This is a genomic window from Streptomyces sp. NBC_00005, from assembly GCF_045160215.1.
Lineage (GTDB): Bacteria > Actinomycetota > Actinomycetes > Streptomycetales > Streptomycetaceae > Streptomyces.
Map to the genome: position 1 here is coordinate 507,361 of NZ_CP108316.1, position 113,405 is coordinate 620,765.

Annotated in this window: 110 protein-coding genes and 7 pseudogenes (1 of these 117 running past the window's edge); 64 read left to right on the plus strand and 53 right to left on the minus strand. The window is 70.5% G+C overall.

From position 1 onward, the window contains the following. Positions 1 to 160: 160 nt before the first annotated feature. The 4 genes from OG303_RS02565 to OG303_RS02580 form a co-directional block, all read right to left on the minus strand. Complete coding sequence (locus OG303_RS02565; protein ID WP_405864269.1) at positions 161 to 1,453, minus strand: amidohydrolase family protein; 1,293 nt, start codon at positions 1,451 to 1,453, stop codon at positions 161 to 163. A gap of 39 nt (positions 1,454 to 1,492) precedes the next feature. Then, positions 1,493 to 1,813 (minus strand): hypothetical protein, encoded by a 321-nt coding sequence (locus OG303_RS02570; RefSeq protein WP_405864271.1) that lies wholly within the window; start codon positions 1,811 to 1,813, stop codon positions 1,493 to 1,495. A gap of 105 nt (positions 1,814 to 1,918) precedes the next feature. Continuing rightward, positions 1,919 to 3,076, minus strand: coding sequence for a thiolase family protein (locus OG303_RS02575; protein WP_405864273.1), 1,158 nt, complete (start codon positions 3,074 to 3,076; stop codon positions 1,919 to 1,921). Then, on the minus strand, positions 3,069 to 4,538 hold the full coding sequence (locus OG303_RS02580; protein ID WP_405864275.1) for a class I adenylate-forming enzyme family protein: 1,470 nt from the start codon (positions 4,536 to 4,538) through the stop codon (positions 3,069 to 3,071). The genes OG303_RS02575 and OG303_RS02580 overlap by 8 nt, the downstream gene beginning before the upstream one ends. Positions 4,539 to 4,647: 109 nt before the next feature. Here OG303_RS02580 and OG303_RS02585 point away from each other — a divergent pair, with 109 nt between their 5' ends. Together OG303_RS02585 and OG303_RS02590 are read left to right on the plus strand one after the other, a co-directional pair. Beyond that, the gene (locus OG303_RS02585) at positions 4,648 to 5,412 is read left to right on the plus strand and encodes an SDR family NAD(P)-dependent oxidoreductase (protein WP_405864277.1); all 765 of its coding nucleotides are present in this window, start codon (positions 4,648 to 4,650) and stop codon (positions 5,410 to 5,412) included. Between the two features lie 62 nt (positions 5,413 to 5,474). After that, a complete protein-coding gene (locus OG303_RS02590; RefSeq protein ID WP_405864279.1) occupies positions 5,475 to 6,494 on the plus strand; it encodes a 2Fe-2S iron-sulfur cluster-binding protein in 1,020 nt (339 codons plus the stop codon). 67 nt (positions 6,495 to 6,561) lie between these two features. On the opposite strand, the gene OG303_RS02595 is transcribed toward OG303_RS02590, so the two are convergent. The 3 genes from OG303_RS02595 to OG303_RS02605 all read right to left on the minus strand — a co-directional run bounded on the left by OG303_RS02595 (position 6,562) and on the right by OG303_RS02605 (position 8,305). Continuing rightward, complete coding sequence (locus OG303_RS02595) at positions 6,562 to 6,840, minus strand: hypothetical protein (protein WP_405864281.1); 279 nt, start codon at positions 6,838 to 6,840, stop codon at positions 6,562 to 6,564. A 115-nt stretch (positions 6,841 to 6,955) separates the two neighbouring features. After that, the gene (locus tag OG303_RS02600) at positions 6,956 to 7,678 is read right to left on the minus strand and encodes a TetR/AcrR family transcriptional regulator (RefSeq protein WP_405864283.1); all 723 of its coding nucleotides are present in this window, start codon (positions 7,676 to 7,678) and stop codon (positions 6,956 to 6,958) included. Between the two features lie 15 nt (positions 7,679 to 7,693). Then, positions 7,694 to 8,305, minus strand: coding sequence for a carboxymuconolactone decarboxylase family protein (locus OG303_RS02605; RefSeq protein ID WP_405864285.1), 612 nt, complete (start codon positions 8,303 to 8,305; stop codon positions 7,694 to 7,696). A gap of 189 nt (positions 8,306 to 8,494) precedes the next feature. Between OG303_RS02605 and OG303_RS02610 the strand changes: the two genes are divergently transcribed. From OG303_RS02610 to OG303_RS02660, 11 genes are all read left to right on the plus strand, one after another. Continuing rightward, positions 8,495 to 9,328: an NAD(P)-dependent oxidoreductase gene (locus OG303_RS02610; protein ID WP_405864287.1), complete on the plus strand. Its 834-nt coding sequence runs from the start codon at positions 8,495 to 8,497 to the stop codon at positions 9,326 to 9,328. A 94-nt stretch (positions 9,329 to 9,422) separates the two neighbouring features. Continuing rightward, positions 9,423 to 10,283 (plus strand): mycofactocin-coupled SDR family oxidoreductase, encoded by an 861-nt coding sequence (locus OG303_RS02615; protein WP_405864289.1) that lies wholly within the window; start codon positions 9,423 to 9,425, stop codon positions 10,281 to 10,283. A gap of 35 nt (positions 10,284 to 10,318) precedes the next feature. Beyond that, entirely contained in the window at positions 10,319 to 10,564 is a 246-nt protein-coding gene (locus OG303_RS02620; protein WP_405864291.1) for a ferredoxin, read from the plus strand. After that, positions 10,561 to 11,934 carry a cytochrome P450 gene (locus OG303_RS02625; protein ID WP_405864293.1) on the plus strand — a complete coding sequence of 458 codons (1,374 nt, stop codon included), beginning with the start codon at positions 10,561 to 10,563 and terminating at the stop codon, positions 11,932 to 11,934. The genes OG303_RS02620 and OG303_RS02625 overlap by 4 nt, the downstream gene beginning before the upstream one ends. A gap of 66 nt (positions 11,935 to 12,000) precedes the next feature. Next, a complete protein-coding gene (locus OG303_RS02630; protein WP_405864295.1) occupies positions 12,001 to 13,665 on the plus strand; it encodes a thiolase C-terminal domain-containing protein in 1,665 nt (554 codons plus the stop codon). Beyond that, positions 13,662 to 14,639 carry an alpha/beta hydrolase gene (locus tag OG303_RS02635; RefSeq protein ID WP_405864297.1) on the plus strand — a complete coding sequence of 326 codons (978 nt, stop codon included), beginning with the start codon at positions 13,662 to 13,664 and terminating at the stop codon, positions 14,637 to 14,639. Before OG303_RS02630 ends, OG303_RS02635 begins: the two co-directional genes overlap by 4 nt. Further along, positions 14,636 to 15,193, plus strand: coding sequence for a DoxX family protein (locus OG303_RS02640; protein ID WP_405864299.1), 558 nt, complete (start codon positions 14,636 to 14,638; stop codon positions 15,191 to 15,193). Before OG303_RS02635 ends, OG303_RS02640 begins: the two co-directional genes overlap by 4 nt. 24 nt (positions 15,194 to 15,217) lie before the next feature. After that, positions 15,218 to 16,066: an NAD(P)-dependent oxidoreductase gene (locus OG303_RS02645; protein ID WP_405864301.1), complete on the plus strand. Its 849-nt coding sequence runs from the start codon at positions 15,218 to 15,220 to the stop codon at positions 16,064 to 16,066. A gap of 99 nt (positions 16,067 to 16,165) precedes the next feature. Next, positions 16,166 to 17,641 (plus strand): aldehyde dehydrogenase family protein, encoded by a 1,476-nt coding sequence (locus tag OG303_RS02650; RefSeq protein ID WP_405864302.1) that lies wholly within the window; start codon positions 16,166 to 16,168, stop codon positions 17,639 to 17,641. After that, positions 17,638 to 18,846: a CaiB/BaiF CoA transferase family protein gene (locus OG303_RS02655; protein WP_405864304.1), complete on the plus strand. Its 1,209-nt coding sequence runs from the start codon at positions 17,638 to 17,640 to the stop codon at positions 18,844 to 18,846. Before OG303_RS02650 ends, OG303_RS02655 begins: the two co-directional genes overlap by 4 nt. A gap of 28 nt (positions 18,847 to 18,874) precedes the next feature. Further along, complete coding sequence (locus tag OG303_RS02660) at positions 18,875 to 19,630, plus strand: enoyl-CoA hydratase/isomerase family protein (protein WP_405864306.1); 756 nt, start codon at positions 18,875 to 18,877, stop codon at positions 19,628 to 19,630. Positions 19,631 to 19,650: 20 nt separating this feature from the next. Here the strand turns inward: OG303_RS02660 and OG303_RS02665 are convergent, their stop codons facing one another. From OG303_RS02665 to OG303_RS02685, 5 genes are all read right to left on the minus strand, one after another. Then, the gene (locus OG303_RS02665) at positions 19,651 to 20,409 is read right to left on the minus strand and encodes an SDR family NAD(P)-dependent oxidoreductase (protein WP_405864308.1); all 759 of its coding nucleotides are present in this window, start codon (positions 20,407 to 20,409) and stop codon (positions 19,651 to 19,653) included. A 14-nt stretch (positions 20,410 to 20,423) separates the two neighbouring features. Further along, entirely contained in the window at positions 20,424 to 21,356 is a 933-nt protein-coding gene (locus tag OG303_RS02670) for a PaaX family transcriptional regulator C-terminal domain-containing protein (RefSeq protein WP_405864310.1), read from the minus strand. 35 nt (positions 21,357 to 21,391) lie between these two features. Beyond that, positions 21,392 to 21,733, minus strand: coding sequence for a hypothetical protein (locus OG303_RS02675; RefSeq protein ID WP_405864312.1), 342 nt, complete (start codon positions 21,731 to 21,733; stop codon positions 21,392 to 21,394). Continuing rightward, entirely contained in the window at positions 21,733 to 23,019 is a 1,287-nt protein-coding gene (locus OG303_RS02680; protein WP_405864314.1) for an SRPBCC family protein, read from the minus strand. The genes OG303_RS02675 and OG303_RS02680 overlap by 1 nt, the downstream gene beginning before the upstream one ends. A 94-nt stretch (positions 23,020 to 23,113) precedes the next feature. After that, positions 23,114 to 23,968 carry an enoyl-CoA hydratase/isomerase family protein gene (locus OG303_RS02685; protein ID WP_405864316.1) on the minus strand — a complete coding sequence of 285 codons (855 nt, stop codon included), beginning with the start codon at positions 23,966 to 23,968 and terminating at the stop codon, positions 23,114 to 23,116. Positions 23,969 to 24,034: 66 nt separating this feature from the next. Between OG303_RS02685 and OG303_RS02690 the strand changes: the two genes are divergently transcribed. The 11 genes from OG303_RS02690 to OG303_RS02740 all read left to right on the plus strand — a co-directional run bounded on the left by OG303_RS02690 (position 24,035) and on the right by OG303_RS02740 (position 36,279). Then, the gene (locus tag OG303_RS02690; protein ID WP_405864318.1) at positions 24,035 to 25,003 is read left to right on the plus strand and encodes a TIGR03621 family F420-dependent LLM class oxidoreductase; all 969 of its coding nucleotides are present in this window, start codon (positions 24,035 to 24,037) and stop codon (positions 25,001 to 25,003) included. 10 nt (positions 25,004 to 25,013) lie between these two features. After that, complete coding sequence (locus tag OG303_RS02695) at positions 25,014 to 26,210, plus strand: CaiB/BaiF CoA transferase family protein (protein WP_405864320.1); 1,197 nt, start codon at positions 25,014 to 25,016, stop codon at positions 26,208 to 26,210. Beyond that, positions 26,210 to 27,112, plus strand: a complete 903-nt coding sequence (locus OG303_RS02700; RefSeq protein WP_405864322.1) for an HpcH/HpaI aldolase/citrate lyase family protein — start codon at positions 26,210 to 26,212, stop codon at positions 27,110 to 27,112. Before OG303_RS02695 ends, OG303_RS02700 begins: the two co-directional genes overlap by 1 nt. 231 nt (positions 27,113 to 27,343) lie before the next feature. Next, complete coding sequence (locus OG303_RS02705; protein ID WP_405864324.1) at positions 27,344 to 28,156, plus strand: enoyl-CoA hydratase/isomerase family protein; 813 nt, start codon at positions 27,344 to 27,346, stop codon at positions 28,154 to 28,156. Between the two features lie 2 nt (positions 28,157 to 28,158). Further along, complete coding sequence (locus tag OG303_RS02710; protein ID WP_405864326.1) at positions 28,159 to 29,193, plus strand: acyl-CoA dehydrogenase family protein; 1,035 nt, start codon at positions 28,159 to 28,161, stop codon at positions 29,191 to 29,193. Then, positions 29,190 to 30,350 (plus strand): acyl-CoA dehydrogenase family protein, encoded by a 1,161-nt coding sequence (locus OG303_RS02715; RefSeq protein ID WP_405864328.1) that lies wholly within the window; start codon positions 29,190 to 29,192, stop codon positions 30,348 to 30,350. Before OG303_RS02710 ends, OG303_RS02715 begins: the two co-directional genes overlap by 4 nt. 12 nt (positions 30,351 to 30,362) lie before the next feature. Beyond that, positions 30,363 to 31,961 (plus strand): FadD3 family acyl-CoA ligase, encoded by a 1,599-nt coding sequence (locus OG303_RS02720; RefSeq protein ID WP_405864330.1) that lies wholly within the window; start codon positions 30,363 to 30,365, stop codon positions 31,959 to 31,961. Continuing rightward, positions 31,958 to 33,178: a CaiB/BaiF CoA transferase family protein gene (locus OG303_RS02725; RefSeq protein WP_405864332.1), complete on the plus strand. Its 1,221-nt coding sequence runs from the start codon at positions 31,958 to 31,960 to the stop codon at positions 33,176 to 33,178. The genes OG303_RS02720 and OG303_RS02725 overlap by 4 nt, the downstream gene beginning before the upstream one ends. A gap of 10 nt (positions 33,179 to 33,188) precedes the next feature. Continuing rightward, complete coding sequence (locus tag OG303_RS02730; RefSeq protein ID WP_405877050.1) at positions 33,189 to 34,310, plus strand: thiolase family protein; 1,122 nt, start codon at positions 33,189 to 33,191, stop codon at positions 34,308 to 34,310. 15 nt (positions 34,311 to 34,325) lie between these two features. After that, positions 34,326 to 35,474 (plus strand): acyl-CoA dehydrogenase family protein, encoded by a 1,149-nt coding sequence (locus OG303_RS02735; protein ID WP_405864334.1) that lies wholly within the window; start codon positions 34,326 to 34,328, stop codon positions 35,472 to 35,474. Between the two features lie 13 nt (positions 35,475 to 35,487). After that, positions 35,488 to 36,279, plus strand: a complete 792-nt coding sequence (locus OG303_RS02740; protein ID WP_405864337.1) for an SDR family NAD(P)-dependent oxidoreductase — start codon at positions 35,488 to 35,490, stop codon at positions 36,277 to 36,279. Positions 36,280 to 36,349: 70 nt separating this feature from the next. On the opposite strand, the gene OG303_RS02745 is transcribed toward OG303_RS02740, so the two are convergent. The 4 genes from OG303_RS02745 to OG303_RS02760 are packed head-to-tail and all read right to left on the minus strand — an operon-like array spanning position 36,350 to position 40,311. Further along, positions 36,350 to 36,799, minus strand: a complete 450-nt coding sequence (locus tag OG303_RS02745; RefSeq protein WP_405864338.1) for a hypothetical protein — start codon at positions 36,797 to 36,799, stop codon at positions 36,350 to 36,352. After that, entirely contained in the window at positions 36,796 to 37,500 is a 705-nt protein-coding gene (locus OG303_RS02750) for an ABC transporter ATP-binding protein (RefSeq protein WP_405864340.1), read from the minus strand. Before OG303_RS02750 ends, OG303_RS02745 begins: the two co-directional genes overlap by 4 nt. Before the next feature lie 5 nt (positions 37,501 to 37,505). Beyond that, positions 37,506 to 38,192: an ABC transporter ATP-binding protein gene (locus OG303_RS02755; protein WP_405864342.1), complete on the minus strand. Its 687-nt coding sequence runs from the start codon at positions 38,190 to 38,192 to the stop codon at positions 37,506 to 37,508. 4 nt (positions 38,193 to 38,196) lie between these two features. Beyond that, the gene (locus tag OG303_RS02760; protein ID WP_405864344.1) at positions 38,197 to 40,311 is read right to left on the minus strand and encodes an ABC transporter permease subunit; all 2,115 of its coding nucleotides are present in this window, start codon (positions 40,309 to 40,311) and stop codon (positions 38,197 to 38,199) included. Between the two features lie 274 nt (positions 40,312 to 40,585). Between OG303_RS02760 and OG303_RS02765 the strand changes: the two genes are divergently transcribed. Genes OG303_RS02765 through OG303_RS02780 form a run of 4 tightly spaced genes read left to right on the plus strand, consistent with a single transcriptional unit; the run spans position 40,586 to position 43,807 of the window. Next, a complete protein-coding gene (locus tag OG303_RS02765; protein WP_405864346.1) occupies positions 40,586 to 41,035 on the plus strand; it encodes a nuclear transport factor 2 family protein in 450 nt (149 codons plus the stop codon). Positions 41,036 to 41,040: 5 nt separating this feature from the next. After that, positions 41,041 to 42,150 (plus strand): acyl-CoA dehydrogenase family protein, encoded by a 1,110-nt coding sequence (locus OG303_RS02770; RefSeq protein WP_405877052.1) that lies wholly within the window; start codon positions 41,041 to 41,043, stop codon positions 42,148 to 42,150. A 12-nt stretch (positions 42,151 to 42,162) separates the two neighbouring features. After that, a complete protein-coding gene (locus tag OG303_RS02775; RefSeq protein ID WP_405864348.1) occupies positions 42,163 to 42,975 on the plus strand; it encodes an acyl-CoA dehydrogenase family protein in 813 nt (270 codons plus the stop codon). A gap of 31 nt (positions 42,976 to 43,006) precedes the next feature. Further along, positions 43,007 to 43,807: an acyl-CoA thioesterase gene (locus tag OG303_RS02780; protein WP_405864350.1), complete on the plus strand. Its 801-nt coding sequence runs from the start codon at positions 43,007 to 43,009 to the stop codon at positions 43,805 to 43,807. 16 nt (positions 43,808 to 43,823) lie between these two features. Here the strand turns inward: OG303_RS02780 and OG303_RS02785 are convergent, their stop codons facing one another. Both OG303_RS02785 and OG303_RS02790 read right to left on the minus strand, forming a co-directional pair. Further along, the gene (locus OG303_RS02785) at positions 43,824 to 44,423 is read right to left on the minus strand and encodes a TetR/AcrR family transcriptional regulator (protein ID WP_405864352.1); all 600 of its coding nucleotides are present in this window, start codon (positions 44,421 to 44,423) and stop codon (positions 43,824 to 43,826) included. Positions 44,424 to 44,553: 130 nt separating this feature from the next. Next, entirely contained in the window at positions 44,554 to 45,933 is a 1,380-nt protein-coding gene (locus OG303_RS02790; protein ID WP_405864354.1) for an ABC transporter substrate-binding protein, read from the minus strand. 231 nt (positions 45,934 to 46,164) lie between these two features. Here OG303_RS02790 and OG303_RS02795 point away from each other — a divergent pair, with 231 nt between their 5' ends. The 17 genes and pseudogenes from OG303_RS02795 to OG303_RS02875 all read left to right on the plus strand — a co-directional run. After that, positions 46,165 to 46,833, plus strand: coding sequence for a TetR/AcrR family transcriptional regulator (locus OG303_RS02795; RefSeq protein WP_405864356.1), 669 nt, complete (start codon positions 46,165 to 46,167; stop codon positions 46,831 to 46,833). Between the two features lie 336 nt (positions 46,834 to 47,169). Beyond that, positions 47,170 to 48,381 (plus strand): CaiB/BaiF CoA transferase family protein, encoded by a 1,212-nt coding sequence (locus OG303_RS02800; protein ID WP_405864358.1) that lies wholly within the window; start codon positions 47,170 to 47,172, stop codon positions 48,379 to 48,381. Then, a complete protein-coding gene (locus tag OG303_RS02805; RefSeq protein WP_405864360.1) occupies positions 48,378 to 48,800 on the plus strand; it encodes a Zn-ribbon domain-containing OB-fold protein in 423 nt (140 codons plus the stop codon). The genes OG303_RS02800 and OG303_RS02805 overlap by 4 nt, the downstream gene beginning before the upstream one ends. Next, positions 48,797 to 49,999, plus strand: coding sequence for a thiolase family protein (locus tag OG303_RS02810; protein ID WP_405864362.1), 1,203 nt, complete (start codon positions 48,797 to 48,799; stop codon positions 49,997 to 49,999). Before OG303_RS02805 ends, OG303_RS02810 begins: the two co-directional genes overlap by 4 nt. 67 nt (positions 50,000 to 50,066) lie before the next feature. Next, complete coding sequence (locus OG303_RS02815) at positions 50,067 to 51,536, plus strand: aldehyde dehydrogenase family protein (RefSeq protein WP_405864364.1); 1,470 nt, start codon at positions 50,067 to 50,069, stop codon at positions 51,534 to 51,536. Between the two features lie 63 nt (positions 51,537 to 51,599). After that, complete coding sequence (locus OG303_RS02820; protein WP_405864366.1) at positions 51,600 to 52,832, plus strand: amidohydrolase family protein; 1,233 nt, start codon at positions 51,600 to 51,602, stop codon at positions 52,830 to 52,832. Between the two features lies 1 nt (position 52,833). Beyond that, complete coding sequence (locus tag OG303_RS02825; protein WP_405864368.1) at positions 52,834 to 53,064, plus strand: ferredoxin; 231 nt, start codon at positions 52,834 to 52,836, stop codon at positions 53,062 to 53,064. Between the two features lie 5 nt (positions 53,065 to 53,069). Further along, positions 53,070 to 53,849, plus strand: a complete 780-nt coding sequence (locus tag OG303_RS02830) for an SDR family NAD(P)-dependent oxidoreductase (protein WP_405864370.1) — start codon at positions 53,070 to 53,072, stop codon at positions 53,847 to 53,849. Positions 53,850 to 53,853: 4 nt separating this feature from the next. Further along, positions 53,854 to 55,101: a cytochrome P450 gene (locus OG303_RS02835; RefSeq protein WP_405864372.1), complete on the plus strand. Its 1,248-nt coding sequence runs from the start codon at positions 53,854 to 53,856 to the stop codon at positions 55,099 to 55,101. A 30-nt stretch (positions 55,102 to 55,131) separates the two neighbouring features. Continuing rightward, positions 55,132 to 55,575, plus strand: a complete 444-nt coding sequence (locus OG303_RS02840; RefSeq protein WP_405864374.1) for a nitroreductase family deazaflavin-dependent oxidoreductase — start codon at positions 55,132 to 55,134, stop codon at positions 55,573 to 55,575. Positions 55,576 to 55,585: 10 nt separating this feature from the next. Further along, on the plus strand, positions 55,586 to 56,263 hold the full coding sequence (locus OG303_RS02845; RefSeq protein ID WP_405864376.1) for a TetR/AcrR family transcriptional regulator: 678 nt from the start codon (positions 55,586 to 55,588) through the stop codon (positions 56,261 to 56,263). Then, positions 56,260 to 57,324 (plus strand): phosphotransferase family protein, encoded by a 1,065-nt coding sequence (locus OG303_RS02850; RefSeq protein WP_405864378.1) that lies wholly within the window; start codon positions 56,260 to 56,262, stop codon positions 57,322 to 57,324. Before OG303_RS02845 ends, OG303_RS02850 begins: the two co-directional genes overlap by 4 nt. Further along, positions 57,321 to 58,388 carry a phosphotransferase family protein gene (locus OG303_RS02855; protein ID WP_405864380.1) on the plus strand — a complete coding sequence of 356 codons (1,068 nt, stop codon included), beginning with the start codon at positions 57,321 to 57,323 and terminating at the stop codon, positions 58,386 to 58,388. Before OG303_RS02850 ends, OG303_RS02855 begins: the two co-directional genes overlap by 4 nt. 62 nt (positions 58,389 to 58,450) lie before the next feature. Further along, positions 58,451 to 59,908 (plus strand): class I adenylate-forming enzyme family protein, encoded by a 1,458-nt coding sequence (locus OG303_RS02860; protein WP_405864382.1) that lies wholly within the window; start codon positions 58,451 to 58,453, stop codon positions 59,906 to 59,908. Between the two features lie 80 nt (positions 59,909 to 59,988). Further along, on the plus strand, positions 59,989 to 61,392 hold the full coding sequence (locus OG303_RS02865; RefSeq protein WP_405864384.1) for an ABC transporter substrate-binding protein: 1,404 nt from the start codon (positions 59,989 to 59,991) through the stop codon (positions 61,390 to 61,392). Between the two features lie 394 nt (positions 61,393 to 61,786). After that, complete coding sequence (locus tag OG303_RS02870; protein WP_405864386.1) at positions 61,787 to 62,866, plus strand: LLM class flavin-dependent oxidoreductase; 1,080 nt, start codon at positions 61,787 to 61,789, stop codon at positions 62,864 to 62,866. A gap of 91 nt (positions 62,867 to 62,957) precedes the next feature. Continuing rightward, positions 62,958 to 63,077, plus strand: a pseudogene (locus OG303_RS02875) (IS5/IS1182 family transposase); the annotation flags it as partial. 37 nt (positions 63,078 to 63,114) lie between these two features. Here the strand turns inward: OG303_RS02875 and OG303_RS02880 are convergent. From OG303_RS02880 to OG303_RS02915, 8 genes and pseudogenes are all read right to left on the minus strand, one after another. After that, a complete protein-coding gene (locus OG303_RS02880; protein WP_405864388.1) occupies positions 63,115 to 64,569 on the minus strand; it encodes an aldehyde dehydrogenase family protein in 1,455 nt (484 codons plus the stop codon). Between the two features lie 719 nt (positions 64,570 to 65,288). Continuing rightward, positions 65,289 to 65,846, minus strand: coding sequence for a nuclear transport factor 2 family protein (locus OG303_RS02885; RefSeq protein WP_405864390.1), 558 nt, complete (start codon positions 65,844 to 65,846; stop codon positions 65,289 to 65,291). A 50-nt stretch (positions 65,847 to 65,896) separates the two neighbouring features. Continuing rightward, positions 65,897 to 66,147, minus strand: a pseudogene (locus tag OG303_RS02890) (alpha/beta hydrolase fold domain-containing protein); the annotation flags it as partial. A 70-nt stretch (positions 66,148 to 66,217) separates the two neighbouring features. Then, positions 66,218 to 67,132 (minus strand): TIGR03564 family F420-dependent LLM class oxidoreductase, encoded by a 915-nt coding sequence (locus tag OG303_RS02895; protein ID WP_405864392.1) that lies wholly within the window; start codon positions 67,130 to 67,132, stop codon positions 66,218 to 66,220. A gap of 7 nt (positions 67,133 to 67,139) precedes the next feature. Continuing rightward, positions 67,140 to 68,144 (minus strand): SDR family NAD(P)-dependent oxidoreductase, encoded by a 1,005-nt coding sequence (locus OG303_RS02900; protein ID WP_405864394.1) that lies wholly within the window; start codon positions 68,142 to 68,144, stop codon positions 67,140 to 67,142. Continuing rightward, positions 68,141 to 68,722: a carboxymuconolactone decarboxylase family protein gene (locus tag OG303_RS02905; protein WP_405864396.1), complete on the minus strand. Its 582-nt coding sequence runs from the start codon at positions 68,720 to 68,722 to the stop codon at positions 68,141 to 68,143. Before OG303_RS02905 ends, OG303_RS02900 begins: the two co-directional genes overlap by 4 nt. 109 nt (positions 68,723 to 68,831) lie before the next feature. Further along, the gene (locus OG303_RS02910) at positions 68,832 to 69,605 is read right to left on the minus strand and encodes an SDR family NAD(P)-dependent oxidoreductase (RefSeq protein WP_405864398.1); all 774 of its coding nucleotides are present in this window, start codon (positions 69,603 to 69,605) and stop codon (positions 68,832 to 68,834) included. 56 nt (positions 69,606 to 69,661) lie between these two features. After that, positions 69,662 to 70,270: a TetR/AcrR family transcriptional regulator gene (locus OG303_RS02915; RefSeq protein WP_405864400.1), complete on the minus strand. Its 609-nt coding sequence runs from the start codon at positions 70,268 to 70,270 to the stop codon at positions 69,662 to 69,664. A gap of 114 nt (positions 70,271 to 70,384) precedes the next feature. On the opposite strand from OG303_RS02915, the gene OG303_RS02920 reads away from it, so the two are divergent. Further along, positions 70,385 to 70,912: a VOC family protein gene (locus tag OG303_RS02920; RefSeq protein ID WP_405864402.1), complete on the plus strand. Its 528-nt coding sequence runs from the start codon at positions 70,385 to 70,387 to the stop codon at positions 70,910 to 70,912. An 87-nt stretch (positions 70,913 to 70,999) separates the two neighbouring features. Here OG303_RS02920 and OG303_RS02925 read toward each other — a convergent pair. From OG303_RS02925 to OG303_RS02955, 7 genes and pseudogenes are all read right to left on the minus strand, one after another. Next, a pseudogene (locus tag OG303_RS02925) lies at positions 71,000 to 71,335 on the minus strand (EamA family transporter); the annotation flags it as partial. Next, positions 71,221 to 71,544 carry a YrhB domain-containing protein gene (locus tag OG303_RS02930; protein WP_405864404.1) on the minus strand — a complete coding sequence of 108 codons (324 nt, stop codon included), beginning with the start codon at positions 71,542 to 71,544 and terminating at the stop codon, positions 71,221 to 71,223. The gene OG303_RS02930 and the pseudogene OG303_RS02925, both read right to left, overlap by 115 nt. Positions 71,545 to 71,947: 403 nt before the next feature. Next, complete coding sequence (locus tag OG303_RS02935) at positions 71,948 to 73,441, minus strand: glycoside hydrolase family 3 protein (RefSeq protein WP_405864406.1); 1,494 nt, start codon at positions 73,439 to 73,441, stop codon at positions 71,948 to 71,950. A gap of 58 nt (positions 73,442 to 73,499) precedes the next feature. After that, the gene (locus tag OG303_RS02940) at positions 73,500 to 74,354 is read right to left on the minus strand and encodes a carbohydrate ABC transporter permease (RefSeq protein ID WP_405864407.1); all 855 of its coding nucleotides are present in this window, start codon (positions 74,352 to 74,354) and stop codon (positions 73,500 to 73,502) included. Next, a complete protein-coding gene (locus OG303_RS02945; protein ID WP_405864409.1) occupies positions 74,351 to 75,325 on the minus strand; it encodes a carbohydrate ABC transporter permease in 975 nt (324 codons plus the stop codon). The genes OG303_RS02940 and OG303_RS02945 overlap by 4 nt, the downstream gene beginning before the upstream one ends. 46 nt (positions 75,326 to 75,371) lie before the next feature. Then, positions 75,372 to 76,673, minus strand: a complete 1,302-nt coding sequence (locus OG303_RS02950; protein ID WP_405864411.1) for an extracellular solute-binding protein — start codon at positions 76,671 to 76,673, stop codon at positions 75,372 to 75,374. 429 nt (positions 76,674 to 77,102) lie between these two features. Further along, entirely contained in the window at positions 77,103 to 77,249 is a 147-nt protein-coding gene (locus OG303_RS02955) for a hypothetical protein (protein WP_405864413.1), read from the minus strand. Positions 77,250 to 77,268: 19 nt separating this feature from the next. Between OG303_RS02955 and OG303_RS02960 the strand changes: the two genes are divergently transcribed. Both OG303_RS02960 and OG303_RS02965 read left to right on the plus strand, forming a co-directional pair. After that, complete coding sequence (locus OG303_RS02960) at positions 77,269 to 77,640, plus strand: hypothetical protein (RefSeq protein WP_405864415.1); 372 nt, start codon at positions 77,269 to 77,271, stop codon at positions 77,638 to 77,640. A gap of 49 nt (positions 77,641 to 77,689) precedes the next feature. Next, positions 77,690 to 77,887 carry a hypothetical protein gene (locus tag OG303_RS02965; protein WP_405864417.1) on the plus strand — a complete coding sequence of 66 codons (198 nt, stop codon included), beginning with the start codon at positions 77,690 to 77,692 and terminating at the stop codon, positions 77,885 to 77,887. 177 nt (positions 77,888 to 78,064) lie between these two features. Here the strand turns inward: OG303_RS02965 and OG303_RS02970 are convergent, their stop codons facing one another. Next, positions 78,065 to 78,748 (minus strand): response regulator, encoded by a 684-nt coding sequence (locus tag OG303_RS02970; RefSeq protein ID WP_405864419.1) that lies wholly within the window; start codon positions 78,746 to 78,748, stop codon positions 78,065 to 78,067. After that, positions 78,745 to 80,385 (minus strand): ATP-binding protein, encoded by a 1,641-nt coding sequence (locus OG303_RS02975; RefSeq protein WP_405864421.1) that lies wholly within the window; start codon positions 80,383 to 80,385, stop codon positions 78,745 to 78,747. The genes OG303_RS02970 and OG303_RS02975 overlap by 4 nt, the downstream gene beginning before the upstream one ends. Positions 80,386 to 80,664: 279 nt before the next feature. Here OG303_RS02975 and OG303_RS02980 point away from each other — a divergent pair, with 279 nt between their 5' ends. The 7 genes from OG303_RS02980 (at position 80,665) to efeB (ending at position 91,022) form a co-directional block, all read left to right on the plus strand. Further along, positions 80,665 to 82,236 (plus strand): SLC13 family permease, encoded by a 1,572-nt coding sequence (locus tag OG303_RS02980; RefSeq protein WP_405864423.1) that lies wholly within the window; start codon positions 80,665 to 80,667, stop codon positions 82,234 to 82,236. A gap of 684 nt (positions 82,237 to 82,920) precedes the next feature. Next, on the plus strand, positions 82,921 to 83,190 hold the full coding sequence (locus tag OG303_RS02985; RefSeq protein WP_405864425.1) for a hypothetical protein: 270 nt from the start codon (positions 82,921 to 82,923) through the stop codon (positions 83,188 to 83,190). A 12-nt stretch (positions 83,191 to 83,202) separates the two neighbouring features. Beyond that, positions 83,203 to 83,808: an EfeM/EfeO family lipoprotein gene (locus OG303_RS02990; protein WP_405864426.1), complete on the plus strand. Its 606-nt coding sequence runs from the start codon at positions 83,203 to 83,205 to the stop codon at positions 83,806 to 83,808. A gap of 40 nt (positions 83,809 to 83,848) precedes the next feature. Next, positions 83,849 to 84,301 carry a Dyp-type peroxidase domain-containing protein gene (locus tag OG303_RS02995; RefSeq protein ID WP_405864428.1) on the plus strand — a complete coding sequence of 151 codons (453 nt, stop codon included), beginning with the start codon at positions 83,849 to 83,851 and terminating at the stop codon, positions 84,299 to 84,301. Between the two features lie 582 nt (positions 84,302 to 84,883). Next, entirely contained in the window at positions 84,884 to 87,121 is a 2,238-nt protein-coding gene (locus tag OG303_RS03000; protein ID WP_405864430.1) for a SpoIIE family protein phosphatase, read from the plus strand. Positions 87,122 to 87,629: 508 nt separating this feature from the next. Continuing rightward, the gene (gene efeU, locus OG303_RS03005) at positions 87,630 to 89,687 is read left to right on the plus strand and encodes an iron uptake transporter permease EfeU (RefSeq protein WP_405864432.1); all 2,058 of its coding nucleotides are present in this window, start codon (positions 87,630 to 87,632) and stop codon (positions 89,685 to 89,687) included. Between the two features lie 60 nt (positions 89,688 to 89,747). Then, on the plus strand, positions 89,748 to 91,022 hold the full coding sequence (efeB, locus tag OG303_RS03010) for an iron uptake transporter deferrochelatase/peroxidase subunit (protein WP_405864434.1): 1,275 nt from the start codon (positions 89,748 to 89,750) through the stop codon (positions 91,020 to 91,022). 121 nt (positions 91,023 to 91,143) lie between these two features. Here efeB and OG303_RS03015 read toward each other — a convergent pair. The 6 genes and pseudogenes from OG303_RS03015 to OG303_RS03040 all read right to left on the minus strand — a co-directional run. After that, positions 91,144 to 91,302, minus strand: a pseudogene (locus OG303_RS03015) (cupin domain-containing protein); the annotation flags it as partial. Positions 91,303 to 91,423: 121 nt separating this feature from the next. Continuing rightward, the gene (locus OG303_RS03020; protein ID WP_405864436.1) at positions 91,424 to 92,404 is read right to left on the minus strand and encodes a GNAT family N-acetyltransferase; all 981 of its coding nucleotides are present in this window, start codon (positions 92,402 to 92,404) and stop codon (positions 91,424 to 91,426) included. Beyond that, positions 92,401 to 92,583 (minus strand): annotated as a pseudogene (locus OG303_RS03025) (IS607 family transposase); the annotation flags it as partial. The gene OG303_RS03020 and the pseudogene OG303_RS03025, both read right to left, overlap by 4 nt. After that, positions 92,534 to 92,758, minus strand: a complete 225-nt coding sequence (locus tag OG303_RS03030; protein ID WP_405864438.1) for a hypothetical protein — start codon at positions 92,756 to 92,758, stop codon at positions 92,534 to 92,536. The gene OG303_RS03030 and the pseudogene OG303_RS03025, both read right to left, overlap by 50 nt. A gap of 887 nt (positions 92,759 to 93,645) precedes the next feature. Beyond that, positions 93,646 to 93,994 (minus strand): annotated as a pseudogene (locus OG303_RS03035) (DUF1326 domain-containing protein); the annotation flags it as partial. Next, positions 93,984 to 94,484, minus strand: coding sequence for a hypothetical protein (locus tag OG303_RS03040; RefSeq protein WP_405864440.1), 501 nt, complete (start codon positions 94,482 to 94,484; stop codon positions 93,984 to 93,986). The gene OG303_RS03040 and the pseudogene OG303_RS03035, both read right to left, overlap by 11 nt. A 209-nt stretch (positions 94,485 to 94,693) precedes the next feature. Between OG303_RS03040 and OG303_RS03045 the strand changes: the two genes are divergently transcribed. Then, on the plus strand, positions 94,694 to 96,460 hold the full coding sequence (locus tag OG303_RS03045) for a hypothetical protein (RefSeq protein WP_405864441.1): 1,767 nt from the start codon (positions 94,694 to 94,696) through the stop codon (positions 96,458 to 96,460). Between the two features lie 332 nt (positions 96,461 to 96,792). Here the strand turns inward: OG303_RS03045 and OG303_RS03050 are convergent, their stop codons facing one another. From OG303_RS03050 to OG303_RS03085, 8 genes are all read right to left on the minus strand, one after another. Beyond that, positions 96,793 to 97,722, minus strand: coding sequence for a hypothetical protein (locus OG303_RS03050; protein WP_405864443.1), 930 nt, complete (start codon positions 97,720 to 97,722; stop codon positions 96,793 to 96,795). 157 nt (positions 97,723 to 97,879) lie between these two features. After that, positions 97,880 to 98,605 carry a hypothetical protein gene (locus tag OG303_RS03055; RefSeq protein ID WP_405877054.1) on the minus strand — a complete coding sequence of 242 codons (726 nt, stop codon included), beginning with the start codon at positions 98,603 to 98,605 and terminating at the stop codon, positions 97,880 to 97,882. A 90-nt stretch (positions 98,606 to 98,695) separates the two neighbouring features. Beyond that, on the minus strand, positions 98,696 to 99,364 hold the full coding sequence (locus OG303_RS03060; protein ID WP_405864445.1) for a response regulator: 669 nt from the start codon (positions 99,362 to 99,364) through the stop codon (positions 98,696 to 98,698). Continuing rightward, entirely contained in the window at positions 99,361 to 100,650 is a 1,290-nt protein-coding gene (locus OG303_RS03065; RefSeq protein ID WP_405864447.1) for a sensor histidine kinase, read from the minus strand. The genes OG303_RS03060 and OG303_RS03065 overlap by 4 nt, the downstream gene beginning before the upstream one ends. A 27-nt stretch (positions 100,651 to 100,677) precedes the next feature. After that, positions 100,678 to 101,517 (minus strand): ABC transporter permease, encoded by an 840-nt coding sequence (locus tag OG303_RS03070; RefSeq protein ID WP_405864449.1) that lies wholly within the window; start codon positions 101,515 to 101,517, stop codon positions 100,678 to 100,680. Beyond that, a complete protein-coding gene (locus OG303_RS03075) occupies positions 101,514 to 102,452 on the minus strand; it encodes an ABC transporter ATP-binding protein (RefSeq protein WP_405864451.1) in 939 nt (312 codons plus the stop codon). Before OG303_RS03075 ends, OG303_RS03070 begins: the two co-directional genes overlap by 4 nt. 134 nt (positions 102,453 to 102,586) lie before the next feature. Beyond that, positions 102,587 to 103,603: a M56 family metallopeptidase gene (locus OG303_RS03080; RefSeq protein ID WP_405864453.1), complete on the minus strand. Its 1,017-nt coding sequence runs from the start codon at positions 103,601 to 103,603 to the stop codon at positions 102,587 to 102,589. Positions 103,604 to 103,607: 4 nt separating this feature from the next. Continuing rightward, the gene (locus OG303_RS03085; protein ID WP_405864455.1) at positions 103,608 to 104,021 is read right to left on the minus strand and encodes a BlaI/MecI/CopY family transcriptional regulator; all 414 of its coding nucleotides are present in this window, start codon (positions 104,019 to 104,021) and stop codon (positions 103,608 to 103,610) included. Between the two features lie 168 nt (positions 104,022 to 104,189). Here OG303_RS03085 and OG303_RS03090 point away from each other — a divergent pair, with 168 nt between their 5' ends. From OG303_RS03090 to OG303_RS03120, 7 genes are all read left to right on the plus strand, one after another. Further along, positions 104,190 to 105,590: an MGDG synthase family glycosyltransferase gene (locus OG303_RS03090; RefSeq protein WP_405864457.1), complete on the plus strand. Its 1,401-nt coding sequence runs from the start codon at positions 104,190 to 104,192 to the stop codon at positions 105,588 to 105,590. Beyond that, positions 105,587 to 106,324 (plus strand): polysaccharide deacetylase family protein, encoded by a 738-nt coding sequence (locus OG303_RS03095; protein ID WP_405864459.1) that lies wholly within the window; start codon positions 105,587 to 105,589, stop codon positions 106,322 to 106,324. Before OG303_RS03090 ends, OG303_RS03095 begins: the two co-directional genes overlap by 4 nt. A gap of 412 nt (positions 106,325 to 106,736) precedes the next feature. Then, the gene (locus OG303_RS03100) at positions 106,737 to 107,405 is read left to right on the plus strand and encodes a DedA family protein (protein WP_405864461.1); all 669 of its coding nucleotides are present in this window, start codon (positions 106,737 to 106,739) and stop codon (positions 107,403 to 107,405) included. Continuing rightward, positions 107,402 to 108,007, plus strand: a complete 606-nt coding sequence (locus OG303_RS03105; protein WP_405864463.1) for a phosphatase PAP2 family protein — start codon at positions 107,402 to 107,404, stop codon at positions 108,005 to 108,007. The genes OG303_RS03100 and OG303_RS03105 overlap by 4 nt, the downstream gene beginning before the upstream one ends. Next, on the plus strand, positions 108,004 to 108,792 hold the full coding sequence (locus OG303_RS03110; protein ID WP_405864464.1) for a phosphatase PAP2 family protein: 789 nt from the start codon (positions 108,004 to 108,006) through the stop codon (positions 108,790 to 108,792). The genes OG303_RS03105 and OG303_RS03110 overlap by 4 nt, the downstream gene beginning before the upstream one ends. Then, positions 108,746 to 109,408, plus strand: a complete 663-nt coding sequence (locus OG303_RS03115; RefSeq protein ID WP_405864466.1) for a response regulator transcription factor — start codon at positions 108,746 to 108,748, stop codon at positions 109,406 to 109,408. Before OG303_RS03110 ends, OG303_RS03115 begins: the two co-directional genes overlap by 47 nt. After that, positions 109,405 to 110,784, plus strand: coding sequence for an ATP-binding protein (locus OG303_RS03120; RefSeq protein WP_405864468.1), 1,380 nt, complete (start codon positions 109,405 to 109,407; stop codon positions 110,782 to 110,784). The genes OG303_RS03115 and OG303_RS03120 overlap by 4 nt, the downstream gene beginning before the upstream one ends. Before the next feature lie 21 nt (positions 110,785 to 110,805). Here OG303_RS03120 and OG303_RS03125 read toward each other — a convergent pair whose 3' ends face one another. Both OG303_RS03125 and OG303_RS03130 read right to left on the minus strand, forming a co-directional pair. Then, positions 110,806 to 111,600: a hypothetical protein gene (locus tag OG303_RS03125; RefSeq protein ID WP_405864470.1), complete on the minus strand. Its 795-nt coding sequence runs from the start codon at positions 111,598 to 111,600 to the stop codon at positions 110,806 to 110,808. A 555-nt stretch (positions 111,601 to 112,155) separates the two neighbouring features. Next, positions 112,156 to 112,302 carry a hypothetical protein gene (locus tag OG303_RS03130; protein ID WP_405877893.1) on the minus strand — a complete coding sequence of 49 codons (147 nt, stop codon included), beginning with the start codon at positions 112,300 to 112,302 and terminating at the stop codon, positions 112,156 to 112,158. Here OG303_RS03130 and OG303_RS03135 point away from each other — a divergent pair. Next, the gene (locus OG303_RS03135) at positions 112,273 to 112,992 is read left to right on the plus strand and encodes an IS3 family transposase (protein ID WP_405877056.1); all 720 of its coding nucleotides are present in this window, start codon (positions 112,273 to 112,275) and stop codon (positions 112,990 to 112,992) included. The genes OG303_RS03130 and OG303_RS03135 overlap by 30 nt on opposite strands. Here OG303_RS03135 and OG303_RS03140 read toward each other — a convergent pair. Both OG303_RS03140 and OG303_RS03145 read right to left on the minus strand, forming a co-directional pair. Beyond that, positions 112,981 to 113,290, minus strand: a pseudogene (locus tag OG303_RS03140) (transposase); the annotation flags it as partial. The gene OG303_RS03135 and the pseudogene OG303_RS03140 overlap by 12 nt on opposite strands. A 16-nt stretch (positions 113,291 to 113,306) precedes the next feature. Beyond that, positions 113,307 to 113,405: the 3' portion of a VOC family protein gene (locus tag OG303_RS03145; protein ID WP_168512773.1), read on the minus strand. 270 nt of this gene lie beyond the right edge of the window; 99 of the gene's 369 nt are visible here — the last part of the coding sequence; its start codon lies beyond the right edge, outside the window — the gene reads right to left on this strand; the stop codon is at positions 113,307 to 113,309.

A 113,405-nucleotide genomic window follows, 5' to 3' on the forward strand; every position in this document is an offset into this window, starting at 1 on the left:
TCCTTGGGGTTGGCTTCGGCTGGGGTGCTCCACCGGGCTTCCACGGGTTACCGCGCCATGTGCCGGGAAGTCCGCGGGTGATCCGTGGCTGGGCGCGCCCCGCGGCGGAGCCGCTGATCGATACGGCCCCGCGCCCCTTCGGGCGCGGGGCATGACGCGGTCACTTGGAGGCCGCGGTCGCCGCCCTTGCCCGCTGCCGGAACGACTCCAGCTTCGCCGCCGGGGCGACGACCTGCCTGCTGCGCGGCTGGACTGAGACGTCGTGGCCCGCCGCACGCCGGCGCAGCGCACCGACCGTGGCGTCCTCCTTCTTGATGTGCTCGAAGGGGTCGAAGGAGTACCAGCGCATGGCGTTCTGGTACGTCATCTTGTTCGTGTCCTCGTCGGGCACGCCGTGGGCGGTGAGGACGCCGTGCAGTTCCTCGGGGGCGTGGGGCCACATCGAGTCGCTGTGCGGGTAGTCCGCCTCCCAGCAGATGTTGTCGATGCCGATCTCGTGGCGCAGCTTCACGCCGATGGGGTCGCTGATAAAGCACGTGAGGAAGTGCTCACGGAACACCTCGCTGGGCAGCTTGCCGCCGAAGTCCTGCAGGGTCCAGGTGGCGTGCATCTCGAAGGTGCGGTCGATGCGTTCCAGGAAGTACGGGATCCAGCCGGTGCCGCCCTCGGACAGCGCGATCTTCAGCGGGTACTCCTTGACCGGACGCGACCAGATCAGGTCGGCGGCGGCCTGCACCAGGTTGAGCGGCTGCAGCGTGATCATCGTGTCCGGCGGGGAGTCCGCGGACGGGATCGCGAGCCTCCCGGACGAACCGATGTGCAGGTTCATCACCATGTCGGTGTCGCACAGGGCGGCCCACAGCGGGTTCCAGTACTCGTCGTGGAAGCTGGGGAAGCCCATGGCGGCCGGGTTCTCGGTGAAGGTCAGCGAGTGGCAGCCCTTCTCGGCGACCCGGCGGACCTCCTTGACGCAGGCGTCGACGTCCCAGATGGCGGGCAGTGCCATGGGGATGAACCGGCCGGGATAGGCGGCACACCACTCGTCGATGTGCCAGTCGTTGTAGGCGCGCACCAGCGCGTACGAGAGGTCGCTGTTCTCGGTCTCGAAGAGGCGGGCGGCGAAGCCGGGGAACGAGGGGAAGTTCATCTGGGCGAGGACTCCGCCGGCGTCCATGTCCTTGACGCGTTCGTGGACGTCGTAGCAGCCGGGCCGGATCTCGTCGAGACCCTGGGGCTCCAGGCCGTACTCCTCCTTGGGCCGCCCCGCCACGGCGTTGAGGGCGACGTTGGGCAGGACGGAGTCACGGAACCGCCACACGTCGGTGCCGTCCTCGCGGTGCTCGATCCGGGGAGCGTCGTCCCGGTACCTGGCCGGGAGGTGGTTCACGAACATGTCGGGCGGCTCGATGATGTGGTCGTCGACGCTGATGAGTATGAGGTCGTCCTGGTGCATGGCCCGGTGCCTTCCGTCCGAGAGGTCAGTGCGTCGGTCTCAGTCCGACGCGGGCAGTGCCTTGGCCGCCTTGCGGGTCATCGGGGTGCCGTCGCAGCCGAGTTCGCCGACTCCGGAGGCGGTGCAGAGCAGCTCGACCGTGCCGTCCGCGTCCGTGTACCGCTTGCCGATGAGGGTGACGGGCTTGGCGGCCGGGCCGCCGGACGCCGGTGCCGCGGAGTCGGCCACGACCATGGGTTCGCCCCCGCAGGTGACCTGGGGGATGCGGTCGGCCGGTGCTCGGATCACGATCACTCGAACTCCGCAGACGGTACTGGCCAGTTGAAGGCCGGGGCGCAGTTCCCGGACAGCTGACGTCATCGACGGCTCCTCACGGCTGGCTCCTGATGCTCCCCATCGGGATGGAAACTATCTTCTCCTATATCGGTAATCAAGATTTCATACGGAAGTGGGACCCCGGGGCCCCTACGGCGCCTGTACCTCGATCACCACGGCCGAGCCCATGCCCCCGCCCGCGCACATGGCGGCCACACCGATCCCGCCGCCCCTGCGGCGCAGTTCGTGGACGAGGGTGACGAGCATGCGGCCGCCGGTGGCGGCCACGGGGTGGCCCAGGGAGCAGCCGCTGCCGTTGACGTTGACCTTGTCGGGGTCGAGGCCGAGGCGGCGGACGACGGCGACGCACATCGACGCGAACGCCTCGTTGATCTCGTACACGTCGACGTCGTCGACGCCGAGGCCGGCGCGCCCGAGGGCCTTGGGGATGGCCTGCACCGGGGCCAGTCCGGTGTCGGCGGGGTCGACACCGACCGAGGCCCAGGCCTTCACCGTCGCCAGGGCGGGCAGGCCGAGCCGGTCGCTGACGACGGCGAGGGCCGCCGCGGCGTCGTTGCCTCCGGCCGCGTTGCCCGCGGTGATGCTGAAGCCCTCGATCTCCGGGTGCAGCGGCTTGAGCCCGGCGAGCTTCTCCAACGACGTGTCGCGGCGCGGGTGTTCATCGACGGCGAAGAGGCCGTACGGGGTCTCGACGGGCACGATCTCGTCCTTGAAGCGACCTTCGTCGATGGCGCGGATCGCGTTGCGGTGCGAGCGCAGCGCCCAGGCGTCCATCTCCTCGCGGCCGACCCCGCCGGCCACGGCGGCGTTCCACCCGACCGTGATCGACATGTCGGTGTTGGGGGCGTCAGGGCGGTCGGGGTGGGTGGGCGGCATCCAGGCGTCGTCCCACTCCTCGCCCTGCCGGAAGCGGAAACGGGGCGATGTGGACGCGGAGTTGACGCCGCCCGCGATGACCACCTCGTCCATGCCGGAGCGGATGGTGGCGGCGGCGGACTGCACGGCGGCCAGCGAGGCGGCGCAGTGCCGGTTGTGGGCGAGGCCCGGCACGGTGGTCAGGCCCGCGGTGAGTGCGGCGTACCGGGCGATGACCCCGCCGCCGTACAGGCCCTCGGCGAGCATGACGTCGTCCACACGGTCGGCCCCGACGCCGAGTTCGGCCAGCCGGTCCGCGGTGGCGCGGACGATGCGGTCGGCGAGCGCGTAGGCATCGGTGTCGCGCAGGGTGCCCATGCGGGCGGTGCCCACGGGGGTGCGCAGGGCGGAGACGATCACGGCTTCAGGCATGGGAATTCTCCACGTTCTCCGGGATCTCCGGGTTCTCCAGGTCCTCCGGGCTCTCCAACTCGGCGACGAGGGTCCGGCGCAGCGGCTTTCCGGTACTCGTGCGGGGCAGGTCTGCGCGGAAGACGATGGTGTCGGGGGTCTTGGAGGTACGGAGGCGGCTCTTCGCCCAGAGCCGGATCTCCTCCGGCTCGCCGGTCCCCACGAGCACGGCGACGATCCGCTGCCCCCACTCCTCGTCCGGGACGCCGACGACGACTGCCTCGCGTACGCCCGGGTGGGCGAGGAGGACGTCCTCGATCTCGGCGGGGGCGATGTTCTCGCCGCCGCGGATGATGGTGTCGTCGGCCCGGCCCTCGACGAACAGGTAGCCGTCGGCGTCGAGCCGGCCGAGGTCCCCGGTCGGGAACCAGCCGTCCGCGTCCAGGGCGCTGCGTCCCTTGTACTCACCGGAGATCTGTTCGCCCCTGACGTGCACCAGGCCGGTGCCGCCCGGCGGGCACGGCTCGCCCGAAGCGGTGCGCAGCCGGATCTCGATGCCGGGCAGCGGCCGCCCGACGGAGGTGAGCCGGTCGCGGACGGCCGGGTCGGTGGAGGCGAGTGCGGCGCGGTGGTCGTCGGGTCCGAGCAGCGCGATCGACGAGGCGGTCTCGGTGAGGCCGTAGGCGTTGACGAAGTCGGTCCCGGGGAAGGCCCGCAGCGCCCTCTCGACGACGGTGCGCGGGGCACGGGCGCCGCCGTAGGCGAGGCTGCGCAGGGTGGGCGTCTGCGCCCCAAATCCGTCGGCGACGTGGTCGACGACACGGGCGAGCATCGTCGGCACCAGCATCGCGTGGGTGACCTGCTCCCGGCGCACCGTGGCGAGCCACTGCGCGGCGTCGAACGCCGGGAGGTACACCACACGGCGCCCGGTGTAGAGGTTGGACATCAGATTGGTGAGACCCGCGATGTGGTAGGGCGGGACGGCGACGAGCGCGGCGTCGTCCTCGTCCGCCGAGCCGAACTCCAGGGTGTTCAACACGTAGGCGAGCAGGTGCCGGTGACGTAGCAGGGCCGCCTTCGGGGCGGCGGCGGTGCCGCTGGTGTAGAGGATGACGGCCACCGCGTCCTCGTCCCACGGCGGCTGCGCGTCCTCGCCCGCAGCCGGTCCCGTCTCGTCGAGGAGACCGGCCAGGTCCTCGGGGCCGAGCCGCACGGCACCGGTGTGCCGCTCCTCGATCTGCGCCAACTGTTCTGCGCCGAGGCGGTAGTTGAGGGGTACGAAGGGCACGCCCGCGAGGGCGCAGCCGAAGAGCGCCACCGGGTAGGCGAGGTGGTTGGGCGCACGGTAGAGCACCGCCGGCGCCCCGCGGAAGCGCTCGGCGGCGCGGCGCGCGAGGCCGAGGATCCGGGCGGCGGACAGGGAGCGGCCGTCGAGGGTGACCGAGGGCCGCTCCCCGGCCGATGCGGCCATTTCGAGAGTCATCACAATATTCATGAGAGTGTTATTCTCGCCTCAGTAGAGTGGTACTTTCAAGAGTGGCGCCCCCTCAAGACCCCTTGGAGCACGAGCCGTTCAAGAGCGGGGAGTACAGATGCAGATCACCGGGAGTTCAGCGATCGTGGTGGGCGGCACCGGCGGCCTCGGTGAGGCCACGGTGCGCCGACTGCACGCCGCGGGCGCCAAGGTCGTGGCCGCCGATGTCAATGACGAGAAGGGCAAGGCGCTGGAGGCCGAGCTCGGGGTGCGTTACGTGCGCACCGACGCGACCGACGAGGACAGCGTCAACGCGGCGATCGCCGAGGCCGAGCGCGCGGGCCCGCTGCGCATCGTGGTCGACGTGCACGGCGGCCCCGCGGGCGGCGGCCGCCTGGTCGCCAAGGACGGCAGCCCGCTGCCTCTGGAAGCGTTCCGCACCACGATCGACTACTACCTGACCTCTGTCTTCAACGTGCTGCGCCTCGGCGCCGCCGCCCTGGCCCGGCAGGAGCCGCTGGAGGATGGTGGCCGGGGCGTCATCGTCACGACCGCGTCCATCGCCGCGTTCGAGGGACAGATCGGCCAGCTCCCGTACGCCGCCGCGAAGGGCGGCGTCGCGAGCATGACGCTGGTCGCCGCGCGCGACCTGTCCCCGCTGGGCATCCGGGTCACCACCATCGCCCCCGGCACCATCAACACCCCCGCGTACGGAGAGGCCGGCGACCAGCTGGAGGCGTACTGGGGGCCGCAGGTCCCGTTCCCCAAGCGCATGGGGCGCAGCGAGGAGTACGCGGCGCTGGTCCAGGCCCTGTGCGAGAACGACTACTTGAACGGCGAGGTCGTGCGCCTGGACGGCGCGCTGCGCTTCCCGCCCAAGTAACGGCGCCGTACCGACACCCTCGTCGACACGACCCCAGGGACACCGCACCAGGAGGATGCCCCATGCCGAGCTCCCCGCTGTTCCGGCGCGCGAGCGTGACTCGGATCGTTCAGGAGACCGCCGACGCCCGCACGTTCACGCTTGCCCCGCTGGAGGGACCGCTCACGTACGAGGCCGGGCAGTACTGCATCTTCAGGATTGCGGTCGACGGGCGGCCGGCGCCGCGCGCGTACTCGTTCTCCAGCGCCCCCGGCTTCGACGACGAGATCACCACGACCGTCAAGCGTGTCCCGGGCGGCGCCGCGTCCAACTGGCTGCACGATCACGTCCGCGAGGGCGACGAGCTCGAACTCACCGCACCGCGCGGCAAGTTCACCCTGCGCCCCGCCGACACACCGCTCCTGGGGTTCTGCGGCGGCAGCGGCATCACGCCGGTGCTGTCGCTGGCCAAGAGCGCGCTCGCGGGAAGCGAGCGCCGTGTCCGGCTGCTGTGCGCCGACCGGAACCGCGGCCAGGCAATCTTCCACGACACGCTCGACGAACTGGCGGCGCGCTTCCCCGGCCGCCTTGAGGTGGTGCGTCACCTCGACGACGTACGCGGCTATCTCACCGCGGCGGACGTCAAGGAGTTCGCCGGGGCCGACGCGGGCGCCGACGCGTATGTGTGCGGGCCCGAACCCTTCATGGAACTGGTCGGGTCGGCCCTGGTCGGCACGGGGCGGGTGTTCAGCGAGCGGTTCTCGGGCGGCGAGGTTCCCGCGCCCCGGGCCGAGCCCGACCCGGTTCCTTCGCCGGCCCGGGAGCCGGGCACCGTCACGATTGTCATGAACCACCGACGTGAGACGATCAGCCGCCGCCCCGGGGAGACTCTGCTGCAGAGCGCGCGCCGGGCCGGGTTCGCCCCGCCCTTCTCCTGCGAGGCGGGCAACTGCGCGACCTGTATGGCGATCGTGCGCGAGGGCAGGGCGACCATGCGGGCCAATGACGCGCTCATGGACGACGAGGTCGCCGAGGGGTACGTCCTGACCTGCCAGGCGGTGCCGGACGAGGATCCGCCGTCCCTGGTGGTGGAGTACGAGTGAGCCGCGCGTGACACACGGCTGAGGCGCCGCCCTCCAGAGGGGCGGCGCCTCAGCCGTGTTCCGGTCGTCAGGACTGTTCGGGGCCGGGGTCGCACAGCACGAGGATCGCGCGGGCGACGAGTTCGCTGCCGCCGCCGAGCTGCTCGCTGTACCGGGTGATGGTGTCCCGGACCGCTCCGGTGAACGAGGGGTCGACGCCGCGGGGGCCGGTCGGCGCCGGGAGTTCGCGCACCATGGCGCGACGACGGCGCAGCAGCTCGATGATCTCGTCGTCCAGCTGCCGCAGATCGCTGCAGGACGGCGCCTCGGCGGGGTCCGCGAGCGGGGAGGCGAAGTTGATGTCCACGGCGGATCTCCGTTCGTCGCTGTATCGCTGACCGTGCAAAGCCTCCAAGCCCTTCACGTGGTGCCCCTCTCGTACTCGAAGCGCCGGACCACAACACGATATCAATAATCTCTGATTACGAGAATGGCGTTTCCGTACGTGACGTCTCCGGCCTGTCCGCCGCCGACGTCCGACGTACGTCCATCACCCCATGGGCGAGCAGATCCCACAACGCCTCGGCCTGCTCGCTGCCTTCAGCGCCGGGTCGCACGAAGGCACCGCTGATGCTGAGGGCGAACGAGTTGAACATGATGGCCTGCAGCATCGCCCCGGCCGCCGCGCGCCGGTCGAGTCCGGCACGCACCGACCCCTCGGCGGCCGCCTCGTCGAGGATCTCCTCAAGAAGCGCGAACATCGGGGCGAAGGCCCCGGACGCCTCCTGGGGATCGTCGGTCAGCAGCTGCTGCGCGAAGTCGGCCATGCCGAGGATCTCGACGGACCTCGGGGAACGCGCCTCGGTCGGCGGCCGGCACAGCCGGTGGTACTCGACGGTGAAGCGCCGCAGCCGACTCAGCGCGTCCGGCTCCTGCGCGACGGTCTCCCGCAACCGGCGCGCGGTGCTGTGGACCGACTCCTCAAGGAGCGCGAGCAGCAGCTCGTGCTTGCCGCCGAAGTTCTGGTAGAAGCTGCGCAGCGACTGCCCCGACTTCTTGACGACCTCCTGGACCGTGAAGTCCTTGCCCGATTCGCCGACGATCAGTTCGAGCGCGGCATCGAGAAACCTCTGCACCCGCTTCTCGGCGCGCGCCCGCACCGGGTCGACCGAGCGGGCGACGGCCTGTTCCCGCCAACTCGCCATGCGCGAGTCCCCCTGTCAGCCGACCCCGCCGAGGTCGTCGTCGAGTACCACCCCGAAGGTCCTGAAGGCCATGGCGATCGTGTCGTACGCCCCGACGCTGAACACCACGTCCATCAACTGCCGCTCGTCCAGCACCTTGGTCAGCTCCCGCCAGGTGCTGTCCGCGATCCGCGCGTCCGCGATCAGCTCGTCCACGGCCCGCAGCAGCGCACGCTCCTCGTCGTTCCAGCCGGGGGCGCCGGGCCCCTCGGCGACCCGCGCGATCTCCTCGTCCGTCATGCCGGCCTCGTGCCGTGCGATCCACTCGTGCTGCTTCCACTGGTACGTGGCCTCGCGCAGCGCGCCGATCCGCAGGACGAGGAGCTCGCGCTGGCGGATCATCAGGCTGGTGGCGAAGAGCAGATGGCCGTTGAAGACGTTGAAGGCGCGGGTCAGTTCCGGGTAGCGGGCCAGGACGCCGAGCGCGTTGAGGCCCTTGGGGCGGTCGGCTCCCTTGTCGGGCACCGGATGCCGGGGCGCCGGAGGAACGAGGGCGGCCAGGGCCTCGCGCATCTGCGGCGGCCACTGCCGGACCGGCAGGGGCGCGATGCGGGGCTCGGTCGGCCCGGCCTCGGGCGTGGTGGTCATGACCGTGCATCTCCTGTTTTCATGACTGGAGAATACGATTCTCCCAACTTCCGGGCAACAGGCCCAGCGGAGCGCACGGGACGACGGACACCCCGGAGAAAGTCGCGGCCGACACCTTCCGTGAGCCCATGGGCGAGATTACAGTTCTCGCGAAATGAAAGGGGAATTCTTGTGGCGCGCGGATCACCCGTGAAGCGGCTGGGGTTCATCGGTGCGGGACGCATGGGGCTGCCCATGGTGCGCCGCCTGGTGGCGGCCGGCCACGAGGTGTGTGCCGTGGGCCGCACGCCGGAGCGGCGCACCGCGCTGGCCGGTGAGGGCGTCCGCACCGCCGACCATGCCGAGGACGCGGTGCGCGAGGCCGACGCGGCCCTGGTGTGCGTGTTCAACGACCGGCAGGTGCGCACGGTCTGCCTCGACGGCGGGCTGCTCGACGCGCTACCGGAGGGCACCGCGCTGATCGTCCACACCACCGTCGGCCCACGCACCGTCCAGGAGATCGCCGAGCGGGCCGAGGCGCGCGGCATCGCGGTGCTCGACGCGCCGGTGAGCGGCGGGCCGCGCGACATCGTGGCGGGCCGGCTGACCGTCTTCGCAGGCGGCGACGAGGCCACCGTCGACCGGCTGCGGCCGGTGCTCGCGGCCTACGCGGACCCGGTGCTCGCGGTGGGTCCGGTGGGCGCGGGGCAGAGCGTGAAGCTCGTGAACAACGCGCTGTTCGCAGCCCAGTTGGGGCTGGTCTCGGAGGCAACGCGGCTGGGCCGCGACCTCGGCGTCGAGGAGAGCGCCCTCCTGTCGGCGCTCGGTCACGGCAGCGCGGCGAGCCGGGCCCTGGCGGGGGCGTCGTCGCGCGGTTCGGCGGGGCGATTCATCACCGACGTACGGGAGTTCCTGGACAAGGACGTGGCGGTCGTCCGGCAGGTCGCGGACCGGCTCGGCGTACGGCTCGGCGCTCTTGAGCCGGCGCTCGCCGCGCTGGATCGTGCCGCGCCGGATCGCGCCGGGTCCTCCACCAGCAGATGACCGGGTCACGCCCGGTTCCGCGGCGGTACGCAGCAACAAGATCCGCATTCGGCACACCGCCGACGGCGCGGGAAGACGAACAAGGGGAAGCGGCATGGGGCGAGTCGAAGGAAAGGTCGCGTTCATCACCGGCGCGGCACGCGGCCAGGGGCGCAGTCACGCGGTGCGGCTCGCGGAGGAGGGTGCCGACATCGTCGCGATCGACCTGTGCCGCGACTACGAGACGGTCGACTATCCGATGGCGACGCCGGAGGACCTGAAGGAGACGGCGCGGCTCGTGGAGAAGCTGGGCCGCAGGGTCCTTCCGATCCAGGCCGATGTGCGCAGCATCGATGCGATGCGGGACGCCGTGGACAGCACGGTGGCCGAGTTCGGCGGGATCGACATCGTCGTCGCGCAGGCCGGTATCGCGCCCCTGCACGGCTCTCCGCCGCTGCAGGCGTGGGCCGACGCCGTCGACGTCGACCTGATCGGCAGCATCAACGCCATCCAGGCCGCCCTGCCGCATCTGCGCGAGGGCGCATCCGTGATCGCCACCGCCTCGACGGCCGCCCTCATGGAGCACGGCATCGTGGACAACCCCGGCTCCAACCCGGGCGGCGCCGGCTACGCGTACGCCAAGCGGGCCCTCGCGGAGTACGTGCACGAACTGGCCCGCAACCTGGCTCCGTTGAGGCAGCGCGCCAATGTCGTGCACCCCACGAACTGCAACACCCCGATGCTCCAGAGCGAGCCGATGTACAAGTCGTTCCGCCCCGACCTGGAGCACCCGACCCGGCAGGACGCCGAGCCCGCGTTCGCCTCGCAGCAGGCGATGCCCATCCCGTTCGTGGAGCCGATCGACATCAGCAACGCGGTGCTGTTCCTCGCCTCCGACGAGGCCCGGTACATCACCGGCGTGCAGCTGCGCGTGGACGCGGGCGGCTATCTGAAGTGGTACGACTGGCGCCGCTGACGGGACGTCAGAAGAACGGAACGAAAGGGCTGTTCATGAAGGTCAGCGTCGACGAGGACCGCTGTCAGGGGCACACCCTCTGCGCCATGATCGCGCCGAAGGTGTTCCGGCTCAGCGAGATCGACGGGCATTCGTCGCCGGTCGGCGAGGACGTCCCGGCGGGCGAGGAGGCGGCCGCCGCCGAGGCGGTGCGCTCCTGCCCGGAGCGGGCCATATCCCTCACCGACACCAACACCGCCGACGGGCCCACCCGCACAGGGAGCAACGGAGCAACATCGTGAACGCACACGACGCGCCCGACGCCGCCGAACAGGCACGCAAGAACCGTCGGTACGAGTTCGACCGGCACGCCCCCGACTACCGCGAGCGGTTCGTCGAGATCACCGAGGAGATGCAGGGCCGCTGCCCCCTGGCCTGGTCCGACACACACGGCGGGCACTTCGTGGCCGCCGGACACCAGACCGTCTTCGACCTCGCGCGGTCCGCCGACAAGCTCTCCAACGACCACGACGTGACCGGCGAGCGCAACGGCTACGTCGGCATAAGCATCCCCGCTCCGAACCGCAACCGGGGCTTTCGCGGCGGGTTCCTGGAGATGGACCCGCCGGAGCAGCGCTACTACCGCCAGGCCCTCAACCCGTATCTCTCACCGGCTGCGGTGCAGCGCTGGATCCCGTTCCTGGACGACCTGATCCGCGCCTGTGTCGACGAGCGGATCGAGTCGGGCCGCATCGACTTCGTGGAGGATCTCGCCAACCCGGTGCCCGCGGTGTTCACCCTGGCCATGATGGGGATCCCGCTGAGGAACTGGCAGATCTACAACGAGCCCTCGCACGCCGGGGTCTACACGCCGCCCGACTCCCCCGACATGGCGCGGGTGCGTGACCTGCACCTCGCGATGATGCAGGACCTCGGGCGGCAGATGCAGGCGATCCGCACCGAGCCCCGGGCAGGGCTCGTGGACGCCGTGGTCAACGCGAAGATCGGCGACACCGAGCCGTCCGACATGGACCTCATCGGGGTCCTCGCCCTGCTGATCGGGGGCGGCTTCGACACGACCACCGCACTGACCGGCCGTTCGATCGAGTGGCTGTCGCAGCACCCCGAGGAGCGCGAGCGGCTCAGCCGGGAGCGCGGAACACTCCTCGACCCCGCCACGGAGGAGTTCCTGCGCTACTTCACCCCCGCCGTGGGCAACGGCCGTACCGTCTCCGTGGACTGCGAGATGGCCGGACAGGAGTTCAGGGAGGGCGACCGGCTCTGGCTGTCGTGGGCCATGGCCAACCGCGACCCGGCCGTCTTCCTCGACCCGAACACCGTCGACCTGGAACGCAAGGGCAACCGCCACCAGGCGTTCGGCCTCGGCATCCACCGCTGCATCGGCTCCAACGTGGCGCGGGTGGTGTTCAAGCGCATGATCGCCCACGTCATGGACCGGATGCCGGACTACGCGTGCGACGCGGAGGGGACCGTGTACTACGACTCCGTCGGCGTCATCAACGGCATGCGCCATCTGCCCGCCGACTTCACGCCGGGCCCGCGGCTCGGCCCGGGACTCGACGAGACCCTGGACAAGCTGCAGAAAGCCTGCGACGAGCAGGGCCTCGCGGCCCCGGTGACCACGCGCGGCGAGCGGGCCGACATCCGCTGACCCTCGCGCCCTCCCCCGCCCGCACCGGACGGGGGAGGTGCCCGTAGCGCTTCCCAAGGAGATCCTGTGGCCCGGCGCCCCCTGCCCCTGCTGACGGACGAGACCGAGTTCTTCTGGACGTCCGGCGCGGACGGCCGCCTCCGCTTCCAGCGGTGCGAGGGCTGCTCGGCGCTGATCCATCCACCCCAGCCGGTGTGCCGGTACTGCCGAGGCCACGCCCTGACCGTCACCGAGGTCGCGGGCACGGCCACCCTGGTCTCCTTCACCGTCAACGAACGCTTCTCCTCGCCCGGCCTCGAACCGCCGTACGTGGTGGCCCGGGTGACGATCGACGAGGACCCGCGGGTGCGGCTCACCACCGGCATCATCGGCTGCGAACCGTCCGAACTGCGGCTCGGCATGCGCCTGGAGGTCGTCTTCGAGCAGGTCGAGGACGTCTGGCTGCCGCTGTTCCGGCCCGGCGCCGAGCAGCCGGACGAGCCCGTCGCGCTGCCGCCGGACCACCCGGGCCCCGAGCGGATCCGAGCTCTCGTACGTCCCCCGCTCGGCGCCGAACGCTTCGAGCACAAGGCCGCGCTCACCGGCACCGGAGCCTCCCGCATCGGCCGCCGCCTCGGCGTGCCGCCGCTCACGCTCACCGTCGAGGCGTGCGAGAAGGCCGTCGCGGACGCCGGGCTGACCCTCGACGGCATCGACGGCCTGGCCACCTACCCGGGCGCCGGCGTCACCGCCGGGTTCGGCGAGGGCGGGGTCAACGCCCTGGAGAACGCCCTCGGGATCCGCCCGACCTGGCACAACGGCGGGATGGAGACCTTCGGCCCCACCGGCTCGGTGATCGCCGCGATGCTCGCCGTCGCGGGCGGTCTGGCCCGGCACGTGCTGTGTTTCCGCACCGTGTGGGAGACCACCCACACCCAGCAGCTGCGCGAGGGCAGGCGGCCCGCCACCCAGCCCGACCGGGTGACGGACGGTGCCCAGTGGACCGCACCGTTCGGCGCGGTCTCCGCCGCCCACGCCCTCGCGCAGAACGCACAGCGCCACTTCCACGCGTACGGCACCACCCGCGAGACGCTGGGCTGGATAGCCCTCAACCAGCGCGCGGGCGCCGCCCTCAACCCCGAGGCGATCTACCGCGAGCCGCTCACCATGGACGACTATCTGTCGGCCCGCCCCATCACCAGCCCCTTCGGCCTCTACGACTGCGACGTGCCCTGCGACGCGTCGATCGCGGTGGTGGTCTCGGCCGTGGACGCCGCGCGCGAGCTGCCGAAGCCGCCCGTGCTCGTGGAGGCGGTGGGCACCCAGCTGGTCGAGCGCCTCGAATGGGACCAGTCGACCTCCACGCACGAGCCACAGGTGCTCGGGCAGGCCGCCCACCTGTGGACCCGCACCGAGCTGCGCCCCGCGGATGTCGACGTGGCGCTGCTGTACGACGGCTTCACCATGAACTGCCTTTCCTGGATAGAGGCGTTGGGCTTCTGCGGCATCGGCGAGGCCAAGGACTTCCTGGACGGCGGCAAGAACATCGCCCGCGACGGGTTGCTGCCCGTCAATCCGCACGGCGGGCAGCTCTCGCACGGCCGCACCCACGGCATGGGCCTGGTCCGTGAGGCGATCACCCAGTTGCGCGGCGAGGGCGGCGCCCGGCAGATCGGCGGCGCGCGAACCGCGGTGGTCGCCACGGGGGGCCTCACACCGAGCGGTGTCATGCTGCTGCGAGCGGACGTATGACGGTGCCCGGCCGCCTGGAGGCGGCCCTCGACGGCGGTGCCGCGCCGAGCGTGCGCACCGCGACCGTCCGGGTGGACGGACTCCCGCTGTCCGCCCGTGTCTGCTCGCCGCCGTCGCCCCGCGCGGTGATCCTCGCGCTGCACGGCGGCGGCACCACCTCGCTGTACTTCGACTGCCCCGGCCGGCCCGAACTGTCCCTGCTGCGCGCCGGAGCCGCACTCGGCTACGCGGTCGTCGCCATGGACCGGCCCGGCTACGGGATCTCCGCGCCCCATGCCGAGCACTACCGCGATCCGCAGCGGCGCGTCGACACCGCGTACGCGGCGCTCGATCGATTCCTGGACCAACTTCCGGGCCGCCCCGCCGTGTTCCTGGCCGCGCACTCGGCGGGCTGCGAGCTCGCGACGCGCATGGCGGCCGACCCCCGAGGGCGCCGGCTGCTCGGCCTGGAGATCGCGGGCACCGGCCTGCGGCACCAGCCCGACACAATGCGCGCTTTGGACGAGGGGGGTGCGGCCCATCGGCGCAGCGGCCGACGTCCCGCCGGCATCCGAGCGGCGCTGTGGGGGCCGGCCGAACTGTACGCGCGCGACGTGTGGAACACCCCGTACATCGCCTCGGGCACCCCCGCCTACGAGGGAACCGCGCGCAAGTGGGTGGAGCGCGACTTCGCCCCGCTCGCCGCCGAGGTACGGATTCCGGTGCAGTTCAGCCTCGGCGACCACGAGGGGGTCTGGGAGTCGGGGCCCGCCGCGCTGGCCGAGATCACCGGGCTCTTCACCGCGTCGCCCCTCGTCCGGCCCAACGAACAGGCGGGCTGCGGCCACAACTTGAGCCTGGGGTTCGCCGCCCGCAGCTATCACCTGCGAGTCCTCGCGTTCGCCGAAGAGTGCGCTGTCCGGCGCGAACGCGACGGGGCGGACGACGCCAGCAGGGCTGGCAGGGCTGACACAACGGAAGGAGAGGTCGCATGAGTGACGCCGAGGCGTTCGCCGTGCTCCTGCTGCGCCTGGTGATCGGCGCGACGATGGCCGTGCACGGCCTGAACCACTGGCGCGGTGGTGGGCGCATCGCGGGCACCGCGGGCTGGTTCGAGAGCCTGGGGCTGCGCAACGGGCGGCTGCAGGCTTGGATGAGCGTGATCACGGAGATCGGCGCCGGGGTGCTGCTCGCCGCCGGCTTCCTGACGCCGATGGCCTGCGCGGCGGTGATCTCCGTAATGCTCGTGGCGGGCCTGCTCGCGCATCGCTCCAACGGTTTCTTCGTCTTCAAGGACGGCTACGAGTACGTCCTCGTCCTGGGCGTGAGCTGTCTGGCCCTCGCCGTAACCGGGCCCGGCCCCTGGTCCCTCGACGCGGCGTTCGACATCGAGGTGACCGGCTGGGCCGGCGGCGCCGTCGCGCTCGGGATCGGCGTCGCGGCGACGGGCGGCCTGCTCGCCACCTTCTGGCGGCCCGAGAAGCCCAAGCCGCCCGAGACACCCGAGATGTCCGGGAAACCTGAGCCTCAGACCTCCGAACAGGCCTGAGAAAACCCTTCCGTTGGAGGTCTTGTGACACACGCCGGATTCATCGGCCTGGGCAGTCAGGGTGCCCCCATGGCCCAGCGCGTCCTGGACGCCGGGCTCCCCCTGACACTGTGGGCGCGCAGCCCCGCGTCCTTGGAGGCGTTCGCGGGCACGAAGGCCGAACTCGCCGCCACACCGGCCGAGTTGGCTTCCGTCTGCGACGTGGTGGGCGTGTGCGTGGTGGCGGACGCCGATGTGGAGGAGGTGGTCCTCGGTCCGTCCGGCGTCATGGCGGGTCTGCGCCCCGGCGCCGTTCTCGCCGTGCACAGCACCGTCCACCCCGACACCTGCCGACGCCTGGGCGCGCTCGCCGCCGAGCGGGGCGCGCACGTCGTGGACGCCCCGGTCAGCGGCGGCGGTCCGGCGGCGGCCTCGGGAAAGCTGCTCGTCATGGTGGGCGGCGAGAGCGAGGCGGTGGAGCGCTGCCGCCCGGTCTTCGAGACGTACGGCGACCCGGTCGTGCACCTGGGGCCGCTCGGCGCGGGACAGGTCACCAAGCTCCTCAACAACACCCTGTTCACCGCCAACTTCGGGATCGCCGCCAGCGCCCTGGCACTGGGGCAGCAGCTGGGTGTCGAGCCGGAGCGCTTCGCCGAGGTCGCGGGCCACGGCAGCGCCGCCAGCTTCGCGCTCGGCCGGCTCGCCGCGTCGGGCTGTGATCCGGCACGCCTGGGCTCCATGGCGGGCGGGCTGCTCGGCAAGGACGTCCGGCTGATGGGGGCCCTCGTCGACGGCACCCCCGCCGAGGCGGTGCTCGCACAGGCCCGTGTCGCCCTGGAGCGGATGGGCGCCCCGCTCGACGCACTCGACGCACCCGACGCCGCAAAGGAGTGACCGTACCCACGGGGGCACTGCCCGCAGGGCCTGAACTCCCCTTCGCTTCATGACCGTTCACTTTCGCGGCAGCTCAGTTTCGCAGGAGGCGCACAGCAGATGACCGACACAGCCCCCGACCGGCGGCTTCTGATAGACGGCCGGCTCACCACCGCCACGACCACGTTCGCCTCCCTCAACCCGGCCACGGGTGCCGTCATCGGCCATGCCCCCGACGCGGGCCCCGCCGAGGCCGAGGCCGCCGTCGCCGCCGCCCGCCGGGCCTTCGACACCACCACCTGGGCCACCGACCGGGACTTCCGCGCGCACTGCCTCGACCAGCTGCACCGCACACTAGTCGCGCACAAGGAAGAACTGCGGGCCCTGACCATCGCGGAGGTCGGCGCCCCGCACCAACTCACCGCGGGCGCCCAGCTGGAGGAGCCGATCGGCGTCGTCCGCTGGTACGCCGACCTGCTGCCGGCCTACGAGTTCAGCCGCGACCTCGGGGTCGTCGAGGCCCGTGGCGCACGGCACCGCCGCTGGGTCGAGAAGGAGGCGGCCGGGGTGGTCGCGGCGATCATCCCGTACAACTACCCGAACCAGATCGCCCTGGGGAAGATCACCCCCGCCCTCGCCGCGGGCTGCACCGTCGTCCTCAAGGGCTCGCCGGACACCCCGCTGATCACCCTGGCGCTCGGTGAACTGATCGCGGAGCACACCGACATCCCGGCCGGCGTCGTCAACATCCTGTCCTCCTCGGGCGCGGCGGCCGGCGAGGTGCTGACCACCCACCCGAACGTCGACGTGGTCACGTTCACCGGCTCGACCGCCACAGGACGCCGCATCATGGCCGCCGCGTCCGGCACGGTCAAACGCGTCTTCCTCGAACTCGGCGGCAAGTCCGCCATGGTGCTGCTCGACGACGCCGACTTCCAGGCCGCTTCGATGATGGCGGCGTACATGTCCTGCAGCCACGCCGGGCAGGGCTGCGCGATCTGCACCCGCCTCCTGGTGCCACGTGAGCGGCACGACGAGGTCGTCGAGATGGTCGCCCAGGCCATGTCCCACATCCCGGTCGGTGACCCCGCCGACCCGGCCACGTACATGGGGCCGCTCATCAGCGAGCGCCAGCGCGACAAGGTGGACGCCATGGTGCGGCGCGCCGTGGCCGACGGGGCGAAGCTGGTGTGCGGCGGCGAGCGGACGAACCCCGGCTTCTTCTACCGGCCCACGCTCCTGGCCGGGGTTGACCCGGACAGCGAGATCGCGCAGGAGGAGGTCTTCGGCCCGGTCCTGTCCGTCATCGCGTACGACGCCGAAGACAACAACAACGACGACGCCGCCGACGCCGTACGCATCGCCAACAACTCCGTCTACGGCCTGTCCGGTGCCGTGTTCTCCGCGTCCGAGGAGCGCGCGGTGAACGTGGCGCGGCGCATCCGCAGCGGCACGTTCAGCATCAACGGCGGCAACTACTTCGCGCCGGACAGCCCCTTCGGCGGCTACAAGCAGTCGGGGGTCGGCCGCGAGTACGGGCTCGAAGGGCTCGCGGAATTCCTGGAGACCAAGACGTTCGGGGCGGTGGCGAAGTGAAGCCTCTTGAGGGAATCAGGGTCATCGAGGTCGCGATGTACGGTTTCGTGCCCTCGGCCGGTGCCGTGCTCGCCGACTGGGGCGCGGACGTCGTCAAGATCGAGCACGCCGTGCACGGGGACCCACAGCGCGGCCTGCGGCGCACGGGCGCCTTCGTCGTCGAGGAAGGCGACCCGAACCCCAACATCGAGCACGCCAACCGCGGAAAGCGCAGCCTGGGCCTGGACATCTCCAAACCGGAGGGGATGGCGGTGCTGCGCGAACTGGTCGCGGGCGCCGATGTGTTCCTGACCAGTTTTCTGCCCGCGGCGCGCCGCCGCTTCGGCATCGAGCCCGAGGACATCCGCACGATCAGGGCGGACATCGTGTACGCCCGCGGCAGCGCGTTCGGCCCCAGCGGTCCGGAGTCCGGCAAGGGCGGCTACGACATGACCGCCTTCTGGGCGCGTTCGTCGACGGCGGCCAGCATCACCCCGGAAGGCATGGAGGGCATACTCTCGCCGCCGGTGCCCGCGTACGGGGACACCATCTCCGGGACGAACCTCGCGGGCGGCGTCGCGGCGGCGCTGCTGCACCGGGAGCGCACGGGCCAGGGCTCCGTCGTGGATGTGTCCCTGCTCGGCAGCGGCGTGTGGGCCATGGGGCACGGCATCGCCCTTGCCCGCGCGCAGAAGAAGCCGTGGTTGATGGCACGGCCGGGCGGCCCCAATGCGATGGCGAACCCGCTCAGCGGCATCTACCGCACGGCCGACGACCGGCATGTGTCCCTGGTGATGCTGCAGCCGCAGAAGTACTGGGCGGACGTGTGCCGGCACGTCGGCCGGCCGGACCTCGCCGACGACGCGCGCTTCGCGACCGCCGAACTCATCGCCGAGCACGTGGAGGAGGGGGTGGAACTGCTGCGCGAGGCCTTCGCCGCCCGGCCGCTCGCGGAGTGGGCCGAACGCTTCGTCACCCTGGCCGGGCCCTGGGCTCCCGTGCAGGACTCCGTCCAGGTCGGCGACGACGTACAGGTCCGCGCCAACAAGTACGTCACCCAGGCCGGGGAGCTCGAACTGGCCGCGAGTCCCGTGCAGTTCGACACCGAGCCGGTCGATCTGGAACCCGCGCCGGAGTTCGCCGCCCACACCGAACAGATCCTGCTCGAACTGGGCATGGACTGGGAGCGCATCCTCGCCCTGAAGGAGGCGGGCGCGGTCACCTGAACAATCACGCGAGAGCGGAGGAGCGGGCGTGGGGGACGAGTTGGGCACGGCCGGACTGCGCTTCGAACGGGACGGCGTCATCGCCTGGTGCCGCATCGACCGGCCGGAGGCGCGCAACGCGCTGACCCCGGCGATGTACTTCGGCATCAAGCGGGCGGTGCGCCTCGTAAACGCCGATCCGGAGCTGGCCGCGCTGGTCGTCACGGGCACGGGGGACGTGTTCGCTCCGGGCGGGGACCTGGGCGGACGCAACCGGGAGGGCGACGGCGTGCCCCCGGGCATCGGTCACGAGTTCCTGCCGTTCACCGCCATCCGGGAGAGCCGGGCCCCGGTGATCGCCGCCGTGAACGGCATCTGCCAGGCCGGCGGGCTGCTGATCGCGATGATGGCCGACATCGCGGTCGCCAGTGACCGGGCGACGTTCCGGGTGCCGGAGCTGCTGCGGGGCATCCCGGACGCCACGTTCGCGGCCACCCTGCCCGCCCATGTGGGTGTGGCGGTCGCCCGTGACCTGCTCCTGTCGGCGCGCCGCTTCGACGCTGCCGAGGCTCTGCGCCTCGGCCTGATCGCCCGCGTGGTGCCGCACGACACGCTGCGCGCGGCGGCCCTTCAGGCGGCGCGCGAGGTACTGCGGACCGCGCCGACAGCCAGGATGCATGTCAAGCGCATGCTGAACGAGCGGTACGGGGTCGTCGACCACCAGACGATGTTCTGGGCGCTGGAGGAGTCGCCCGAACCGCGCGAGGGCATGCGGGCGTTCATGGAGAAGCGGGAGCCGAACTAGGTGCCACGGGAGGGCCCGGGTCAGATGACGTAGCCGCCGTCGACCGGCAGCGCCACCCCCGTCACGAACGACGAGGCGTCGCCGGCGAGGAAGAGCACGGCGGCGGCCAGTTCGGTCGGCAGGCCCCAGCGGTGCATGGGCTGGACCTTGAGCACCGCGTCGGGCGGTGGGAGGGGGTTGTCCGCGTCGGCCCCGGCGAGCCCGGTCCATGTCATGCCGGGGCAGACGGCGTTGACCCGGATGCCCTGGGTCGCGTAGTCGAGCGCGGCGCACTTGGTCAGCTGGACGACGCCGCCCTTGGCCGCCGCGTAGACGGAGTGCTTCTTCCAGCCGGTGAGCGCCGCGGACGAGGCGGTGTTCACGATCGACCCGCCTCCGGTGCGCAGCATGGCGGTGATTCCGTACTTCATGCCCAGGAAGACGCCTTTGAGGTTGACCGCGATCACGTCGTCGAAGGTGGCCTCGTCCTGTTCCGCGAGGGGTTTGCGGGGGCCGCCGAATCCGGCGTTGTTGAACAGCACGTCCAGACGGCCGAAGCGTTCCTCGGCCGCGCCGATCATGCGCCGGACGTCTGCGGCGACCGCCACGTCGACATCCACGGCCACGGCGGCGCCGTCTCCGATCTCCTTGGCGACGGCGTGCTGTTCGCCGCTGCGGTCGGCGCAGACGACCTTGGCGCCCTCCTCGGCGAACAGCAGGGCGGTGGCCCTGCCGATGCCCGATCCGGCACCGGTGACGACGGCGACCTTCCCGGCGAGACTGCCCGCTGCACTGGTCATGGGACTCCTTGAGGTCAGTCGGTGGTACCCGCTCCCCGCGGAGACGTGGCGTGGGCCGTGGTGCGGTGGTTGGCCTGGCCGGCGAGGTCCGGGTCCTGCTCGGCGATGATCTGGCGGACGCGGACCTCGGCGAGCGGCCCCAACGTGTCGTAGATCTGGACGAACACGGCGCGCGCCCGATGGCCCGGCCAGTCGCCGGGCAGCAGGTTGGCGGGCAGTTCCGGGTCGGTGCTGACCATCCGCAGCCACTCCTCCTTGACCTCGATCCGCGCGGTCAGGGCTTCGGCGGAACCCACCTGCCCGGCGGCCGTCCGGCTCGCGAGGTCGCCGTACCGCGAGATGAATCCGGTGTACGCGGCGCCGATGGCGTCCAGGTCCCAGGAGGTCAGCGGGTCGCCGTCACCCTGGGCGTGGGTGAGGGTGGAGCGCAGCACGGTGGCGTTGCGCACACCGACGCTTTCCAGGAGTTCGGCGGTCTGTTCGTGGTCGGCGCGCGGCGACATCCATACGCCGTCGAACACGGCGGCGTAGCCGAGGAATCGCAGCCGCTGGCGGATGACGTGGCGCAGGTCGCGCTGTTCGTCGGGGACGGAGAAGACCACAGTGGTCCACAGGCCGTCCCAGGGCCGGTCCGGAGCACCGAACTCCATCATGCGCCGCTGGGTCTGTTCCAGGACGCGGGCGGTGCCCGGGGTCATCCGGTAGTACGTGCGTCGTCCGCGCTTGTCCGCCTCCAGAACCCCCCGGCGCGCAAGCCGGCCGATGGCCGCCCGTGCGCTCACCGGGGTGATGCCGAAGTCGCTCAGGAGCGCCACCAGGGCGGCGGACGGCAGGGGTTCGCCGGTCGCGGACCAGTGGTCGGTGAACAGGCCGAGAACCAGATGCTGAGGGTTGGAGCCGACCTGGGCCCGCGGCAGGTCGACGTCGGCCAGTGTCTGCACGTTCATCCGCGTGAGCGTAGCCGCGCCGCTGCGGGCCCTGCTCACACGGCCGGTTCGACGAGGGTGTCGAAGAACGCCGCGCCCGCGTCGGGGATGCTCGGCTGCTCGAACACGTTGACCGCGTACGAGACGAGGATCAACGAGAACAACAGGCGCAGCAGCCGCAGTTCGGGCTCGGGCAGGGCGTCCAGGTCCAGGGTGTCGAGGTGTGCGATGGCCTCCTCGGCACGCGGCGCGATCGCGTCGTAGAACGCGCCGAGTTCCGTCATGTTCTTCGCCAGGCGCATGTCGTAGCGCTCCTGGCGGGTGGGCTTCGCCCAGTCCTCGACGTACGGTTCGAGCTCGGTGAATCCCGCGGGCAGGAGCCGTTCGGTGGTGGTCATCACGCCTCCTGGTGAGCGGCGACGGTGTCGCGAACGGTCTTGTGGAAGTGCCGGATGAGAAGCTCCTGGTCGCTGAGGTGGAACTCCCGGTTGGCGCGGCTCTTGAGGCCGGAGTGGGTGGCCTCGATGGTGTTCACGTCCTGCATGGCGAACTCGATGGTGCTGTCGACGACGAGTTCCTGCGCCAGGCGGTCCTGGGCGTTCCGGGGCGGCACGAAGTACAGGTCGATGTCGTAGATGTGCGAGTCGACGCTCTCGGGCCAGTACGTGTACGTGATGTAGAAGCCGCGGGCCCAGATCTGCACGGAGAGGTTGGGGAAGAGCCAGAACTGGTCGTTGCCCCAGGACTTGATCCGCCCCTTGTTCAGGAACTCGGGCAGCGGGCCGAGGTCGGGCACGTCGTCCGGGCCGAACAGGCCGGCGCGGAAGAGGCGATAGACCCACTTCTGGTCGTTGGACGCGGGGCCGAGCGCGCCGGGCTCGCGGGTCGGCAGCGGCGGCGGTCCCGGCACGGAGGTGAGCATGTGCGGGGTGAACAGGTCGTAGTGGTAGGAGTCGACGGGCGGCACCATCTTCTCGGCCTTGGCGACGTCCTTGTCGATGAACCGGGCGTGCACGTACGGCGGGTGGTACCACTCGCACACCGAGTCCACGGCGAGCTTCCAGTTCCCCTTGATGTGGGCGCGGAAGCCGTAGCGCTGCGTCATCTTCTCGAACGGGTACTGCTCCAGTTCGAGGAGGCGCTCGCCGAGGTAGCTGCGCAGCGGCACCGGGTCTTCGGCGAGGTTCACGAACACGAACCCGGCGAACTCCTCGCAGTGCACCGACGGCATCCGCAGCCGCTTCTTGTCGAGGTCGAAGAACTCCTGCTCGTTCGTGACGTGCGTGACCTGCCCGTCGAGTCCGTAGCGCCAGCCGTGGTACTTGCAGTGGAACTGCCGGCACAGGCCCGCGCTCTCCTCCTGCGGATGCTCCTGCCAGACGACCTTGTTGCCGCGGTGCGCGCAGACATTGTGGAACGCGTGCACCTGGCCGTCGGTGCCGCGGGTGACCACGATCGAGGCGAGGCCGCCGGGAAGTTCCCGGGTGAAGTACGCGCCGCGCCGCTCCACCTGCTCGGAGCGGCCGACGTAGAGCCAGGACCGCTCGAAGACCGCCGCGCGCTCCGCCTCGAAGAACTCGGGCGATATGCAGTCCTCGTACGAGACGGGCCCGGTGCCGAGCTCCGGGTAGTCCGGCGTGAACTTGCCTTTGCCGGTGGCCAGTCGTTCCTGAAGTTCCGTCATGGAGCATGTCCTCTCGGTTCGATCGTCACCGTGGACCAACAGTATTCAGTTTCACACTGATGCGCCAGAAAACTGTCATCTATTTCTGAACCGCTCAGGTCCACGGGTCGTCGTCGTAGGCCCGGTCGAGGGGGGCCATGCCGCCACCGAACGGGAAGAACTCCTGCTGGGCGTACGTCTCACGGCCGAGTCCGTGGCCGAGTTCGTCGAGGAAGGCACGCTTGAGGTTCTGCGTGAAGAGCTGCCGGGTGTAGCGCAGAACCAGGTACGGGCGCTTGGCGAGCTCGCGTGCCAGCTCCCAGGCGCGGTCCAGGACCGCGTCCTTGGCGTGCACCTCGGAGACGGCGCCCCACTCCTTGGCCTCCTGCGCGCCGAGTTGCTTGCCGGTCAGCAGCAGATAGCTGGCTCGTTGACGACCGACCAGGAAGGGCCAGATGACGTGCTGGCCGTCGCCCGGGACCTGACCGCGCGGAAAGTGCGACACGTCCTGGAAGTACGCGTCCTCGGAGGCCAGCACGATGTCGCCCATCAGCGGGACCTCGGAGTGGATGTTGCACGGGCCGTTGACCACGCTGATCATCGGGACGTCGACGTCGAGGACGTTCCACATCAGGTTGCGGTTGTACCAGGCCTTCTCGTCGAGTTTGCGCAGTCCGCGGACGCCCGGCATGGCGTCGTACATCGGCGTCTCGGGCAGTTCGCCGTTCGGCAGCCGGCCCCAGTCCGCGTTGTAGTTGGCTCCCGTGCCGGTGTGGATGAGCACCTTGATCTCGCGGTCTCCCGCCACGTCGGCGAAGGCGTCGGCCATGTCGTCGTGCGCCTTCCAGTCCCACACCAGGCTCTCTCCCTCGGTGTGGCACTGCATGAACAGAATCCCCTCCTCGCTCAGTTCGAAGCGGTAGTTGCGGTACCGGTCCTGGTACTCGGCGAAGCGTGCGCGCTTGACCACGGCGTCCTCCCGTTCGTCGCCGCCAGGGCATGGCGCCCCAACTGCAGGACAGTTATCTTGAGTTCCGTGACAAGTCTGCAGCCATTTAGGTTCGCCGTCCAGGCGACGAAGGCAACATCCGCGAAGGAATGGCGTGACACCGCGCGCTCCGTGCAGGATCTCGGCTACAGCACGCTCTTTCTGGCCGACCACTATCTGGGCCCGGGTCCGGCACAGCGCGAGGCCCGTTGGCCGGCGCAGCATCTGGCGCCCGTGGCGGCACTGGCCACGGCCGCGGCGGTGACGGACACGCTCCGGGTCGGCTGCCGGGTGTTCTGCGTCGACTACCACGTCCCGGGCGTCCTCGCGAAGGAGGCCGCGACGATCGACCTGCTCTCCGACGGCCGTCTCGAATTCGGCATCGGCGCGGGCTGGAGCGAGCCCGAATACCGCGCCATGGGCCTGGAGTTCGCGCCCGCGGGGCGGCGCGTGGACAAGCTGAGCGAGGTCGTCGCGCTGGTCAAGGCCCAGTGGGGCGGTGAGCCGCTGGAGCTGCGGGGCGAGCATGTGACCGCGGTCGGCCACTCGGGGCTGCCGCTGCCGGTGCAGCGCCCGCGTCCGCCGATCATGATCGGCGGCTCCCAGCGCCGCGTCCTGTCCTTGGCGGCGCGGGAGGCCGACATCGTCAGCCTCGCGAACGTACCGTTCGACGCCCGCAACGCCGCGGGTCGCACGCCCACCGAGGAGGCCGAGCACCGTTACGGCCTGGTGCGGGACGCGGCGGGGAGCCGCATCTCGGTCCTGGAGGTGGAGAGTTCGCCGTTCTTCGCCAGGATCACCGACGACGCCACGTCCACCGCCGGACGCGTCGCGCGCACCCTGGACGTTCCGCCCGACGGCCTGCTCGACCACCCGAACGTGCTGATCGGCACGGAGGACGAGGTGGTCGACCGCCTCCGGGAACGGCGCGAGCGGTTCGGGGCCAACTACATCACCGTGCAGCAGAACGAGGCGGAGCGCTTCGCGCCCGTCGTCGCGCGGCTCACCGGGAACTGAGGAGGCAACCATGACCCACGGCCCTCTGCACGGTCTGCGCGTGGTGGAGATCGCCACCCTCGCCGCGGGCCCCACCCTGGCGACGACGCTCGGCGAGTTCGGCGCCGAGGTCGTCAAGGTGGAACAGCCGGGTTCCGGCGACCCGATGCGCACCTGGGGCGACCGCCGGGACGGCATCGGCCTGCTGTGGAAGAGCATCGGCCGCAACAAACGGTGCACGACGCTCGACCTGCGCACCCCCGCGGGCCAGGACCTCCTGCACCGGCTCCTGGAGGTGAGCGACGTCCTGGTGGCGGGCAACAGGCCCAGCGCGCTGGCCCGTTGGGGCCTGGACTACGAGTCCGTCCACGCTGCGCACCCGCACATCGTGATGGCCCACATCACCGGTTACGGAGCCGGCGGCCCGAAGAGCGACCGCCCCGGCTACGGCACGCTCGCCGAGGCGATGAGCGGCTTCGCGCACCAGACGGGCCAGGAGGACGGGCCGCCCACGCTGCCGCCGTTCATGCTCGCCGACGGGGTGGCCGGCATCGCGGCGACGTACGCCGTGATGATGGCGCTCTACCACCGTGACGTGCACGGGGCGCAAGGGCAGCTGGTCGACGTCAGCCTCGTCGAACCGCTCACCCGGCTCCTGGAGTCGGGAACGCTGGCGTACGACCAGCTCGGCGTGGTCAAGGGCAGGTCGGGCAACATGCTGCCGGCCAGCGCCCCGCGCAACACCTACCGCACCGCCGACGGCCGGTGGCTGGCCGTCTCCAGCGCCTCACCCAGCATCGCCGCGCGCGTCTTCCGTGCCGTCGGCCGCGCGGACATGGCGGAGAACCCCGCATACATGGACCCCGTACGGCGTCAGGAGCGGGCGGCCGAGGTCGACGAGGCAGTGGCGGAGTGGGTCGGCCGCCACACGCTGGACGAGGCGCTGACCGCGTTCGAGGCGGCCGAGGCGACTGCGGCCGCGGTGTACGACGCCCCGGCGCTGCTCGCGGACGAACACCTGCGGGCCCGCGGGACGTTTCTCCAGGTCCCGGACCCCGACTTCGAGCAGGTCACCGTCCAGGCACCGGTGGCGCGCCTGAGCGAGACCCCGGGCCACGTCGGCCACCTCGGAAGAGGGCTGGGCGCCGACAACGACGCCGTCTACGGAGGACTGCTCGGCCTCTCCCCCGACAAGCTCGACGAACTGCGCGCCGAAGGGACGATCTGATGGGTACGCACGCACACCGGCCCCGCCGCTCCGAACTGGCCACGCCCGCGAGCAGCGAGCGCATGTGCGCCAGGGCCCCGTCCTCCGGCGCCGATCTGGTCTTCCTCGACCTGGAGGACGCGTGTGCGCCCGCGGTCAAGGAATCCGCCCGGACTATCGCCGTCTCGGCTCTCACCGAACAGGACTGGGGCACCACGCTGCGCGCGGTCCGCGTGAACGGCCTGGACACCCCCTGGTGCCACGACGACCTCATCGAGGTCGTCACGGGGGCGCGGGACGCGCTGGACGTGGTGATCGTGCCGAAGGTGCGGACCGCGCGTGACGTCTGGTGGGTCGATGTCCTGCTCTCCCAGCTGGAGCAGAAGCTGCGCCTGCGGCGGCGGATCGCCCTGGAGGTGCTCATCGAGGAGGCGGAAGGGCTCGCGAACGCCCTGGAGATCGCCCGCGCCAGCCCCCGCGTGGAGGCGCTGATTTTCGGTGCGGGTGACCTCTCGGTCTCCCTCCGGGCCCGCGTCGACGGCAACTTCGACCCGCTCGGCCCCTATCCCGGCGACTTCTGGCACTTCGCCCGCACCCAGGTGCTCACCGCGGCCCGGGCCGCCGGTATCGCCGCCGTCGACGCGCCGTTCCCGGCGTACGGCGAACCGGACGCCTACCGCGTGTCCGCCGAACAGGCCGCCCTGCTCGGCTTCGACGGCAAGTGGGCCATCCATCCCAGTCAAGTCCCCTTGGCCAACAAGGTGTTCACGCCGACCAAGGAGGAGGTCGCCGCCGCCAAGGACATCATCGCGCGCTACCGCAGCGCCGAGGCCGAGGGCACAGGCGCGATCGGACACGACGGCCGCCTCGTGGACGCGGCACACATCAAGCTGGCGACGAATGTGCTCGACCGGGCGAGGTAGCACCGACCGGCCGGGTGTGACCGGCCACGGCGCTGGTTCAAGAACAACGCATCCGGACTCAGAGAACAATGTTTTGGGCAGCGCGCACAGCAAACGAGAACCACGTTTACGGAAAACGGTAAGGCCATTGACACCTGTTCAGGGTGCCCATAGCGTGAGCGGCGCGCGGGTCGCAGCCGCTCTGCGGTCGTCTGTGCGCCTTCTGATCAGGATTCCTGCCGAGGAGGTTTCATGGGCGGCGAGGAAAGCCCCGTCCTGACCGTGACAGCCGAGAAGGATGTCCGTGTCGTCACACTCAACCGGCCTGATCAACTCAACGGCGTGTCCGCCGAGTTGCACCGCCGGCTCGCCGAGGTCTGGGACGAGCTCGCGGCCGACGAGGACGCCCGGGCCGTGGTCCTCACCGGCGCCGGCCGGGCGTTCAGCGCGGGCGGGGACTTCCAGCACCTGCTGCGCCACCACAGCGACGCCGCGTTGCGCGAGCGTTCCATCCGGCTCGACCGTGCGATCCAGACGGCGATGATCCGGTTCCCGCTGCCGGTGGTCGCCGCGGTCAACGGGCCCGCCGTGGGCCTCGGCTGTTCGCTCGCGCTCGGCTGCGATCTCGTCCTGATGGCCGACGACGCGTATCTGGCCGACCCGCATGTGTCGGTCGGTCTCGTCGCCGGGGACGGCGGGGTCACGCTGTGGCCGCTGCTGACGAGTCTGCTGCGTGCCAAGGAGTATCTGTTCACCGGGGACCGCATCCCGGCCGCGAAGGCGGTGGAGTTCGGGCTCGCCAACCGGGTCGTACCGGCCGCCGAACTCACCGAGCAGGCCATGGCGTTGGCGCACCGGCTCACGGCCCAGCCGCCGCAGGCGCTGCGTGCGACGAAGGCGGCCCTTGCCGTGGTGGTCGAGCAGATGTCGCGCGGCGGCATGGAGGCGGCCCTCATGGCCGAGCAGTCCACCATGACCAGCCCGGACTATCTGCGGATCGTCACAGCTCTCGCCGAAAGAGGCACCGGGAACGACAGGCGCTCGCGCGGCGACCGGAAGGAGTGAGCGTGGAGGCGGAGGAGTTCCGGATGGTCCGCGAGGCACTGGAGGCCTTCACCGCCGACCACCGGTGCACGTCGGCCGAGCCCGCGGCGGCGCAACGGGCCGCGGCACAGAAGGCACTCGACGGTCTCGGACTCGCCGAACTGCGGCGCGGGGCAAGGCCGTTGACGTCGGCACAGGAGTGCGCTCTGCTCGCCGAGGACTACGGTCGGCAGCCGATGGCGGCCTCGTTCCTCGGCCCCGCGCTGCTCGCCCCGGAAGCGCTGCGCCTGATCGAGGCGGCCGGCGCGGCCGTGTCGTACGAGGGCACGCCCACCATCGCGCTCGGCCGCGATCTGCGGTTCGCCGACGGCGGTGACGGCGACGACGACGCGCTTGTGGCCTGGGACGCCGAGGGTGCCGACAGGGCCCTGTGCGTCCGTGCCGACGGGACCGTGCGCTCTCTCGGGCTCGGTGCTCCGGCACCCACCACGGACCTGCTGCGTACCGTCCGCACGGCCGGTACGAACGGCACGGACGGCGCGCAGACCGTCGGCCGGCTCGGCCCTCATGCCCTGCGCGCCTGGCAGGCCTGGGCGTTGGTCATGGTGAGCAGCGAACTCGTGGGCGCCGCCCGGTCGTTCGTCGAGCAGAGTGCCGCCTACGCGCGCGACCGCGTCCAGTACGGGCAGCCCATCGGCTCCTATCAGTCGGTGCAGCATCTGCTGGCCGACGCGACCGTGGCCGTCGAGGCGTGCACCAGCGCCACCCGCTACGCCGCCTGGTGTCTCGACCACGCCGGTCCCGACGCCGCGCTGACCGCCGCCCGCGTCGCCAAGGCCGAGGTGGACGTGTCCGCCCTGGACGCGGTGTACGCGGGGATGCAGGTGTTCGGCGGGATCGCGCAGACCTGGGAGCACGTCGCGCATCTGTATCTGCGCCGGGTCCGCGTCGGCGCCACGGTCCTCACCGGCACGGCGCAGCTGCTGACCGCGCTCGCGCTGCCGGATTCCGACTCGAAGGACCGGGCGGACCGACTGGACCGGACGGAGGCAGCGTGAGCGAGTTCGACATACCGTTGGACTTCGGTGATCCGGCCGGCCTCGAAACGCTCCGTGAGGAGCTGCGTGCCTGGCTCGCCGAGCATCCACTGCCCGAGCGCCGCCCGGCCGAGGAGCCGGCCGAGTTTCTGCACCGCTGGCACCGCAGGCTGCACTCCGGCGGCTGGGTGGGGCTCGATGTGCCCGAGGAGTACGGCGGCCGGGGTCTCACCGCGCTCCATCAGGTGGCGGTCAGCGACGAGCTCGGTGCCTGCCGGGCCCCCGGGGTACCCCGGATCGGCTATCTCGCCCACGCCCTCCTTGAGTTCGCGTCCGAGGAGCAGCGGGCCCGGCTGCTGCCCCGGATGCTCGCCGGTGACGACGTGTGGTGCCAGGGCTTCAGCGAGCCCGGCGCGGGCTCGGACCTGGCGAGCATGACGACGTACGCACGACGCGCCGACGACGGGCGGGGCTACACCGTCAACGGGCAGAAGCTGTGGACCAGTTACGCCCAGTACTCCGACTACTGCCTATTGCTCGCCCGCACCGACCGCGACTCCCCCGCCCACGCGTCGATCACCGCGTTCGCGCTGCCGCTCGACCGGGCCGGGGTGACCGTGCGTCCGCTGAGGGCCGCCAACGGGGACGACGAGTTCTGCGAGCTGTTCCTCGACGACGTGACGGTTGCGGCACACGAGCGGATCGGCGCCGAGGGCGACGGCTGGCGGCTCGCCATGACCACCGTCAACTACGAGCGCAACGCCCTCGACACCGGCCATCTCTCCAAGTACGGACTGCTGTTGGAACGGCTGAAGCACGAACTACGCGCCCGACAGGGGGAGTTCGACGGCGGACTCGTCTCCGCCGTGGGGCGGTGCGTCGTCGACTACCAGGTCCTCGTCGCACATTCCCGCCGCCGCACCGCCGAGCGCCTCGCCGGACGCGCGGCGGGCCCCGAGTCCTCCGTCGACAAGCTGCTGATGACGCGTGCCGAGCAACGGCTCTACGAGACGGCCCTGCGAGTGCTGCCGGATGAGCTCGCACAGGACGGCGGGGCGGTGTACGGCGAGTACCTCTACTCCCGTGCCGCGTCCGTCTACGGCGGCACCTCCCAGATCCAGCGGAACATCATCGCCAAGCGGCTGCTGCGGCTGCCGTCGGCGTCACGAACGTCGTGAAAGGAGCCCGTGATGCGATACGACCAGGACTTTCGCAGCATTCCCCACGTCGTGCGCCGGGCCGCCGCGACGTACGGTGACCGGCCCGCGCTCGTCGACGGCGACCTGCGCTGGAGCTTCCGCGACCTTGAGCGGCACATGACGCGGGCCGTGCGTGCCGCGCTCGCGCTCGGCATCGCACCCGGCGACCGCGTCGGCATCTGCGCGCCCAACTGTGCCGCGTGGATCTGCGCGGCTCTCGCGGTGCAGGGCGCGGGCGGCGTCGTCGTCCCCCTCAACACCCGCTTCAAGGCCGCCGAACTCGCGTACATCCTGCGCAGGTCCGGGGCGAAGGCGCTGTTCGCGGCCCCGTTCCTCGGCACCGACTACACCGCCGAACTGCGCAAGTACGAACCGGAGTTGGCCGCCCTGCAGACCACCGTGTCCCTGCGCGGCGAGCGCGGCGACGCGGACCTCGACTGGGAGGACTTCCTGGCGAAGGGCGCAGCCGTCGACGAAAGCACCGCGCACGCGGCCATCGACCGGATCACGCCCGACAGCGTCTCCGACATCATGTTCACCTCCGGGACCACCGGACACCCCAAGGGCGTGGTCCTCACCCACGGACAGTCGCTGCGCGCGTATGGCTGGATGGCCGAGGAGTACACGTTCCGCGCCGGGGACGTCTTCCTCGTCGTGCCGCCGTTCTTCCACTGCTTCGGCTACAAGGCGGGCTGGCTCGCATCGTTCCTGCACGGTGTGACGGTGGTCCCGATGGCGGTGTTCGACGCGGCCCGCGCCCTGGAACTCATCGAACGGGAGCGGGTGTCCATCATCCTGGGGCCGCCGACCATCTTCTCGGATCTGATCGCCGCCCCGGCCCTGGCCCGCCACGACACGTCGTCGCTGCGGATCTCCATGACAGGCGGCACCACGATCCCGGAACCGCTGATCCACGCGATGAAGGACGAGCTGTCGTTCGACATCGTGATGAGCGCGTACGGACTCACCGAGGCCTCCGCGCTCGCCACCACCACCCGCCTCGGTGACACCCCGGCGACCGTGGCCCGCACCAACGGGCGGCAGATCCCCGACGTGGAGGTCCGCATCGCCGACGAGGCGGGGCGTGCCCTGCCGGCAGGCGAGGCGGGCGAGATCCAGGTGCGCGGCTACACCGTCACCAGCGGCTACTGGGACGACCCCGAGGCCACCACCGCCGCGATCGGCGACGACGGCTGGCTGCGCACCGGCGACATCGGGCACCTGGACGCCGACGGCAATCTGGCGGTCGTCGACCGCAAGAAGGACATGTTCATCGTCGGCGGGTTCAACGCGTATCCGGCCGAGATCGAGCGTCTCCTTCTCGGCTACGCACCGGTCGCGGAGGCCGCCGTCATCGGTGTGCCCGACGACCGGCTCGGCGAGGTCGGCTGCGCCTACCTGGTGCTGAAGCCGGGCGCGCGGTCGACGGCACCGGACGTGATCGCCTGGTCGCGTGCCAACATGGCGAACTTCAAAGTGCCCCGGCACGTCCGCTTCGTCGACCACCTGCCGCGCAACGCCAGTCGCAAGATACTCAAGCACGAACTGCGCGCCGCGTACGAGGAGCAGGCGTACGAGGAGAACGCGTGAGCGGCGAAGGCGTGAGCGGCGAAGGTCCGCTGGCGGGGGTCACCGTGGTCTCGGTCGAGCAGGCGGTGTCGGCGCCGCTGTGCACCCGGGCGCTCGGCGATCTCGGTGCCCGGGTCATCAAGGTGGAGGCCCCCGGCGGCGACTTCACGCGTTACTACGACGACGTGGTGCACGGCCTCTCCGCCCACTTCGTGTGGGTCAACCGCGGCAAGGAGTCCCTGGTCCTCGACCTGAAGACGGCGCACGGCTCGCACGTGCTGCACCGGCTCCTGGACCGGGCCGACGTCTTCGTGTCGAACCTGGCGCCGGGCGCGGCCGCCAAACTCGGCATCGCCGCGGGCCAGTTGGCGGCCCGGCACCCCGAGCTGATCACCATGGAGATCGACGGCTACGGTCCCGGCGGCCCGCTCTCCCACAAGCGCGCCTACGACCTGCTCGTACAGGCGGAGGCGGGCGCGTGCGCGATCACCGGTCTGCCCGGTGAACCGGCGAAGCCCGGGCCGCCGATGGCCGATGTCTGCACAGGCCTGTACGCGGCCCTTTCGATCACGGCGCTGCTGGCCGAGCGCGGGAGGAGCGGCGGGACAAAAGGTCCTGCCGCCGTCTCGGTGAGCATGTTCGACACCATGACGGAGCTGATGGGGTACGCGCTGACGTACACCCGGCACACCGGTGTCGACCAGCAGCCCGCGGGCATGGGCTCGCCCGCGGTGGCGCCCTACGGCGCGTACGCCACAGCCGACGGCCACACGGTGGTGCTCGGCACCACCAACGACCGCGAGTGGCAGCGCTATGCTCGCGACCTCCTCGGCCGCCCGGACCTGGCCGACGACCCGGACCTCGCCACCACGGCCGACCGGGTCACCGCACGCGAGCGCCTGGACGCCGAGATCGCCCACTGGTGCGCGGCACGCACCCTTCACGACATCCAGTCGGCGGCCGACACGGCAGGCATCGGCAACGCCAGGCTCAACACCCCCAGCGAGGTACTCACCCACCCGCAGCACACCGCCCGCGACCGCTGGCGTGCGATCGACACCCCGGGCGGCCCGACCCTGGCGCCGCTGCCACCGCCGGTCTTCGAGGGCCGCACGGCCCCCATGGGCGACGTGCCCGCCCTCGGTCGGCACACCGAGGCCATTCTGCGTGAACTGGGGCTCGCCGAAGCGGACTTGACCGAGAACCTGATCAAGGAGAGGGCAGACAGTGACACGTGAGGCCGTGATCATGGAGGCCGTCCGCACCCCCGTCGGCAAGCGCGGCGGCTCGCTCGCCGACGTCCACCCCGGCGACCTGTCCGCGCACATCCTGGGCCAACTCGTCGCCCGTACCGGTATCGATCCTGCCGATGTCGACGACGTGATCTGGGGCTGCGTCTCGCAGATCGGCGACCAGTCCGGAAACATCGGAAGGTACGCGGTGCTGGCGGCCGGCTGGCCGGACACGGTTCCGGCGACGACGGTGAACCGGGCCTGCGGCTCCAGCCAGCAGGCCCTCGACTTCGCCGCGCAGGCCGTGCTGTCCGGCCAGTACGACATGGTGGTCGCGGGCGGCGTCGAGGCGATGAGCCGGGTGCCGCTGGGCGCGGCCCGCACCGGCGGCACGCCGTGGTCCCCCTCCGTCCTGGAGCGCTACGACCACTTCACCTTCAACCAGGGCGAGTCGGCGGAGAAGATCGCCCACAAATGGGGCTTCTCCCGGCTTCAGCTCGACGAATTCGCCTCGCGCTCCCACGAGTTGGCTGCCGCCGCGCAGGACTCCGGCGCCTTCGACGCCCAGCTCGCCCCGCTGCCCGGTAACCCGCTGAAGGCGGACGAGGGGGTGCGCCGCGGCACGACACCCGAGACGCTCGCCCGTCTGAAGCCGTCCTTCCAGGAGGACGGCGTGATCCACGCGGGCAACGCCTCGCAGATCTCCGACGGCGCCGCCGCGCTGCTCGTCACCACGCCGGAGCGGGCCGCCGCGCTCGGCCTGATGCCGCTGGTGCGCTACCGGGCGGGCGCGGTCACCGGCTCCGATCCGGTCCTGATGCTGACAGGCCCGATCCCCGCGACCGTACAGGTGCTGAAGCGGGCCGGGCTCGCACTCTCCGACATCGGCGCCTACGAGGTCAACGAGGCCTTCGCGCCCGTGCCGCTGGCCTGGCTCGCCGAGACAGGCGCCGACCCGGCACGCCTCAACCCGCTCGGCGGCGCGATCGCGCTCGGCCACCCGCTGGGCGCGTCCGGCGCCGTCCTGATGACACGCCTGATCCATCACATGCGCGACCAGGGTGTCCGCTATGGCATGCAGACCATGTGCGAGGGCGGCGGCACGGCCAACGCCACCATCGTGGAACTCATCGACTGATCAGTGGAGTTGAGAGTGCGCCGAGACATCTACACCGCCGACCACGAGGCTTTCAGGGAGCTGGTGCGGGACTTCGTCCGGCGCGAGGTCGTACCCGCCTACGAGGAGTGGGAGCGGGCGGGCCGGATGCCCCGCCGTATCTTCGAACAGCTCGGTGACATCGGCGTGATGGGCCTGGCGATCCCCGAGACGTACGGCGGCGCGGGCACCGACGACTACCGCTACCAGGTGATCCTCCAGGAGGAGGCGTCCCGCGCCCTGGTCACCCTGGGCACCGTCCGCACCCAACTCGACGTGATCCTCCCGTACTTCCTCGGCTACGCGAACAAGGAGCAGCGCGAGCGCTGGTTCCCGTCGCTCGCCGCGGGCCGACTGCTCACCGCGATCGCCATGACGGAGCCCGGCACCGGTTCCGACCTCGCGGGGATCCGCACCACGGCGGTGCGCGACGGCGACGACTACGTCCTGAACGGCGCCAAGACGTTCATCACCGGCGGACTCCTGGCCGACCTGGTGATCGTGGTGGCACGCACCTCCTCGACCCCGGACGACCGGCGGGCCGGCCTGACCCTGCTGGTTGTCGAGGACGGCATGCCCGGCTTCACCAAGGGCCGGGAGCTCGACAAGATCGGCATCCGCGTGCAGGACACGGTGGAACTGGCCTTCGACGACGTGCGGGTGCCGGTGGCCAACCGGCTCGGCGAGGAGGGCGAGGCGTTCTCCTACCTGGGCCGGAACCTGCCGCAGGAGCGGATGACGGTCGCGGTCGGCTCGGTGGCACAGTCCCGGGCGGCGCTCGACACCACGCTCGCGTACGCCAAGGACCGTAGGGTCTTCGGGAACACGCTCGCCTCCTTCCAGAACACCAAGTTCGAACTCGCCTCGGTGGCCACGGAGGTGGAGGCCGCGCAGGCCATGTTGGACCGGGCGATCCTGGACCTGGTGGAGGGACGTCTGTCCGGGGCGGACGCGGCCAAGGTCAAGCTGTTCTGCACGGAGGTTCAGGCCCGCTGCGTGGACCGTTGTCTCCAACTCTTCGGCGGATACGGCTATATACGCGAGTACCCGATAGCCCGCCTGTACGCGGACGCCCGGATCACCCGGATCTACGCGGGAACGAGCGAGGTCATGAAGGTGATCATCGCGAAGTCACTCGGCTTGTAAGGGAGTTGCAGCGTTGACGACGGATCGGAAACCGGATCAGGACTTCTCCGGCAGCAAGGGTGCCGCCCTCGTCGCGGGCGGCACCGGCGGCATCGGCGCGGCGATCGTCCGCACCCTGGCGCGGCGGGGCAGCACGGTGCTGTTCACCTATCGCTCGAACGAGACGGCGGCCGACGCGCTCACCGCCCAACTGGGCGCCGAGGGTGCCCAGGTGCACAGCGTGCGGGCCGACCTCACGGACGAGGGAGAGGCCGCGGGCGCGATCCGGGCGGCGGTCGACCGGTTCGGCGCACTGCACACACTTGTCTACGCGGCCGGTCCGCACGTGCCGATGGTGCACCTGAGCCAGGTCCCACCGACGCGGTACCGCGAGCAGCTGCACACCGACACGCTCGCCTTCTACCACCTGGTGCATCCGGCGCTCGCCCCGCTGCGGGAGAGCGCCGGAAGCGTCGTCGCGGTCACCACCGCGGCCACCCGCCGCTACCCCGTACGGGACGGTCTGTCCTCGGGAACCAAGGGCGCGGTGGAGGCGGTGGTCCGCGCCCTCGCGGCCGAGGAGGGCCGCTACGGGGTGCGGTTCAACTGCGTCGGCCCCGGCATGCTCACCGACGGGATCGCCGCCCGTCTGATCGAGGACGGGGAGCTCGACGAGGCCGCCCTGCGGGTGACCCGCCGCAACATCCCTCTGCGCCGCTTCGGGAACGCACAGGACATCGCGGAGGCGGTCGCGTTCCTCGCGTCGGACCGGGCCGGGTTCATCACCGGACAGCATCTGGCGGTCGACGGCGGGTACACGGTCTGAGCGTACGTACCGGGGGCGCTGACGCGCCGCGCCCCCGTTCAGCGCCCCGGGACTGCTGCCGTGGAGGTCCTCAGGGACGCGGAGCCACCTTGACCCCGTCCACCTTCGTGCCGTCCACCTTGACCCCGTCCACGTTCGTGCCGTCCGCGAGCCGGTCCCCCAGTGCCGACAGGTCGTAGGACTGGCGGGCCAGCCAGAACCGCAGGAACCCGGTGAGCGAGTAGCGCAGGTACACGACGCCGCCCACGACCGCGCACACCACTCCCGTCAGGCCGATGGCGAGGGCGTCGCGCTGGGCGAGGGGATCGTCGGTGGCGTGCGCGAGGGGGTAGGCGAGCACGCCCAGGACAAGGCCCGCGAGGAGCAGGCCGCCGCCCGCCCGCAGCCACAGGCCGTGGCGGGCGGCGGCCGGGTCGGGAATCTTCAGCGCGGCCAGGTCCCGGACGAACCGGTCGGCGCGCTGAGGTGTCTCGTCGGTGGAGGTGGAGGTGGAGGTGGCGGTGGCGGATTGCGTTGTCATGCGGCACTCCCCAGGTAGTAGGAGGACAGTTCGGCGTGCAGGGAGCTGTCGGGGTGGCCCTGCCACTGGATGCTGCCGCGCACCAGCACGGCCGCATGGTCGGCGATCTTGAGGACAGCGGTGGCGAACTGCTCGACGACCAGGATCGCGACGCCCTGCCGGGCCAGTTCGGCGACGTGTTCGTACAGCTGCCCGACGACCAGTGGGGCGAGCCCCATGGACAGTTCGTCCAGGAGCAGCACGGCGGGGTCGGTGGCCAGACCGCGGGCGAGTGCGAGCATCTGTTGCTCTCCGCCGGAGAGGGTGCCGGCCGCCTGGCGCGTGCGCTCACCCAGGACCGGGAAACGCGCGTAGGCAATCTCCTCGATCTCCGCCCGGTCTCGGCCGGTGAAGGTCATCATCCGGAGGTTGTCGCGCACGGAGAGGTTGGGGAAGATGCCCCGCCCCTCCGGGATCAGGCAGACCCCGCTCCGGGCGAGATCCCGCGGGTGGGCACCGGTGACGTCGCGGCCGCCGAGCAGCAGGCTCCCGGCGCTGGGCAGGTGGGCTCCGGCGGCGACGTTCAGGGCTGTCGTCTTGCCGGCACCGTTGGGTCCGAGCAACGCGACGACCTGGCCCGCGGCGACGCTCAGGTCGACGCCGTGCAGCACGGTGATGCGGTCGTAGGCGGCTTGAACCCCGCGTAGTTCGAGCAAGGGCATGCTGCTCAGGCCTCCCCCAGATAGGCGGCCAGGACCGTCTGGTCCTGCTGGATGTCCGCGGGCGGCCCGCAGGCCACGATCTTGCCGAGGTCGAGGACGTACACCTGGTCGCAGACGCTCATCACCAGGCCCATATCGTGTTCGACGAGGACGACCGCGCAGCCGTCGGCGGCGACGTCGCGCAGCAGGGCGGCGAAAGCGCGGGTCTCGTCGGCGTCCTGTCCCGCGGCGGGTTCGTCGAGGAGGAGGACGCGGGGCCGCCCGGCGAGGGCCCGGCCGACTTCCAGGAGGCGGGCGGCGCCGGTGGGCAGCGCGTCGGCGGCGGTGTCGGCAACGGCGGCCAGGCCGATGGATTCCAGGACACGGTCGGCGGTACGGGCCGACTCGCGTCCGTGGGAGCTGAGTTCGGCGGCGACAAGGAGGTTGTCGCGGACGGTGAGCCGCCCGAACAGTTCCAGGCGCTGGAAGGTACGGGCCATGCCGCGCCGGGCGCGCTGGGCGGGGGTGGCGCGGGTGATGTCCTCGCCGTCGAGGGTGACGACGCCGGACTGGGGCCTGCGCAGCCCGGAGACGACGTCGAACAGGGTGGATTTTCCTGCCCCGTTGGGGCCGATGAGGCCGGTGATGCGGCCTGCCTCGGCTTCGAATCCGGCGTCGTCCAGGGCCCGGTTCCCGCCGAACACGACGGTCACGCCGTCAGCTCGCAGCGATACCACGGGCGATCACCTCCCGGTCCTCGGTCCGCCATGGCCGGCGGATGCCCCACCATTCGACGGGGTCGGGTTCGAGGCGCGGTCCGGCCTGCCGTGCGGCGGCCCGGACGCGCAGTGCGGTCGCGGCGACGATCGTGGTGACGAGGAACAGCGCGCCGCCGATCATGTGGGCCGCGTACAGGGCCCACAGCAGGGCGAGCACCGCTCCGGTGACGGGGAACAGCAGCCGGTCGCGCACCAGCACGGCCCATTCGCCGCGCATGCGCGGCACGATGCCGCCGGGACTTTGCGCCAGGCCCATTCCGGCGAGTGCGATCAGCAGGGTCGACGCGTCGTTGGCCCAGTCGCCGAAGTGGCCGAGCAGTTGGGGCGGCGCCACGTAGGACACGCCGGTGAACAGGCCGGTGCCGACCGCGCCGAGGCCCCCGATGACGGCGATCAGGAACACCGGCAGGTTCGCGACCAGGTTGAACTGCTCTGCGGTGATCGTGCGTTGGACCATGCCGTACAGAGCCCCGCCGAGTCCGGCGATCGCGGCGGACAGCGCGAACACGGCGACCTTCGCACCCAGCGGCCTGCCTCCGAGCGTGGCGAAGGCGGCCTCGCTGTCTCGCAGTGCGATCAGCGCGCGGCCGAATCTGCCGCGCCGCAGCCAGGCCACGGCGAGCGACACCAGGGCAAGCACGACGGCGGAGAACAGCAGGAGTTCGCGATCCGATGCGAGCTGCCAGCCGAAGAGATCGGGCCCGTGCACGTCGACGGAGCCCTGGTCGAACAGGGCGACGCGGACACCGAGGATCTCGAAGGACGGCAGGGTGAACACCCATCGGTCGAGGACGACGGCGAACGCGGCGGTGCCCAGAGCGAGATAAATGCCGGACAGCCGCAGCGCGGGCACCGCGATGAGAGCACCGACCGCGGCGGCGACCAGCACCGCGACCGGCAGCGCCCACAACTGCCCCTGCCCGCCAAGGTGCCCCCACACGATCGCGCCGATGCCGGCGATGCTCAGCTGGCACAGCGAGATCTGCCCCGCGTATCCGGCCAGCGGCACGTAGGAGAGGGCGACGATACCGAGCGCGAACAGCGGCCCGTACGAGATGAGTCCCTCGCTGTCCAGGACGGTCACCAGGAACACGGCGAACAGCAGCATGCTTGCGGCGAACACGAGCATGCCGCGCACGGTGGGCAGCGGCACCTGCACGAGGCGCCGCTCACGGCCCCGGAGCCGCCGGTGCGGGAAGACGAGCAGCGCGAGGAAGAGCAGCAGGGCGGGGGCGGCCAGGCGCAGCCCCGGCAGATAGTCGTTCTGCGGAAGATAGCCGGTGAGGTAGCTCTCCAGGCAGCCGACCACGAGCGCGCCGAGGAAGGTGAGCGGCAGGCTGCGCAGGCGGCCGAAGACGGCGGCGGTGTACGCGGAGACGATGAGGAGGGAGAGCTGCTGGGCGTCGAGGGCGACGGTCGGCGCGATCAGAATGCCGCCGATTGCGGCGAGTTGGGTACCGAGCACCCAGGCGAGCCGGGCGGCACGCTGCGGCGACGCCCCGGTGAGCCCGGCGAGCGCACGGTCGTCGACACAGGCCCGCATCTCGGTGCCGGCGCGGGTGCGGGCAAGAAGGAACCAGAGCCCCGCCGCGACGAGCACGGCGACGACCAGAGTGATGATCTGGTGCCAGGTGACCGCGGCCGGGCCGAGGTGGATGGCCGGCTCGTCGACGAAGAAGGGGCGCAGTGGCCGGGCGACGCTGGGGTTCCAGATCCAGCGGGCCAGGGAGATGCAGCCGGTGAGCAGGGCCACGGCCATCACGAGCCGCTCCGCCTCCCCGAGCGACTGCACGGGACGCATCAGGACCCGCTCGACGAGCAGCCCGAAGCCGGGCGCGAGCACGAGGAGCACGAAGGCGAGGGCGAGCGGCACCGGCCACCCCCAGCCGAACGCCAACTGCCAGTAGGCGAAGGCGGAGAGCATGCCGGCCGCGCCGTGCGCGAAGTTGAACACGCCGGCGGTCGTGTAGGTCAGGACGAGGCCGCTGCCGACGATCGCGTAGATCGCGGCGCTGGTCAGGCCGACCACGCCGAAGGTGAGGAACTGTTCCATCAGGCGACCGTCCCTGCTCGGACGGGCCACGCGGCGAGCCCGGCTGCGGATGACACCTGTTTCGCGGGATTCACGGGATTCACGGGATTTCCTCCTCGGTGCTCTCCCCCGTCCCCGCGTGAGCGGGGCACGGTGGGCGCCTCCCAGGGGTGGAAACTAACTTCTCATTGAAGGAGAATCAACCATCCGGACACGGGATGTCACATATCCGTTCCGAACCCGGGGCACCCCGTGACACCTCGCGACACCCGAATCAGGAAGGGCGGCACCACCGTTGACCCCACAGCACTCGGAGCCGGGCAGCAGCACGTACGACGACCTGGCCGACATCCAGCAGCTGCTCGCCCGCTACGCCGTCGCCATGACACAGGGCGACACGCACCGCGTCCTCGCCGTCTTCACCCCGGACGGCAGCTACAGCGCGTTCGGTGACACCTATCGGCTCGACGACTTCCCTGCCCTGATCGCCGCCGCGCCCAAGGGCCTGTTCATGACGGGGACGCCGGTCGTCGAGTTCGCCGAGGACGGCGGGACGGCCACCGGCACCCAGCCCCTGTGCTTCGTGGAACACGCGGCCCACGCCATGCGCATCGGCTACTACAACGACACCTACCGGCGCACCGCCGACGGCTGGCGACTGCACACCCGCGCCATGACGTTCATCCGCCGCAACGGCGCCCACGACTCGGGCCGCCCGCACGCCTTCGAGCGGACCCGCACGTGACCCCCATGGACACCGCCACCTTCCGTACGCGCCTGTCCGCATGGCTCGACACACATGACCTCACCCCCGACCCGGCGGACGACTCGCTGGACGCTCACGTCGCCCAACTCGACCGGGTCCGCCGGGAGTTGTGGGAGGCCGGGTGGATGCGGCACGGCTGGCCCGAGGCGGTCGGCGGGGTCGGAGGGCCGAGCGTGCTGCGGGCCGTGCTCGGCGAGGAGGTCGCCACGCGCCAGCTCGCCGAGCCCGGCCTGTACTCGATGGTCGAGGTCCTCGTCCCCACCCTGATCTCGTACGCGTCCCCGACGCTGGCCGCCGAGGTGGTACCGCGGCTGCTCGGCGGCCGCGAGCAGTGGTGCCAGGGCTTCTCCGAACCGGGCTCCGGCAGCGACCTGGCCTCCCTGTCCACACGGGCCGTCCGGGACGCCGACGGCCACGGATGGGTGATCACCGGCCAGAAGGTGTGGACGAGCCTGGCCCAGTACGCGACCCGTTGCGTCCTGCTCGCCCGCACCGGACCCGATCCCGGGCACGCCGGCATCAGCGCGTTCTTCCTCGACATGGACTCCCCCGGCGTCACGGTCCGGCCGCTGCGCACCATGCACGGCGTCGACGAGTTCGCCGAGGTGTTCCTCGACGAGGTGCACGTGCCCGGCGACCGGCTCCTCGGCTCGGTGGGCGACGGCTGGAGACTGGCCATGGACCTGCTGCCGCACGAGCGCTCCACCTGCTTCTGGCACCGGGTCGCCCACCTCTACACCCGCCTCGACCGCCTGATCGACCAGCGGGAGAAGCCCGAGGACGAGGCGGCGGCGCTCGGCGAGGCGTACCTGGCGCTGCACATGGTGCGCTGCCGCTCGCACGCGACCCAGCGCAGGCTCGCGGCCTCGGGCCGGCTCGGCCCGGAGACCTCGGTGGACAAGATCCTGCTGGCCACCGCCGAGCAGCAACTCTTCGACACGGCACGGGACGTGCTGCCGGGATCGGTCGAGCTGACGGATCCGGCCTGGCGCACCGAGTACCTGTACTCGCGGGCCGCCACCATCTACGGCGGCACCGCCGAGGTCCAGCGCAACATCGTGGCCCGGCACCTGCTCGGCCTGGGCAAGGAGTGAGGAGCCGCCTGCATGAACGCCATGAACACCATGGACGATCGCGAACGGGAACTGCTCGAAGTGACGCTGCGCAAGGCGATGGCGGCACCGCCCCCCGAGCGGGGTCCCCTCGACGGCGCGCTCACCGACCTGGGCTGGCCCGAGATGCTCGCCGAGGACCCGGCCACCGCGGTCCGGTCCGTCTTCCGCCTCCTCGGCGAGACCGGCGCCCACGCCCCGGTCCTCAACGACGTCCTGCTGCACGAGACGGGCCGCCCCATCGGCGGCACCGTGCCCATGCCGTACGCGGGCGGGCCGTGGGTGTGCTGGGAACGCGGGGCCGGGGCGAAGTCCGGCGCCGTCGACCCCGACCTGCCGCTGCGTACGCTGCCCACGCCGGGCGCCCCCGTGCCGCTCGCCCTGGGCAGGCAGGCGCTCGGCTGGTGGCTCGTGGGCACCGGGCACGCGATGCTGGCCCTTGCCCGCCAACACGTCCTCGACCGGCACCAGTTCGGGCGCCCGTTGGCGTCCTTCCAGGCGCTGCGTCACAAGCTCGCCGAGACCCTGGTGGCCCTGGAGGGTGCCGAGGCGACCCTGATCGCCGCCGACGGCGACCTCAGCTCCCTGCTCGCCAAGGCAGCGGCGGGCCGGGCCGCGCTGACCGCCGCCCGCCACTGCCAGCAGACCCTGGGCGGCATCGGGTTCACCGCCGAACACGAACTCCACCGGCACGTAAAACGCGCACTCGTCCTCGACGGCCTGCTCGGCAGTGCCCGCGAACTCACCCGGGAAGCCGGGATGTTGATCGCGTCGCGTGGCAGCGCACCCCGTCTCGTACAGCTGTGATCTCCGCCGGGAGACGACCGTAGGAGTGGCCATGACCGACCAGTGGAACGACCTGCTCGACTGCCTCGTCCCCAAGCCCCTCGGCGAGGGTGTGTACGAAGCACGTTCCCAACAGCTCGCGTATCACCGCCTGTTCGGCGGACAGCTCTTGGCCCAGAGCGCCCGGGTCGCCGAACTCGCCTGCCCCGACAAGTCCGTGAAGTCACTGCACATGTTGTTTCCGCGCGAGGGCAGGGGCGGCGAGCCCGTGCGCTACGAGACGGACTGTGTGCAGCGCGGGCGGACCTACGCCGCCGTGCAGATCCAGGCACGGCAGGAGCACGGGATCGTCGCCGTGGCGACGGTGAGCCTGCACACCTGGGAGGGCGGACCGCAGCGACAGACCGTCGAGGCGGTGGGCGCGCCACCCGGCGAGCAGGGGCGGATCGAGCTTGAGCTGCTGCCGTGGGAGACCCGCACCGCGATCGACCTGGACTCCCCCGACAGCGAGCCGCCCGTCTATGAACTGTGGACGCGCACCCCGCCGGTCGCCGCGGAGCTGGGCGCCGCGCTGCTCGCCTACACCACCGACCTGACACTCATCGGCACCGCGCTGCGCCCGGTGGCGGGGGTGACCCAGCACGACGCGGGATCGGCCTTCGTCTCCGCCGTGACCTCGCACACCGTCTGGTTCCACCAGCCGGTGCGCAGCGACACCTGGCTGGTGCTGCGCCAGCACAGCCCGGTCTCGGCGCACGGACGGTGCCACGGGCGCGGCGACATCCTCACGGAGCGGGGCGAGCTGGTCGCCTCGTACGCGCAGGACGCGCTGTTGCGGTTCGGGCGGCCGTGACACCTACCGGCCGGCGCTACCCCTTCGCCGCGGGCATCGGCGAGGGGGGCGCCGGCTGGGTGCCGAGCAGCAGCACCGCCAGCGCGTCGCGCACGGTGTCCTGGTAGCGCTCGTCGTCGCAATCGACCACCCACTGCTGCTGTATGCCTTCGAAGAGAGCCATCAGGGCGGTGGCCGCGGTGCTGGGTGTCAGACCGCTCGGCAGCCGCTCGCCGAAGCGTCCCGCAAGGTCCTCGGTGATCGTCTCGATCAGCTCGCGGTGCCGTTCGCGCGCGAACCCACGGGCCGGCTCCTGCCCGGTGGCGGCCTCCGCCATCACCACGCTGTGCACCTGGGCGAGCGAGGGCATGCCCTGGTCGAAGGCGAGCGCCTCCGCGAGCCTGGCCGGCATGTCGGGGTCGTTCCAGTCGGAGTGCATGTGCTGTCGGCTGAGGTCGTCGCGCAGGTGCAGCAGGGCGAACAGCAGACGCTTCCTGCTCGGGTAGTAGTGCAGCACACCCTGCCGGGTCAGCCCCGCGCGCTCCGCCACCGCGTCGATCGACGCGCCGCGGTAGCCTCGCTCGGCGAACACCTCCAACGCCGCCCGGAGTATCTCCTCACGCCGCGCCGAGACCATCGCCCCACCCACCTTCTGCCGTAAGGAACGTTCCCGCGCTGTCACCCTACGTACGTGCCGTGCGGTGCGGGAGGGGTGCGGCCCGGCGCGGAGGGGTTCGCCTCCGTGCCGGGCCGCCGGTGAGGGCGTCTCACTTGAGATTCGACATCGACTTCCCGACATCGGCGAGCGTGACGGGCTTGGTGTACTTGCCCTTGTACTTCAGCGTCGGCGCGTCACAGCGGTAGGCACCGTCGTCCGGCTCGAAGTCGGCCGGCTTCCAGCCCTTGGGGGTCGCCTCGACGATGGAGTAGCACTTGCCCGGCTGGTGCGAATGGGACAGGTCGAAGGGCGCCTGGATCCCGCCGGCCGTCCAGTCGGTGATTTTGGTGGCGTTGTCGTAGACGCACTTGCGGGTCAGTTCGGCGCAGTCGCGGGCCGAGGTGGCGAACAGCAGCCAGGCGGAGAAGGCGCGCAGCGACAGGTAGCTGACCGATGCGTCCGGCGCGTACTTGGCGTACAGCTGCTTGATCCTGTCCACGGCGGGCGACGACGTCTCCAGGGGGTGCGTGCCGAAGAGTTCGGCGTAGTTGTGCTGAGTGCCCAGGGCCGCTCCGGCGAGCTTCAGGAAGGGGGCGCCGTAGGAGTTGCTGTTGGAGTCGACCCAGTCGAGGGTGTAGTCGAGGCTGCTGAGTGACTGCTCCAGCTTGGCCAGGGAGCCGAAGTCGCCGAGGAAGACGAGGCCCTTGACCTTCTTGTTCTTGATGGACTGTGCGTACGCCGTCCAGTCCGAGACTCCGGTGGCGGGGTAGAGCTCGGTGTAGGAGACCTTGCCGCCGAGTTGGGCGATGGACTCCTTGAACTGCTCGGACATCGTCTTGGTGACCGGGCTGTCACCGGAGATGATGCCGACGTCCTTGGCCGACGCCGGGTACTTCTCGGTCAGCAGCCACTTGTAGAGACCGGCGTACGAGAAGTAGTCCGCGTACGGTCCCGAGGCGATCACCTGTAGGTCGGAGCCGACGGCGGGCGCCATGCTCGACTGGGCGGCGAAGGCGGGGAGCAGGCAGTTCACCCGGTCTTTGGCACCGAGACCGTCGAGCCCGGCCGCCCCGCCGACCAGCGCGAAGTCCTCCTTGCAGGCCTGCTGCATCCGCTGGCGCACCTCCATGCCCGCGTCATGGATGACGGGGGTGAGCTTGCGCCCGTTGATGCCGCCGTTGTCGTTGCACCAGGAGGTGAACACCTTGGCGGCGTCCACGAAGTCGGGGATCTTGTTCCAGCCGACGTCGGTGAAGACGCCGGTCTTGATGTCGTTGGCAGTGACGCCTTGTGCGCCCCCGGCCCCGGCCTCGCCCCTGCCGCACACATCCTTCAGCGTCCCGAAGTCCCTGCCACCGGCCATCGGCGACGCGCCCGCCGTGGCGGGCGCCGTCTCCTCGGCGCCGGCGTTCTTCGAGTCCGAGCGGGTGGAACATCCTGCGAGCAGCACCGCGAGCACGGTGACCACGCCGATGAGTAGCCTTCGCAACGGTCCTCCTCAGGGGTGTACCTCGACTCCCGGCGGAAACTACATTCTCCGTCACAGCGAAGCAACTATTCAGACACGAGAATCTAGATGGATCCATTCGCATGGAATATTCACCAAACAGGGAGAACCATCCATTCCAACAGGAGCGATCATGACTCTCTCGTCCTGCGGTGGCTTATTCGGTAGGGGGATGACCCGCGCTTTTCACATGCGTGGAGTATCGTTCTACAGATGAACGCAGTCCCCGCCGAACCCGCCCCGCCCGCCTGGCGTCAACGCGCCGTCGAGCGGTCCACCCGTGCCGCCAAGCTCCGCGCCGAGCAGCGGATCCAGCGCTTCTTGGACGGGGCCCAAGAGCTGATCACCGAGAAGGGCACCACCGACTTCACCGTGCAGGAGGTGGTCGAGCGCTCGAAGCAGTCGTTGCGCAGCTTCTACCAGCACTTCGACGGCAAGCACGAGCTCCTGCTCGCCCTGTTCGAAGACTCGCTGTCGCGATGCGCCGAGGAGATCCGCGAGGCCACCGCCGCCAAGAAGAAGCCGCTGGAGCGGCTCCGGGTCGCGGTGGAGCTGCTCTACAAGGAGTCGCAGCCGCGCCCGAACAAGCAGAGCGCGCTGTTCACCGACTTCGCCATGCAGTTGCTCGCGTCCCACCCCGCCCAAGTGACCGCGGCCCACGTCCCGTTGCTCGACGTGTTCACCGAACTGGTCGAGCAGGCAGTCGAGTCGGGGGACGCGCACGCGGCCAAGCCGCGCCGGCTCGCCGCCCTCCTGATGCAGACCGCGATGTTCACCGCCCAGACTCCGGGCGTCCCGGCCGACAGCAACTCCACCCCCGTCACCGCCAAGGAGGTCTGGGAGTTCTGCCTGGGCGGACTGGTCGGCGCCGGCGTCAAGTAGTCCCGAAAGTCGGAACGGAACGGTGTGGGCCGGGCGATGCCCGGCCCACACTGCTGTGCGGCCGACCCTCCGACTGCGACGACACACAGCCGGCGCCGCCCCGCCGACACTCACCCACCCCACGCACCGGCCCCCCACTCACCTGGTCGCAGTCCGGCGCGCGCTCCAGCCACGGCTCTACCTCCCCAGGGCCGCCCACGCCATGAACACGAGGCCCGGGGTCCGAGCAAGAGCGCGACTCTATATTTACGAGAATGACACTTCCCAAAATAAATATTGTGCCTCTACTGTGGCTACGCCGGGCCGTCTCGGGCCGCGGCGGACGGGAGACGCTCGATGGGGAGCGAAGCGTTCGACGGAATACGCGTGATCGAACTGGCCCAGTGGGTGTTCGTGCCGGTCGCGGGTGCCCTGCTGGCCGACTGGGGCGCGGACGTCATCCGGGTCGAGCGGCCCGAGGGCGACCCCTACCGGGCACTCGCGACGCAGCGGATCGGAACCGACGGCGGCGGCGTGAACCTGTCGGTGGCGCTCGCCAACCGCGGCAAGCGCTCCGTCGCGCTCGACCTGCGCCACGAGGAGGGACGCCGGCTGCTCGACCAACTCCTGGAGACGGCGGACGTGTTCCTCACCAACCTGCGGCCCGGCGCCCTGGACCGCCTCGGGCTCGGCGCCGAAGAACTCGGCCGGCGTTTCCCCCGGCTCGTCTACGCACGGGGCCACGGCTACGGCGTCCGCGGCCCCGACGCCGACCGGGCCGGGTACGACTCGTCCGCGTTCTGGGCACAGGGCGGGATGGCCCACGTACTGACGCCGCCGGAACGCGAGTACCCGATCAGTCAGCGCGGCGCGATGGGCGACCGCAACGGCGCCATGGCGCTCGCGTTCGGGGTGGCCGGGGCCCTGCTGCGGCGCGAGCGCACCGGTGAGGGGTCGGTGGTGGATGTGTCCCTGCTCGCCACCGCGATGTGGACGCTGTCGTCCGACGTGCTCTCGGCGCTCGCCGGCGGACAGCCGCGCGGCGTCTCCGGGCGCGGCGGTTCGGTCAACCCGCTCGTGGGCGCGTACCGGACCAAGGACGGGCGCCACATCCAGCTGGTCTTCCTCCAAGGGGACCGCTACTGGCGGGAGTTCTGCGAACTCATCGGCCGCGGTGGCCTCGCCACGGATCCGCGCTTCGTCGATCTGCGGGCCCGCGGTGAGAACCGGGAGGCGTGCGTCGCCGAGCTGGAGGCGGAGTTCGCCCGCCGCACCTTCGAGGAGTGGAAGGACCTCCTGGCCCGGATCGACGCGCCCTGGGCGCCCGTCCAGGCCGTGGAGGAACTGCTGACGGACCCTCAAGTACTGGCCAACGACTACCTCGGCGAGGTGGAGCTGGAGGACGGCGAATCGTATGCGATGCCCACCGTCCCCGTGCAGTTCGACGAACGCCCGCCGACCCTGCGGCGGGCGCCCGAACACGGTGAGCACACCGAATCCGTGCTGCTCGAACTCGGCTACGGATGGGCGGACATCGTCGGCCTCAAGGACGCGGGGGTGATCACATGAGCGCGCGTCCCGTACCCGTGCCCGACGCAACTTCGGCACCCTACTGGGAGGCGGCCGCCCGGCATGTGCTGGCCCTGGCGCGCTGCTGTCGCTGCGGGGCCTTCGCCGTGCCGCCCGACCAGACCTGCCCGCACTGCCACACCACAGACCCGGACTTCACGTACCAGCCGGTGAGCGGCCGGGGCACGGTGCGGTCCTGGACCGTGGTCCGGCAGTCGCCACTGCCCGGCCTGTCGCAGGCGGTCCCCTTCGTCCTCGTCGACGTCGAACTCGACGAGCAGGCCGGGCTGCGGATGATCGGACGGCTGCTCGACGGCCCCGACGCCGCGTGGCGCGCCGGCGATCGCGTGCGGGTGGCCTTCGAGGACGTCGGCGCGGGTGTTTGTGTGCCCGCGTTCGTGCTGGGTGACGTGTCATGAGCGGGCGGTTCGCGAGCGGTGGCCAAGTGGCGATCGCCGGGTACGCGCACAGCGCCGTCCGCCGACATGCCGACCGGCCCTTGGGCGCGCTCGCCGTGGCCGTCGCCCGCGAGGCGATCGCCGACGCGGGTCTGACATCGCAGGACGTGGACGGCTTCGTCGGCTCGGCGCTGTTCCCCACCTCCGGAGACCACGCCGCCGAGGACGGTGTCAGCACGGTGACGCCCTCATGGCTGGCCGAGCATCTGGGCGCCCGGCCCGGCTACGTCGCCGGGTTCCAGGGCATCGGACAGATCCCCGGCTCGGTGGCGATGGCGGTCAACGCGATCGCGAGCGGCGCCGCCGACCACGTCCTCGTCCACCGCGCCCTGCACAATCCGCGTGCCCGCTATCACGGCACCTCGGTGCGGGAGTTCGGCGGAACGCAGCAGTGGACGGCGCCGCAGGGCTTCTTCGGGCCGCTGCCGATGATCGGGCTCGCGTACAACGAATACCTGCAGCGTTACGGGGCGGGCCGGGAAGCGATGGCGGCGGTCCTGGTCGAGGCGCGCAAGAACGGTGCGCGGATCCCGTGGTCGTACTGGCACGAACGGCCGCTGACCGCCGAGGAGTACCTCGCGGCGCCCATGGTCAACGATCCGATCTGCCGCTACGACTGCGACATCCCGGTCGACGGCGTCGCGGCCTTCGTGCTCACGTCGGCCGCGCGGGCGCGCGACCTGCCGCACCGGCCGGTGTACGTCGCCGGGTATGCCGGCAGCGCGCCGGGCCCGCGCCGCCTTCCGCTGCACTGGCCGCTCGACGACATCATGGCCGGCGGTGCCGGGACCGCCCGGCGGCTGTGGGAGCACGCGGGCGTCAAGCCCGCCGACATCGACGTACCGCAGCTGTACGACGGGTTCTCGCCGTTCGTGTACTTCTGGCTGGAGGCCCTGGGCTACTGCCCCGCCGGTGAGGCGCACCGCTTCGTCCTGGACGGGGGCATCGACAGCGACGTCCCCGGGGCCCTGCCCGTGCTCAGCGGCGGGGGCTCCCTCGGCAACGGGCGCATGCACGGGATTCCCCAGATGGTCGAGTGCTACCTCCAGTTGTCGGGCCGGGCCGGTGAACGGCAGCGCGCGCAGGCGGCGTTCGGCCTCGCATGCCACTCCTCGCCCCACTACGGGGGCGCCGTCGTGTACAGCGCACTGCCCTGGTGATGCAGGGCCCGCACACCCGAACGGCACGGAAAACAGCGCTGTTTCGAAGCGCGAAAGGGGCTGGAGCGTGAGTGACATCATCCCGGAGCGGCGCTCGTACGTGGCCGGAGAGTGGGTCGAGGGCGAGCAGTGGCTCGCAGTCGAGAACCCCGCCGACGAGTCGCACGTGGCCGACGTGTCGGTGACACCGCTTCCCGAGATCGAACGCGCCGTCGTCGAGGCGCGCGACAGCTTCGAACGTGGCGTGTGGTCGGACGTCCCGGCCGCCGAGCGTGCCCGGATCCTGTACACCTTCCTCGACCACGTCGAAGCCTGCCGGGACGCCCTGGTCGCCACGATGGTCGCCGAGGCGGGGCAGCCGATCGCGTTCGCCGAACGCGCCCAGCTGCAGGGCGGGTTGGCGGTGGCACGCGGGGCGATCGACCTGTATCTGTCGATGCCGCACGAGGCGGCGACCCCGGTGCCCGTCGACGAGCTGGTGCGCGGCCGGGTCGCGCTCAGCGTCCGGCGGCACGAGCCGGTCGGCGTGGTCACGGCCATCACGCCGTACAACGCGGCGATCGTGATGGCTCTCCAGAAGATCGTCCCGGCACTGATCGCGGGCAACTCCGTGATCCTGCGGCCCAGCCCGCTGACGCCGCTCTCGTCCCTTGTGTTCGGCGCCGCGGCGGACACGGCAGGACTGCCGCCCGGCGTCCTGAGCGTCGTGGTGGAGGGCGGCGCGGCCGGCGCCGAACTCCTGACCAGCCACCCGGCCGTCGACATGGTCTCGTTCACCGGGTCCACCGCGGTCGGCCGCCGCATCCTCGCGCAGGCCGCCCCGACGGTGAAGCGGGTGGCCCTCGAACTCGGTGGCAAGTCGGCGCAGATCTACCTCGACGACGCCGTGGACAGGGCCGCCGCCGGCGCGGTCGCCGTGGTGGCGGCCACCGCGGGCCAGGCCTGCGTCGCAGCCACCCGCATGCTCGTACCCGAGCACCGCAAGGCCGAAGTCCTCGACGCCGTCGGCGTTGCGTACGCCGGCCTCGTCGTCGGCGACCCGACCGATCCGCGCACCACGCTGGGGCCGGTGATCAGCGCGGCCCAGCTGGAGCGCTGCGAACGGTTCGTCGCGCTCGCCACCGAGTCCGGCGGCAGGGTGGTCCGCGGCGGCGTCCGCCCTGATGGGCTCAAGGCCGGCCACTACTTCGAGCCGACCGTCCTCGACCTGCCCGGCAACGACAACCCCGCCGCCCAGGAAGAGATCTTCGGCCCCGTCATCGCAGTGCTCGGCTACCGGGACCTCGACGACGCCGTACGCATGGCCAACGACACCCCCTACGGCCTCTCCGGCCAGGTGTACGGGGCCGACACCGCGGCAGCGACCGCGGTGGCCCGACGCCTGCGCACCGGTGCGGTCAACGTCAACACCGCGGTGTTCAGCGCCTACGCCCCTGGCGGCGGCTACAAGCAGAGCGGCCTCGGCCGCGAGCGCGGGCCCGACGGCATCCGCGCGTTCCAGGAGGTCAAGCACCTGGTGATCGGCGAACTCCGTTGACCACCGCCCGACGTTGACCACTGCCCGACTTGGACGAGTACCACCCGACGTGAAGGAGCACTCGTGTCCACAGACATCCCACCCGTCGTCGCACCCGACCGCGCGCTCGACTGGCTGATCTCCGTCGACGACCACATCCTCGAACCGCCCCATCTGTGGGTGGACCGCGTCCCGAAGGCCGACCGCGACCGGGCTCCGCACATGGTGACGGACGACACGGGCATGGACTGCTGGGTCTACGACGGCAAGCGGTTCCCCAGCTCCGGTCTGAGCGCCGTGGTCGGCAAGTCGAAGGAGGAGTTCAGCCCCGAGCCGCTGCCCTACAGCGAGATGCGGCCCGGGTGCTACGACCCGAAGGCCCGCATCGAGGACATGAACCGGGCCGGGATCCTCGCGTCGCTGTGCTTCCCCACGGTCACCCGTTTCTGCGGGCAGCTGTTCATGGAGGCGAGCGACCGCGAGTTCGGCCTCACCTGCCTCAAGGCCTACAACGACTGGATCATCGAGGAGTGGTGCGCGGCCGCTCCCGGCCGCTACATCCCCCTGGTGCTCATCCCCCTGTGGGACCCGGCCCTCGCGGCGAAGGAGCTGGAGCGCTGCGCCGCCAAGGGCGCGACCACGTTCGCGTTCTCGGAGAACCCGGCCCCGCTGGGCCTGCCCACCATCCACGACAAGAACCGCTACTGGGACCCCGTGATGGCCGCGGCGAACGACCTCGGGATGGTCGTGTCGATGCACGTCGGCTCGTCCTCGACGGTGCCGCAGATCGCACCCGACGCGCCGTTCCTCGCCAACCTCGCCTGGGGTGCGACCCGTACCTCGGGGGCCATGCTGTCCTGGCTGTTCAGCGGCATGTTCCAGCGCTACCCCAACCTCAAGATCGCGCTGTCGGAGGGCGAGATCGGCTGGATGCCGTACTTCCTGGAGCGCGCCGAGCAGGTCCTCGACACGCAGCGCCACTGGGTCAAGCGGGGCGTCCGGTTCAACGACCACGCGGGCAGCGACGTCGTCGACCTCGACACCCTCGACATCCGCGCCACCTTCCGCGACCACATCCACGGCTGCTTCATCGACGACGTGCACGGCCTCGCCAGCATCGACGAGATCGGCGAGGACAACATCATGTGCGAGACCGACTATCCGCACTCCGACTCGACCTGGCCGGACTGCATCGGCCTCGTCAAGAGCCGTATCGCCCACCTGTCGTCCGAGCGGCAGTACAAGATCCTGCGCGGCAACGCCGAGCGCCTCTACCGGTTCACCCCGGCTCAGCCACCCGCCTTGGCGAAGGCCTGAGATGGCCGCCTGGAAGGTCGCCGTCGACCGGGACAGCTGCCTCGGTACCGGCATCTGCGTCGTGTACGCGCCGGACACCTTCGCCCACGACGAGGAAGCGAAGGCCGTGGTCGTCGGCCCGCCCGAACCGCTCGACACGGTACGGACGGCGGTCGAGGGGTGTCCGACGCGGGCCCTGCGCTGGACGGACGACGCAACCGAACCACCCGTAGCCGACCACGAAAGGCGGTGACCCCCATGCTGCTCGCCGAGAAGACCGCGATCGTCACGGGCGCGGGATCCGGAGTGGGCGCCGCGTCCGCGCTGCGCTTCGCGGAGGAAGGCGCCCACGTCCTCTGCGCCGACATCCGCGCCGACACCGCCGAGGAGACGGCGCGCCGGATACAGAAGGCCGGCGGGTCCGCCACACCCTTCGTCTGCGACGTCTCCCGCGAGGAGGAGGTCGTGGCAGCCGTCGCGGCGGCCGTCGACATCTTCGGCCGGCTCGACATCGTCTTCAACAACGCGGGCATCCCGACCCCCCGGCTCGGCGCGCGACTTGAGGACCACACCGCCGAGGACTTCCGGCGCCTCGTCGGCGTCAACCTCGCCGGCGTGTTCCACGGCTGCAAGCACGCCGTCCTCCAGTTCAAACGGCAGGGGCACGGCGGAGTCGTCCTCAACACCGGGTCCGTCGCGGGCCTCGTCGCCTGGGGCGGCTCCGTGTACGGCGCCACCAAGGGCGCCGTGCACCAACTCACGCGGGCCGTCGCGATCGAGGGCGCCCCCTTCGGCATCCGCGCCAACGCCATCGGTCCCGCGGGCATGCCGCTCACCAACTTCATGGCGGCGGGCGGCCTGGACGGCGACGCCGAGGCCATGGAGAAGACGGTCCGGCAGGTCGCCTCCAGCCACCCGCTGGGCCGGGCCATCACCGCCGAGGACTGCGCGGAGGCCGCCGTGTTCCTGGTCTCCGACCGGGCCGCCAACCTCACCGGCGTCGTCCTGCCCGTCGACGGCGGATACGTGGCGAGGTGACCCCATGACGACACCCACGTCCCTCGACCGCGACCGCGTCCGCGAGCTGTTCGACCTGCGCGGCGCCTATCTGGCCCACGTCGGCGGCGGTTACCGCGGCGACCCCTACCCCGCCTGGCACCGCCTGCGCGCCGAGGCCCCCGTCCACCCGGGAACGGTGCACGAACTGACCGGCTACGACGGGCCCGCGCACTTCCAGGGGCTGCCGTATCCGGACCGCCCGCACTTCTCCGCGTTCAGCCACGCCGCGTGCGACGAGGCGTACCGCGATCCCGAGGTGTTCGCCGCCTCGCCCACCCCCATCGACCCGCGCACCGGTCAACTCGCCGTGCAGAACAGCATGTTGTCCATGGGTGGCACCCAGCACCGCCGCTACCGCGCGCTCGTCCAACCGTCGTTCGTACCCGGCAAGGCCCAGTGGTGGATCCGCAACTGGATCGAGCAGACCGTCGACCTGCTCATCGACGGCTTCGCCGGGGACGGCCGCGCCGAACTCAACGTGGACTTCTGCGCCGCCATCCCGGTGCTCACCATCACCGGCAGCTTCGGCGTCCCGGTGGAGCGGGCTCTCGACATCCGCGCCGCGCTGCGCGATCCGCAGGCCGTCGCCGAGATCCTCGCGCCGATCGTGGCGGCCCGCCGCGAGACTCCCCGCGACGATCTCATCAGCGTTCTCGTGGCGGCCGAGACGACCGACGAGGACGGCGTCGCGCACCGGCTCTCCGACGCCGAGATCTACTCCTTCGCGGTGCTGCTGCTCACCGCGGGATCCGGCACGACCTGGAAACAGATGGGCATCACGCTCACCGCGCTCCTGCAGCGGCCCCACGTACTCCAGGCCGTGCGCGAGGACCGCGCGCTGCTGCGCCCGGCGATCGAGGAGGCGCTGCGCTGGACGCCGACCGACCCGATGTTCTCCCGCTATGTGACCCGGGACATCGACTTCCACGGCGTCCGCCTGCCGGAAGGCTCCGTGCTGCACCTGTGCGTCGGCGCCGCCAACCGGGACCCGGCCCGCTGGGACCGCCCGGACGAGTTCGACATCACCCGCAAGCTGCGCCCGTCGTTCGCGTTCGGCGGCGGCGCGCACGTCTGCCTCGGCATGCATGTCGCCCGCGCCGAGATGCAGGTCGGCATCGGGGCGCTCCTGGACCGACTGCCGGGCCTGCGGCTCGATCCGGACGCCGCACCGCCACGCTTCATCGGCCTGTACGAGCGGGGCCCGACGGAGATCCCGGTGGCCTTCGGATGACGCGCCCCACCCCGGACGAAAGGCTCGGACATGAGTGAACCCGGCTACCAGAAGCCCGACTTGGCGCTGGTCGGCGCCGAGCACGTGGCCCGCTACCGGGAGAGCGACGGCGAGATCGGCTACGAGTGGAACGGCGTACCCGTTCTGCTGCTGACCACCAAGGGGCGCAGGACGGGCGAGTCCCGCACCAAGGCCCTGATCTTCGGGCGGGACGGCGACGACTATCTGGTCGTCGCCTCGGCCGGCGGGGCGTCGAAGCATCCCTCGTGGTACCTGAACCTGCTGGCGCACCCCGAGGCGGAGATCCAGGTCAAGGGCGCGCACATCCCGGTCGTCGCGCACACCGCGGGCACCGCCGAACGGCCGCTCCTGTGGCAGATCGTTGTCGGCTACTGGCCCAACTACGACGCCTACCAGACGCGTACGGAACGCCTCATCCCCGTCGTGGTGCTGACCCCCACCACGGAAACGTAGGAACATCCACATGTCGAATCCGAACACGACCTGGGCGGACCACGCGGCCGACCGCTCCCCCTCGGTGCGACGGTCGCGGGCGCGCAGCGTCCAGCAGGCGCAGGTGATCATGCGAGCCGCGCACCGGCTCGTCCGGGAGAAGGGAAGCGCCTTCACGACCCAGGAGTTGGCCAGGGAGTCCGGCGTCGCGCTGCAGACCATCTACCGGCACTTCCCCAGCAAGGACCACATTCTGCTGGCGCTCGTCGAGGAGATCATCGCCGAGCAGGCCACTCGCATGCGGACCGCGGCGCAGGAGCTCCCGGACCCGGTGACCCGCCTGCGCCACTACATCGCCAGGACCCTCGACGCGCTCCGCGACGGCGGCGACCGCACCGGGCCCCGGTTCATCACCGCCGAGCACTGGCGGCTGCACCAGCTCTTCCCCGACGAGATGGCGCGGATCGCCAAGCCGTACGACGACCTCGTCGCACAAGAGCTCGCGGAGGCCGTCGCCCAGGGGCTGCTGCGGCCCAGGGACCCGGCCCACGACGCGTGGTTCGCCATGAAGCTGGTCACGTCCGTGTACCACCACTACGCATTCGCGACCGCGCACGAGCCGGTCGAGGAGGTGGCCCAGCGCCTGTGGGCGTTCTGTCTGGCCGCGTTCGGCGGCCCCTCCGAGTCCGAGGAGGTGGAACAAGGATGAGCGAAGCCCCTGTCTTCGCCAAAGGCCGCGACCTCGACGCCGCGGCGCGAGCGCTCGGTCCGTGGCTGGCGGCCCGGCTCGGCGTCGACGACATACGGATCGTGAACCTGGCGTACCCGCTGGGCGCCGGCGTCTCGAACGAGACGATTCTCTTCGACGCCCGGTCCGCGGGCCGCGACGACGAACTCGTCCTGCGGGTGGCGCCCGCGCCCGAGCACCAGATGTTCTTCGAACCGCAGTTCTGGCGCCAGTACGAGATGCTGGTCGCGCTCCGCCGCCTCGGCACGGTGCGGGTCCCCGAGGCACTGTGGTTCGAGGACGATCCCGCCCTGCTGGGCCGGCCGTTCTACATCATGCGCCGGATGCGCGGCCGGGTGCCGGTGAGCATGCCCGTGTACAACGCGACGGGGTGGCTGACCGAGGCGACGCCCGGTCAGCGTCGGATCCTGTGGGAGGACGCCGTACGCCAGCTCGCGGCCGTCCACGGCGCACCCATGGAGGAGTTCTCCTTCCTCCACGACCCCGGCCAGGGCGCACCCGGTGACGAGCAACAGCTCACGTACTGGCGACAGTTCGCGTCCTGGGCCCTGAAGGACGAGATCCCGGACACGGTGCACGAACTCTTCGACTGGGTGAGCGAGAACCGGCCGCCCCTCTCGACACCCGGCCTGTCGTGGGGCGACGCCCGGATCGGGAACATGATGTTCGGCGGCGACTACCGGATCGTCGGGGTCATGGACTGGGAGCAGGCCTCGCTCGCCGGGCCGATGGCCGATCTCGGGTGGTGGCTGCTCTTCGACGACATCCACAGCGTCGAGCACGGCGTCCCGCGGCTCGACGGGCTCGGCACCCGGCAGGAAACCCTGGCTCTCTGGCGGGAGTTGACTGGCCGTCCGGTGGAACACCTGCACTGGCAGGAGGTGTTCGCCGGCCTGAAGGCAGGCCTCCTGGCGCTGCACGCCCGCCGCTCGATGCGGCTGCCCGCCGCCGGACGCCCGAACCCGTTCATCGAGCGCTCGTGCCGGCTGCTCGGCCGGACCGGATCCGTGGGGTCGTCATGAACCTTCCCGGCGGCCCCGCGCCGCACGACGAAGCGGTGGCCCTCTCGCCCACCTGGCTCACCGCCGTACTGCGGCGGCGGCACCCCGGCGCCGTCGTCACCGCCACCGACGTGACCGAGCGGATCGAGACGGTGGCCACCAAGGTGCGCTTCGACGTCTCCTACGCGCCCGGGGCGGCCTCGGACGCGCCGCCCGCCCTGTGCGCCAAGGCGTACTTCAACCCGGCGGCGCGCCGACGCGGCTCATCGCGCGCCGAGGTCGACTTCTACCGGCTGCTCGCCGCGGCGCTTCCGGTGCGCACGCCGCCGTACGTACACGCCGAGGTGGACGAGGAGACCGGGCATCCGCTGCTCCTGATGCACGACCTGGTGGTGGCCGGCGCCCGGTTCGGCGACCCCCTGATGGGCTTCGGCCGTGACCAGGCGGCGGGCACGCTCGACCAGTTGGCCGCCCTGCACGCCGCGACCTGGGACGGCACAAGGGGGCGCGAGACCCCGGGCGCCGACCTGGCGACCACCTTCGCGCCCCGACTCGCCTCGCTCGCCCGCCACATGGGCCCCGAGCAGCTGCAGACCCAGCTCGACGACGGCCGGGTACCGGACATCCCGACGAAGGTGCGCCGCGCCGACCGGCTGCTCGCCGCGATGGGCGCGCTCGCGGACCTCTCCCCCCGGCATCCGCGCTGTCTCGTGCACGGCGACGTGCATACCGGCAACGTCTATGCCACGGCCGACGGGGCCCCCGGCCTGATCGACTGGCAGGTGGTCCAGTACGGCGTGTGGGCACTCGACGTCGGCTACCACCTGGCGGCGGTCCTCCATCCGGACGAACTCGCCCGCAGCGAGCGGGAGTTGCTCGACCACTACCTCGACCGCCTGGCCGCGCACGGCGGCGCTCCACCCGGCCGGGACGAGGCGTGGTGGGCCTATCGGGCGCATCTGCCCTACGGCTTCTTCCTGTGGAGCATCACCCGGAACGTCGACCGGCCGATCACCGAGCGCCATACGGGGCGGCTCGCCCTCGCCGTGGCCCGGCACGACAGCCTCAGCCTGCTCGGCGTCTGACGCCGCGCCCGCCACGAGAGCCCCTCGAAGCCCACTGGGCGACACCGCGGAGGAGAACGGCAATGGAGAGCGGAACGGGCATCGCCCAACTGATCAGGAAGCTCGCGGCGTCGTGTTCGGGCGCCGAGGTACTGCGCCACATCGACCCGGACGGCACCGAATCCGCCTTCAGCTGGCGGGAGTTGGACCGCCGCTCGGACCAGTTGGCCGGGGCGCTCGCGGCGCGGGGGCTCGGCGTGGGCGACCGCCTTTCCCTGGCGTTGCGGAACTCGCCGCAGCTGGTCCTCGGGGTGTTCGCCGCGTGGAAGCTCGGGGCGGCGCCGGTGCCGGTGCGCTGGGATCTGCCCGAGTGGGAGCTGGCCCGGCTGCGCGAGGTGGTACGGGCGCCCGTGCATCTGGGCGCCGACGATCTGACGTGGATCGACGCGACGGCGGACGCGCCGGTCCCCGAACTGCCGGACGTCATCTCCCCGCACGCGCACGGCATTTGCAGCAGCGGCTCCACCGGCACGCCGAAGGTCATCCTCACGAGTCGGCCGGCCGTGCACGCCCCGGCGTTCAGCACACCTCTGATGCAGGCCTGGACGCCGGTCCCCCGGCCGCAGACGATCCTCGTGCTCGCGCCGATGTACCACGCCAACGGATTCACCACGCTCTTCGGCCTGTTCGAGGGCGACCGGCTGGTGGTCATGGAGAAGTTCGACGCCGCCCGCGTCGTGGACACCGTCGAACGCCACCGGGTCACCACGTTCACTGCCACACCCACGATGCTGCAGCGCATCGCGGACCTGCCCGGCATCGACGACCGCGACCTGTCCGGCCTGGAGTGGATCCTGCAGGGCGCCGCGCCCATGCCGCCGACGCTCGTGCACCGGTGGGCGGGCCTGATCGGGGCCGAGCGCATCGTCATGGCGTACGGCATGACCGAGGGGCTCGGCATCACCGCCCTGCGCGCCGACGAGTGGATGACCCACCAGGGCAGTGTCGGACGGCCGCTGCGCTCCACCGAGTTGCGCATCCTGGATGCCGACGGCAAGGACCTGCCCGTCGGCGAGGCCGGCGACATCTATCTGCGCTCCCCCAGCTACCACGGCTACGAGTACCTGGGCGGCGCCCCGAGCCTGAGGGCGACGCCCGACGGATTCCAGACCGCCGGGGACGTGGGACACCTCGACGAGGACGGCTATCTCCACCTCCTCGACCGCCGCGTCGACATGATCATCAGTGGCGGCGCGAACATCTTCCCGGCCGAGGTCGAGGCCGCCCTCATCGACCACCCCGGCATCGCCGACGTCGTCGTCATCGGACTGCGCGACCCCGAGTGGGGGCGCCGGGTGCACGCGCTGATCGAGCCCGCCGACCCCGCCGCGCCGCCCTCCCACGACGAGGTCGTCGCGTACGCGCGGGGCCGTCTCGCCGCGTACAAGCTGCCCAAGACGACCGAGTTCGTCGACGTCATCCCGCGCAGCGCGGCGACCAAGGTGAATCGCGGCGCGCTGGTGGCAGCACGCGGCGGCTGACCTCCACCCGGCTCCGCACTCACGCGCATGCCCAAGGACGCATGCCCGGTCAGCCCCCGATCCGAAAGGCAGGACAGTCCATGAGGCCTCAGAAGACCATCACCGCCCTGACAGTGGTAGCCGCGCTGTGCGCGGCCGGATGCTCCACCCGCGGCGACACCCCCGGCCGCGGCGACTCCGAGCCCGGTGAGAAAGCCGCAGCCACCGCGGGCGCGGTCGCCACGTCGGGTGACTTCGCCGATCTCAAGAACGTGTGCGGCCCCGGTGACCCGAGCGGCTCGCCGGCCCAGGGGGTCACCGGGAAGGAGATCCACGTCGGTGTCATGTCGGACGTCGGCTTCAGCAAGAACACCGAATTCGGCGACGCGGCCAAGGCGTTCACGTCCTGGTGCAACGAGGCCGGTGGCATCAACGGGCGCAAGATCGTGCCGACCGTCCGCGACACCAAGATGGTTGAGGTCCGCCAGCGGGTCGACGAGGCCTGTCGCGCCGACTTCGCGCTGGTCGGCGGAGGCGCCGGCCTCGACGGCCTGGGAGTGAAGGACCGCCTCTCCTGCCTGCTGCCGGACTTCCCCGCGCAAACCGTCCAGCACCAGAACGAGGGGTCGGAGCTTCAGTTGTCGGTGCAGGCCGGCGGCCCCTCGTACTTCCGATACGCGGGCTTCTACGATTGGCTGATCAAGGAGGCCTATCCGGACTCGGCGGACGCCGTGGGCATCATCTCCGGCGACTCCCCCGTCACCCGGACCTCCCTCGACCAGCGCATGGAGTACTTCAAGGCGCGGCATGCGAAGCCCACCTACACCGACCTGTATCCGACCTCCGGTGTCACCAACTGGACGCCCTACGCCCAGGCGATCAAGGACAAGAAGGTCAAGGGCCTGGTGTTCATGGGCGACTTCACCTCGCTGGCGAAGCTGGAGCAGGAGCTCACCGCCATGAACTACAAGCTCGACTGGATCGACGCGAACAGCAACGCCTACGGCCCGTCGTTCCTCGAACTCGCCGGCCCACAAGTACTGGCCGCCCAGAACAACCTCGCCGACGTCAGCGGGATCTACCCGATGGAGAAGGCATCGTCGAACCCCGCGACGCAACAGGTGCTCGACGTGTTCGACAGGTACGCGCACGGGGCACAGGTGACGCTGCCGGCGGTGAAGGCGTTCTCCGCGTGGCTGTTGTTCGCCAAGTCGGCCACAGCCTGCGGCGACAAGCTCACCCGCCGGTGCGTCCACGACGCGGCCCGCAAGGAGACCGCATGGACCGGCGGCGGCATCCAGGCACCGGTGAACGTGTCCGTCCAGGACTCCCCCGTGAAGTGCATGAACATCGAGAAGGCAACCCCCGACGGCTGGCAGCCCGCCGACTTCGCCCCCAACCGCGGCGCCTACCGCTGCGGCATCGCCTCGTACAAGTTCACGGGCGACTACGGCGAGCCGGGGACTCTGGCGAGCGTCGGGAAGAGCCTGGCGGATCTCAAGTAGGCGGCCTCGGATGTCCCGGGCCGCGGGGCGCATAGAAACCGGCAAGGAAGGCGACCCAAGAGGTCTTACAGGATCTCCAACGGATGACGTACTCCCCGCCTACGGCGCGGGTCCGGCAACCTGACCCAGCCGCTGCGTCAGCGACATGCCCACCACCCGGTGCGGCGGCAGGTTCGTGACGAGACACGGCATGGCAGACGGACAGCACATCGAAGCCCCGTTGCAGGCAGACGACTTGGGAAGGTCATCTGCATCAACGGGGTTTCGTTGCGTCAGGCACGGCCGCCCCGTACCGCCCCGCGACGCCACAAGATCACGCGACTGCGCAACGGCCCTGCGCCGGGACCTGCCATGCTGAGCAGGTTCGATCCGATCCTCACACCTTGGAGGTTTGATGCGTGCAGGCGTCGTTGTCGCCGCGCAGCCCGGTGTGGAGGAACTCGCCGTGCGGGCCGAGGAGTTGGGCTTGCACAGCTTCTGGGTCAACGACACCCCGATGGTCCACGGCGACCCTTTCGTCGCCTTGAGCCTGTGTGCGAAGGCCACCAGCCGCATCAGGCTCGGCATCGGCGTGACCTCACCGGCGCTGCGCTCGGCCCCGGCCGCCGCGAGCGGGCTCGCCAGCCTCAACGCCCTGGCACCGGGCCGGATCATCTGCGGAGTCGGCACCGGAAACACCGCCCGGCGCACCCTGGGCATGCGGCCGACCACGGCGGCCGGGCTGGAGAACTTCACCGTCGCGCTGCAGGACCTGTGCGCCGGACGTTCGACCGAGTACCGCGAAGGTGACCGGGTCCGCGACATCCGGTTCCTGCACGCCGGGGCGCACGTGAACACCGCCGACCCGATCGAGTTCGTCGTGGCCGCGCTGCTCGGACCGAAGGCCGCCGCCGTCGCCGGCCGCCGCGGCACCGGCCTCATCTCCTTCGGCCTGCTGGACCCCACCGCCTGGCACGCGCTGCACGACACCCGCCGCCACGCCGCCCAGGGCACACCCCGCGCCCCCGAATCCCACACGGACTCCCGGGCGGACTCCTACGTGGTCACCTCGCTCCACATCCTCGACGAGGACGAGGACCCCCACGGCGACGCGGCCCGGGACGCGACGGGCCACCTCGTCCTGTCGCTGCTGGCCTTCGCCGCCGACACAGCCGCCGACACACCCGCCTTCGCCGAGCAACTCGGCCCCGAGGAACGTGAGGCGGTGCGGCGGCTCCTCGACCGGCGCGGCACTACCGCCACCGCGCCGGACCGGCACACCAACCTCTACCCCAACTACCTCGGACGCATCGCACCGCAGGACCGCGACCTGGTGCTGCCCTCGCTGATGAACACCCTGGCCCTGGTCGGCACCCGCGACGACCTCCTCGCCCGCATCACCACCCTGGAACAGGCCGGCGTCGACGAACTCCTCATCCAGCCGGTGGTCGACCCGCCCACCGAGATGGCCCTGCTCGCCAAACTCCTCACCTGAGCCGACCCGCCTGCATCATTTCGGGCGGGACAGCACATAGCTGATCGAGCTTTTTTGAGCAGATCGAGGGGTGGCTTGCTGGCTGAGATTCGGCGCCTGCGGCAGCGTCCGAACACCACTCAAACGCCACCGCTACCGGCCCAAGTCTCTCCCCGGGCAGAAGAAGGTCAACCGAGCGCCCGCTCGGATCCGCGCCATCGGCGAACGCGCGCCGATACCGATAAACAGCCGCGACAACCGCTTATCCGCTACAGCATTGTGTAGACAGATTTCGTCTTCATATAGGCCTCGATGCCGTCGATCCCGTATTCAGCTCCCCAGCCGGACTGCTTGTGGCCGCCGATAGGCAGGGCAGGGTCCCAGACCATCTGACAGTTCAGTGTGACCATCCCCGCGTCCAGGCGTTTCGCCAGACGGTGGGCGCGGCCGACGTCGCGTGTCCAGGCAGTCGCCGCGAGGCCGTAGACCGAGTCATTCGCCAGAGCGAGCACTTCGTCATCGTCGTCGAACGGCGTGACCGCGACCACGGGTCCGAAGATTTCCTCTTGGACCAGCCGCATGTCGGGCCGCACCTGTGTGAGGACGGTTGGCTCGACGAAGTATCCGGGCCGGTCGCGGCGGTTTCCGCCGGCGACCACTTCGGCGCCGTCCCTCTTGCCTTCTTCGATGTATCCCGTAACACGGTCGAGCTGCTTCTGGCTGACGACGGGGCCGATATCGATGTTGTCGTCGTGGCTGCCGCCCTGACGCAATGCCCGAGCGATCTGAGCGATGCCGTCGACTACCCGGTCGTAGATTCCGCGCTGCACGTAAACCCGCGATCCGCAGATGCAGCCTTGTCCCGAGTGAACGAAGATCCCCATGGCGGCTGCCGGAATGGCCTGCGCCAGGTCGGCGTCATCGTAGATGAGCACCGGTGATTTTCCGCCGAGCTCAAGCATGACCTTCTTCAGGTTGCCGGCCGCTGCATGAACAATCTTCTTGCCCACCTCGGTCGATCCCGTGAAGGAGATTTTGTCGACGTCGGGGTGCTCTGCCAGAGCGGCACCGGCAGTGTGGCCGTGACCGACAACGATATTGACCACACCATCGGGCACTCCGGCCTGGGCCAGGACCTTCTCCATCACCAGCGCGGAGAGCGGCGTCTGCTCCGCGGGCTTCAACACACAGCTGCAGCCCGCGGCGAGCGCCGGCGCCAGCTTGATTGCCGCAACGTGGAAAGGCCCGTTCCACGGTGTGATGAGCCCGACCACGCCGACAGGCTCCTTGAGCGTGTAGCCATGGATCTCCGCGGATTTCCCGGAAAGCCCCCCGGCCATGTTCACGTCATGCGCAATGCCGTTGATCTTCGTGCACCAGCCGGCGCAGTAACGGAAGAATTCCGCGGAAGCGAACATGATGCTGCGGGCCTGCGACACGGGCATGCCGCCGTTGCGCGCGTCGAGCTCCGCGAGTTCATCGGCGCGCTCCTCGATCAGATCGGCGACGCGCCACAGGATCCGCGAGCGTTCACTCCCGGTCTTGCCGCGCCAAACCCCGGACTCGAACGTCGCACGGGCCCGCGCAACCGCTTCATCGATTGCGGCCGCACCACCATCGGCGAATTCGCCGATCTGTTCCCCGACCGATGGATTGAAGATGGGGACCATCTCGGAAGTCCCCGGCCGTTTTCCGATTTCTTCCAACACTGCCGAAAGCGTCATTTCAGAGCCCCTTCAATCTGAACGGACATAGCTGCGGACGCGCCGAACACCCTCGGGTCGAAGTAGCCGTCGTCGGGGTGATCGGGCGGCCTGCCGGCACGATCCCCGACCTGTAGACCCACGCGGAGTCGATCGCCTCTGTCGGGACGTCGAGGAGGCAGGCGCACACCTTCACGAACAGACCGACGTTGCGCCGCCGCGCCGATCACAGCCGGCCGATCTCACTGCGGACGGACCGGGTTTGTGTCATCGGCCTGGACTTTGTTCCCCTCGGATCCGACGGTTATGGAAGAAGCACCAGCCGACAGGGGCGCATCTCGTCCACTCGACCGACGCGGGCTTTGGTCGTGACTGGTACGTACTGTCTGCGGAACGAAGAGCCGAGACCGTACTCGATGCGAGATTCACGTTCACCCACACCGCCCGCTGAACATGTGTTCAGCAACCGCGCTGTACACTGTTTAGCATGGGCTCTCAAACACCGTCAAGCACAATGCCGGCGTGACCGAACCCGCCGCATGGGCCCCGAGAATTCCGAGACGCGCCGACGCCTACTCGACATCGCGCAACGGCTGTTGCTTGAGGAGGGGGCCGACGCTGTCGGGATCCGTCGCACCGCGCCCGAAGCCGATGTCGCCCCGGCGCCGTGATCGGGGAGTTCATGGCCCTGGCCAACCACGTCCGGCCATCCGCGCGTCGCCATCCTCATGGGGGACGCTCTACCACCGCTGTACCGGTGTCTCCGCCAGGCTCAGCGGCCGGGCGTAAGAAGGGTCTTCCCGGTCCCAACTGCCCTGGATGAATCCGGTGAAGGCACCAGAGGTGAGGAGTGCGGTGTCGCCGCGGGACGTCCACTCGACGGTGCAGCGTCGCAGAGCGATCCGCCACTGTCCGTTCCGCCGCTCCAGGCGGTCGAGATAGCGGCCGCCGATGAGGTGCACGTCCTTGCCGTCGCGGGCGCGCATCGCGCCGATCACGTAGCTCTCGCAGTGCGCCACGTCGCCGTTGATCTCGCAGGTGTGCGTGGTGATGTTGTGCAGGTGGTCGGCGAAGACGGAAGCGTGTGCCTCGTTGGCGTACGCCCCGTACACGGGGCCGGGCTTCACGACGGGACCGTGCTCGTCCGTACCGTCCTGGTGGTACGCGCTCGCCATCAGTTCCTCGTCGTGCCGGTCGTGGCCGCGTGCGTGGTTCATGACGCAGTCGAGTACCGCGAGACGGTCCCTGACGTACCTGAGCTCGCTGCGGAGCTCGGTGAGTTCGTCCTCGACGGACATTTCGTTCCTCCATGCCTTGTCGGGCGGCCGTCCTTCGGCGGCGTGAGGGGCTACGCCAACCGGAGTTCACTCCTTGTCGGGTTGAAGCCGTGGCAGCCGCCGGGCCAGACGTGCAGATCGGCCACGCCTCGGCCTGCCCGATCCGGGCGGCGTGGGTGACGGCCTCGTCGCGGAACGTCTCCGCGCCGCCCATGTCGATGAAGGCCGGCGGAAGATTCCCCAGGTCGGTGGCACGGGCGCGGGCCGCGTAGGGGGAGACGTCCGAGCCGCCCCGGGCCTCGCCCAGCAGGGCTGTCCAGCCGACTAATGTCAGGTCGCTCGCCAGGTTCGGTGGGTGAGAGGTGCACGGCTGATGCCTCCAAGCCGGTCTGTCAGGCGGTGAGTTGCCGCAGGACGCCGCGGGTGCGCTTCAGTGACCCACGTTTGTCCTCGCCGACTGGGACGATGCTCGCGTGGATGTCGGTGGCCCCCGCGTCGAGCAGCCCCCTCAGTTGGGTCTCGACGGATTTCTCGTCACCGATGACGGCGGCATCGGCCGGGCTGTCGGCGCCACCGATCGCCATGATCCGGCGGTAGGCAGGGGAGTTCGCGTACATGACCGAACTCGCCGCCACTGCTTCCCGGGCTTCCTGCTCGTCATCGTGCACGGCCACCGGCAGCCCGGCCACGATGCGCGGTGCCGGCCTGCCTGCCGCCTCGGCCGCAGCCGTCAGATGGGGGACGACATGTCGCTCGATCGCCGCCGCCGGGGCCATCCACAGCACCACACCGTCCGCGTACTCGCCCGCCACGCGCAGCAGTCGCGGGGAGAGCGCGGCCAGTAGTACGGGGACGTTCTCGGCACCGCGGACGGTGCCCGCGGGGGCGTGGGCGGTCCATTCCTCGCCCGCGAAGTCGACCGCCTCGCCGCGCCGTACGGCTGTGAGAATACGGAGGTACTCCTCGGTGTTGCGACCGGGCCGGGCGTAGGACATGCCGTACATGCCCTCGACGACGGCCGCATGCGAAGGGCCGAGCCCAAGGGTGAAACCGGGGCGGCCCATGGCGGTCGCGACCGAGGCCGCTCGCTGGGCCTGGAGCAGCGGGTGGCACGGGTAGGTCTGCAACACCGCCGTGCCCAGCTCGATGGTCGAGGTCTCCCGTCCCGCCAGCGCCAGCGCGGCGAGCGGATCACCCTGGACGATGCTGGCGTACCAGAGGGAGTGGAAGCCGTCGGCCTCCGCCTGCCGCGCTTGCGCGATGAGTTTCTCCGGCGTCGAGGCGCCGCCGGTCAGTCCGATACGCATGAGGGGTTCACGCTCCTGGCTCTCGGGTCGGGACAGGGACGTGGCCCGCCAGTAGCTGCTCGGGGATCACTGTCCTGAGTTCGTCCAGCGTCCAGGGAGCGCCTTCCTTGGTGACCTCGGCGACCGTGCTGATCTCGGAGTAGAGGGCGATGCGTCCTCCGGCGGTCACGGTGAACACGGCGCCGTTGATGTATGCGGCTTCGTCGGTGGCGAGATAGGCGAGGAACGGGCCCAGCTTCTCCGGGGCCTGGTGGTCCTTCTCTTCCTCGTCGAGCCGCTTCTTCAAGGCGTCGATCTCGGGGCCGCCGCCGGCCAGCCGTTTACGCATCGAGGCACGCCAGTTGATGTGGTTCCGGGACAGGGAGCGTGGGCAGAAGGCGTTGCAGGTGATACCGCTTCCGTCGAGCTCTCCGGCCACCGCCCTGGTCAACGCGGCGATGCCCGCGCAGGCAGCGCTGTAGGGCGCGAGCATCGGCTTGCCGGGCAGCGCGTCCGACGACGCATTGAGAATCCGGCCGAACCCCTGCCGTCGCATGATCGGAAGCACGTGGTGCATGACGTTGTACGTGCCGGTGAGCTTGGTGTGGGTCTGCAGCAGCCAGTCGTCCGGCGTCACCTTGTGGAAGGGGCCGAAGCCCGATCCTGCGGCGCCGTTGACGACGATGTCGACCCTGCCCCACTCGTCCATGGCCGCCTGGACGAGTTCCCCGGCCACCTCGAAATCGCCGGGGTCACCGAAGAACGGGATGGCCTCGCCGCCCTCCGCGATGATGGCATCCGCGGTCGTACGGGCGTCACCGCTGATCGACGCGATCAGCCGTCGGTCCTCGTCCGTCAGCAGTCTCTCTGTGGCGTCGGCATCGGACCAGGCCGTCAGGCCGACCGACCCGGGCTTGCGGTTGTTCGTGACGACCTTCGCGCCCTCGCGGGCCAGGCCGATCGCGATGCCCTTGATCGCACCCATTCCGGAGCCCGTGACCACGGCCACCTTGCCGTCCAGCCGCGTACTCATCCGCTCGCCTCCTCTGACGGGGCCTGGGTGTCCAGGCCGAGCGAGCGGGCGAACCAGCTCACCGTTTCGTAGCAGCCGGCCGTGAAGAGCACGTCCAGGAGCTGGCGCCGGTCGAGTGCGACCGACAGGGAGTCCCAGGTCGATTGCGCGACGACGCCGTCCTCGACCAGTTCGTCGACGGCCCGGACGAGCGCGCCTTCCAGCGGGTCGGGGAACGTCGCTTCGGGCCCGAACGCGATTCGGGCGATGTCGGCGTCGGTCAGGCCGGCGGCACGGGCGCCGAAGAGATGGTGGTCCCGGAGGTACGCGCAGGCGCGGCGGGCCGCGATCCGTAGGACGATGATCTCGACCTGCCGGGGTGTCAAGGTGGTGTCGAAGAGGACGTGCCCATTGAACTCGAAGAAGGCACGGGCGAGTTGGGGGTGGTGGGCGAAGGAGCCCAGGATGCCGTCGGTCGGCGGGCGGTCTTCTGCCGGGCGCAGTGGCAGGCCGCGTTTCCTCGGGTCCAGCGCGTGCAGGGCCTGGTACATGTCGCCCGGCCAGGAGGCCGGTGGAAGCGGTGCTATCCGGGCGTTCAAGCCGTCTCCTCGCAGATGCTCCGATGGGATGTTCCGGGGCGGGGGTCGTTCCAGGACTGGGGTCGTTGCAGGACCGGGACGCCGGACGACGGTGATGACGACGGAGCGGTCAGACGATGACCCGGCCGCCGTTCACGCCGACGACCTGGCCGGTGATGAAGCCTGCTTCGTCACGTGCCAGGTAGACGCAGGCCGAGGCGATGTCCTCCGGGCGTCCCACCCGGCGTACGGGGGTGCTCTGTACGTGCGACTCCACGCCCGACCCGAGGAATCCGGCTTCCGCGCTGCCACGCAAGGCGGGTGTGTCAATGAAGCTGGGCGGGACGATGTTGACCGTGATGCCCTTGGGGCCCAGTTCCTGGGCCAGCGACCGGCTGAGCCCGATGACACCGGCCTTGGAGGCGGCGTAGTGCGCCTGCCGGGTATTTCCGGTCTGTGCGCTGGAGGAGGAGATGTTCACGATCCGCCCCCAGCCGGCCGCGATCATGTCCGGTGCGACCGCCTGGCAGCAGTGGAAGGTGCCGGCCAGGTTGACGGCCATGACGCGTGCGAAGTCCTCGGCGGAGATGTCGAGGAAGCGCTTGAACGGGGAGATGCCGGCATTGTTCACCAGGATCGTCGCGGGCCCGAGGAGCGAGCGGACTTCGGCGAGGGCCTCGTCGATGCGGCTCCGGTCGGCGACGTCGACTGCCAGACCGACCGCCGTGCCGCCGGCCTCGGTGATCTGTGCCGCGGCTGCCTTGGCGGAATCACCGTCGATGTCCCATACGGCGACTGCGGCCCCTTCGGCTGCAAGCCGCATCCCCGTCGCCAGGCCGATGCCGGAGCCGGAGCCTGTGACGATCGCTGTGCGTGGTTCTGACCATGCTGGAAGACCACTCATGCTGAACGACCGTATAAGGCCGCAGTGATCCTGACAAGAGTCGTGCGTACGAAGAGTTACGCCTGAGGGGCGCGGTCACCCATGGTGTCGTCGAACCGCGACAGCAGTTGTTCCACGAGGGCCCGGGTCTCGGTGTGGCCTTCTGTGATGCCGAGTTCGTCCTCCATCACCAGGCCCCGTGACAGGCAGCCGAGGACGACCAGCAGGGCGGGCAGCGGCACCTCCTGCCCGGTTCCCTCCGGCTGCCCCCAGCGTCGGCTCTCCAGGAGTGCCAGTTGCAGCCGGCGGAACCGCATCGCGTACTCGGCGATCTCGCTCCGGATGCTCTTACGGTGGTTGGCCAGCGCCATGAACTCTGTGAGCAGCGCTGTTCCCGAAGGTTCGATACTGAACTCCCACAGTGCGTGCAGTGGTTGCGGAGATTCCAGCACCCGGGCGTGCCTGCTCAGGTTCTTCTCCGCGCCCTGACGGAAGACGGCGAGGAACAGATCGTCGAGGGTGGCGAAGTAGTAGTGGACCAACGCGGCTGTCACCCCGGCCTCGCGGCCCACCCGGCGCGAGCTCACTGCCGCGTAGCCCTCTTCCCGCATCAGGCGCTCGGTCACGTCGAGCAGTGCCTTGCGCGTCTCGGAGTTGTCGGTCGCACTGCGGCGCGTGCCACTCACCGTCATCATCTCCTTGACGCTCTTGGGGCATTGTGTTGAACTCCTGTTCAGTGCTGAGCCTAGCGGACCGATGGCGGGCCATGCCAACCGGTCGACGACAGCAAGGAGCCCGCGATGGACGTCAAGGCAGAGACCGGCATCGGAGCACTGACGGGCCGCCTGGGCGCGAGCCTGTTCCAGCAGGCGTGGGTGGTGTCCGACCTGAAGGTCGGTGAAGAGGCCATGCGCACGGCGCTCGGCTGCGGCGAGTTCACCGAGTTCCGGATGGAACAGAAGTGGACCCTGCGCGGCGAGACCGTCCCGGGCGGGCTCGCGCTTGGTTACGCCCGCAGCGGCAACATGCAGATCGAGCTGATGCAGCCGTTGGCGGGTACCAGCATCCAGCACGAGTTCTTCGCAGAACACGGTGCCGGACCACACCACTTCGGGTATCTCGTCGCCGACCTCCACGCTTCTGTGGCCGCGGCCCGGCGCGACGGCTTCGACGTGGCGATGTCCGGCCAGTTCGGCAGTGTCCGAGTCGCCTTCCTCGACACCTACGCCGAACTCGGCCTCTATCTGGAACTCATCGAGGACCCCGACAATCTGTACTGGGCCACCCGGGCGTGGCGGGATGCCCGCGATCAGGTCCACGTCGCCTGAAGCCGGCTACGCGGGTCCTGGACATTCCGCGGCTCCTCGGAGTGTGGTGACAACCCCCGTGCGGTGCACGGGGGTTGTCACCACGAGTTAACCTGCCGCCCTGCGTCCCCACGCGGTTCCCACCAGCACCAGCGCACCGCCCGCCAGCCCGAGCGCCCCGAACCGTTCACCGCCGAGCGCGATGCCGGCCGCGGCGGCCCACAGGGGCTCGGTGCCGAGCAGCAGGCTGACGCGTGAGGGGGAGGTGCGGCGCACGGCCCACATCTGCACGAAGAACGCGAACAGCGTGCACAACACGGACAGGAAGATCAGCCCCGCCCACTCACGCACCCCGAAACCGGCCGCCGTGCCCCACGGGGTGGTGTCGGCGCCGGCCGACAGGACCGCGAACACCACGACGGCGGCGCCGAGTTCCGAGTGCGTACGAACCCCTCGGACTGCCAGGAGACGATCCACACCAGTTCGTGCTCCTCGACGTCGACCACAGCCATCCGCATCGCGTCCACACTCACAGCCCGCCACTGCTGATAGTCGCGCTCCAGCTGTTCTTCGACAGCCCGAACGGCGGCTTCTCCCCCGATCACGCGTGCAGCATCCCGTACCGGCCTCTCTGTCGACCAGCGAATTCGCATGGCCCTGCGCCACGTACGAGGGGGCTGACGGATCTTCTTGCTCAGGAATACGACAGCTGCGGAACAAGTGCTCTGCGCCAGTACCGCTGCGCACCTAGAGGTGCCTGGGGCGGCCACGCCGTCGCATTGCGGCAGGGCCGATTCTGCAGTGCGCGGGCCTGCGGCCGCGGTCGACCAAGTGCTCGCCACTCGGCACTTCAAGTACGACGTCCTCGCCGCGGTTCGATGGCGTGGTGACGGGTGGGTGAGCCGGGTCAGGCTGGGCACGCAGGGCAGTCGCGTCGGGCAAGCCTTCCTGAACTATGGTGGGCAGAGCCTTCGACCAGCCGTGTCTTGCCGGCTCTGCGGCTCTCTCCTCTTGTTTGGTCACCCCTCGGACGCCGAGTCCGGTCGACGCGTGAGGCTAGTGACCGGCGTCCTTGCCCGCGATGATCTCCGCCGCCGCGCGCCCGCACACCCGGGCGGCGCCATGGGTGGCGATGTACAACGCGCCGGCCGGCGGAGCCTGCGGTACACCCATCTCCACCACGGTCGTGTCGGGCCGGGTGGCGAGCAGCTCGCCGAGGGCGGTAGCCATCCACGGATGGCGGTGCACATCACGGACCACTGCGACGATCCTGCGGCCGGCCGCCGATCGGATCAGCTCTGCGGTCGAGGCGTCGCCGTCCCGGAAGCTACCGGTGGGCGTGCCAGGGAAGAAGCGGTCCAGCTCGGCCGCGACCCCCCACGGCGTCGCGTCACCGGCCGCCATGTTCGCGACCGGAGTGAAGGTGGCGACATACGGGGCCTCGGAGATCGGGACGTACTCCTCGGCGCGTGACACCCGCAGCGCGCGCCGTGCCGCGGTGAGACCGACGTCGAGGTCGGGCATCGCCTCCCGGGCCGCGCCGGTGCGGTCGGTGGTCCAGGTGGCCAGCGACCGGACGCGGGCCGCGGCGTCGGCGAGGCGCTCGGCGGGCAGATCGCCGTCGTGGACCGCGCGCACGATGGCGTCGCGCAGCGCGACCACGGTCTCGTCGTCGGCCGGCCCTCCGCCGACACAGATCGCGTCGGCGCCGGCGGCCAGGGCGAGTACCGTGCCGCGTTCCATGCCATATGTACCGGCGATGGCCTGCATGTCGATGCCGTCGGTGACGATCAGGCCCTGGTAGCCCAGCTCCCCGCGCAGCAGGCCGGTCAGTGTGGCCGGGCTGAGGGTGGCCGGGCGGCCGGGGTCCAGGGCCGGCACCAGGATGTGCGCGCTCATCACGGCTTTGGTCCCCGCGGCGAGCGCTGCACGGAAAGGTGCCAGCTCGCGGGCGTGCAGGGTGTCCAGGCCGACACCAATTCTCGGCAGCGCGTGGTGGGAGTCGACCGCGGTGTCGCCATGGCCGGGGAAGTGCTTGACGCAGGCGGCAACCCCGGCGCCCTGCAGCCCCTGGACGTACGCGGCGGTGTGCCGGGCGACGAGCTGCGGGTCGGCGCCGAAGGACCGCACGCCGACAACCGGGTTGGCCGGGTCGGAGTTGACGTCGGCGGACGGCGCCCAGTTGAGGTTGACGCCGCAGACGGCGAGGCGGCGGCCGAGTTCGGCGGCGACCTCGCTGGTGAGGGCCGGGTCGTCGACCGCGCCGAGGGCGAGGTTGCCGGGGAAGGAGGAGCCTCGGCGGGCTTCGAGCCGGGTGACGTCGCCGCCCTCCTCGTCGGCGACGACCAGCACCTCGGGGCGCTCCGCGCGGAACTCGGCCGTGAGCGCCGCCAGTTGCTCGGGCGATTCGATGTTGCGGGCGAACAGCGCCACCGAGCCGAGGCCTTCGGCGAGTCGGCGCAGCAGCCAGTCGGGGGCGGTGGTGCCGTGGAAGCCTGGCTGCAGGACGGCCAACGCGTTACGGGTGAGAGTGTCGGTCACGGTCGTCACTTGGCAGTCGGCCCTTTACCCGTCGTCGTAACTGTTGTCGCGCCGGTCCCTGGAACCGTCATCCCTTCACCGCCCCGGCGGTGAGGCCGGCGGCAACCTTGCGCTGCACGATCAGGAAGAAGATCACCACGGGGAGCGCGGTGAGGATGGAACCTGCCATCAGAGCGCCGTAGTCGGTGCCGCGCGAGGTGGTGAAGTTCAGCAGCCACACACCGAGCGGGTATTTGTCGTTGTCCTGCAGCAGGACGTACGCGAAGAGGTACTCGTTCCACGCGGTGATGAGGGCGTAGATGGAGGTGGCGACGAGGCCCGGCGCGAGCAGCGGGAAGATGACGCGCCAGAAGGCGCCCATCCGGCTGTTGCCGTCGACCATGGCGGCCTCCTCCAGCTCCGTGGGGATGTTGATGATGAACCCGCGCAGCATCCAGATGGTGAAGGGCAGCGTGGAGGCGGCGTAGACGAGGATGACGCCCCAGTACTGGTTGAGCGCGCCCATGTCGTTGAGCTGTATGTAGATGGGGATCAGCATCGAGGTCGCCGGGATCATCTGGACCAGCAGCAGCACCACCATCAGCGGTTTGCGGCCCCAGAAACGGAACCGTCCGACGGCGAAGGCGGCGATCAGGCCGACGGCGATGGAGAGCACGACGGTACCGGCCGAGATGATGATGCTGGCCTTCGCGTTGTCCCAGAAGTTGGGGCTGTCCATCGCCCGTCGGAACTGGCCGAGGGTGACGGAGGTCGGCCAGACCTTCTGGTCGTAGCTGAGGATCTCGCTGCTCGGGCGGAGCGCGGTGATCACCATCCAGTAGACCGGGAAACCCATGATTACGAAGGTGATCAGCCCGAGGATGTTGTAGCCGAGGCGGCTCTTCTTCCGGGTCCTGCCGGTCCTGCCGACGGAGACGCTCACTCGACCTCTCCGATCTTCATCAGCTGGCGGAGGTAGTAGACGGACACACCGGCCAGCATCAGCACGGTGATGACCGAGATGGCGGCGCCCTGGCTGAAGGAGTTGCTCTCGAACGCCTTGGAGTACGAGTAGATGCCGAGCAGTTGGTACTCGGGCTCGGGGTGTGCGTTGCGCATCAGGAAGACCTGGCCGAAGACGCCGAAGTCCCAGATCACATTGAGCGTGGTGGTCATCACGAAGACCGGTTTGATGACAGGGAAGATGACGTACCGGAAGATCCCGAAGCCCTGGGCTCCGTCGATCCTGGCGGCCTCCTCCAGCTCCTGTGGGACCTGGGTGAGCGCCGAGTGGAGGCTGATGGCGATGAAGGGGATGGCGCCCCAGACGACCACCCCGACGATGATCGCCAGGCCCTGCACCGGATCGAGGAACCAGTTGTGGCCCCGGAGGTCGACGCCGGGGAGCTTGCTGAGCAGGCTGTTGGCCAGGCCGTAGTCGGAGTCGAAGAGCCAGCGGAAAATCGAGGTGGCCACCAGCAGCGGCATGGACCAGACCGCGACCAGTGCGGCCGTCATCAGCAGCCGTATCCAGGTGGAGACCCGCTGGAGCAGCATCGCCATGAGGAGCCCGAGCAGCATCGTGATGACCACGCACACCACGACGAAGACCAGGGTCCGCAGGGTGACCTGCCAGAACTCGCTGTCCCCGAGGATCGCGGTGTACTGGTCGAGGCCGACCCAGGGCGGCGCTGTGCCCGCCCAGAGGTTGTTGCGCCGCTCGTCCTGGAAGGACAGCAGCACGGTGTCGATCAGCGGCCAGCCCAGTACGCCGGCGAGCACGATGATCGCCGGGGCGATCAGCAGATAGGGCAGCAGTGCACCCTTGCGGCGGCGCGGTGGGCGGGCCGGCGCTTCCGTACGGTCCGGTGGTGCACCCTTGGTGACGCTCTGCAGCGTGTCGGCGGCGCTCATCTGGGCCGGCCCTTCCTCTCGTTCGTCCGATCCCTCCGGTTCCGGGTCAGGAGGCGCTGTTGATCAGCGAGTCGATCTTCTGGTCGGCGGCCTTGGTGGCGTCCGCCACCGAGGTGCCCTTGAGGATGGAGACCAGCATGTTCGGCAGGATGTTCTGCTTCTCGACGGCGCCCCAGCCCGGTGCGATCGGGGTGAACCAGGCGTCCGGCACGGCGTTGGCGATCGGCGCGGTGGTGGGGTTGGTCTTGAGCGGTGCGAGCTGCTTCTCGTTGTTGGGCAGGATGTTCTTCGAGGCGAGGACCGCTTCGGACTTCTCGTCGGTGAAGAGCTGGATCCAGTACTTGGCGAGGTCCTGGTTCTTGGACTTGCCGACCACCGCGAGGTCGGAGCCGCCGATGAAGGAGGGCAGCGTCTTGCCGTTCGGACCGGGCATCGCGGCGGTCTTGATGGCCTTGGTGAGCTTCTTGTTGCCGTTCGGCGGGGTGACGACGACGCTGGACTCCCAGCCGTTGCCGTAGATCAGCGCCGTCTTCTCCTTGGCCTCGACGTTGGCGTGGTCCGTCTCGTCCTTGGTCTGGTCACCGTGGTTGTACTTCTTGACCAGGTCGATGTAGTGCTGGATGCCCTGCTGCGCCTGGCTCGATTCGAGGGTGGCGGTCCACTTGTCCGACCCCTTGTCGTAGGTGGCGATCTTGCCCCCGTAGGCGGCGACGTACGACATGGCGGCGTACCAGTAGCGGCCCGGCAGGTAGAGCGGCGAGTACGCGTCGTCCTTGCTGCCGTAGGTCGTCTCCAGCTTGTCCAGGGCGGCCGTCAGAGCGGTCTCGGTCGTCGGCAGGGCGTCCGAGCCGGTGGCCTTCTTGAACATGTCGGCGTTGTAGATCGCGACCCGGGCACCCGCGTAGTAAGGGACGCAGTAGAGCTTGCCCTGGTAGCTACAGGTGTCCGTGAGGCCCTTGATCCAGGTGTCGGAGTTGTCGAACTGCTTGGCGTCGACCTCGGCGAGCGCGCCGTTGAGGATGTACGTCATGGTCTCGGTGTTGCCGAGTTCGACGACATCGGGGGCGCTGGAGCCGGAGAGCGCGGCGTCCAGTTTCTGTACCTTGTCGCTCCACTGCTGGAACTGCACCTTGAGGATGACCTTCGGGTACTTCTTCTTGAACTGCGCGGTGACGTCCTTGACCAGTTCGGGCCAACTCGTCTGGGCGTCGTTCATGAGCCAGACCGTCACCGTACCGGTGCGGTCCTCGGGGGCCGCTGACTTGTCGGAACTCTTGTCCGAACCGCAGGCCGCAACGCCCGCGATCATTGCAGCGACGCCTATGGCCGCGTTCAGTTTGCGCTTCACAACACCCTCCCCAGGGCAGTGGCACAACATTGGTGTAGACCAGAGCCCGCAGCCTGACCTAGGCGTTTCGGGGACGTCAAGGGTGCGCAAGAGCCGTTAAACAGTCGTTTACATGGCTGAAATTCGATCCCGCGCGGACCGGTCGGCCCCTGGCGTGCCACGACCCAAAGCCCCCGGAGGCCGAGCGCGGGGCCGCGCGCACCGGCCGCGTCCTCGTACGTCGACCGCGCCCGCCAACACACCGGGATGTACCCTCAGCGCGGCCTCAACCTCGCCCGGTTCGACGCGGTGGCCAGGAACCATGACCTGGTCTGCCACCCTGCCCAGGAACTCCGACTGGCTGCCTCCCCGCCGGCGGACGAGGTCCCCGGTGGTAGATGGCCGCCACCCGGCTCGGCCGACTGTGCGGACATGGGTCTCGACGACGGGTCACACCGTGTCCCCGTCGGCCGTCTGTTCCAGGAGCCAGGCGCAGACGCTCAGCGCCTTCGCGACCTCCGGGTCCTGCGTGGCATGGTCGTCCTCCGCCTCGGCGTTCTGGCGACGGAGGTCGACGAGCTGGTCGATCGCCGACACGGCCATTTCGTACTGGCGGGTGACGCGACAGTGCACGACGCACCTACAAGCCAGAGAGAACTGCCTCACCTGCACGGCCACCCAGGCGATCGTCGCCGGACTCGGGGCCCGAGCCCTGGGCATCCGGGTACACCCCGGCGCGGCCACGGCACTCGCTCTGTCCCTCGGCACGCACTACATCGCCGACCGCAGGGTGCCGGGCAAGGACGTCCTGGAGAAGCTCGCCAACAAGACCGGAAAGGCCAACTTCTACAAGCTGGCCGACTTCGGCATGAACGGCCTTTTTATGGTGATGCGCTACCTGAAGGGCGACCCGGAAGCGCCGCCCAGCCGCATCGCCGCCGCAACCGGGCTCCAGCGCACCAACCTCTCCACCATCCTGCGGAGTTGAACAGAAGGGCTTCATCGAGCGGCGCGCCCACTCGGGCAACGGCCGCGGGGTGACGGTCCACTCCACCGAGCGCGGACGCAGCAACACGACCCTCGTCCGGCAGGAATGGGCCGCGACCGTCTCCGAAACCGCGGGCCACGACACCGAACACCTCGACGCCGCCCTCACCCTGCTCCGGGCGGTGGAGCACGGACTGACCAAGACGCGACCGCAGAACCGTGCCACGCGTCCGGCGGCACAACAGTGACCACCAAAACGCAGTTGCCCCGGTAGGCCTTGCGGCGCCCGGAACTCCCCTCACGCGTGCAAGTCGTTGCTCCCCAGCGCTGTCGGCTCCGGGCGCCCGGTGCAGGCAGTGCTCCGGTGCTCTCGGAGAGCTTGCGGGGGCCGCGGGGGCTGACCCACCGGCTCATGTCCCCGAGGGTCAGCCCTGATCCGGGGCTGGGTTCTCGCCGTTCCAGGAGTAGAGGTGCTCGGGCCGGCCGGCGGCACCGTAGCGCAGCTCGACGCGGACCGTGCCGTCGGCGGTGAGATCGGCGAGGTAGCGCTGGGCGGTCGGCCGGGAGACACCCAGACGCTCGGCAAGCGCGCTGGCGGTGACCGACCCGTCGGCGGAGCGGACGGCGTCCGAGACGAGCTTCCCGGTGGGCGTGGTGCGCGGCTGGCGCGCTCGGCTCGAGCGGTCCACGCCGTGCAGGGTGCGCAGCGCGCGGTCCACCTGGTCCTGGGCCAGGGGGCGGTCGGTGGCGAGCTGGGCCCGGTAACGGGCGTACGCGGCCAGACGCTTGCGCAAGTCGCCGTCGTCGAACGGCTTGATCAGGTAACCGACGGCACCGTGCCCCAGGGCCGCCCGCACCTGCGCGGCATCGGCGGCAGCCGTCACCATCAGCACGTCGCCGGTCAGCGCCGGCAGTACCTCGGTCCCCAGCCGGTCGGGCAGATACAGGTCGAGCAGGATCAGATCGGGCTGCAGCGCGCGGCTCAGCTCCACGGCCTGGGCCGCCGACCGGGCGATGCCCGCCACGGTGAAGCCGGCGGTCGCCCGCACGTAGCGGGCGTGGAGTTCGGCGACACGGTAGTCGTCGTCCACGACCAGAACCCGGATCACTGCACACCTCCGTGATTCGTCTGGCGTTCCGTCTTCGTGCGGGACCGCCGCTCCAGCGCGCCGGGCATGCTGACCAGGAAGACGGCTCCGTGCTCCGCCCCGCCCGCCTGCCCCAGGCGCAGTTCACCACCGTGCTTGACCACGAGCTGGCGGGCGAGGAAGAGACCGATGCCGTGACTGGGCCGTTTCTCCGCGCTTCGAGTGGTGAATCCCCGCTGGAACAGCCGCTCGACGTCCTCGTCCCGCACCCCGTCACCGCTGTCGGCCACGGCCACGTGGAGCGTATCCCCCTCGGCCAGCACACCGAGCTCCGCCCAAGCGGGCCTGCGGCGCCCGCTCGCGGCGGCGCGCACGGCGTTGTCCAGCAGGTTGCCCACCACGCTCACCACATCCAGTGGTTCGGTCAGCCGACCCGGCAGGTTGGAGTCGGCGTCCAGGCGCAGTTCCACGCCGCGTTCGGAGGCGGTCGCGGTCTTGGCGGCGAGCAGGCCGCGCAGATAGGGGTCGGCGAGCCGGGCACCGTCACGGCCCTCGGTGGCCAGCGGGGCCGCAGCCAGTTCCCGCAGGTACGCCTGCGCGTCCGGCACATGCCCGACAGCGAGCATGCCGGACAGCGTGTGCAGCCGGTTGGTGTACTCGTGCGCCTGGGCACGCAGTGCGTCCGAGAGCGCCCGCAACGCGGACCGCTCGCGCTCCAGTTCGTCCAGTTCGGTACGGTCGCGCAGGGTCAGCACATGGCCGAGGTCCTGTTCGCCGCGGCGCACCGACTGCGAGGTCATCACGAGCATCCGTGAGCCGACGACCGCCACGCTCTGGCGCAGTTCCTGACGTTCCGCCAACACACGCTGCACCGGGGGCGGCAGGTCCGCATCGGGCAGCGAGCTACCAGGCGGCACCGGGCCGCCGAGCAGCCTCGCCGCCTCCTCGTTGCACACCGTGATCCGGCTCAACGGGTCCACGGCGATCACACCGTCGCCGACACCGTGCAGCACGGCCTGCTGCTCACGCAGCAGTTCGGTGAGCTCGGCCGGTTCCAGGCCGTGGGTCTGCCTCTTGAGACGTCGGGTCAGCAGCGCTGTGACCCCCACGCCGAGCAACAGCGCCCCGGTCGAGAGCACGGCCTGGTCACGGATCAGCGGAGCGGCGGCCTCCAGCGCCGTCCCGACCCGTACGCCGGTACTGACCTCGCCGACGACCGCGCCGTCCGCCGAGCGGAGCGGAACCTTGGCACGCGCGGAGACGCCGAGCGTCCCGCGCTGGACCGACACCGAATCGCGGCCGTCCAGCGCGGTCGGCGAGGTACTGACCTCCTTGCCCACCTCGGCCGGGTCCGGGTGCGCGTAACGGATGCCGTGCCGGTCGGTCACCACCACGAAGAGCATCCCGGTGCGGCGGCGCACCGCTTGGGCGATGCGCTCCACCTCTCCGCCGGGGTCCGATCCGGCGCCGACGCGCCGTGCCACGACGGGATCCTCGGCCACGGTCCGTGCCACCGCCAACGCGCGCTGCTCGTACTGGCTCTCGGACGAGTGCCGAAGGAGACCCACCGTAATCGCGAGCCCGGCACCCAACACGACGATAAGTACCGCCACTTGGGCAAGCAGCGCCTGAGTGGCCATACGGGGTGCGCGGAGCATGACATCAGTGTATCCGGATAACAGCGAGCGCCTCCCTGTGCACAAAACGAGCAGAACGCACTGAAAAATTCAGGCCGTTCTTAATTAACGCATCCGTTACACCCCTGGTGATGCGCCGAGAACTGCACATACGGTGCCCCGCAAGCCCGAGCCGAAGAACTGGGCGAATGTGGGGACTTCAGGGAACGGAAAGCACTCCGGCGCCGACGGAAATCCCGGAAGTCCGTAAACGGGACAACCGCACCCCATAGGGAAAGCTGAATTCACATGATGGCAGCGTTGGCATCAACGTCCGCGAAATCGGCCACCGTGGCCGGGGCCTGGTCCGGTCACGACACTTGGCTGCTGGTCCTGGTGGGCCTGTCCATCGCCACGGTCGTCGTCCTCATCGCCTGGGCCAGGCTGCATGCATTCCTCGCACTCATGCTGGGTGCCTTCACCATCTCCATGCTGTCCGGGGAGGATGTCGAAAAGGCGGCGGACTCGTTCACAACCGGTGTCGGCGCCACCATCGGAAAGGTCGGCGTCCTGATCGTCCTGGGCGCAGTACTCGGCCGCCTCATGGCGGATTCGGGCGCCATCGACCAGATAGTGGCGACCATCACCCGCGTCGCCGGGCCCCGACGGCTACCGTGGGCCGTCACCCTGATCGCCTGCATCGTGGGCCTGCCGATGTTCTTCGAAGTCGGCTTCGTCATGCTGGTTCCGCTGGTGCTCCAGATCGCCCGACGCTCCGGCCAGCCAGTCCTGCGGGCCGGCATCCCCGCCATGGCGGGCCTGGCCACTGTGCACGCCCTGGTCCCCCCGCACCCCGGGGTGCTGGTGGCCATCAGCGCGGTGCACGCCGACATGGGTCTCACCCTGGTCTACGGTCTGATCGTCGCGGTGCCCTGCGCCGTCGTGGTCGGCCCGCTGTTCACCGCGTACATCTGGCCGCGGGTCACCGCCCGCATACCGGAGTCGGCGCTGGCGGCGTTCACCACAGCGGGCACCACCACCGCCGACGCCATGTCCGGCCCCGCCGTATCCGCCGAACAGATCGCGGACAGGGGCGTGGTGACCGCGAACGCGGCGGCGCACATGACGACCACGACCGCAGCGACCACGAGCGTGTCCGACCGTCGCACGCCGATCTCCCGCGGCCACGAGGAGGTCCTTGACCAGCTTCAGGACAAGCGACGCATGCCACGCTTCTCGGTCACCATCGGCACCGTCCTGCTGCCGGTCGCGCTCATGATGCTCAAGGCGGCCTGCGACACCTTCGGTTGGGCCCACGGCGCCGTGCTCACCAGTGTCGACTTCCTCGGCACCCCGGTCGTCGCCCTGCTCGTCGCGGTCGTCATCGCGCTGTTCACCTTCGGCTGGACCGTTGGCGCCTCACGGCGTCAGGTGCACGAGACGCTGTCCAGGTCCTTCCCGCCGATCGCCGGCGTTCTGGTGATCGTCGGGGCCGGCGGCGGATACTCGCAGGCCCTGCACGACTCCGGGGTCAACTCCGCGATCGGGCAGGCCGCCCAGCACCTGCACGTCCCGCTGATCCTGCTGGCCTGGCTGACGGCCGCGCTCATGCGGACGGCGACGGGCTCCGGCACCGTGGCCACCGTGGCGGCAGCGGGCATCGTGGGCCCGATGGCACACGGCCTGGACACCACCCACGCAGCCCTGCTGGCCCTCGCGCTCGGCTCCGGCGCCGCGTTCCTCGGGCACGTCAACGACGCCTCGTTCTGGATGTTCAAGGAGTACTTCGGCCTCACCGTCGGTGGAACACTCCGCACCTGGACGGTCGCCCACACACTGCTGTCCCTGACCTCCCTCGGCGCCATACTCGCGCTCAGCGCCTTGGCCGGCTGACGCGCGACACGCCTGCGGACGCCCGCGCGCGTGCGGGCGTCCGAATCACCCCCGGGGCGTGCCCCGGGCGACAGCCGCGCGGCGCGCGGCCGGACAGGCCGCGGCCGGCGTGCCGACGGCCCCGCGGTCTCCGCGCGTGGGACGCCTCCCGTGCCCCAGCGCCGGCGCGGGATCCCGCAGAGCTCGAGACAGAGTCCGCTCTTGATCACACCGGGAGACGGGACCTTGCGGGTGATTCCCGGAAGCCGAGGCTGAACATCTGGCGACCTGTGTGATCACTGGGGCATAGCAGGAACGTCTGGCCGAAAGGCCCACCCAGCATGAGCGAGCACATTTCCGGACCACTGATCGTTTGGAAGGCCCTGCGTGTCAGATCCGCAGCCTGTGCGGTCCACCCCCGTGAGCCCTCGGGGCCCGGCCGTCGGCCGCCTTTCGCCGACATGGTGGTGCCGTGCTGGTCACCGCGGTGGTGGTCGCCGTGACGTGCGCGGGTTGCGGTAGCCGCTCCCAGGGCGGCCGGTCCGGCATCCTCCGATCCGTACGGTCTGCCACCCAAGAGCCGGAACGCAGGTAATCCAACTGCACAACGGCGGCAGCGTCGCCACCGACGCCTACCTCGTCAACGCCCGAACCGGAGCCGTCTACGAGGAGGCAGAGGGCATCGGGGTGGGCGGAACCCAGCCGATGCAGGTCACTCTGGGCGGCGGCTCGTACGCCGTCGACTGCCTGCCCGAGGATCTCGATGTCGCCAAGGGACCGACACTCCCGGTGCCAGGCGGCGCCGTCAAGGGCAGCACCCCGGCGATCATGCCGGCCGACGTGCACCAGCTGATTCCCCCGACGCTCGCCTACCAGAAGTGGGTCCAGGTCCGGCTGGACGATCTGGTGGTCACGACGGATACGCTGCGTGCCCCGATCGAACGAGGCGACGTGGACAGGGCCCGCGCTGCTTGACTGCCCGCGCACATGGAGTATGAGGAGCTGAGCGGCGCCAAGTTGACCTTCGGCGACGCCGACGCCGCCATCAACGGGACGACCGCCGGTCTGCCCGGCGGTCTGCACGACCCCCACTTCACCGGCTTCCACCGGATCGAGTACGGGCTGTGGCACGGCGAGTCCCCGACCGGTCTGCACTCCGTGGCGGACCGTCTCGCCGCCGACGTGAACACACTGCGGAAGAACTGGCCGCGGCAGGAAATGGACCCGCTGTACCTGAGCCAGCGAGGCCACGAAATCATGGAGAACGCCCTGCCGTTCGAGCTGACCGGGCGCACCGACTACAGCAGCGGCACCAATCTGGCGACCGTCCGGGCGAACCTCACCGGCACGAAGGAAATGCTGGACCGCATGCGCCCCTTACTGAACAGCCGGGCACCGGGGCTGATGACGAAGATCGGCACGTGGATGCAGCGAACCGAGCGGGACGTCGACGGCTTTGAGCACGACGGCCACTGGACACCTGTTGGACGGCTCGGACAAGGGCAGCACGAGACCCTCGACGCGGACGTCGGCAATCTGACGGAGGAGCTCGCGCCCATCGCTGCCATCCTGGACGTACGGAGGACACAGTGAGCGACAGGAACGACAGCGGGCCCCGCCCTCCGGGGCGTCCGTGGGGCGCCGCCGCTTCCTGCGGGGCACGACGGTGGACCTGGGCGGCGCCGTGGCAGGTGCCGGGTTGGCCAAGGGGGCGGACACGGCTGTGGCCGCCACGCCGGCCGTCGCGCCGGACGCGAGCGCGGACGGACAGGCGATCCCGTACCACGGCCCCCGACAAACGGGGATTCTGCCGGCCAAGCAGCAGTCGGCGTGCTTCCTGTCCTTCGACGTCGTTGCCGACACCCGCCAGGAACTGGCCGACCTGATGCGTACGTTGACCGACCGCGCGCGGTTCCTGACCACAGGGGGGCTTGCGTCCACCGAGGGAATCACCGCGCCCCCCGCTGACTCCGGCATCCTGGGGCCCGCGTGTCCCGGCCGACGGGCTGACCATCACCGTCGGCGTGGGCGCCTCGCCGTTCGACGAACCGCTTCGGGCTGGCCGCGCGCCGTCCGCGACGGCTGAAGAGTTCGACGACGGGCAGCCCCTGATCGACGGAGTCGACGGCCCGTACGACACTCACCCGTGCCCCCACCGCAACCACGACCGACGCCGTCCCGGTGACCTGGCACAGCAGGTTGAAGCCCTCGTCCATCGCCACGAACCACGTGTTGTGCAGGGCGGGCCGTTCCGGCGCACGACGACACCGGTACCCGCGCTGCGCTCAGCCCTGAAGGCCCTGGACCCGCAGGCGCGGCAGCACGAACGCCGGTAGGCCGGAGTGCCGCACGTACAGACAGCCCTGGAAGGTCGAGACACCGCGACGCGGGCTACCGGCCAGCCCTCGTCCGCCGGAAATGGGCCACGGCCGGCGACTCAACACTGCCCCCGTACACCGACGAAATGGCCCGCCTCGGCGACCGCCTCTACACCTCCAGCCACGGTTAAAGCCGCCTTGCTACGCGGCACCGCCAAGATGAGCGACGCGATGACATAGGGGCGGAATGCGGCACGAATAGACAGTGGAGGACTAGTGTAGAAAGATGCTTTTGCCCTAGTCATACAGAACATGGGCAGAGCTTGACCTGTGGGTGAGCAGGAGGTGGCGTGGCTGCGGAGGATGCCCAGCCGAGGAGTCACACCGAGCGGCCGAAGCCCGCAGAGCTCAGCTTCATGGGGGCTTCGGAGGACGTGTTCTGGGACGCACAGACGCTCACTCTGGCTCTTCAGCAGGCGACGTCGTGCCTGGATGGCCTGGGTGCCATGGTGCACCGGGGCGGTGCCGTCGCCGGTCGGCTGCACCTGGCGGCGGCCAGCGGCCTCGCCTCCGCGAGCATTGAGGCGTGGGCAACGCTGAGCAGCGAGCAGGATGTGGCGCCCGCATGTGCCGTGCGGCGTGGCGCCTTCGTCTGGATGGCCGGTGACGGCCTAGGGGTGGGGGCGGCCGGCACGGCGGCGGTGCCCCTGCAGGGTGCCGATGGCCCCGTAGGTGCATTGTCGGTGCTCATGCCAGGCGCCGCTGAGCCGCAGGACGTGCAGCAGTCCTTTCTGCATTCGGTGGCCGCATGGACCGCTGCGCGCCTGAAGAGCTCGTCGGGTGCCCCACCGGGCCATGGTCGGGCGACCGGGGCCGAGCAGACTTTCCGCATGGGCGAACTGACCGCGGCGCTCGCAGAGGCCCTCACGTCCGGGGACGTCGTGGAAGCCGTCGCGAGGCACATCCTTCCTCCCCTCCACGCCGACGGGCTGGGGATCGATGTCGTCGAAGGCAACCGCCTGCGCCTCGTTGGCATGGTCGGAGTTCCACCGGACTTCGCACGCCGCCTCGACGGGCGCCCGCTGTCGTCCCATTCCGTGGATGCCGACGTGCTTCGCACGCGTACCCCCGCCTTCATCGGATCGATCGACGAGTTCCGGCGGCGCTATCCGTATATGGCGGACGTGGCAGTCTCGTCCTCGAAGAACGCCTGGGCGTTCCTGCCTCTGATCGCCTCCGGGCGCGCCATGGGCTGCTGTGTCGTCTCCTTCGACCGGCCGCGCTCCTTCAGCGGCGAGGAGCGCACCTTGCTGATGGCGCTCAGCGGTCTGGTCGGCCAGGCGCTGGAGCGGGCCCGCTTGTACGACATGGAACACTCCCGCGCGCAGGGTCTGCAACGTGATCTGCTGCCCCGGGAGCTGCCGTGCCTGCACGCTGTACGGGCGGCAGCGCGCTACCTGCCCGCAGGACGTGGCGAGCAGGTGGGTGGTGACTGGTACGACGTGATCCAGCTGTCCGCCGATCGGGTCGCCCTGGTGGTGGGCGACGTGATGGGGCACGGAATCGCCGAAGCAGCCACCATGGGCCGGCTGCGCACGGCGGTGCGCACCCTCACCGAGCTCGAATTGTCCCCCGACGAGTTGCTCAGCCGCCTCAACGACATCGTTCACGACCTCGGTGACGACTCCTACGCCACCTGTCTGTACTCCGTTTTCGACCCCGTCAGCCGGATCTTCTCTGTGTCCCTTGCCGGTCATCCCCCGCCGCTGATCGTGCATCGCGATGGCACGGTCCACCGCCCGGACCTGGCCCCCGATCCGCCGCTGGGCGCGGCCGACCCGCCGTTCGCCCTCCACGAGTTGCAACTGCCACAAGAAAGTCTCGTGGTGTTCTGCACCGATGGCCTGCTCGAAGCCACCACAAGGGACATCGACCAGGGACTGGACCAACTCCAGCAGACTCTGGCTCGCACCGTGGCCCGGACGTCCTGCTTCCCCATCGGAGACCAGGACACTGCCACCGGACAACTTGACGACCTGTGCGACCTGGTCCTCTCGGCACTGCTGCCCGACCGTGAACAAACGGACGACGACGCGGTCCTCCTCATCGCCCGCACCATCCCCACCGCCGCCGGTGACGTCGCCACGTATGACCTGCCGCACGATCCCCGCGCAGCCGCACAGGCCCGCGAACACGTCCGCAGCCAACTGGCCGCCTGGGGACTGGACGACCTCGTCATGACCACCGAGCTCCTGGTCAGCGAGCTCGTCGGCAACGTCGTCCGGCACGCCAGGGGCCCGCTACGCCTGCGCCTGCTGCGCAGCCGGTCGCTGATCTGCGAGGTCTACGACGGCAGCCTCGCCACTCCCCGCATCCGGCGCGCCGCATACACCGACGAGGGCGGCCGGGGGCTGCAGTTGGTGGCCGCCCTGTCCCATCGCTGGGGCGCTCGCTACCTCAGTGACGGCAAATGCATCTGGACCGAGCAACACCTCCCGGACCAGGCCGGGACAGTGTCACCCAGCCCTGCACCTGGCGCTGCGCAGACAGTGCACGCCACCGAGGCTCCGGTACAGACGACGACCTGAGCGCCAGGAGCAGCAGGTGACAGGAACCGCTGCCCGGTCCGCGTTCGGCGGTGCTGTTTCTGCTCGGCCTGCGGATCGCCGCCGTAGCAACGCGGTTCCTCACGTCGCAGCGGTGGCCCGAGGACTCTGTGGTCAGCTCCGGCGAGCCGTCTCGACGCCGTCGGGCTGGTGGTGCTCGGGCAACTGGGCGCCGGGCAGCGGGGTTCCGACATCGGAGTGAACACCGCGCCGAACCCACGTCGTCGTTCGCCTGCGCCCGCTGCAAGGCATTCACACAGAGCCCTCTGCATCCGAAATATGCTGATATACGCACCAAAGGTCGCGCTCACACTCAACTCTTAACCAGGCCCCAACTCCCGTCCCGAGCAGCAAATTTGAGCGCGTCGAGCCCCGAGCGCCGCGAGATCCGACGGCAGCACCTCCATGACCGGCGGTTAGGTTTGCCTTCACTAAGCAGGCCCTGGCCGGAGTTCAACCGGGCCGTGGTGTGCCCGAGAGGAGTTTCCTGGTGTGGGACAACGCGCTCCCGAGCTTCCTGATCGGCCTGCGGGAGGGGCTGGAAGCCGGGCTAATCGTGTCGGTTCTGGTGGCCACCCTGGTCCGGTCCGGCCACCGCTCCAGGCTGCCGCACGTATGGACCGGGGTGCTCGCCGCGGTGGGCGTGTCGATGGGATTCGGGGCGGTACTGACGTTCACCTCGGCCGGCCTGTCCGGGCCGGCGCAGGAGACCTTCGGCGGAGTGCTCAGCGTGATCGCCGTCGCGTTCGTCACCGCGATGGTGTTCTGGATGCGCCGGTCGGCGCGGAGTTTCTCCGGTGAGCTCAAGGAGAAGGTGACTGCCGCTCTGGGCACGGGCGCGGGCGTGCTGATCGTCACCTCGTTCCTTGCCGTCGGGCGTGAGGGGCTGGAGACCGCCCTGTTCCTGTGGACCACGGGGCAGGCGGCCGGGGAGTCCGCCGGTCCCCTGATCGGCGCGGGGGCGGGTCTGCTGCTCGCCGCGGCCTCATGCTGGGGCCTGTACCGGCGGGTGCTGCATCTCAACCTGACCCGGTTCTTCACCGCCACCGGCGCCGCACTCATCGTCATCGCGGCCGGGGTCCTCGGCTACGGGGTGCGCGACCTGCAGGAGGGCGGCGTCCTGCCGGGTTCGGCCGCGTACGCCTTCGACCTGTCGGCGCGTGTCGACCCCGGTTCCTGGTACGCCACCCTGGTCAGCGGCACGCTCAATCTGACGCCGCAGATGACGTGGCTTCAGATCATGGCCTACGGCGTGTATCTCGCCGTGGTGATGACGCTGTTCGTACGTGGTGTGCGCGGTGTGCGCCGTGTGGTCACCTCCGCCGCGACGCCACCCGCGGCGACAACAGCCCCTTCCCCAGCGGCCCCTGGACCGGCCTCCGGGCGACGGCGGCCCCGATGGGTGGTCCCCGTGGCCGCGCTTGCCGCTCCCGCCGTACTCGCGGGCGTGCTGGTGGCGGTCGGTGGCGACAAGCCCGCCTCCGCCGCCACCGTCACCGTCTCTCCCGCGGACTGCGGCAAGGGGTTCAGCGCCCCCAAGCCCGGCCGCCAGTCCTTCCAGGTGCGCAACACCGGCCGCAGCGCCGTCGAGGCGTACTTGATCAACCCGGCCACCGCGGCTGTCTACGGCGAGGTCGAGGGCATCGCGCCCGGCACCACCCGCGCCCTGATCGCCACGATCGGCAGCGGAAGTTACGCCTGGCGCTGCGTGCCCACCAGCGGCAAGGCCGTCACCTCCGCCGCGGTCCAGGTCACGGGCGGCACCACGCAGAGGGCCGTGCTGCCGGTCGCGGAGAAGGACCTCGCCGCTCCACTGGCGTCCTACCGCGCCTACGTACAAAAGGGTCTGGCCGGGCTACTGGACAGGACCCGGACCCTGCAGCGCGACATCGAGGCCAAGAAGCTCGACAGGGCCCGAAAGGACTGGCTGCCCGCGCACGAGGCGTACTCCGCGCTCGGCGCCGCCTACGGCACGTTCGAAGACTTCGACGCGAAGATCAACGGGACGACGGCCGGCCTGCCCCACGGAATCAAGGACGCCGGCTTCACCGGATTCCACCGGATCGAGTACGGGCTGTGGCACGGCGAGTCGGCCGCCTCCCTCGCCAAGGCCGCGCGGCAACTCACCGCCGATGTCGCGGACTTGCAGAAGGCCTTCCCCCACCAGCACTTCGATCCGGCCGACCTGCCGCTGCGCACCCACGAGATCCTGGAGGCCACCCTCCAGCAGGAGCTGACCGGCGCCACCGACTACGGCAGCGGCACCTCCCTGGCGACGGCCGAGGCCAACATCAAGGGCACCCGGGTCCTGCTCGGCCTGCTCCGCCCGCTGATCGAGCAGCGCAACCCCAAGGTCCTGACTGGCGTGGACAGTTGGCTGCGGCGCACCGAGGACCTCGTTCTCTCCGCCCGTCACACGGACGGCAGTTGGACACCCGTCGAGGACCTCTCCGCCGCCACGCACCAACAGCTCGACGGCGCCATGAGCCAGCTCCTGGAGCAACTCGCCCCCATCCCGGACCTGTTGGAGATCCGCCGGGCGGCCTGAACGTCACCGCTCCGCCACCACCGCGCGCACCAACCGCAACACCAGGAGAGGACCACCCCGATGCCGACCCAGCAGCCGGGCCCCGCAGCGGGTCACGAGGGAGACCGCCCCGCCGGCCGCCGTACGTTCGTCAAGACCGCCCTGGGTGTCGGCGCGGCGGGTGCCGCGCTGGCGGGAGCCGGGTTCGCCGGCGGGCGCGCCACCGCCGCAGAAGGCACCACCACGGCCGCTCGTGCGGTGCCCTTCCATGGCACCCACCAGGCCGGCATCGTCACCCCGCAGCCGCCGGCCGCCGCCTTCGTCTCCTTCGACGTCATCGCCGACAACCGCACCGAACTCGCCGACCTGCTGCGCACCCTGACCGCGCGGGCGCGATTCCTGACCGCCGGCGGCACCCCCGAGGACCAGGGCGTGGGCGCCCCGCCGTCCGACAGCGGCATCCTCGGCCCCGACATCCCCGCCGACGGCCTGACCGTCACCGTAGGACTGGGCGCCTCCCTCTTCGACGACCGTTACGGTCTCGCCGCCGCCAAGCCACGGCACCTCAAGGCGATGCGCACCTTTCCCAACGACAACCTCGACGCGGCCGAGTGCCACGGCGACCTGTCCCTGCAGATCTGTGCGGACCACTCCGACACCGTGCTCCACGCGCTGCGCGACATCGCCCGCCACACCCGCGGCGCCATGCAGGTCAAGTGGCGCATCGACGGCTCCCAGAACCCCTCCCGACCGTCGGGCACCCAGCGCAACTTCCTCGGTTTCAAGGACGGCATCGCCAACCCCGACACCTCCTCCGCCCGGGAGATGGACAAGCTGGTGTGGGTCACGGGAGCCGACGCAGAGCCCTCCTGGGCGGTCGGCGGCAGCTACCAGGTGATCCGCATCATCCGCATGCGGGTGGAGTTCTGGGACCGGGTCTCGCTCACCGAACAGGAGACGATGATCGGCCGCCGCCGCGATACCGGCGCCCCCCTCGACGGCACCCGCGAGACCGACACACCCCACTACGCCAAGGACCCCCACGGCGAGGCGATCCCGCTCGACGCCCACATCCGCCTCGCCAACCCGCGCACCGACAGGACGGACACCTCGCGCATCCTGCGCCGCGGCTACAACTACGACCGCGGCATCGACAAGGTCGGCGACCTGGACATGGGGCTGGCGTTCTGCTGCTACCAGCAGGACGTGGTCCGCCAGTTCGAGGCCACCCAGAAACGACTGATCGACGAGCCCCTGGTGGACTACATCACCCCTACCGGCGGCGGCTACTTCTTCGCTCTGCCCGGCGTACGCGACCACTCAGACTGGCTCGGCCGTTCCCTGCTGCACGGCTGACCCCTCCCCTGCCCTGCCGCAGCCGTTCGCCCAGGACCAAGATCCCGTCCACCCGCGGGCCGACGCTCCGTCGACCAGCGGTCCGGCTTCCATTTGCGCGCTGTGGCCGTGCGGTGCGCCGTCAGCGGCCGATGGTGGCGAGGGCGGCGGTGTACGGCTCGTCGGTGACCGGCTCCAGCCAGGTGGTTCCGTCGCCGGTGCCGTCACCGACGACCATGGCGATGTGAGCCATGAGATGGGTGTCGGTGGCGCCGTGCCAGTGCTCCTCGCCCGCCGGGCACCATAAGCGGGGACAGCACTTCGACAGTGGTCCGGGAGGTGTCTGGCCGTCGGCGCCAACGCGGAATGTTCACGGGTTCGGGCAGCACCAGGCCTTCCTCGCGGCCGAGTGTGGCAGGGTCTCAGCGCCAGTCGTCGATCACGTAGGCGTCGGGATGGCTGTAGCCGGGTTCGTTGGGCCTGTGCATGGTCACGCCCTGCAACCAGGTGCGGAAACCGCGGTCGACCATTCGACGGTAGGCATCCGGGCGGCCCAGGTTCATCCCGGCGTCCAGTTGACCCAGTCCGCGCTCGGCGGCCAGCTGCTCGCACGCGCCAAGCAGTCGTTCGAACCGGTTGGCGGCCTCCGGGCCAGGGCGTACGGCTCCGAACTTGACGAAGCACACGTCCTCGCCGGCCTCCGACCCGGCTCCGCAATGGCAGACGGCCAAGCCATCGAGCTCGGATCCGGCACCCTGGAGCAGAATGGTGTCACCGAGCCCCTGCGCGTGCGTGGCCACGATCTCGCGTTCCAGGCTCAGGCCCTCGTACACGGCCCCGGTCAGTGCGCGACAAAGGCTCAGGGCGTGGGGCTGCTCGGCGGCGGGCAGCTGGCCGTACAGCACTCGGCCGGGGACCGCGGCACTGCCTGCCACCTGCTTCTTCATGATGGCTGTGAGGAATCGGGGCCAGAAACCGTAACGGCGGTAGAGCTCAAGGTGCTTGGGACTGTGCGAGAAGGTGAACAGGCCCAGGTGGCGGTTCTCCCAGGTGTCGAAGCAGTCCATGACCGGCTCCATGAGGCGCCTGCCGACGCCCTGGTCCCACAGGTCTGGACGCACGGTCAGCGGACCGAAGTACCCGACGCTGCCCCAGTTGACGGCGAAGTTCGATGCAACGACCTCGCCCTCGACCGTCGCCGCGAAGGCCGCCTGTGGATCGGCCGCCCAGCGAGTGCGGACGTAGTCGGCGGTCCCAAAGAACGTCTTCGGCTCGGGAGCCCCGAGGAACGTCCCGAAGGCGACCCTGAAGATCTCGTCGGCCCGATCCAGGTCCGCCTCACCCAGCGGGCGGACCGACACAGGGCCCGTGCCACTCTTGCGCTCCCCTGCCGGTGGGATCATCGTCCTCTCCTTCCCGACCGTTGCGCCTCCTTCGCCCGGTTTTTCGCAGAACGCCGACCGTACAGGCGGGCGCACCACGACGTCAGCACGTCCACCATGTCCTGCACCAGGTCGTCATCGGCCTCGCCCTCATCCAGCACCACCAGGCGGCGGCCGGTCGCGGACAGTGCGGCTTCGATGTCTCGTCGGGATGTCGTCCGCCCGCTCGCCCTCCGCTTGAGATGGTTCGGTCCTGGGCACGTCCGGGTGCTGTTCCATGGCGCTGCGCTCGCCCGGCTCGTCGCGCTCCCCCTCGGCCTGCGACGGGGTACGCGCATACAGCCAGCGGTCATAGTCCGAGGCTCCGGATTGCATGACGGGCCTCCTTCGCTCGTTCACCCCATGGTCCACCCTCGGCCGTGACGCGGCGAGAGAAGCGTGAATGCGGGCGTGGACGTAGTTCCTGGTCACGTCGTTGGACCGGGACCGTCAGCGCGGTCTCTGCCGCGGGTGCGGTGAGCCCCTTGACCAGCGCTTGGGCGCACAGCTTCAGTGTGCCCCCGGAGACTGCCGGTGCAGGCATGCGGCGCAGGCCGAACGGCCTGCTCGCCGGATGATCCGACCCGGCCGCGTCCGGCCCGCGACCCCTGCGGGGGCCAAGAAAGACAACGCCCGCGCGCCATACAGCAGCCTCACGGACGAGGATGGGAAGGAGGAGTGGAGCGATGGCACGGATGTTCGCTGACGGTGATGACCTGGTCGTGCACTTGGCGTGGCGGGAAAAGGCAGCTGCGCGCCGCGGCGACGTGCGCGTGCCGCTGACGGCGGTGTGCCGGGTGACGGTCGAACCCGATTGGTGGCGCGCCCTGCGCGGAGTCCCGCAGCGCGGCATCTGGATTCCAGGGGTCCGGTGCATCGGCACGCGCAGCCATCACGCCGGGATGGACTTCGTGGCCATCCGGTCCGGCAGACCCGTGGTGTGCGTCGAGCTCCGGCTCTCCGCTCCTTTCCGGCTCCTTGCTGTGTCGTTTCCAACCCGTGCGGCGGCGAAGACCGCGGCTCAATGGCTCGGCCGAACCGCACCGAAGATCGACACGTCTACGCCTTGGCGGCAGCCGCTTCCGGTACCCGAGGAGAACTCCGCCCCGGCGACGTCTGCCAGGGCGGTGATCAGGTCGGCCCAGGACCAGCCGAACAGCAGGTTGGCCAGCGGGTCGGCCAGGAGTACGGCCGAGAGGTAGGCGCAGAGCAGGGTCGCTCAGTCAGTCGGGGCCACTCCAGTCGAACGGGAAATGCTTGCTGGACTTGCCGCTGCGGTCCCAGCTGAAGCCGAATGCGTCGGCCTGGTCGGTGGTGGCGCGGCCCATGTGGCGATCTGGCCCGGGCCGACCTCGGCACCGCCTGCGTTGTGGATCTGCACCCGCGCGCCGGCGGGCGTGGTGGGACCGGCCAGGGCCTCGGCGCGGGCGGTGACTCGGCCGGGGATCTCGACGCTCCACGATCCCAGGTCCTCGTCGATCTCCACGATGACGGGGGCGACTTCCATGCCGCGCACCTCGAAGGGGCGAGTTCGCCGAACTCCTTCGGCCAGCCCCCCACCTCACCGCTGAAGGGCGCCGACCTGATCCATCGCCGGATGCACCGCAAAGCCGCGGCCCCGTCCGGTGGCGGCGGTGGCGTGCGAGAGCAACGTGTCCTTGGCCGGGGAGCGCACCGCCTTGCCGACACGTTCCGCGATCACCAGGCCGCAGGCCACCCACAGCACACCGGTCAGACCGAGCACCGGAACGGTGGCCGCGGTCAGGACATATCCGGCGATGGTCCAGGCCCAGAAACGGCGGCTGCGGTCGGCCAGCGGGCCCGAAGCCAGCCGCAGTCCGAGCGCGGCGGCCTCACCCGCCCCTGTGACCACGCCGACCACGACCGCGGAGGCGCCCAGGTGAGCGAGCAGCGGGCCGGTGACGGAACGTGCGCCCTCGTAGACGAAGTCCATCAGCAGGCTGACGCCGCCGAACACCATCACGAACCGCCACGGCGAGAGACCCCGGGCAGGTTCGTCCGACGGTGCAGGCGTCGTGGACTTGATGCGGACGGGCGTCACAATGCCCTCCCGGAGGTGTCCCGTGCCGGTAGGGCCGCTCCCGGGCACGCTGTCGCTCGGCCGCCGGCGACCCCTCGCCCGGGCGGCAGCGGGGGTGCGCTACTGAACACCGGACCATTTTCTTGTGACGCTCTCACCTCTCCTGGATGAACTGGGCGCACGCATCCTCTCTCTACATGATGTAGTAGCCAAGTGTGGAGAGGCTGGACATGAGCGCCCATACCGTCGACACGGGAGTGCAGCACCGCATCGCGCCCCCGTCCGCCGCCGCCCGTCCCCGGGCTTCCGCCGACGTCGGCGCCCCTCAGCAGTGGCACCGGGGTATGACGCTGATCGCCACGATCAGTCTGTTCATCGGTACCCGCTCGGCCTGGACCCAGGCAATGCTCACCCATCCGCCCGTCGCCGGGGTGATCTCCGTCTGCTACGCCGGGATCCTGCTGTGCGGGGTGCTCGCACTGGCCGTGCGGAGCCGACGGACCCTGGTCAGGGTGGACGCCGCCGTCCTCGTCCTCGCGGTGGCCCTGGTGGCGTGCGGTTACTTGCTGGACCACGCCGGCACCGACGAGGGCGCGCTGACCGCGCAGGCCGCGAGCGAGATCGCGCACGGCCGTCCCATCTACGGACAGCCCTGGCCCTGGCTGTTCGGCACGTCGAAGTCCGCCCTGACCAAGACGATGTCCGGCGGAGCGGACTACACCTACGGCTATCCGCCGCTGACAGCCCTGCTCGCCGCACCGCTCCACGCCGTCCTGCACTCGGCGGAGGCCGCCAACCTCGTCACCACCGCTGCCCTGATCGCCGGCTCGGTCACGCTGTGGCTGCTCCTCCCGGCCCCCTGGCGGTCGGCGGCCACCGCCGTCTGCCTCGGCTTCGGCATCCTGCCCGGCTACGCCCGCTCCGGCTACCCGGCCATCGTCGCCCTCGCTCTCCTCGTCCCGGTGACGGTCCGCTGGCCGGCCAGCGGCGCGGGCGGGCGCCTGGGACGGAGCGGGGTGCTGCGGGCGGTGTGCCTGGGCGCGGCCTGCGCCGCTCAGCAACTCGCCTGGTTCTTCGCCCCGTTCCTGCTGATCGGCCTGTACGCGGTCCGTCGCTCCGAACTCGGGGCCCGGCCCGCGACGGCTGTGGTGGGCCGTTTCGCCGGCGTCGCCGCCCTGACGTGGGCCGGCATCAACGCCTACTTCGCCGCCCAGGGCTTCTCCGCCTGGCTGCGGGGACTGCTGCTGCCGATCACCCAGAAGGCGATCCTGCACGGCCAGGGACTCATGGGCATCTCCTACTACTTCACCGACGGCAGCAGCCGCCTGGACTACTACTCCTACGCCAGCATGCTGCTCCTCGCCGGGCTGCTCACCGCGACCGTGCTGTTCGCCCGGCGTGTGGGAACGGCCATCACCGTCCTGCCGTGGCTGTCCTTCTATCTCGCCACCCGTTCGCAGGACGGCTACTTCCTGATGATGACCCCGCTGTGGCTGGCGGCCGCAGCGACCGTTCCCGCCTCCTCGCTGGCCTCCGCCTGGCAGCCCCGTGTGTCCCGCGCCATCGGCCGCCGCGCCAAGGCGACCGTCGCCACGGCTCTCGTCGCTCCTGCCGTGCTGTGCACCTCAATCGCCGCCGCCAGCCCGCCGCCGCTGCGCATGACGCTCACCACCCGCGTCAGCGACCGGTCTCACCCGGCCCTCTCGTCCGTGACGGTGCGGGCGGTCAACACCACGGGCACCGCCCTCACCCCGCACTTCGCCAGCCGCATCGGCCAGGGCGCCTCCAATTGGTGGACCATCGCCTCCGGGCCCACCGCTCTCGCCCCGCACACCACGGCCGTATACGTCGTGCGACCGGCCGGTGGTCACCGCGCACTGCCGGGCGCGCATGAGCGGATGTATCTGATCGCCGTCACCGGAACCCCCATGACGATCAGCACGGCCCGCATCGAAGCCACCGCTCACCCGGGCGATGGCGCCCTCCGCTCCGGGTAAGGGTGATTCGACCGGCTTCGCCAGGTAGGCAGCCGACCGTCCGCCCAGTGCGGGCGCCGTCGCCGATCGACAGCCGGTGCAGCCGGCTGCCGATCAGGGCCGGTCGGCCGTTGCGGCAACAGCGGCCACGGCCACGCGGTACGGGCGATCCCGACCATCCAGCTCCCTCGACCCCTCGTCGCCGTCCCCACCACCGCGGTCCTCCTGCTGCGCCGCTTCAGCCGGGGTGTCGGGCTCCTGCGCGGGTTCGCTTGGGCCTGGCGCCGTCATCTCAAGGCACCGCCTGCAACTCCCACACACCACCTGCAGAACGTGCACGGCACGGTTCGCCGTCAGCCTGCCCGCTGGGTGACCCGGTCGCGCTCGCCGGTCTCCGGAGGCAGGGACGGGACGGGGCCCGGGCTGCGGCGCTCCTGGACGTGGGCGTACCCCATCAGGCCGATGAGGACCGCCAGCAGCACGGCCGAGGAGCCCGCCGTACCGAGGTCGAGGCCGCCCTTGGCGACCGGCTTGGTGAGGAAGTCACCGGCGGTGGCGCCGAGCGGACGGGTCAGCACGAACGCGAACCAGAACAGCAGCACATTCGGCACCGCGGGCAGCTTCATCAGGGCCACCAGCACCAGCAGGACGCCGGTCACGAGCGCCGCCCCTCCGGCGTAGCCGAGGCCCGAACTGTCGGACAGGAAGTCGCCCATCGACGTGCCGAGCGTGTTGGAGACTAGGATCGCCGACCAGAACAGTGTCTCCCCTCGGAAACTGACGATGTCACGAATGACGAACGTCATTCCGGACAGCTTCCACACGGCGAAGATGACGACCAGGATCGAAATCAGGATCGCCGCGCCCGTCGGGTAGCCGAAGCCCAGGCCCTGCGGCCCCCAGCCCAGTGAAGTGGCGTCATTCGCAAGGTACTTGGCGCTGGCGTCACGGTTCATGAAGTCGGACATCGTGGTGCCGGCCATGCTGGTCGACAGGATGACCGTCCAGTAGAAGAACGGGTTGTAGCGCCGGGAGCGCAGCTGCACCACGAGGGTCACCACGAAGATCAGGAACAGTGCGATCGTGGTGAGGAAGTAACCCAACTTCAGGGTCTGGGCGAAAAGGTCACCCCCTGTCTCGCCCAGGGTGGTCGCCGCGATCTTCATGATCCAGAAGGCGAGGGTGGCCTCGGGCAGCTTCTTCATCGCCGACTTGGCCGTGGTCACGGTCCCCTGCTGCGTACTGGCGACGTGGAGTTCGGTGGGGGCTTCCGGAATCTCCAAGGTCGGACACTCCTGTTCGGTGGGGGGTGTGGCAGGGCGCCCGTCCCCGTGAAGGAGACCGGCGCCCTGTGACATACGAGCCGACCGCGGAAGACGGCCGTGGTGTACGACCCTTTCGGTAAATTCCTGAACGCTTCCTGAACGCCTCCCGAGCCGTTCAGGCCGCCTGCCGCGCCGCGCGCGCAGGGTCAGCGACGTCCTTGCGGGTCACCATCAGATACACCACCAGGCCGAGGATGACCGCCAGAAAGAGTCCGCTCGTGACGACGGTGCCGAAGCCGAGGCCGCCGTCGCCGGTGGGCTGGGAGAGGTAGTCGCCGATCGAGGCGCCAAGAGGGCGGGTGAGGATGTAGGCGACCCAGAAGCTCCACACCGCGTCCAGGCCGAGGGTGAAGTGGGCGACCGCCACGGCCGCGATGGCCAGGGCGAAGAGGACCGCGGACAGCCAGTAGCCGAGATCCATGCGCTCGGAGAACAGGTCTCCGGCGGCTGTACCGAGCGCGAAGGTGAACAACACGGCCAGCCAGTAGAAGGACTCCCGGCCGGTGGTGTCGATGCTGTGGATGGACAGGGTCCGCTCCCGCCGGTACCAGACGACGAACACGACCGCGAGGACGATCGCGAACACGGTGGTGCTGGTCTCCAGCGGCACGCCCATGTTGTCGGTCAGGTTGTCGCTGATCAGGGTGCCGACGACGCTGATCAGGGCGACGGCGAGCCAGTACACGCCCGCGCGGTAGGCAGTCGTACGGAACTGGCCGACCAGCACGACCGCGAGCAGGGCGCTCATCAGCACCGACACGCCGGTCAGGCCCAGGCCCGCCTTCTCGTTGAGCAGGTCGGCCGCCGTCTCACCGACCGTCGTGCACAGGACCTTGATGATCCAGAAGTAGACAGTGAGGGAAGAAAGCCCCCGTGAATCCGAACGGCTGAGCCTTCACCACTCACGGCCTCCCCGGCACCGCGCATCGGCTCAGTCCGCGTTGGGCCGGGCGAGGCCGTGGTCGTAGGCGAAGATCACCGCCTGGATGCGGTCGCGGGCTCCGATCTTGGCGAGGACGCGGCCCACGTGGGTCTTGACGGTGGACTCGGACAGGACGAAGCGGGTGGCGATCTCGCCGTTGGTCCAGCCCTTGCCGATGGCGACGAGGATCTCGCGCTCGCGGTCGGTGAGGGAGCCGATTCTCGCGTCCTCGGCGGAGTCTCCGCGGTGGGCGGGGACGTACTGGGCGAACTCGGCCAGGAGGCGGCGGGTGAGGGCGGGCGCGATGACGGCGTCGCCCACGGCAACCGCGCGGATGCCGGCCAGGAGTTCGTCGGGGCGCGCGTCCTTGAGGAGGAAGCCGCTGGCGCCTGCGCGGATGGCGGCGTGGACGTATTCGTCGAGGTCGAAGGTGGTGAGCACGAGGATGCGCGAGCGGTCGCCGGCGGCGACGATGCGGCGGGTGGCCTCGATGCCGTCCATGCCGGGCATGCGCACGTCCATCAGGACGACGTCGGGGCGCAGTTCGGCGGCCTTGCGGACGGCCTCGGCCCCGTGCGCGGCCTCCCCCACGACCTCTGTCTCCGGGACGGATTCCAGCAGCATGCGGAAGCCGAAGCGCTGCAGCGGCTGGTCGTCCACGATGAGCACGGTGGTCACCGGGCACCGCCCTGGGGTGCGAGGTCTGTCAGGTCGAGTACGGCCTCGACGCTCCATCCGCCGCCTGCCGCCGGTCCCGCGCTGACGGTGCCCCCGTACAAAGCCGCTCGTTCCCGCATGCCCACCAGGCCGTGTCCTTCCTCGTTCGGCGGTCCGGGCGGTGCGGCCGGACCGGTGTCCTGGACCCGGATGGTCAGTCGGCTGTCCTCAACGAGGATCGCCAGGTGCACCCGGGTGTCGGTGTCGGCGTGCTTCAGGGTGTTGGTGAGGGCTTCCTGGACGATGCGGTACACCGTCAGCTGAACGCCGCCGTCCAGGGCGTCGGCGTCGCCGGAGGTCCGGTAGACGACCTCCAGTCCGGCAGCACGCACCGTGGCGCACAGGGCGTCGATGTCGGCAAGGCCGGGCTGCGGGCTGAGCTCTGGCCCGCCCGGGGGCGCGCCCGCCGCCTCGCGCAGCACGCCGAGCACGCGCCGCAGCTCGCCGAGGGCCTGGCGGCCGGTGTCGCCGATGAGCTGCAGGGCCTCCTTGCCGCGTTCGGGTGCGATGTCGGTGGCGTAGGCGCCGGCATCGGCGAGGGTGATGATGACGGACAGGTTGTGGCCGACGATGTCGTGCATCTCGCGGGCGACACGGGTGCGTTCGGTGGCCGTGGCCAGCCTGCTGCGCTGGTCGCGCTCGATCTCCAGGCGGGCGGCCCGGTCGCGCAGTCCGGCGAGCTGGGCCCGGCGGATGCGGATCATCAGGCCGAGCGCGAGGGCCGCGGTCGCGGTGCTCAGCAGGAAGAACAGCGCGTCCCAGACGGACACGGCCGAGGACGCGCGTACAGCGACCAGCACCATGGCGCCCGCCATGACGGCGCAGGCCCACGCCAGCTGTCGCAGCTTTCCGTGCAGGGCCAGGCTGTAGAGGGCGACGAAGAGAGCGATGTCCGCGCGCAGTGCGGCGCCGATGGACCACTGGAGGACGAAGACCGCCGCGATGGCGGCGAATGCTGCCAGGGGTCTGCGCCGCCGCCACAGCAAGGGGAGAACGAGTCCGGCCTGCAGCGCCAGCATGCCCGCGACGGGCAGTTGGGTGAAGGCGAGCCGGAACCGGCGCGGACCGTCGCCGTCGCCGGCACCGTGATGGAGCAGGTCGGGCAGGCAGAACATCAGGAAGACCACGACCACGACTGCGGTGTCCAGGACCCACGGGTGGGTCCGGTCTGCATGCCGCAGCCGCTGGCCGCCCCGGGACAGTCGGGCGACCAGCGGTCCCATTCCGCTGAGGTCATCGGTGGTCACGGATGTCACGCTGCCATGGTGCAGGTGTCAGACGTCGCTGCGCGCGAGCCGGTACGCCGCGCCCGCCAGCGCCAGCGCCGTCCAGCACAGGAAGACCAGCAGCCCGGCGCCCGGCGACAAGGTCGTGGAGTCGTGCGTGAGGGCGAACATCGACTCCCCCGCGTTGGACGGCAGGTAGGGGCTGATGTCGTCCTGCCAGGAGCTCGGCAGCAGGGAGATCAGGCCCGGGACCAGCATCAAGGTGGCGACCAGTACCGAGATTCCGCCAGCCACCGATCGCAGCAGGGCCCCGAGGGCCGTGCCGATCACGCCGACCAGGCCGAGGTAGAGCCCGGCGCCGAGCAGACTGCGTACGACACCGGCGTGCGAGAGGCCCATGGCAGCAGGCGTACCCGAGACGATGCCGCTGCCGATCAGGAAGGCGACGAAGGCACCCAGCGTCCCCACCACCAGCGCGACCAGCCCGAACACGGCCGCCTTGGACCACAGCACGGGCAGCCGGCGGGGCACCGCAGCGAGGGTCGAGCGGATCATGCCGGTCGAGTACTCCCCCGCCGTGACCAGCACGCCGAGCACGCCCAGGGCCAGTTGAGCGAAGTTCGTGCCGAAGAGGGACAGGCTGACGGCCGTGGACGTGGCGAAGTCCCGGTCCGTGTGGCCGGAGTTGATCCCCGACTTGTAATGGCTTGCGGCGATCAGGCCGAAGGCGACGAGGAAGAGCAGGCCGAGCCCCAGAGTGATCCAGGTCGAGCGCAGGGACCACAGCTTGGCCCATTCCGAGGAGAGCACGCGCCGTCCGGTCACCCGGTAGGCGGGGCGGGCGGGGGCCGTGCGGGGTTCCTCGGCGGTGGCGGTGAGGGTGGTCATGCGGGCCTCCCGAGGGTCTCGATCCCGGTGGTGGAGCCGTGGTACTCCACGGCATCCCTGGTCAGCTCCATGAACGCCTCCTCCAGCGACACGGTCCGCGTGCTCAGTTCGAACAGCGCGATCCCGTGCTCGGCCGCCTTCAGCCCGATCTCCCGTGCGGTCAGTCCGGTCACCTGCAGTTCCTCGGAGCCGATCCGGCCGGTGACGTCGACGCCCGGTCCGGCCAGTACGTCCCGCAGCCGCGCCGGGTCCTGGGTCGCCACGTTCACCGTGTCGCCGCCCGCCTCGCGGATCAGGTCTCCCACGGTCGTGTCGGCGAGCAGTCGCCCGCGACCGACGATGATCAGGTGGTCGGCCACCAGGGCCATCTCACTCATCAGGTGCGAGGACACGAACACGGTCCGGCCCTCGTCGGCGAGCCTCTTGAGCAGGTTGCGGATCCAGAGCACGCCCTCCGGGTCCAGCCCGTTGACCGGCTCGTCCAGCATCACCGTCTGCGGATCGCCCAGCAGCGCCGCCGCGATGCCCAGCCGCTGGCCCATCCCGAGGGAGAAGGCGCCGGCCCGCTTGGTCGCCACGCTGCCCAGCCCGGCGAGGTCGATGACCTCCTCGACCCGGCGGCGCGGGATGCCGTGGGTCAGCGCGAGGGCCCGGAGGTGGTTGTAGGCCGAGCGGCCCGGGTGGATCGACTTCGCTTCCAGGAGGGCGCCGACTTCCTGGAGGGGTGCCTGGTGACGGGCGTAGTGGTGGCCGTTCACGGTGACGGAGCCGCTCGTCGGGGCGTCGAGGCCGACGATCATGCGCATGGTCGTGGACTTTCCCGCGCCGTTGGGTCCCAGAAAGCCGGTCACCGTGCCCGGCTTCACCACGAAGTCCAGCCCGTCGACGGCCGTCTTCTCGCCGTACCTCTTGGTCAGCTGCCGTGCGTCGATCATGCGCGTTCTTTCTGTCGGCCTCCGGCGTCCCACGTTTCCGACGCCGTACGGCAACGCTAGGAGCCGAGTCGCCCGATCCGGTGGTACCGGGAGGCTGAACCGCGCCGAGCGCGTAGTACCGGGGTACTACGCGGCTACCAGTGGTGCCTTCCGGGTCCGTCGGCTCCGTGGTGGTCGCAGCAGCCGTCCGGCCGTGGCGAAGGGTGCCCTGCCCACGCCGCTCCCGGCGCCCCCGCGTCCGCGGCACACTGGGCACGTTGTGCGCTGTCGACCAGGCTCTCGCTCTCCGAGGCGGCGTTGGCCAGGCTGGCGCAGCACAGGGTGAGCAGGAGGGCGCCCGCCACGAAGGGCAGGGTGCGGCGCGGTGGCGGCGGGGCGAGCAGGGCCTGCACCCGCTGGGGAACCGCGCCGCCGGTCGCGGCCAGGGTGGCGGGGCGGGAGGCTCCGGCTGAGGCGAGAGCCGCCCGCCCGACGGCGCGGGCGACGACCGTACGGCTGCCGATGCGGGCCGCGGCCTCCTCGTCGGCCCATCGCTCCAGTACGAACCCGCCGGCCTCGGCCAGCGGTCGCAGCAGCGGGTTGACGGCCGCGGCCAGCCGCCAGACGGTCTGGAAGAGGTGGTGGCGGCCGCGGAGGTGGGCCCGTTCGTGCGCCAGGAGGGCCTCGCGCTCCGCGTCTCCGAGGCAGCGCAGCATCCCTCGGGAGACCACGATCCGTCCGGGTGCACCGGGCAGCGCGAACGCCTGCGGGGCCTCGTCGTCGAGTACGGCCAGTTCCATGTCTCCGGGCACCCGGCCGCATTCCCGCCGGGCCCACAGGACATGGCGGACCTGCCGCACGGCTGCCACGCTCAGCGCGACGAGTCCCGCCGCCAGGGTCAGGGCGCTCATGGCCGCGACGGCCAGGGAGACCGGGTCCTGGCTACGCAGCGTGGTCACCGACCAGTGGCCCTCCTCCGCGATCTCGGGGATCTGCGCGAACCCGGTGAACGCCAGCAGGGCCAGTGAGCCGAGCCAGCCGGTCGCCGTCACGAGTGCCGCACACGCCAGGAACCAGGCCGCGGGCCGCGGTGCCGGTCGCCGGGCCGCCCGGGGGGCGATCACGGCGAGGACCACGGTGACCAGGAGGGGAATGTAGACGCTGATCCTCACCGGCTCACGGCCCGTCGTCGCCGCGCCCGGCGTCCTGCTCGCCCAGCAGACGCTGCAACAACTGCTCGTCCTGCTGCGAGAGTTCGGACACGAAGCGGGTGAGCACCGCCTCCCGGTCCGAGCCGCGCTCCAGCAGGGAGTGCATCCGTACTGCGGTCTCGGACGCCTCGTCCCGGACGGGCGCGAACGCGTATCCGCGGCCCGCGGGGTGACGTACGAGCATGCCCTTGTCGTGCAGGCGCGACAGGATCGTCAGCACCGTCGTGTAGGCGAGGTCTGCGGGCAGCCGTTCCTGGACCTGCCGTGCGGTCAGCGGCTCGTCCGCGGCCCACAGGGCGGCGAGGACGCCGCTCTCCAGCTCCCCGCGAGCCCTTCTGCCGCTCGCCCTGCCGCCTTCGTCGTTCTTCCGGTCGCGCACCGTTCGCCCACCTTCCCGCTCGGCGGCCCAGCCTACCGGCGGAGCTACTACGGCTTGTAGAAAGCCGACGGGTTCTCCACCACGAGATCTACTACATCTTGTACGAGTCCACCTACTACATGTTGTAGAGTTCGGCCGCCCACTCCACCCGCGGAGGAACGAGCCCCCATGCCCTACCTTGGAAGTTCGGTGCATCTGCGCGCCCTGGCGGCCGCCACCCTGCACCCCGAGCCACTGCTGCCGCCCACGGCAGGGGCCGAGCGCGTCGCGATCGTCTCGGCGAGCATCGGCGCCGGCCACGACGGCGCCGCCGCCGAACTGGACCGCCGGCTCACCGCTCGTGGCCTCACCGTCGACCGGTTCGACCTGCTGGATCTGCTGCCCGCCCGGATCGGACCGCTCGTCCGGGACGGCTACCACCGGATGCTGGTCCGAGCCCCCTGGGCCTACGAGCGGGTCTACCGGAGCACCGAACGCGCCGGTGGCGGCGGGCCGTTGGCGAGGGCGCTGCTGCGCACCGCCGAGCAGCGCATGCTCAACGCGCTGCACCCCGACACCGGCGCGGTCGTGTCCACCTATCCGGGAGCCAGCCGGGTCCTGGGTGGCCTGCGACTCCGCGAGCGATTGGCCGTGCCCGTCCTCACCTACCTCACCGACTTCTCCGTGCACCCACTGTGGGTCGCGGACGGCGTCGACGTGCATCTCTCCGCACACGCCGTGCCCGCCGCCCAGGCGCGAGCCGCCGGGGCGCGGGACGTTCGCATGTGCGGTCCGGTGGTGGATCCGCGGTTCCGTCCCGGCGGCGTGCGGGAGCGCGACGCGGCCCGGGCCCGCTTCGGGCTGCCGGAGAACGCTCCACTGGTGCTGCTGGTCGCCGGCTCCTGGGGCGTGGGACCGGTTCGGCAGGTCGCCCTGGAGTTGCGCGACTGCGGTGCCGCCGTCCCCGTGGTCGTGTGTGGCCGTAACGAGGCACTGGCCGAGCAGCTGCGCGCGGACGGCATCGAGCACGCGTACGGCTGGGTCGACGACATGCCCGCCCTGATGCGCGCCGCGGACGTCCTGGTCCAGAACGCCGGCGGGCTCAGTTCCCTGGAGGCGTTCGCCACCGGCCTGCCCGTCGCCAGCTACCGGTGCATACCGGGCCACGGGCCGGCCAACGCCGCCGCGCTGGAGGAGGCCGGCGTGGCGGCCTGGATCCGCGATCCGGCCCGCCTCAAGCCCGTGCTCCGCGACCTGATCGACGGCCCGCTCGGACTGCGCCAACGCACGGCAGGGCTCGCCCTCTTCGCCGCCGAGCCCGACGGCGGACCCGCCGCGGAGACAGCGCGCGTCCACCGCTCGGGACTGCCGCCGCTGCCTCGCCGACCAGCCGCACGACGCCGTCGGCCCACGGCGCGTCGGCTCGTCGCCACCACCGCCGTGGCGTGCGCAGTGTGGACGTGCGCGGTCGGCACAGGGATCGCGACGGCGTACGACGGCCCGGGCGTGCTGCACGCCATCGGACACGGCCTCGACCTGGACGACCCGCACCCGGGCCACACGCCCCGCCCGGAAGGCCACCACGCGTGACCGCCGCCCGCCTGATGCGCACCGCGGCGCTCGCAGCCCTGCCCGCCCTCATAGCGGCCCATGCGGCACCCGTCGTCTCCACCTTCGGACCGCTGCGCAACCGCTCCATGCCCCGGCTCTCGGGCCGGGGCCGCCCGGATCACATCGCCCTCACCTTCGACGACGGACCCGATCCACGCTCCACCCCGCTCTTCCTGCGGGTCCTTGCCGAGCGTCAAGTCCGGGCGACATTCTTCCTGTTGGGTCGCGAGGCGCACCGCTCGCCCGGCCTGGTCCGCGAGATCGCCGCGGCGGGACACGAGATCGGCATCCACGGCTGGCTGCACCGCCCGCTGCTGCTGCGAGGCCCGCGGGCCACGTACGACGACTTCGCCCGCGCCCGCGACACCGTCGCCGACATCACGGCGCAGCGGCCCACGCTCTTTCGGCCCCCGTACGGCGTCATGTCGACCGCCGCCCATCTGGCGGCCCGGCGCCTCGGGCTCACCCCCGTGCTGTGGACCTGCTGGGGCGAGGACTGGACCGCCCGCGCCACACCGGACTCCGTCCAGCGCACCGTCACGTCCGGCCTGGACGGCGGCGGCACCATCCTGCTCCACGACTCCGACTGCACCTCCGCCCCGGGCGCCTGGCGCTCGGCCCTGGGAGCCCTCCCCCGCATCCTCGACACCTGCGAGCAACGGGGCTACGACGTCGGCCGGTTGCGCGACCACGGCCGACCCCAACGGTCCTGATCGACGTGCGCTTCAGGGGCGGTGGCGTTCGCGTTCCAGGGCAGTTCGTTGTTGTTCGTAGGTCATCGGGTTCGCCGCGTCCACCCTGCTGCTCGTGCTGGCCCACCGGTTCTTCACGACCGCGCGCACCGAGTACGTCACGCGACGGGCCCCGCGGGTGCTGTGCGAGGGACAGCCGCCGGACACCGAACTGATCGTGGCCGACTCCCCGCCCCCGAGGCGTTCGCCATCCCGGCAGGCGCGGGATCACCGGGCGGGATCCTGGTCACTCCTCGCGTCGGTCATGGGAACGTTTCCCACTCCGCCATCGTCTACAGTTGAGTAGACCGTCTACAGAATTGTGGTCGCTTGTCGGGTGGCTCCCCTGCGGTGCATCCGGCGGTCCGGACGAAAGACGAAGAGGCTCTCGACGATGACCACAGCCATACACCTATCGTCGCATCTCGCTGTCAATGTGCTGGATGCGCGCTCCCTGCTGTCCGCCTTCGGCGTGCTGGGCGTGGGTGTGGTGCTGTTCGCCGAGACCGGGATGCTGATCGGTTTCTTCCTGCCGGGCGACTCGCTGCTGTTCACGGCCGGTCTGCTGTGCACCGGGAGCGCCGACCGGGGCCTGAAGATGTCGCTCGCCCCGCTCCTGGTCGCCGCGGCGGTAGGCGCACTGGCGGGCTCGCAGTGCGGCTATCTCCTGGGCCGGAGAATCGGCGGCGCCCTGCTCACCCGCAGCCGCTCGGCCCGCCTGCATGAGGGCGCGCAACGCGCGGAGCAGCTGCTGGAACGCTACGGGCATGCGAAGGCGATCGTGCTGGCCCGCTTCGTGCCCGTGGTGCGCACGGTCCTGAACCCGATGGCGGGCGCCCTAGGGGTGCCGGTGCGGACGTTCACCGTCTGGCAGGTGACCGGCGGGCTGGTGTGGAGCCTGGGTCTGACCGTGGCGGGCTACGCGCTGGGCTCCTCCGTACCGAATGTGGACCGGTATCTGCTGCCGATGGTCGCGGGAATCGTGGCCCTGTCGTTGATCCCGCTCGCCTCCGAGGTGCGCCGCTCGCGCCGGGCCGCGAAGGCGAAGGAGGCCCGCGGATGATCCTCGCCTTCGACGGCTCGTCCATCGACGGCTCCGCCTACACGGACGTGGTGGGGCTCGCTCGCCGCTCTCCAGCATGGCTGGATGACGTGGTGTCAGCCTGGTCGACGTACGCACTCGCCCTGTTCGCCGTGCTCATGGTCTTCGGCTGGTGGCGCGCTCGGCGGGCGACCGCCACCGCGTCGGTTACGGCGCTCGCCGTACCGTTCGTGGTGCTGGTGGCCTACGGAGCGGACGTGGTGCTGAAACCACTGGTGCGGGAGAACCGCCCCTGTCAGAGTCTGCGGGTGGCCACGCTGGAGGCATGTCCGGCGCCCGGCGACTGGTCCTTTCCCAGCAACCACGCGGCCATCGCCGCCGCGGCGGCCATAGCCCTGCTGTTCGTCTCGCGTCGGCTCGGTGCGGTGGCCGCGGTGGCGGCCGGCGTGATGGCGGCCGCGCGGGTCTGGGTCGGCGCGCACTACCCGCACGACGTGCTGGCCGGAGTTGTGGTGGGCGCCCTCACCGTGCTGCTCGTCATGCCGACGCTGCGCAGGCATGCACAGACCCTGGCGCTGCGGCTCACGGCCACCCGGCTGCGTCCGCTGCTGGCAGCATCATGAAGCGCAGCGACGTCGCCGAACTGGCCGGGAGTTGCAGTCTCGGCGCGTGGACGGCGTTCGGCGTGCTGACCATGGTCGTGGTGGGCCACGACGGCAAACCATTGTTCGCGGACAGCGACCTTCTCACCTGGTCCGTCAGCCACCGCCCGGACGTGGCGGTGGCCTTCGCCCGCGGGCTGACCGCCACCGGGACGGGGATCATCCCGTTCGCGCTGGCCGCGCTGGCCGGAATCGTCGCGGGCCGCAGCCTCCGGCAGCGGGCGCTTGCCGTCGCGCTCAGTCTGGCCGTGCTCGGGACCGGCCAGGCGCTGCGGTACGGGGTGATGATGCTCGTCGGCCGGCCGCGGCCGCCCCAGGCCGACTGGGGCACGCACGGCTCGGGATGGGCGTTCCCGTCCGGTCACACGACCACGGCGGCCCTCACCGCGGGACTGCTGATCATCGCCGTTCTCGTGCGCGGCCCGAGAGGCAGGACTGCGCTCACCGTGGTCATCGGCGGCTGGGGCGTACTGGTCGGGCTGACCCGGATCTATCTCGGGGTGCACTGGTTCACCGACGTCGTCGGCGGCTGGCTGTTCGCCCTCGGCTGGCTGGGGGTGTGCCTGTGCGCCGTGACCTGGTGGCTTTCCGGGCGATGGACCTCCGACACGACTGACACGGGCATAGCGCACGGGACGAAGGGGCCGTTGGGCACAGCGGCAGACCGAACGGCCCTGGCACGACATCAGAGGGAGGACCATGCGCCGGACGATCCTGATCGTCGAGGACGATCACGCCCTGCGTGACGTGCTGATGCGCGGGCTGCGCGACGAGGACTTCGACACCGTTCCGGCGCCGGACGGCGCCAGCGCCCTGCGGCTGGCCACCCCCGAGATCTCCGCCTGCGTGCTCGACATCGGGCTGCCCGACGCCGACGGCCGGGACGTGTGCCAGGCGATGCGCGCGAACGGGTTCCTCTCCCCCGTCATCTTCCTGACCGCCCATCACCGGCTCACCGACCGGTTGTCCGGGTTCTCGGCCGGAGGCGACGACTACCTGCCCAAGCCGTTCCACCTCACCGAACTCGCCGCCCGCCTGCGGGCAGCCCTCAAACGGGCGGCGCCCCCGCCCGCCGCCACGACGGGAGACCTGACGTTGGACGCCGTGCGGCACGTGGTCGACGTCCGAGGCACCCGAGTCGATCTGACGCCGACCGAGTTCCGTCTCCTGGCCGCGCTCATGGCCGCTTCCGGCGGCATCGTCCGCCGCCGCGAGCTGGTCCGGGCGGGCTGGCCCGAAGGAGCCCAGGTCCACGAAAACACCCTCGACCAATACCTGACCCGACTGCGCCGCAAGCTGCGCGAGGCGGGCAGCGACCGGACGATCGGCACGGCCCGCGGGATCGGCCACCGCCTCTCATGAGCGACAGCGGCCACAGGACGCGGCCTGACGCGGCTGCTCTCCTCCACCGCCTGGCACCCCGCACGCTGCGCGGCCATCTCAGCCTCGTGGCCCTCATCACGGCCGCGCTGCTGATGCTGGTCCTCACCGTCGCCTTCAACGCCGTGGCCCAGCACCGCCTCCAGCACCAGGCGGACGACGAGCTGCACACCCGCGCCGCAGCCGTGGCGGCGACCATCGACAACAACAGCCCGACGGTACGCATCCTGGAGACCTCCCACGACGAACTCCTCGACACCAACGTGTGGATCTACGCCGGCCGGCACCTGCTGGAACAGCCGCCGGCCGCCGGCCCCCTGACCCGCGTCGCCGACGCACTTGCCAGACCAGGCGGGCGGCGCTGCGTCACCACCGACGTCCATGGCCACCTCCGGCTGTGCTCGCACCCGGTCCCGGGAGGAAAGAGCGCGGCCACAGTGGTCACCGCGCTGGACCTCTCTCCCTACCGGAGTTCGGCCGACACCCTGCTGTTGGGATCACTCGCCCTGGACGCCGTCATGCTCGCCTGCACCTACGCCCTGACGCGGCTGGCGGTCGGCCGCGCGCTGCGCCCTGTCCGTACGATGACCGACCAGGCCACCCAGTGGAGCGCCGTCGCCTCCGAAGAACGCTTCGGCGGCGTGCGGCACCCGGCCGAACTCGCCCGCCTCGGTACGTCGTTGGACGCCATACTGGACCGCATCCGCACACTTCTGCGCCACGAGCGGCAGCTCACCGGGGAACTCTCGCACGAGCTGCGTACGCCCCTGAGCCGGATCATCGCCGAACTCGACTGGTGGCAGACCCGGCCCCGCACGACCGACCAAACCCAAGCCACCCACAAGGTCATCGCCGATGCCGCCGAGTCCATGCGCATCATCTGCGACACCCTCCTGGACGACGCCCGGGGCGGCGCACTCACCGCTCCAGGCACCACCGAGGTCCTTCCCACACTGTTGCGTGTCGCCGAAGTCCTGGACGTGCCGAGCCATTTGACGCTCACCACCGATGGCCCGCCTCTGGTGGCCGGAGTCCCATCCGCCCTCCTCGAACGCATCGTCAGCCCGCTCCTCCTCAACGCCTGCCGGTACGCCCGCTCCGGCGTCACCGTCCGCGCGTACCGCGCACCCGACGGCGTACGCATCGACGTCGTCGACGACGGTCCCGGCGTCCCGCCCTCGTTCGCCGGGCAGCTCTTCGAGCCGGGTCAACGCGCGGATCCCGGTGACGGCCACGGCGGAGCGGGCCTCGGGCTGCCGCTGGCGCGACGCCTCGCCCGCGCGGCAGCAGGCGAGGTGGAGTACGACCCCGGGCACAAGCCCGGGGCCCAGTTCGTGGTCAGCCTGCCTGCGGGGTGAGGCGGCCCAGGCAGTATCGGGCTATCCCGGCATGACGTCGTGCTGGATGTCCTTGCTAGACGCGGCCAGATAGCCGACGAACCCGAGGATGGCCACCGTCCAGGACAGCGTGACCGGCCCCAGGCCCAGGCCGAGCCCGCCCCGGCCGTGGCCGACGGCCATCCAGTCGGCGACGGAGGCACCGAGCGGGCGGGTCATGACGTATGCCGCCCAGAAGGCGACGACCGCGTTCAGGCTGCCCCAGCGGTGAGCGACGGCGGGAACGGCGATCGCGGCGGCGTACAGGACGGCTGATCCCAGGTAGCCGAGTCCGATCGTGGCGGTGAGGTCGCCCGCGGCGGTACCCAACGCGAACGTGGCCAAAACAGCCGCCCAGTAGAAGGTCTCGCGCCGCCGGGTGTGGATGCTGTGGATGGACAGGGTGCCTTCGCTGCGATACCAGAGGACGAACACCGCGGCCAGCGCGGCCATGAAGAACGGGGTCGAGAGCGTATAGGGCACACCGAGGCCGACGTGCAGGACGTCGGCGGCCATCGTGCCGAACACGCTGACGATGACGATCGCCGTCCAGTAGATCCAGGCCACGTATCTCCGGACGGCGAACTGCACCGCCAGGGCGACCACCAAGGCGATGCCGCCGAGGCCGACAGCAGGAATCGGGCCGAGCAGATGGGCCAGAAAGTCGGAGGCCGTCTCCCCCATGCCGGTCGTCAGCACCTTGATGATCCAGAAGTAGACAGTCACCTCCGACACCTTGCTCGCCGCGTGACGGACGTGGCCCGCGGGCCGGTTGTGAGTGAGGTGATCAGTCGACATGACAGGCACGATGACACGGTGCCCGGCCGCCGCCCCAGAGCCCTTTGCCAGAGTTTTGGCGCTTCTGGAACCTGAGTTGCCCAAGGCTCCGCCGAACCTGAACACAACCTGAATGCGGTGGCCGATGGGCTGGTCAACAGCGTGCGGGCGGTGTTATTGGCGGTCCTCCGCACCCAGACGGCAGAGGAACAGGAACGCAGCAACTGGGCCGGAGCCCGACAGCGCTGGACGGGAACCTGTCCCCCCGGCCGCCTCTGCAACGTGTGCCGGCCTGGCCATCGGAGAAGACTGGTACGTACGACTGGATGGTGAGACGCGATGCGCGGTCGCGTCTCGCGTCGTGGTGCAGGGGATCAAGCGTTGGGCGTTCCGGTACGAGGCTCCAGCTGATCTTCGCCGACCCGGCGGTCCACGAGGCGTTCTGCTGAGACGAGTTGAGCGACCGGTCGTGCGGAGCCACCGCAACCGCCTGCGGATTCGGGCGACTTGATCGGTTACACCACCCGGCGGAACGCCATCCGATGCACGCGGCGTATCACGAGGAACTGGACTCACTCACCGGCGGAGCGCCTGACGCATCAGTCGCCCGGTGATCCGCCGGGCTGCGAACTCGGTGCCGGCGACGAAGCGCAGCATCGGCCCGAACGTGGGTGCCGCGAGATCACCGCCGAACTGCGGGAGACGGGCGAGTTGGTCAACCACAAGAGGGTTGCCCGCATCATGGGCCAGGCCGGCCTGGCAGGGCTGCGGCTGCGGCTGCGGCTGCGGCTGCGGCTGCGCAGGAAGCACCGCACCACCATTGCGGACCCGGCCGCCGCGAAGGCAGCCGACCTCATCTGCCGCGACTTCACCGCCGCCGCTGTGAACACGAAGTACGTCGGCGACATCACCTATCTCCCGCTGACCGGCGGGAAGTTCCTGTATCTGGCCACGGTCATCGACCTCGCCTCCCGGCGTCTGGCCGGCTGGGCGATCGCCTGCCACATGCGCGCCGAACTGGTCACCGACGCCCTGGCCGCTGCCGAGCGGTGCCGCGGCAGCCTCGCCGGCGCCGTGATGCAGACCGACCACGGCTCTCAGTACACGAGCCGGGTGTTCGCCGACGCCTGCCGCCGGGCGGGCATGATCCAGAGCATGAGCGCCGTGGGCAGTTCGGCGGACAACGCACTCGCCGAGTCCTTCACCGCCACCTGCAAACGGGAGACGCTCCAGGGCCGCAGCGCCTGGGCCGACGAGCGCGAAGCCCGCCTCGACCTGCTCCGCTGGCTGCACCGCTACAACACCGTCCGCCGCCGCTCCAGCCTCAGCGCAGTCCCATCACCTGTGAGACATTTGCCGCGAGGGGTGGTCTGCCCGCCTGCCGCAAGGCCAGAAAGCGGCTCATCGCAGTAGAGGGTGTAGTCGGGGTCTGAAGCCGCCGGTGTCAAGCAGGCTGCGCGTGATGTAGTTGGTCAGGCTGCGGAAGCCGAGGGCGGTGCCGCGCAGGTGTTCGAGTCGGCCGTTGATGGCCTCGGTCGGGCCGTTGGACATGCCGGGTCGGTCGAAGTAGGCCAGCGGCGCGCTGTTTCGGTGTTCTGCCGAGTCGACTCAGTTCGGGCAGTCCGGCCTGGACGCCGTGGCTGATCGTCTTGATGACGGCGGTGAGTTCGGCCTTGCCGGCGCGGCGGTCGGGTTGCCGGTAGGCGGACACGGTGGCGTTTGGTCGATCAGGCGCGGTCGTGGAGCGTGACCTGGTAGCCGTCGGGGTCGGCGAAGGTGAAGGTCCGGCCGAAGGGGCCGTCGATGGGTGCGGAGACGATGGTGTG

Excerpts from the sequence above, each read along its gene's own strand:
- OG303_RS02565 (WP_405864269.1), bottom strand. The coding sequence starts at position 1,453 with ATGCACCAGGACGACCTCATACTCATCAGCGTCGACGACCACATCATC.
- OG303_RS02570 (WP_405864271.1), bottom strand. The coding sequence starts at position 1,813 with ATGACGTCAGCTGTCCGGGAACTGCGCCCCGGCCTTCAACTGGCCAGT.
- OG303_RS02575 (WP_405864273.1), bottom strand. The coding sequence starts at position 3,076 with ATGCCTGAAGCCGTGATCGTCTCCGCCCTGCGCACCCCCGTGGGCACC.
- OG303_RS02580 (WP_405864275.1), bottom strand. The coding sequence starts at position 4,538 with ATGACTCTCGAAATGGCCGCATCGGCCGGGGAGCGGCCCTCGGTCACC.
- OG303_RS02585 (WP_405864277.1), top strand. The coding sequence starts at position 4,648 with ATGCAGATCACCGGGAGTTCAGCGATCGTGGTGGGCGGCACCGGCGGC.
- OG303_RS02590 (WP_405864279.1), top strand. The coding sequence starts at position 5,475 with ATGCCGAGCTCCCCGCTGTTCCGGCGCGCGAGCGTGACTCGGATCGTT.
- OG303_RS02600 (WP_405864283.1), bottom strand. The coding sequence starts at position 7,678 with ATGGCGAGTTGGCGGGAACAGGCCGTCGCCCGCTCGGTCGACCCGGTG.
- OG303_RS02605 (WP_405864285.1), bottom strand. The coding sequence starts at position 8,305 with ATGACCACCACGCCCGAGGCCGGGCCGACCGAGCCCCGCATCGCGCCC.
- OG303_RS02615 (WP_405864289.1), top strand. The coding sequence starts at position 9,423 with ATGGGGCGAGTCGAAGGAAAGGTCGCGTTCATCACCGGCGCGGCACGC.
- OG303_RS02620 (WP_405864291.1), top strand. The coding sequence starts at position 10,319 with ATGAAGGTCAGCGTCGACGAGGACCGCTGTCAGGGGCACACCCTCTGC.
- OG303_RS02635 (WP_405864297.1), top strand. The coding sequence starts at position 13,662 with ATGACGGTGCCCGGCCGCCTGGAGGCGGCCCTCGACGGCGGTGCCGCG.
- OG303_RS02640 (WP_405864299.1), top strand. The coding sequence starts at position 14,636 with ATGAGTGACGCCGAGGCGTTCGCCGTGCTCCTGCTGCGCCTGGTGATC.
- OG303_RS02650 (WP_405864302.1), top strand. The coding sequence starts at position 16,166 with ATGACCGACACAGCCCCCGACCGGCGGCTTCTGATAGACGGCCGGCTC.
- OG303_RS02665 (WP_405864308.1), bottom strand. The coding sequence starts at position 20,409 with ATGACCAGTGCAGCGGGCAGTCTCGCCGGGAAGGTCGCCGTCGTCACC.
- OG303_RS02670 (WP_405864310.1), bottom strand. The coding sequence starts at position 21,356 with ATGAACGTGCAGACACTGGCCGACGTCGACCTGCCGCGGGCCCAGGTC.
- OG303_RS02675 (WP_405864312.1), bottom strand. The coding sequence starts at position 21,733 with ATGACCACCACCGAACGGCTCCTGCCCGCGGGATTCACCGAGCTCGAA.
- OG303_RS02680 (WP_405864314.1), bottom strand. The coding sequence starts at position 23,019 with ATGACGGAACTTCAGGAACGACTGGCCACCGGCAAAGGCAAGTTCACG.
- OG303_RS02695 (WP_405864320.1), top strand. The coding sequence starts at position 25,014 with ATGACCCACGGCCCTCTGCACGGTCTGCGCGTGGTGGAGATCGCCACC.
- OG303_RS02700 (WP_405864322.1), top strand. The coding sequence starts at position 26,210 with ATGGGTACGCACGCACACCGGCCCCGCCGCTCCGAACTGGCCACGCCC.
- OG303_RS02705 (WP_405864324.1), top strand. The coding sequence starts at position 27,344 with ATGGGCGGCGAGGAAAGCCCCGTCCTGACCGTGACAGCCGAGAAGGAT.
- OG303_RS02720 (WP_405864330.1), top strand. The coding sequence starts at position 30,363 with ATGCGATACGACCAGGACTTTCGCAGCATTCCCCACGTCGTGCGCCGG.
- OG303_RS02730 (WP_405877050.1), top strand. The coding sequence starts at position 33,189 with ATGGAGGCCGTCCGCACCCCCGTCGGCAAGCGCGGCGGCTCGCTCGCC.
- OG303_RS02745 (WP_405864338.1), bottom strand. The coding sequence starts at position 36,799 with ATGACAACGCAATCCGCCACCGCCACCTCCACCTCCACCTCCACCGAC.
- OG303_RS02750 (WP_405864340.1), bottom strand. The coding sequence starts at position 37,500 with ATGCCCTTGCTCGAACTACGCGGGGTTCAAGCCGCCTACGACCGCATC.
- OG303_RS02760 (WP_405864344.1), bottom strand. The coding sequence starts at position 40,311 with ATGGAACAGTTCCTCACCTTCGGCGTGGTCGGCCTGACCAGCGCCGCG.
- OG303_RS02770 (WP_405877052.1), top strand. The coding sequence starts at position 41,041 with ATGGACACCGCCACCTTCCGTACGCGCCTGTCCGCATGGCTCGACACA.
- OG303_RS02775 (WP_405864348.1), top strand. The coding sequence starts at position 42,163 with ATGAACGCCATGAACACCATGGACGATCGCGAACGGGAACTGCTCGAA.
- OG303_RS02780 (WP_405864350.1), top strand. The coding sequence starts at position 43,007 with ATGACCGACCAGTGGAACGACCTGCTCGACTGCCTCGTCCCCAAGCCC.
- OG303_RS02785 (WP_405864352.1), bottom strand. The coding sequence starts at position 44,423 with ATGGTCTCGGCGCGGCGTGAGGAGATACTCCGGGCGGCGTTGGAGGTG.
- OG303_RS02795 (WP_405864356.1), top strand. The coding sequence starts at position 46,165 with ATGAACGCAGTCCCCGCCGAACCCGCCCCGCCCGCCTGGCGTCAACGC.
- OG303_RS02800 (WP_405864358.1), top strand. The coding sequence starts at position 47,170 with ATGGGGAGCGAAGCGTTCGACGGAATACGCGTGATCGAACTGGCCCAG.
- OG303_RS02805 (WP_405864360.1), top strand. The coding sequence starts at position 48,378 with ATGAGCGCGCGTCCCGTACCCGTGCCCGACGCAACTTCGGCACCCTAC.
- OG303_RS02810 (WP_405864362.1), top strand. The coding sequence starts at position 48,797 with ATGAGCGGGCGGTTCGCGAGCGGTGGCCAAGTGGCGATCGCCGGGTAC.
- OG303_RS02825 (WP_405864368.1), top strand. The coding sequence starts at position 52,834 with ATGGCCGCCTGGAAGGTCGCCGTCGACCGGGACAGCTGCCTCGGTACC.
- OG303_RS02830 (WP_405864370.1), top strand. The coding sequence starts at position 53,070 with ATGCTGCTCGCCGAGAAGACCGCGATCGTCACGGGCGCGGGATCCGGA.
- OG303_RS02835 (WP_405864372.1), top strand. The coding sequence starts at position 53,854 with ATGACGACACCCACGTCCCTCGACCGCGACCGCGTCCGCGAGCTGTTC.
- OG303_RS02840 (WP_405864374.1), top strand. The coding sequence starts at position 55,132 with ATGAGTGAACCCGGCTACCAGAAGCCCGACTTGGCGCTGGTCGGCGCC.
- OG303_RS02845 (WP_405864376.1), top strand. The coding sequence starts at position 55,586 with ATGTCGAATCCGAACACGACCTGGGCGGACCACGCGGCCGACCGCTCC.
- OG303_RS02850 (WP_405864378.1), top strand. The coding sequence starts at position 56,260 with ATGAGCGAAGCCCCTGTCTTCGCCAAAGGCCGCGACCTCGACGCCGCG.
- OG303_RS02855 (WP_405864380.1), top strand. The coding sequence starts at position 57,321 with ATGAACCTTCCCGGCGGCCCCGCGCCGCACGACGAAGCGGTGGCCCTC.
- OG303_RS02860 (WP_405864382.1), top strand. The coding sequence starts at position 58,451 with ATGGAGAGCGGAACGGGCATCGCCCAACTGATCAGGAAGCTCGCGGCG.
- OG303_RS02865 (WP_405864384.1), top strand. The coding sequence starts at position 59,989 with ATGAGGCCTCAGAAGACCATCACCGCCCTGACAGTGGTAGCCGCGCTG.
- OG303_RS02870 (WP_405864386.1), top strand. The coding sequence starts at position 61,787 with ATGCGTGCAGGCGTCGTTGTCGCCGCGCAGCCCGGTGTGGAGGAACTC.
- OG303_RS02880 (WP_405864388.1), bottom strand. The coding sequence starts at position 64,569 with ATGACGCTTTCGGCAGTGTTGGAAGAAATCGGAAAACGGCCGGGGACT.
- OG303_RS02885 (WP_405864390.1), bottom strand. The coding sequence starts at position 65,846 with ATGTCCGTCGAGGACGAACTCACCGAGCTCCGCAGCGAGCTCAGGTAC.
- OG303_RS02895 (WP_405864392.1), bottom strand. The coding sequence starts at position 67,132 with ATGCGTATCGGACTGACCGGCGGCGCCTCGACGCCGGAGAAACTCATC.
- OG303_RS02900 (WP_405864394.1), bottom strand. The coding sequence starts at position 68,144 with ATGAGTACGCGGCTGGACGGCAAGGTGGCCGTGGTCACGGGCTCCGGA.
- OG303_RS02910 (WP_405864398.1), bottom strand. The coding sequence starts at position 69,605 with ATGAGTGGTCTTCCAGCATGGTCAGAACCACGCACAGCGATCGTCACA.
- OG303_RS02920 (WP_405864402.1), top strand. The coding sequence starts at position 70,385 with ATGGACGTCAAGGCAGAGACCGGCATCGGAGCACTGACGGGCCGCCTG.
- OG303_RS02930 (WP_405864404.1), bottom strand. The coding sequence starts at position 71,544 with ATGCGAATTCGCTGGTCGACAGAGAGGCCGGTACGGGATGCTGCACGC.
- OG303_RS02945 (WP_405864409.1), bottom strand. The coding sequence starts at position 75,325 with ATGAGCGCCGCCGACACGCTGCAGAGCGTCACCAAGGGTGCACCACCG.
- OG303_RS02975 (WP_405864421.1), bottom strand. The coding sequence starts at position 80,385 with ATGCTCCGCGCACCCCGTATGGCCACTCAGGCGCTGCTTGCCCAAGTG.
- OG303_RS02985 (WP_405864425.1), top strand. The coding sequence starts at position 82,921 with ATGCAGGTCACTCTGGGCGGCGGCTCGTACGCCGTCGACTGCCTGCCC.
- OG303_RS02990 (WP_405864426.1), top strand. The coding sequence starts at position 83,203 with ATGGAGTATGAGGAGCTGAGCGGCGCCAAGTTGACCTTCGGCGACGCC.
- efeB (WP_405864434.1), top strand. The coding sequence starts at position 89,748 with ATGCCGACCCAGCAGCCGGGCCCCGCAGCGGGTCACGAGGGAGACCGC.
- OG303_RS03020 (WP_405864436.1), bottom strand. The coding sequence starts at position 92,404 with ATGATCCCACCGGCAGGGGAGCGCAAGAGTGGCACGGGCCCTGTGTCG.
- OG303_RS03030 (WP_405864438.1), bottom strand. The coding sequence starts at position 92,758 with ATGCAATCCGGAGCCTCGGACTATGACCGCTGGCTGTATGCGCGTACC.
- OG303_RS03045 (WP_405864441.1), top strand. The coding sequence starts at position 94,694 with ATGAGCGCCCATACCGTCGACACGGGAGTGCAGCACCGCATCGCGCCC.
- OG303_RS03070 (WP_405864449.1), bottom strand. The coding sequence starts at position 101,517 with ATGACCACCCTCACCGCCACCGCCGAGGAACCCCGCACGGCCCCCGCC.
- OG303_RS03075 (WP_405864451.1), bottom strand. The coding sequence starts at position 102,452 with ATGATCGACGCACGGCAGCTGACCAAGAGGTACGGCGAGAAGACGGCC.
- OG303_RS03090 (WP_405864457.1), top strand. The coding sequence starts at position 104,190 with ATGCCCTACCTTGGAAGTTCGGTGCATCTGCGCGCCCTGGCGGCCGCC.
- OG303_RS03100 (WP_405864461.1), top strand. The coding sequence starts at position 106,737 with ATGACCACAGCCATACACCTATCGTCGCATCTCGCTGTCAATGTGCTG.
- OG303_RS03105 (WP_405864463.1), top strand. The coding sequence starts at position 107,402 with ATGATCCTCGCCTTCGACGGCTCGTCCATCGACGGCTCCGCCTACACG.
- OG303_RS03110 (WP_405864464.1), top strand. The coding sequence starts at position 108,004 with ATGAAGCGCAGCGACGTCGCCGAACTGGCCGGGAGTTGCAGTCTCGGC.
- OG303_RS03115 (WP_405864466.1), top strand. The coding sequence starts at position 108,746 with ATGCGCCGGACGATCCTGATCGTCGAGGACGATCACGCCCTGCGTGAC.
- OG303_RS03120 (WP_405864468.1), top strand. The coding sequence starts at position 109,405 with ATGAGCGACAGCGGCCACAGGACGCGGCCTGACGCGGCTGCTCTCCTC.
- OG303_RS03125 (WP_405864470.1), bottom strand. The coding sequence starts at position 111,600 with ATGTCGACTGATCACCTCACTCACAACCGGCCCGCGGGCCACGTCCGT.